Source organism: Gardnerella sp. KA00127, assembly GCF_049244125.1.
In the GTDB taxonomy this organism is placed as follows: Bacteria; Actinomycetota; Actinomycetes; order Actinomycetales; family Bifidobacteriaceae; genus Bifidobacterium; species Bifidobacterium swidsinskii.
Genome location: NZ_CP058377.1, coordinates 403,700 through 519,042, shown reverse-complemented (window position 1 = coordinate 519,042; position 115,343 = coordinate 403,700). Strand labels below are relative to the sequence as shown.

Genomic DNA, 115,343 nt, shown 5'->3' with positions numbered 1-115,343 from the left:
AAATCGCATTGCTGCTTCAGGCTTACGACTCGATTTAAGCACAGATAACGAAGAACCGCCCATTTCTGCATTACGCTTTTCTCCGTGCATAGTTGGCACATTCGTTACCTTCCATAATCCTGCAGTTCCAGGCACATTTTCCAGCAGCAAAGACGGCATCCAGGCTCCTGAGAAAACAGAAGCAATCTTGCCAGCTCCAACACCGTTCTTCCAACGTTGACTCCAAGTTCTAGTTCTAATGTCAATCAATCCTTCATCAATCATTGATTGCCAGAACTTTGTGAACTCTTCAGTACCCTTATCTTTACTCAATCTAACAGTAACTGTTTTCCCATCATGAGAAGTCATAAACGGGTGTCCACCTGCAAGCCAAATCATAGCGTTATAAAAACTTGCGTCACCTGAGTCTGCTGCAATATACACACCGATATCTTTAAGCTTACGAGCAGCATGACGGTAATCTTCCCAAGTGTGTATTTTTGTGGCATCTACACCAGCCTGCTTAAACACGTCATCATTATAAAACCAAGCCATTGGGCCAGAATCCATTGGTAAACCGTAAACACGTCCACCAAGTTGCACAGAAGACCATGTTCCAGGAGTATAGAAAGTGCGAGTATTTTTCACACAATCAGTAATATCTAAAAGCTGTCCACTTACAGCATATTGCGGAAGAGCAAAATATTCTAATTGAACAATATCTGGCATACCATAGCCATCTTGAATAGCGCTATTAAGATTGCTATATCCGCTAGTATCTTTTACAATTACATGAACATCCGGATTATGTAGTTCAAATTCTTCAGCAAGTCGCTTCATGCTTGGTTCCCAAGACCAAACACTAATTTGAGTTCTAGAATCTTTAGTTCCGCATCCGCAAGAAAATAGCAAAGAAAAAACACAAAGTATCGACAGAAGCAAGCGCGAAAAATGATTGCGTTGTTGCAAAATTCTTGCAAATGCAGACATAAGATTTGCCATCCGTTACTTTATGTTACTCAACGTTGTTATGCGATTACTCAACAGTTACAGACTTTGCAAGATTACGAGGCTTATCAACATCATAACCTTTTAACTTTGCCATATCCATTGCAAATAATTGCAATGCAACTACATCTACAAGAGGACTTAGCAAAGTCGCACATTTAGGACGCCAGAACACAATATCTGCATAGCGAAAAGCATCTGGATCACCCTCTTCTGCAACAGCTATAGTGAAAGCTCCGCGCGCTTTAACTTCTTCAATTCCAGAAATAACTTTCGCATGAAGCACATCACGACCGCGAGAAGATGGCACAATCACAACTACCGGCTCACCTTCATCTACAAGCGCAATAGGACCGTGCTTAAGCTCACCTGCAGCAAAACCTTCAGTAAAGGTATACGCAATTTCCTTAAGCTTCAACGCACCTTCTAGCGCAACAGGATATCCAACATGTCGACCTAAGAAAAGGAAAGATTTAGCTTCCAGAGTATGCTCAGCAGCTTTCATAATTGATTCAGATTGTGTATCAAGTACACGCTGAATTTTATCCGGCATCTCTTTTAATTGCGCAACTATTTGCTGAATTTCGTCGCGATACATAGTGCCTTTTACTTGCGCCAAAAACAGACCAAGCATATAGGCTGCAACTATTTGCGCAACAAAAGCTTTAGTAGATGCAACTGCTATTTCTGGACCTGCATGCGTGTAAAGAACTGCATCAGATTCGCGCGGAATGCTAGAACCTTGCGTATTGCAAATTGCAAGAACTCTACTACCTTGCTCGCGCGCATGGCGCAAAGCCATAAGCGTGTCCATTGTTTCGCCAGACTGCGATATTGCAACCACCAATGTTCGATGCGTCAAAATAGGGTCACGGTAGCGAAACTCGTGCGCAAGCTCCACCTCAACCGGCACGCGCACCCAGTGCTCAATAGCATATTTTGCAACCAAACCTGCGTAACTTGCCGTTCCGCAAGCAACAACAATAATTTTGTCAATTGCGCGCAACACGTCTTGGCTAATATGAACTTCGTCAAGAACAATATTTCCCTGAGCGTCAAAACGCCCGCGCAAAGTGTCTGCAACAGCGTGCGGATCTTCATGAATTTCCTTATCCATAAAGGAATCCCAGCCGCCTTTTTCTACAGCAGACGCATCCCAGTCAACTGTAAAACAAGTAGGATTTTCAACAATATTATTGTCAAAATCAGTTAGAAGCAAAGATGCTTTGCCACTGCCATCTACATCTCCAATGCACACCGCTTGATCTTGACCAACTTCCAAGACTCGATCCGTATAAGCAACAAAAGCTGCAACGTCAGAGCCAAGGAAATATTCACCGTCTCCAAGACCTACAACCAACGGCGAATCGTGACGAACGGCAGCCACAATACCTGGCTGACGAACGTCAACAGCAAGTAATGTGAAAGCTCCTTTTAACATTTTTGCAGTACGACGAAGAGCTGTGAATAAATCCGGCTTACCAGTTTCGTTTACAATATCATTCGCAATTTTGCCAAGTAATTTTGCAGCAACTTCAGTATCTGTTTGAGAAGAAAATTCGTATCCTTCTTCGTGAAGTTGCTCTTTTAATACAACAGCATTTTCAATAATGCCATTATGAATAAGCGCGATTTTGCCATCTGCACTAGTATGAGGATGCGCATTAATGTCACAAGGAGCACCATTAGTAGCCCAACGAGTATGACCAATAGCTGCACTCGCTTCAGGCATAGGATTTGCATCAATATCGTTGCGAAGAACAGATAAACGACCAGCTTTCTTTCGCACAGTCGCACATTTCATCCCAGGAGCAACTAAAGCTACGCCCGAAGAGTCATATCCGCGATATTCTAGACGCTCTAACCCACCTAAACAAACTTCTAAAGGTTTTGCACAAACTTTTCCAAAACCTGCGTATCCTACAATGCCACACATAATCTTCTATTGTACGTTATGCGAGCGAGCGCACGCCAGAGAAGCACACAAAAACTATGCAAAACTACATAAATAAGATACGTTTCTTACGTAAATTACAATACGTGATTTAGGAAATCTTTAAAACGATCAGTTTGCGGACTAGTAATAATATCTGCACTACCCTGCTCAACTATGACACCGCCATCCATAAACACAACCTGATCTGCAACCTCACGCGCAAAACCAATTTCGTGAGTTACTACAATCATAGTCATGCCATCTTTAGCAAGATTTCGCATAACGGTTAACACCTCACCTACAAGCTCTGGATCTAACGCGGATGTTGGCTCGTCAAATAGCATAATTTCCGGTTTCATAGCAAGAGCGCGAGCAATTGCAACGCGCTGCTGCTGACCGCCTGAAAGTTCTGCAGGATAATGGTTCATACGCTCATCCATGCCAACTCGCTTTAGTTCTTCAATAGCTAAATCGCGCGCTTCTTGAGCTTTCATATGCATAACATGAACAGGAGCTTCCATAACGTTCTCTAAAGCCGTCATATGAGGGAATAAATTAAAACGCTGGAATACCATGCCAAGCTTCGCACGCTGTTGAGCAATTTCTTTGTCGTTAAGAGCCTGCAGGCACTTCTCACCTTTATGCATTACTTGCTTTACACCGATGCGCTCGCCATAAATACTTATACTTCCTGCAGTCAAAGTTTCTAATTGATTAATTAAACGCAATAACGTCGATTTTCCAGAACCGGACGGACCCAAAATAACTGTTACGCTACCTGGGTTCACCGTCATATTAATACCGTTAAGTACATGCAATTGACCGAAAGATTTTTGCACATCGTTAATAGCAACCGCAGGAAGATTAGATTTTGCTTCTACCATTTATTCACATCCAATTTGTTTGTTTCATGCAAAATTTAAAGTTTACAAAGAAAAATATTTAAAATTTAAGCTATTATGCGCTTATTTAAGCATTAAATCCGAGCATAGCAGCATCATTTCGTCCTTTAACATTTTTCCGTTTAGCATCTAATGATTGATCGCCGCGCTGATCAGAATCAGTATTAAGTTGAGCATGTTTTACAATATCTCTTGCTTCAAAGCCTTTAGCAAAATGCTTCTCGAGCATGTATTGCAAAACCATCAAAATGGAAGTAATAATCAAATACCAAATACTCGCAACAAGAAGAAGCGGAATTGGTTTATAGATACGGTTAGCAATAGCATTTGTAGCAAATTGCAATTCAAGAGTAAACGGAACTGCAAGAACTAACGAAGTCGTTTTTAGCATACCGATTGTTTCGTTACCAAGCGGAGGAACAATAATACGCATTGCTTGAGGAAGAATTACACGCCTCATAGTTAAAGCTCTACCCATTCCAAGAGCCTTAGCAGCTTCAACTTGTCCACTATCAACGGCTTCCAATCCTGCTCGAACAATTTCCGACAAATAAGCGGATTCATTCAAAGACAAACCAACTACAGCAGCAGTAAGAGAAGTCATAATTACATTAGAATCAATAGACCAAAATTCTACAGAAGTAAAAGGAATGCCAATACTAATTCTCGGCACAAGCACTGCAAACATGCCCCAAAATACAAGCTGCGTATAAACAGGAGTACCACGGAAAAACCAAATAAAGAACCAACTTACGCCACGAAGCACAGGATTAACTGACTTGCGCATCATCGCTAAGCCTACAGCAAACACGATTGAAATTACCATAGCAATTAGCGTAAGAAGTAACGTCCAGCCAATACCAGAAAGCACGTTATCGCTTATTAAATATATTCCGACTACTTGCCATTCAAAACGAGGGTTAGTAATAATACTGTAAAGAAGCGAACATGCTATTACAGCTACAATGACTCCGGCAATAATAGGTCCTGGCTTTTTTACTGGCAAAATACGTTCAGAGTTAGTTACTCCGGACTTGCTCTTAGCAGAGTTACCAATTAAAGAATTCAAAATATGCTCCAATAAGTACGTTTATACAAAAACAGCAAAGTAAAGAAACAATCTGAGCCGAGAATTCAATCACGACTCAGATTAACAATATCATTTTAGATAATTATTCAATTATTTGATAGCTAAAGTTTCATAGCTAAAGTTTTATAGTTTTGGATTAACTACAGACTTTTCAATAGCAACATCTTCAACGCCCCACTTCTTCAAGATATCCTTGTAGACGCCGGACTTCATAAGCTTATCAATGCCAGCTTTTACAGCCTTCAGCATCGCTGCATCACCCTTTTTAACAGCCGCTCCCATTGGTTCAGAATCCTTGCTATTTTCCAAAATTTCAAGCTTTCCAGGATTCTTAATTGAAGCGTAACCTGCAACAGGAGTATCTGCATACATAACATCAGCGCGACCGGAAAGAAGTGCGGTAGTTGCGTCAGTTTGCTCCTTGAAGCTCATGATTTCAAGAGGCTTATTTCCTTTAGCTGCGCACTGTTTCTTTGCTTCTTCCATAATAGGTTCGCCAACAGTTCCAGTTTCCAAAGTTACTTTCTTGCCACAAAGGTTCTTTGGATCTACTTTAGTAGGATTTCCCTTACGCACTTCAAAAGACAAACCTGCGTTTGCATAAGTAATAAAGTCTACAGACTTCATACGTTCAGCATTTACTGTAAAACCAGAAATACCAACATTATATTTGCTTCCTATTGCTGGAATAATTGAGTCAAACTGAGCATGCATAATTTTTGCTTTTAAGCCCATGACCTTTGCAAGGGCCTTCGAAAAATCAATTTCGTAACCTACAGGAGTTTTACCGTCTGCAGCAAAGAATTCTGCAGGGGCATAACTTACGTTTACACCAACAGTTAACTCTCCTGTTTTTGCAACTGGTGCTGGTACCAAGGCTGCAACAGCATCATCTTTTTGCACATGACTTACATCATAGCTACGAGCAACATCAGGGTCTGCTTCTTTAGAATCAGCAGGTCCACATGCAGCAATACTGCCAATCATTACTAAAGATGCAACAATAGCAACAGGCTTCATAGATTTAAACATAGTTCTTCTCCTCATGTATGTAGTAAGAATCTATAATTTGCATTAATGTGTATAACTATACACGATAACCCTACAAATTCAACAGCCTTTTATACGATTATTGAATATACAAAGATACTCATGCGGTACATCTGCACAATAATTATGCTTTTCATAAACAAAAACTGCATATTATTCGCAATAATGTATAATATGTGCGTGTCGCATTGCCTCACTTTTTATCACGTGCGAAGCAAGCAAGTGTTTCACAAACGCATAAAAAAGAAGCGTCAACTCTTAATCAATACTACGAGAACGCAGATTACGGTAACGCATTTCACGCAAAGCCTCTCGCTTATCTTGCTCCTCACGCAAAGCCTGACGCTTATCAAATTCCTTTTTACCGCGCGCTAAAGCAATTTCTACTTTTACGTAGCTTCCCTTAAAATACAAACGCAAAGGCACAACAGTGTAGCCTTTCGCCTCAGTTTGCCTAGAAAGCTTAGCAATCTCAGCAGCGTGAAGCAGAAGCTTACGCTTGCGCTTAGGAGCATGATTATTCCATGTGCCGTTTAAATATTCAGGAATATTTGCTCCTTCAAGCCACATTTCACCACGACGATCAATATTCACAAATGATTCAGCTAAAGAAGCACGCCCTTCGCGAAGTGACTTAACTTCAGTACCAGTAAGAGCAAGACCTGCTTCATAACAATCTTCAATTACATAATCATGATGCGCTTTACGGTTTTGTGCCACAGTAACAGTGCCATCTTGCGCAGGCTTATTTGCCATAATTCCCCTCCAGTACACATCACACACAAAAGAAACTTGCCATAAGATACTACTATCTTATGGCAAGAACAATAAGTCGTAAACTTACAAAGTTTTCAATTTCAACAAATTGAAAACTTTGAAGTACTTATATTTAATAATGCACATACTCGTAATCGCCTGGATTATAAATAGTTTCATAAGCAGGGAATGTCGAAAAACCAGTTCCACCTTCAGAAATAAGAACTGATCCATCAGCATTCACACGTTCCACAACCGCAACATGTCCATATTGCCAATCAGCATTCCAATTACCAACACGTTGACCACGAGCAAACACCATAACAGCACCAACATGTGGAATTCTATTAACTAAATATCCAAACCTACGACCAGTATTCGCCCACTCAGCACCATTACCCATGTAGGAGCCAACAGGCAAACCAAGTTGCGAACGACGCAAATAAGCCCATAACGTGCATTGACGAGCAGGATAAGCAGAACCACCAACAGTGTTTCCAGTATTATGCCCGTAGCAGAACTTAGAACCTTCTGCGCAATTTCCAGGAACAGTATAATTCATACCATTAGCAGCACCATTAGAAAGTTGCATCGGAGGAAGGTAAACATTCTTTCCAGAGCTTCCATTCAATTGCTGGCGATTACCAGCATTCGGATCAGCCTTAGCGAATGACTTATTAGCAAGAGCACGCGCTTGAGCATCGATGGCAGATTTCATTGCTACAATTTCTGCAGCCTCACGCGCAGACTGAGAAGTCAAACTACTCTTTTGACCTTCCAGCTGCTTACGAATCTCTTCACCATGATCTCGCAAACTTTGCAAGGACTTTTTGCGATCATTGGCGGCTTTCGCAGCGATTTGAGCACTTTGCGCTTGAACATCCGCCTGCTGCTTTAACTTGGTTATTTCTGCTTCAATAGCAGCCAAACGCTGACGACGATTCATAGAAGTATTCAACTTAATAGCAGCATCATTAGCAGCATTTGCTTCACTTCTAGCAACAGCAGCCTCGGATTGTAACTTTCCAACAAACTGTTCTGTAGTAGTTGATTTAGTCACAATATCCATAACATTAGATGCCTGAGAACCATGGAAACTCTTACGAGCAAGCTGTGCTACAGCAGCCTTAGCATCATCAAAATCTTCACCAGTTTTTTTAATTTTCTCTTCCAAATCACGCTTATCTTTTTGTGCAGACTCTAGACGCTGCTGCGTTGATTCTACAAGACTGCGCGCCTGAGAAGCTTGCTCTTCTGCTTGTTGAGCAGCTCGTATTTGATTTGGAATTTTATGCTCATTTAAATCATTCAATTCAATGATCTTATTTGCAAGTTGTTTACTTACACCAGCAAGTTGGCGCTTCAAATTCTCGTTTCGTTGTATTTTGCGCCTATATTCCTTCATGTTGACAGCACTTGCTGTAGACGCATTAAATAATGCACCAGCAACACCAGCAAACATCATTGAAATAGCAACTATTAAACTCACTACAGTGTGAGTGCGTCGAATTGCATACATGCTATGTCGATCTTCGCTCATATCACTTCCCTTTCAACATCACTATTGCGAATTATACCGTAATGCAAGGAATCACGCGAGTTTCTACTTCAAATCTTCTAAAATATTACTTTCACAATGCTCATGCGAAAATAACGCAAATAATTACGCACCTATTATTTTGCATTTTAAGCTTTTAAGTATCGCCTCAAAGCAATAGCAGAAGCAACTATAGATAACACTACTGCACCAGCTACAAGTATTGGAACGCATAGCCACACAGTTGTTTGAGTAACAAATGGCATCCAACGCACATTCTGCGCAAGCCAATCAGTTACAAAAACTTTAACTACTAAACTTAGCGCAGCACCAGCAAGTAAAGAACCTACAAACGACGCGAACGCTCCTTCAAGAATAAACGGCATACGAATAGTCCAGTTAGAGGCACCAACTAAGCGCATAATTTCGGTTTCTTGACGACGGCTAGCAGCAGACATTCGAATCGTAGTGCCAGTAAGCATAATCGCTACAACAACCATAACTGCTGCAAGCACAATTGTCACAACAGTAGCGCGATTAAGCACACTGAAAACAGGATCAAAAATCTGACGCTGATCAACAACTTCTTCCACACCATCGCGTCCAGAAAGAACTTCTGAAACAACCTGATATTTCATAGGATTAGTAAGCTTCAAGCGCAACGAATCTTGCATGTCTGCCGCAGTTAAAGTACGTCCTTGATACATTCCGTTAGGATATTGCTTTAAGAATGTGTTTTTATAAAATTCATTGCGGCTAACATAAGTGATATTTGAAACATCATCGCCTAATTCTTGGTGAATAATATGCTCCAATTTTACAATTTCGGCATTAGTAGGCGCTTTCCCAGAAGCACAAGAAGGAGATTGGCTAGTTCCATCCGGGCACAGCCAGGCAACCACTTCTACTTTGTCATACCAGTCACCTTTTGCCTTGGTAATCTGCGCTTGCATAAGCACTGAAACACCAATAAAAAGGAAAGAGATGAACGTTACAAGCATAACCGAAAGAATCATCGAAACATTACGACGCAAACTAATGCAAGTTTCGGAAAAAATAAATCGTAAACGCATTACTCTGCTCCTTCAGTTTTATTAATGTCATTATTGCTATCGTCAACACTAATGTTCTCATTATTAGTATTTTCAGCTGCAACAGGTGGCTTAGGCGGAGCTGGAGGCATAGGAGGAAGCTGAGATTTACGCTCAGATTCAGCATCGGATTGTAACTTACTTTCTGCTTCTGACTGCAACTCATCGCCGGTTTCGGATTGTGATTCTTCGCTCACTTCAGAGTTTTCAGTAGATTCAGTAGATTCATTAGTTTCAGCAGTTTCGTGAGATTCGTGAGATTCATTAGTTTCTGCAGTTTCGTGATTATCAGCAGTCTCAGTAGTCTCAGTAGTATTAGCAGTTTCTGCAGTTTCAGAATTTCCGGCAACTTCAGAGGATTCTTTATTATCTTCCGAAATCTCAACTTCTGAATCATTCTCTTCAACATCTTCATTATCGTTTGAAGAAATCAATCCTCGTCCCCAAGTCATCGTTGTTTCCAAAGACTGGAACACTTCGCCGTAACGACCAGTTCTGCCAGAATGAACAGACTGAGCCAAACGTGCAATTCCTTCATTTTCTGAAGTGTCGCTCTTCAACGATTGCGTTACCATGTCAACAACTTCACGCGCCTGAGCAGCACGTTGAGCTTTTTTAGAAAGCCTCTTATGACGTTCAGTATGCTCAGATTGAGCAATTGACTTTTGAGCACCACGATCTGATTGATCTTGAGAATTTTCAACAGTTTGTTGTGCTTTAGAATTATGCTCAACTTCACTATCTGGGAAATACAATGCAGAATCATATGATCCTTCACGCTCATCACGCACAATTTTTCCAGCATGAAGCTCCACAACTCGCTTACGCATTGAGTTCACAATTTCCTCATTATGCGTAGCCATAACAATCGTTGTGCCAGTTCGGTTAATAGCATCCAAAACTTCCATAATTCCAAGAGAAGTAGTTGGATCCAAATTACCAGTAGGCTCATCTGCAAGAATAATTTGAGGGTGATTGACGTATGCGCGAGCAATTGCAACTCGCTGCGCCTCACCACCAGAAAGCTCGTGTGGGTAATTATTTTCTTTACCAGTCAAACCAACCGTTTCAAGAACACGAGGAACAAGCGAACGAATAGTCGCTCTACTTGTACCAATCACTTCCAAAGCAAAAGCAACATTTTGGTAAACTGTTTTATTATTAAGCAGCTTATAATCCTGGAAAATAAAGCCAAGAGATCTACGATACTGCGGCACTTGTCGGTTAGAAAGTCTGCGCAAATCGTTACCAGCTACGTGAATTTCCCCACCATTTGCTTCTTCTTCACGAAGCAGCAAACTAAGCAATGTAGTTTTACCAGAACCGGAAGCGCCAACAAGAAACACAAAATCTCCGCGATCTACATGCAAAGACACATCGTCTAATGCAGGACGTGTACCTCGAGGATATATTTTTGACACATGATCTAATGAAATCAGCGACATTGTTTCAATTCCTTCCGAAGATTATGTGTAATTGTTGGTTTTTAGTTCTAGCTTTAGTTTTATTTAAGATTCTGCTTCAGCTTCTTTTTGAGCTGCAACTCGCTGCTCGTGACGCCAACGAATGCCAGCTTCAATAAAACCGTCAATATCGCCGTCAAAAACAGCTTGAGTTTGTGAAGTTTCGTAACCAGTGCGCAAATCCTTCACCATCTGATAAGGGTGAAGCACGTAAGAGCGCATTTGATCTCCCCAACTTGCCTTAATATCTCCAGCAAGTTCCTTCTTTTTTGCAGCTTCCTCAGCATGCTTAAGCACAAGCAAACGCGATTGTAAAACAGCCATTGCAGCTGCGCGGTTTTGAATCTGGCTGCGCTCATCTTGCATAGAAACAACCAAGCCGGTTGGCAAATGCGTAATACGAACAGCAGAATACGTAGTGTTCACGCCCTGACCTCCTGGCCCTGAAGCTTGGAAAGTATCAACGCGAATATCCGAATCTGGAATATCAATATGATCTGTAGCTTCAACCAAAGGGATTACTTCCACTGCGCTAAAGCCTGTCTGTCGACGGCCTTGATTATCGAATGGCGAAATACGAACCATTCTGTGAGTGCCGCCTTCTACAGAAAGACGACCATACGCGTACGGGGCATCCACTTGGAAAGTAGCAGATTTAATACCAGCTTCTTCCGCATAAGACGTGTCCATCATCTTAGTTTTGTAACCGTTTCGCTCAGCCCAGCGCAAGTACATACGAAGAAGCATTTGAGCAAAATCAGCAGCATCCACGCCGCCCGCACCAGAGCGAATCGTAACAACTGCAGAACGAGCATCATATTCGCCGTCAAGAAGAGTCTGAACCTCCATATCGTCCAACTCGTGAGCAATAGAGCCAAGCTCATCTTGAGCCTCGCTCATAGAATCAGCATCGCCTTCTTCTTGGCCAAGCTCAATTAAAGTCTTAGTATCTTCAATGCGCTGATCTACAGCTTGCAAACGCTTCAACTGAGACTGAGCCGCGGAAAGCTTACTCGTAACCTGCTGAGCATGCTCCGAATCATCCCAAAGCCCAGGCTCAGCAGCCTGCTTTTCTAAATCAGCAATCGTAACTTTCAACGAATCAACGTCTAGTGCTTTAGAAATCGAAGAATACTTTGCTTCAACATCATTTAATGCTTGGGAAAAATCAAATTCCGCCATTTACTTAAAGTACCTCTTTACATACCTGTTTTACGCAATTACTATTCGCAAAATACTTACAAAATCAACTATTGATAAGTTTAGCGCACGGTCAAAATCTCAGGACCGTTTTCCGTAATTGCAATCGTATGTTCAGTGTGCGCACCGCGAGAACCATCAGCAGAACGAAGAGTCCAACCATCCTTAGAATCCTGATAAATTTCGTCAGTAGTTTTTAGGAACCATGGCTCAATTGCAATCACAAGACCTGGGCGAAGCTTATAACCATGGTGAGCAATGCCATCGTTAGGAACGTGCGGATCTCCGTGCATAATATGACCGACTCCGTGGCCACCAAACTCAAGGTTTACGCTGTAACCATACTCGTGAGCAACGCAACCAACAGCTGCAGAAATATCGCCAAGACGGTTGCCAGGCTGAGCCATATTAATACCAGCCTCAAGAGCTTCCTCAGTGCACTTAATTAAGCGTAAATCCTCAGGATCAGCATGATTTCCAACCACAAAACTAATAGCGGAATCACCAACCCATCCGTCGACGTTAATTGCCAAATCAAGAGTCAACAAATCGCCGTCTTTAAGGTTGTAATCGTATGGAACTCCGTGAAGAACAGCATCGTTTACAGAAGTGCAAATATAGTGCGCAAAAGGTCCTGTACCAAAATCAGGAGCGTAATCAACATAGCAAGAAGACGCACCTTTGCGGCTCATAATTCTCTGACGAACGAAATCATCAATCTCAAGAAGATTCGTGCCAACTTTGGTCATTGCTTTCAAGTCTTTAAGAATACTACCGACAAAGCGACCTGCAGGCTTCATCGCTTCAATTTCAGATGGAGTTTTAAGTTCAATCATGCTTTAAGACTAACGCGCAGGCACGAAAATAGCGCAAAATATGGCGAAAATATTGCGAAAATACTAGCTAATAGTGTCGCTTAATACTTGTAAGCTAAATTCATGCTTAATAACAATGAAAATAATAAAGAATCACAGAAGGAAATTTCTGCTGTAGATTTTGACCCAGTCTCCTTCTCGTCGGTTATTCGTCCACAAGACGACTTGTTCCGTTACATAAACGGTCCTTGGATTGACACTTACACTCTCCCAGAAGACAAACCAATGTATGGTGCTTTCCACAAGCTTGCGGAAGATGCAGAAAAGCAAATTCGAGATATTTTAGAAAACGAAAATTGCCCAGCCAAAAAGTCGCAAACCTTATACCGTAACTACTTGGATACCGCATCTATTGAAAAAGCTGGAATTACGCCAATTAAGGGCGATTTAGACGCTGTGGATTCAGCAGAAACTAAGGAAGATTTGGTTCGCACTATTGGCGCGCTTAATCCGTACGGCGGTCCAGATGCAATGTTTTATTTTGGCGTTTACGGAGACCCTAAAGATCCTAAGACGAATATTATGCATATTGAGCAATCGGGATTGGGCTTGCCAGACGAAGCATACTATCGCGAAGATAACTACGCTCCAATTCGCACTGAATATGTAAAAATGGTAGCTTCTTTGCTGCGCTTAGCAGGCTACGGAGACGCAACTACTACACAAGCGCAAGCCGAGCGTTTCTTGAATGTTGAAACTAAAATAGCGAGCTACCATTGGGATAACGTAGCAACTCGCGATTCTCAAAAAACCTATAATCCTTACAATTATGCCGATTTAGCAAAAACTCTTGAAGCGCTTAATCTCGACGCTTTCTTAGACGCTACTCAAAAAGCGTACGATAATTGCGAAGAAGCAACAAATCAGCCAATCAACCTTCGTGAAGCTTTTAACAAAGTTGTAGTTCACGAGCCAAGCTTTATGGAAGGTTTGAATAAGATTTGGCAAGAAGCCGACTTAGAAGATTTAAAGCTTTGGGCGCGCGTGCACGTGATTTTGCGCTGGGCAAGCTTACTTAGTGAAGATTTTGCACAAGCGCGATTCGACTTCTACGGCAAAGTGCTTTCTGGTGCCACAAAGCAGCGCGACCGCTGGAAGCGAGCAGTCGGAGTTGTTGACGATGCCTGCGGCGAGGAAGTTGGACGCGAATACGTGCGATTGCATTTCCCTGAGTCTTCTAAGGAATATATGCAAGGCTTAGTTGACAATCTTATTAACGCTTACCGCGAGTCGATTTCTCACAGCAGCTGGCTTGGTGAGGAAACTAAAGCGAAGGCTTTGGAAAAGATTAGTAAATTTGAGCCAAATATTGGTTACACAAACCATTGGGTTGACTACTCTGCGTTAAATATTAAGGAAGACGCTGGTTTAGTTGAAAATATGCGCGAAGTTTATCGATTTGGCTTCGGTAAGAATACTGCGAAAGCTGGAAAGCCCGTGGATCGCGAAGAATGGCAGATGACTCCGCAAACTGTGAACGCTTACTACGATCCATTGCTTAACGTAATCGTATTCCCTGCTGCAATTTTGCAACCACCATTCTTTAACCCGAGCGCTCCAGACGCAGCAAATTATGGCGCTATTGGTGCAGTGATTGGCCACGAAATCGGCCACGGTTTTGACGACCAAGGTTGCGAATACGACGGCGACGGCATGCTTAACAATTGGTGGACTGAAGAAGACAAAACCAACTTCACTGAGCGCACTAAGAAGCTTATTGAGCAATACAATGCTTTCACACCAACGCAGCTTATTGTTAAGTACTCTCACTTGAAGAGCAAAGAAGAGCGCAATGCGATGCCTCACGTAAACGGTGCTTTAACAATCGGCGAAAATATTGGCGATTTAAGCGGCGTGACTATTGCGCTTAAAGCATACGCTTTCGCTTTGCAAAAGAGTGAAGGGCATGAAATTGACGGAAGTGAAGATGCGATTCGCGAAACTTTGCTGAACGCTCCTGAAGTAGATGGTTTCACTGCTTTGCAGCGATTCTTCTTAAGCTACGCGTTAGTATGGCGTTCCAAGGCTCGTAATGAAATTGCGGAACAGCTGCTTCAAATCGACCCGCACTCCCCAGCCGAATGCCGCACTAACGGCATTGCTCGTAACGTAGACTTGTTCTACGATGCCTTCGACGTTAAAGAAGGCGACGAGATGTGGCTCGACCCTGCTGAGCGCGTGCACATTTGGTAAGTTGCGAATAAATCGCAAATAAATCGCAAATAAGTCGCGAATAAGTCAAAAATAGAAGCCTGCAGACGCTTAATAAACGTTTGCAGGCTTATTATTTTCTATTTTTAGAAATCATTCTTCGTCTTAAGAAAATCCAAGCCACCACTGCAATAGTGCACAAAACCAGCACGCTTAAAATCGCAAAAATAATCACAATAAATTTATACGTTGAAGCATTTTTCTTCATAGCTTTCGCCAACTTTTTATGATGCTTATGCTTCAAATGCTTCTTTTTAGCCAAAGCTTTTTTCTTCTTAGCTTCCTCGTCTTTACGCTTCTGCTCTTCCTTCTTCTTTCGCTCCTCTTCAGCACGCTTTTTTGCTCTTCGGGAGATTCTGGGCCAATCTTGCCATCCAGATAATCAATATCACCGTTATATTCCGACAGTGTCAACGCTCCAACAACACCATAAGGGCCGCCCGAAGCCTCTCCGTAACCGAAAGAAATATTGCTAGGATTCAAAATCTGATACAAATGACCATTATCTTCGTTAAAACTTTCGCCGGTTGCGCGCAAAGCCGACTCTTCATCTTGAATCCACAATTGCATAGAACCAGCAAGATCCACACCCCAACTTAAATTTTCACCCCACGCCTTTCGGCCAGTGTAATCAGGCTCACTAACACCATCTGGGCCAAAATGGCCAAACTGCCCATGCTGAGCGGTTTCTTGCGCGCGACGGAAAAGCATCCTCTTCATTGTCAGAATCGTACTGAATATTATTAACATACGCTTCTTTAGTAAGACCGTAGCGGCTCACGTAATCTTGCAAAGGAACGCCATTAAAATACGTGCTGCGATCATCGTAAAGCCTAGATCTTGCGTTTTGAATAGACGAAAGAACGTAACGCGCTACATTACTTGACTGAATAAAAGCTGCAGAAGAAGCAGAATTAGTTGTTTGAATTATTGGATTTTGATGATATTCGTGATGATATTCGCGATTATACGCCTGATGATACGCCTTAGAATGTTCTAAAGTAAAATCAGCAAAATTTTGCGATATTGCACACACAGTTAGGCATACAGCCGAAATAACAAGAATACTAACCTAACTTATGCGCATATTAGATTTATGCTTCGCATATTGCTGATTACTTTCCACCATAAATATCTTCTTCACTACATTCAATATTTTCAATACGTTTGCTCAATACTACCCTGCAATGAGGAATGATTACGCATGTACAGTTAATTGTTGAGCTTTTACTAAATATTTTTCTGTAGTCAAGAGATTAATTACATTGTGGATAAAACCTAGGTTTTAACCACAATAGAAAAGTTTGCTGGCAAAGTTGTTGCGCAAAGTTCATAGTTGTTATTACTGCGGCATTTCCTCGTGGCTGCGAAGCTCAGAGGCAATGATGGCTCTGTATTTCGGGGCTGAAATGGCTGCAGTCCAAATTGTGAAAGGACTATGAAATATGGCACAACAACAGTCGACCGTGACTATTAGTGGATACGTAGGCGCTGAGCCTGTAAACTTTGGGCGAAGTGAAAATTCTCCGGCTTGTTCGCTACGAATCGCGAGCACGCAATCATATTACCGCAACGACGAACAGCAATGGCATGAGCGTCCAACTACTTGGATGACTGTGAAAGCGTATAGGACTTTGGCTTCAAACGTGCTAAAAAGCGTTCATAAAGGCGATGCAATCGTTGTATATGGCAATTTGAGTACAGAAAACTGGACGAAAGATGGAAACGATTATAATCGCGTAATTTTGGAAGCTTCTGCTATTGGTCACGATTTAAATCGTGGAACTACGCAATTTACAAAGCGAAACGCTGATTCCGCTAAAAATGATCATACGAAAGAAAGTAATCAAGTACAGCAGAAGAACAATGCACAACAAAATAACTCTAACGCAAACATTTCGAATGACGAATTTGGAGGCGAAACTGATATTTAAGGAAAATAAAATCGCAATTCGAGAAATCCACTAAACTCACAGCACAATAAATTAATATGAATACAATAAAATAATGCCGCCAAGAATCAATATTCCTGGCGGCAAATTGTAAAACAGGCCGTTACTTAAGCAAATCGTTTACGCGAGATACGATTCGAGCGGCAGCTTCGTCAACTGGAACTGCCTCAACGTTTGAGCCATCACGATTGCGGATTTCAATAGTGCCATTGTTCACGGTATCGCGACCAGCAACAGCAATCAGCGGCACGCCAACAAGCTCAGCATCCTTGAACTTTACGCCTGGAGAAACCTTTGGACGGTCGTCAAAGATTACTTCGATGCCTTGCTTGCTAAGCTCCTCAACAACCTTTTCAGCAGCGTCGAAAGCAACCTGATCCTTGCCTGTTGCAACAACATGAACTTGAGCTGGAGCAATTGCCATAGGCCATGCTAGACCAGCGTCATCGTGATGCGTTTCTGCCAAGCATGCAATTACGCGGCTAACGCCAATGCCGTAGCAGCCCATCCAAACCGGCACAGCCTTACCGTTTTCGTTAAGAACGCTTAAGCCCAAAGCCTTAGAATACTTTAAGCCAAGCTGGAACACTTGACCAATTTCCACACCGCGTTCGAAGCTCAACGGACCGGAACCATCTGGGCTCATATCACCATCGCGAACCTGGGCTGCTTCAACAACACCATCAGCTTCAAAATCGCGACCGTAAACAGCGTTGTAAACATGCTTTCCGTCTTCGTCAGCTCCTGTAATCCAGGCACTTCCCTTTGCAACGTGAGCATCCATCAAGTAGCGGACAGGATTTGCAATACCCCTACCCTCTTTGCGAGCTTGAGGACCTAATACGCTAAAACCAATGTAGCCCTTAACAAACTCAGGATGAGACTTCAAATCATCCTCAGTTGCTTCTTCGATTTCTGCAGGAGCAAACTGAGCTTCAAGACGCTTCATATCTACTTGGCGATCCCCTGGAATACCAATCGCCACGATTTCGCGCCATGGTTCCTCATGCTCGCCGCCTTCAGCATCAGCTGGGTGCTTAACAGCAATAATAAGGTTCTTCAAAGTGTCGGAAGCTTGCCATTCGCGACCATCTTTACGCGGATGCAAGTCGTTAGAAACCTTAACCAAAGCTTCAATCGTCTTAGCGTCTGGAGTTTCGAGAGATTGCGCTGCAGGAGTTGCTGAGTAATCAACATCTTGCATTTCTGGAGTGGTAAGAGCCTCAACATTCCAAGCTTTTCCTGAAGGTGCGAGCGCAAAAGTATCTTCACCAATTGGCATTGGAGCCAAGAATTCCTCGGAATCAGAACCACCCATTGGGCCGGAAACAGCGTGAACAATCACGTATTTAATGCCCAAACGGTCGAAAATACGAGCGTAAGCAGCGCGCTCCTCAACGTAAGCAGATTTCAAACCATCTTCGTCAATCGAGAACGAGTAACCATCCTGCATAATAAACTCGCGGCCGCGAATAAGACCAGCGCGCGGGCGAAATTCGTCGCGATACTTCGTTTGAATCTGGTACAAAGTAACAGGCAAATCCTTGTAAGAAGAATACATATCCTTAACAAGGAGCGTGAAAACTTCTTCGTGCGTTGGAGCAAGAAGATAGTCAGCCTCATGACGATCTTTAAGACGGAAGATATTGTCGCCATATTCTTCCCAACGGTTGGTAGCCTCGTAAGGCTCGCGCGGAAGAAGTGCCGGGAAGTGAACTTCCTGCGCACCGATACCGTTGATTTCGTCGCGAATAATCGCCTGAACCTTGTTCAAAACCTTAAGTCCTAGCGGAAGCCAAGTCCACACACCTGGTGCAGATTTACGAATATAGCCTGCGCGCTGCATAAGTTTTGCGGAAGTCACGTCCGCGTCTGCAGGATCCTCGCGCAGCGTACGAAGGAATAGCTGAGACATACGAAGTACATTGGAATTCATGCGTTCCAATCTATTTGCGCATGAGGACATAAACACTTGTTTACACGCATCAACAAAAGTAATACTCGATTAAATCATAACGTGCAAAAATATAACAAAGCGACCAAAACGACTCAGCCGCGAGTAGTTTATGCCGTGCACAAGGCAAAAGCTTAGAATATTAAAACTCGTCGTCGAAAGAAAATTCGTCCGTAACGCCATCACCAGCATTTTCAAAAAGACTAAACTCCTGCTGATCCGCAAAATCACCATCTGCTTTTTTGGCAACAAACGAGGAAGCCCCATCGCTAGCAAGCAGCTCACTTGCGCACCTTGACGCCTCACGCAAAGATCCGTCTAGCAGTACAGCATCCGCCGAAACACTAAACGCGCGATCGTTAATACCTTCCAAATAAAGACCGCCCAGATTTTCCACGCGAGAAAGCGCAACATATCCCATTCCGGGAGCGAAAGTTCTACGCAAATCCATTACCGCACTATCGAGCGTCATACCTTGCGACTTATGAATCGTAATTCCCCACGCGCAACGAAGCGGCACTTGATTTACGCTAGCAAGTACAGTCTCACCGTCCGTCATTTCCCACGCTGCAGGCTTAAGAGTTACAATATTGCCGTTTTCAAACTCAACAATCGGCCAGCCGCCCTTAGATTCAGGCGCAAAACGCAAGACACGCCCAACAGAGCCATTTACGTACTGCTTTTCCTGATCGTTTCGCAACGCCATCACAGCAGCTCCGGCCTTCAAAACTAAACGCTCCGGAGCAAGCATATTCTTTTTTAAGCGCTCAACGAGATTTTTAGGTCCTGCTTCCGTTGCAACGAATTCGTGAGGCTCAGAATCAATTTCCGCAAGCTGCATATTATTTAAGCCATCTGCTTGCGAGTTCGTTGGGAAAAGATGTACTGCAACTTCGTCATCTTGCGGATACTCACCAAGGCGGCTAGCAAGCACTTGCTTATCGTCGTCACTCACGAGACCGCTACGAATATCCGTCAAAACTTCTAGCAACTTGCCGTCATCCTGACGATGTTGCTCAGTTAAATAGCACACAACAGGTTTCAAAGCGTCCCATGCAAACGATTCCGTAATATAGCCTTCCGGATTTTTTCCAGCTGCAGTATACTTTTCGCGCGACGAAATAAACTCCGAGCTCGGCTCGAACACGTCACGATTTCGCATAGAAGTGCTAACAGGCGGCAATTGGAAGAAGTCGCCCGAAATAACTACTTGAAGCCCGCCGAAAGGAGCGGGATTTTTGCGCACCTTCCGGCAAACTTCATCAACCATGTCAAAAAGCCACGCGTGAATCATGGAAACTTCGTCCAACACGAGCACGTCCGTGGCTTTTATGCGCTTTCCTCGCCTAGCTCTAATTGTTTTAAGAAGCGTATCCGTAAGCGCGTTTGAAACTCCAACTCCACTCCACGAGTGAATGGTTTGACCGTTTAAGTGCGTTGCCGCAATACCGGTAGAGGCAGTTACAGCAACGCTTAAACCGTTCTTTCGCATTGCGCGAATAGCTTCGTTTAATACGTAGGTTTTACCTGCACCCGGAGCGCCGGTAATGAACGCGCTCGCGCCAGCGTTGATTATGGTTAAGGCTTCGGATTGCTTCATTGGCAGTACCTTTTATTGCGTTTAGTAGTCGCGCTTTATTTAATAGTAGCGTTGTGTTTAGTAGTCGCGCTTTTCTGCGGAATTTACGTCTTCTAGCGCCTCTCCGCGACGCTCATAGTCACGAAGCAAGCTCGTGCTTTCAATGTGTTGCGCACCGGCTTTTGCTTGAGACTCGCTTGGGCCTGGAGCTGGAACGAACATCATATCGCGGTAGTAACGAAGCTCATCAATCGACTCAATAATATCCGCGAGCGCGCGGTGACCGCCGTGTTTTGCCGGCTTATTGCGGTAAACGTCCGGGTAAAGCCTGCGCGAAATTTCCTTCAACGTACTTACGTCGATTACACGATAGTGCAGATTTGCCATTAAATCTGGCATGTAACGGTCGAGGAACTTTTTGTCGGAACCAACGGAGTTTCCAGCAAGATGAGCTTTTCCGCGAGCCGGCAGGAAGCGTTTTACGTATTCAACTACCTGCTTTTGCGCTTCTTCCAAAGGCAAACCGTTTTTATTCCACTCGTCAACAAGTCCAGAAGAAGTGTGCATATTGCGCACAAAATCGTTCATATGAGCCACAGCAGCGTCGCTTGGCTTAATCACTAAATCAATTCCGTCGTCCAAAACTTTCAGATTAAAATCAGTTGGAACTACAGATACTTCGCATAATTCGTCATGGAAAATATCGAGTCCAGTCATCTCGCAATCAATCCAAATTAAGCGCGACTCTTCCGGCGTAAACGTAAGATCTTCCTTAGCTTCAGCCATTTTCGTTCCTTTCCTAATATTTTTTCGAACCCATCAGCCTACATCTTCGTACCGACGAGACGCGTATTAAAAACGACGAAAAGCAGGCAAGTTGTAGATAACTTGCTTAACTTTTCGTCGTTTAATGCAAAATTACTTGCGATTTATACGCGATTTATACGCGATTTAATCGCGCAACTTACGCACCACGCGACTTAGTTGTGGAAACCGCTGTAGTTTGGTGCTTCTGCAGTCATCACAATATCGTGAGGATGAGATTCACGAAGACCTGCATCAGTAATACGAATAAAGCGTCCGCGCTCTTGCATTTCCTTAATATTGTGAGCACCAACGTAGAACATGGACTGATGCAAGCCGCCAAGCAATTGGTAAAGCACAGCGTTAAGTGGACCGCGATATGGAACTTCGCCTTCAACGCCTTCTGGAACCACCTTGTCGGAGCTGGTAACGTCTGCCTGGAAGTAACGATCCTTCGAATAAGACTTCTTACCGCGAGGAGCCATTGCGCCAAGCGAACCCATGCCGCGGTAAAGCTTGTACTGCTTGCCGTGAAGAAGAACCTTCTCACCAGGAGCTTCCTCACATCCAGCCAAAGTGCCGCCGAGCATAACGGTGTCCGCACCTGCAACCAAAGCTTTAGCAATATCGCCGGAATAGTGAATGCCGCCGTCTGCAATGCATGGAATACCAGCAGCCTTGCAAGCCTGAGCAGCGTCGTAAACTGCAGTAAGTTGAGGTACACCAACGCCTGCAACAACACGCGTAGTGCAAATAGAACCTGGGCCAACGCCAACCTTTACAGCATCAACACCAGCGTCAATCATAGCCTGTGCGCCTTGGCGAGTTGCAATATTTCCGCCAATAATTTGCACACCGTCGAAAGCCTTATCTGCCTTAATGCGACGAATCATGTCGAGAGCCAAGCGAGCCTCGCCGTTTGCGGTATCGACCACAAGCACGTCAACTCCAGCTTCCATAAGAGCGCACGCACGCTGCCAAGCATCACCAAGGAAGCCAATGCCAGCAGCAACGCGCAAGCGGCCCTGATCATCCTTAGTAGCATCCGGATACTGTTCAGTCTTCACAAAGTCCTTAACAGTAATCAAGCCTGTAAGCTTACCTTCAGCATCAACCAAAGGCAACTTTTCAATCTTGTTATCCGCAAGCAAGCGGTGAGCATCTTCCTTAGAAATATCGGAAGGACCAGTGACGAGATTTTCGCGCGTCATCACGTCCTTAACTTTCAAGCGATCGTAATCTTCGGAAGCAATAAAACGCATGTCACGGTTGGTAATAATACCAACTAAATGATTTTCGCTATCCACTACCGGAAGACCAGAAATATGGAAACGCCCGCACAATTTATCTAAATCGGCGAGCGTAGCATCTGGGTGAACAGTAAGCGGGTCGGTAATCATACCGGATTCACTGCGCTTAACAATATCAACCTGCGCAGCTTGATCATCAATAGAAAGATTGCGGTGAAGTACTCCAATACCACCGTTACGCGCCATGGCAATAGCCATATCGGACTCGGTAACAGTATCCATAGCTGCCGAAATAGTCGGCACTTTCATGGTAATTTCGCGAGTCAGACGAGTGGAAGTATCCACTTCGGACGGAATAACATCAGTTTCGTTTGGAAGCAAAAGGACATCGTCATAAGCGAGACCGAGCTTCTCGAAAATTGGTGGAACAGGAGCATACACGGATTTCGTGTTAATATCAGTTGTAGCCATAGGGTTACTATACGTTTTTGCTATGACGTTTGCCGAAACTCCGAACGAAACGCTACGAATTGCGAAGCTCGGGCAGGCGACGACGCAAGTACGGCATCATTGTGAGCACAGTAAGTAGCGCAGCAGCAAGAATCATTCCAACAAGCACATACACAGCTTTAAAGAACAGAATCATAATAGAGCCAAACGCAATCAGCGCCGCCCATCCCCATAAAATCAGCACAGCACCCTGCACAGAATGTCCGATTCTAAGCATGCGGTGATGCAAGTGCATGCGATCCGGATGCATTGGCGACTGCCCTTTAGCAACACGCCTAAAAATAGCCAAGCACATGTCAAGAACTGGCAAAAACAGCACAAGAATCGGCAACAAAATCGGCATAAATACAGGCAAATAAATACTCGTATGCACAGCCGACGGATCCAAATGACCGGTCATAATAATCGACGCGCAAGTAATTAAGTAGCCGATTAGCATGGAGCCGGAATCGCCCATAAAAAGTTTCGCAGGATGCCAATTGTGCATGATAAATCCAACGCACATACCTACCATTGCAACATCAATAAGAGTTGCCATTGAAGCGTAGGATGGCGACGTGCGCGCGAGCATGTAGGAGTAGGTTGCGAAAGCGATTCCGCCAATTGCAACAATTCCGGAAGCCAAGCCGTCTAATCCGTCTACAAAATTTACTGCATTAATTGAAGCAACGATTAGTATTGCAGTTATTGCGATTGACACGCTTGGAGATGCCGTCACGAGCGAACCGAGCGGCAAAGTTACGATTTGCAACCCTCCCCACGCTACAAAAACAGCTATAAGCAGCTGACCGGCAAGCTTTAGCATCCAATCTAAATCCCAAATGTCGTCGCATACCCCAAGCAGGCATATCATAACGGCTCCTGCTAGTACAACCCACGGCTGGTGCGTTCCTGCAAAAAGCCCGGAAATAAATGGCATAGAACTAGCGAATGCCATCGCAACTGCAAAACCAAAAAGCATACCTACACCACCCATACGTGGCGTTGGAATAGTATGCACGTCGCGAGCGCGAACTTTGCCAACAGCACCCATACGGATCGCAAGGTGACGAACAAGCGGCATAATAAGCCACGTAGCACCGCCTGCAATTGCTGCAATAAACAGGTATACCCTCATGAATGCGTCCTTTGCTATGCGATTACTTCGTTGGTTTTAGCAGCGTTTGCTAAATTTTCGCTTGCTTATTTTGATTGTAGCGATTTGTTAGTACCAGAAATTTAGTACCAGAAATAAGTTAATAAACTTACTCACTTAACGCATTACGAATTTCGCACTCCGAAATCACACCTTCGCGCAAAATCACAATGCCGTCTTTATCGTTTGAATCCGCACCAACTACAGTGCTTGCCACGTGCGAGCGAGTCGGGCCTGCGTTCAAATACAGTGGAATTTCGTTGCCGAAAGCCGCAAATGCTTCTTCCACACTGTCTGCACTTTCGTTACCGCTGCGATTCGCGCTAGAAGCAGCCAGTGGACCGGTGACTCGCAAAATTTGCATTAATTCCGGACAATCCGGCACGCGCACGCCTTGAGTTGATTCGATTGCTTGAGTTGTTTCAGTTTCTTGAGTTTTCTCATCAGTCTCATTCGTTTTGCACAGCGTTGCAAGTTTGGACGCAACCGAGTCCTTCTTAGCGCGCGCAATCGGAGAATATCCACCCGGAAGGAACTTTTTGCCTAAAATATCCAGCGGAGACGGCAAATACAGCCCAAGTTTTTCTAAATCTTCCACTCCGCTCATTAAAATTTGCAACGCCTTCGTGCGCGGTCTGCGCTTAAGCTCGTAAATTTTTGCAACTGCAGCTTCGTTAAACGGGTCGCAAGCAACGCCGTATACGGTGTCAGTCGGCACTACGATTACGCCACCCTCATTAATAATTTGCGCTGCCATTTGCAGTGATTCTTCGTTAATCGTGCAAATTTTACTCATTTTTAGCCTCTTTTGTTGCTTTTATTTATCTTGTTGCTTTTGTTTATTTGCTTATTTTATTCTGTTTGAGTCAAATCTTTCGTTTGAGTAAAGTCTTTCGTTTTAGTCAAATCTTACTTTTGCGCAAAAGTGTATCGCGGTCTGCCAGTTAAGTCATTTCCAACGCGCGCACGCGAAAAACCTACGCTTTCCGCATACTTTTTAAGCGCATCTCCTTGCGAAATATCGTGCTCCATAACCATCGCTCCCCCAGACTTAAGCAGCGCAAAAGCCGCACGCATAATCTGCTCCGGAATAAGCAAGCCGTCCGCAGAACCACCATAAAGCGCAACCGGCGGATCGTACTCTCGCACTTCAACTTGTTCTGGCACTTGACTTTCCGGCACGTAAGGCGGATTCGTTATTACTAAATCTACTTTGCCGCAAATTGCGTGAAGTTCCGGCGTGCAATCCGAAATATGCGATTTGGTTGCGTCTGCAAGCACAGCATGATAGCGACTGAAAATCTGAATATTTTCCCACTTTTTTGCAGTTTCTTCGAAATTTTTTTGCAAATATTGGAAAGCTTCAGGAGATTTTTCTACAGCCCATACTTGCGCGTCTGCAACTTCCGCCGCAATCGACAATCCAATTGCGCCCGATCCGGCGCATAAATCGACTACCGTCAGCTTGCTAATACCAGACTCTCTAAGCCAATCCAATCCAGCTTCAACAACAATTTCCGTTTCCGGCCGCGGTACAAAAACGCCCTTACCAACTTGCAAATCCAAGTAACGAAAAGGCGCGCGACCAACAATATGCTGCAACGGCTCACGAGAAGCACGCCTAGATACAAAATCGCTATATTTACTAGCATAATCTTGCGAAAAATCGGTTAAATCGCCAAGTATTAGCGCCTTGTTCAGCTCAGCTAAGCTTACGCCGCAAGCATGAGCCAGCAGCAAGCGTGCATCATATTCTGCTGACTCCACGCCTGCAGAATCAAGCTTTTTAACAGCATCGCGCAAAACTCGCAAAAGTTCTTGCATTTTAAGAATTGCTTGGTTATTTCAGTAATTTTACTTGACTTACTTGGCTTGCGCTAAGCGGTCAGCTTCATCCGCCTGAATATCACTGTCGATAACAGGCTGCAAATCGCCGTCAAGAACCTGATCAAGATTGTAAGCCTTGTAATTCGTGCGATGATCCACAATACGATTTTCTGGGAAATTGTACGTGCGGATTCGCTCAGAGCGGTCGAGTGAACGCACCTGTGAGTGGCGCATATCCGCCGCTTCTGCTGCCTCCTGCTCGTGCTTCATGGCAAGCAAACGAGACTTTAACACGCGAAGGGCTGCCGCACGGTTTTGAATCTGCGATTTTTCGTCTTGCATGCTAACAACAATTCCGGTTGGAATATGCGTCATGCGGACCGCGGAATAAGTAGTGTTCACGGACTGTCCACCAGGGCCGGAGCTCATGAAAATGTCGATCTTCAAATCTTTTGGATCGATTTCGATTTCGTCGTCATCTTCGTCTGCTTCTGGGAACACGATTACGCCAGCTGCGGAAGTTTGAATACGTCCCTGCGATTCCGTAACTGGGATTCGCTGCACGCGATGCACTCCGCCCTCATACTTCATGCTTGCCCACACGCCATCTTCTGGAGCAGGCGTACCTTTTGCTCGAATCGCAAGCTGCACGTCTTTTACGCCGCCAAGTTCCGTTGAATTTTCGCTTTGGATTACGGTAGTCCATCCGCGCTTTTCCGCGTAACGCATGTACATACGCAATAAATCGCCAGCAAACAAAGCCGCTTCTTCGCCGCCTGTGCCAGCTTTAATTTCCATAATCATATCGCGCGCATCATCCGGATCCCTAGGAATTAATGCAGTGCGAAGCTTTTCTTTTGCTGCTGGAATCTGCTCTTCTAAGCGCTTAGCTTCTTCAGCAAAATCTGGGTCATCGCTTGCCATTTCGTTTGCGGCTTCAAAGTCGTCGCAAAGCTGTTTGTAATTTAGGTAAGCGTTTACGATTGATCCAAGTTCTGCGTGCCTACGACCGAGCTTACGAATAGCATCCGGATTTGACGCAACTTCCGGGCTTCCCATACGACTTTCAATATCGCGATACTCTTCTAACGCGGTAACTGCTGCCGGGAATTGTTCCTCTACTGACTCAGCCATCATATTCCTTTGTAGTCACGCTTAACGCGGATTGTAAATCAAAAATTTAAATGTTAAATATTAAACACACATGTTTAGCACATAAAACGCCAGCCCCGATTCCGCGAGTTACACGAAAGCAGGGCTGGCGTCACAAAAGCTACTTAGTCTTCTTACCGTAGCGCTTCTCGAAGCGAGCCACGCGACCGCCGGTGTCGAGAATCTTCTGCTTGCCGGTATAGAATGGGTGGCACTTTGAGCACACGTCAACCGTCATGTGATCGCCATCAGCGGTAGAACGAGTTACGAAAGTGCTTCCGCAAGAGCAGGTAACCTGCACTGCGTGATAGTCGGGATGAATACCCTGCTTCATAATGTCTCCTATGGAATTCGGGCGACCCGGGTCGCAAAGCCCCAATAGCTAAGCGTGAACCGGAACCTTCGCAATTCTAGTCACCACCCTCGACGCGCTTATAATCCGCATAAAAATGGAGCGCATGAAAAATTCAAACGCTCCAAATTTAAATAAATTATTTATTATTGCGACGCTTGCGATGGTGTTTGCCAGTCTTTACAACCGCGAGACCAATTGCTGCGATTGCTGCCGACAAAATACCAGCGGATGCAGAAGAAACCGTATTGCTACCAGTTTTAGCTAATTCCGGCTTTGCTTCAGCAGTTTCTTTTACATCCTTTTCTTGCTTCTTTTCATTCTCAATAGTTACGTCATATGAAGTATAAGAATCAAGAGAAGGAATAGCTTGTTCAGGCGTTGGAGCAGGTTTGCTCTCAGAAATCACATCAATTTCAACAGTAATTTCCGCTTCGCGACCATACTTGTCGGTAGTAGTAAACGTTAGCTCAACTTTCGGCTTGCCGTCAACAATCTTAGGCGTGCCAGAAATCTTGCATTCAGTACCAGCGCAATTTGCGTTAATGCCGTTTACAGAAGTTAAGCCTTGAGCAACTAACTCGTTAATAGTTACTTTCTTGCCGTCTACTGTAACCGTTGTGTTATTAACATCTCCTTCAGTCATGTTTTGCAATCTGAAGTTCGTTAAAACACCCTCGCGAGCAGAACCACTAAACTTAAACTTCATAGGAGCCATCTTCTCGAAGTTTGCAGTAATAATGGTTTCAGTTTCTGGGAATACCATTGCAATATCAGCGTCAGTAATACCAGCTTGCACAAGTAAATTCTTCAAAGCTTCAATAGTTGAGTGTTGTGAATTACGAATTATTTTTGCCGTATATGACTTTCCTAATGTTTCAGCAACAATAGCCAATCTATTACGACTTGCTTCATAACTCATATTCTCGTTATTTATAGCTTCAGCAAGAATATTCTTTATAGCCGCAAATGTAGAATTCTTAGATTTGCGGATTACATTAGCTGTAAACGACATGCCATAGCGTTCAGCAATCTTAGCTAATGTTTCACGCTCAATATCAGTTGATTTGTGGTTATCAGCACTGTTATAGATGGTATCAATATGTTTAGAGTAAGATACTTCATCCCAATTCTTGAATATGTAACCTTTGTTAGCAAGAACGTCTGGAATATAATTCTTTATTTCAGACATTCTATCTTTACGCACCCAGTATGTATGCATTGGTGACTGCATAGTTCCGCCATTGCCAGCTACATACGTTACCTTTGTATAGTTTTCTAAAATGAACTTTCCTGCTTGGCTGCCAGCTGAAGGCAAATCTCGCTCTGCAATCACATTCGGAAGCACTTGAATAGGTACATTTTCATAACGTACTATCTTTGCACCCTTCTTATTTGGATCAGATGTTTCAACCTTCACTCTAACGGTAGTAATTCCAGGCTTCGCAATTCGAACAGAATTTGCACCGGAAGAATAAACTACACCAGCACCGTGCATGCCCGCAATCTCTAGGTTATTAGGATCAACACCAGACACAAGCTCATCAGGAGCAGGAACTTCATCTCCAACACTCTTAACAAACTGAGATACATTCACAGGCATATCAGCAATCTGATTTGCAACATATACGCGAATTTGTCTATTCTTATTTGTGTCAGTTGACGGAACAGGCTTGTTGCCTGCATCATAAACTTCCCACTTGCTAAAGCCCTTAAGCTGTTGCTTTAACTCATTAGTTTTATTATTAACGTCATTTTCATATGTAGCACTATCGGACTTAAAGTAGATAACTTTCGGTTTGTATGAGCCATCATCCCACTTCCTTCCGAAAGCTGGTAAGAACACATACGGCACGTAGTTATCTGGAATTTTCTCATTACTCTTCGCGTCGATGATGTTCATCACCTTTTCATACACTGCTTGATATGTAGTATTTTCAGAGTACTTTAATTTACGAATCTCATCATTCGTTAACAACTTTTCACCATTCGCGTTTTGCACATCAACGCTAGTTGCAGATGCTGGTTCACTTACCATCAAAGTAGTGACAGGAATTGTAGATTGATTTACTAAGCTTCTTTTTGCACGCGAACGAGCATCAGAATTATCATTATCAACAAAATTCTCAAGCTTCCTCCAACCTTTGAACACGTAATGGTATCCATCAGCGTCATAATCACTTCCAACAGCTTGTGGAGCTTTTACGCCCGTAACATCGTCTTTAAGAACGTAGTACAGCTTAGTAGCATCTTTATCAAGGCTGCCCTGATCTTTATGATCAACTTGATTGGCATTTATAAAGTTGACCTTAACATACTTCTCTTGATTGAGAACAAGGTCACGCTCTGCTGCAACACCAGTAAGAGTAGTTTCAGTAGTAGTACCAGGCTGAGTACCTGCCTCATTCTTCGGTAGGCTCTTATCGTACATCAGCTGGTAAATCACCTTTAAGCGTCCTACAAGTCTATAAGTCTTGTAATCTGCTGCATCCTTATACTTAACTGTAACTTTCAAAGGAACAGTGTACAAAGCAGGTTTCTTAAGCATCTTCTGCTTTAATGTATTTTGTTCAGCTTCAGTTGGTAAATCATATTCGACTTTTATGTCTTCTACACCATTATTCATAGCAGCATCTGCTTTGAGTTGAGGCATATTAGTTATAAAATCGGTTAACTTCGGAAGCGAATCTTCCTTACCTTGCACAGCAACCAAGTAATCAGCCTGCACTGTTGGCTCTGTCCAAGGAGTTTGATCTGCAACGAACTCTTGGAATGGCTCGTTGACTTTCCACTTGTTGTCAGAGTCAGCGACATTTGGAATTGAATCAACCTTCTTACCATCGTTAAGCATGCTGCTTCGAGACCAAGTTCCCTTAGCGCCAGTTAGCTGATCATTAAGCCAAGCTAATGCGCCACTTCCTTCTTTTGTAATCTTCTCAAGATCAGTGCCCTTCTTTACGTAGAACACTTTAGGGCCGCTTGTGCCATCCTTCCACAATCGCCCTGGAGCAGGCTTGAAGATTGCGACTACAGCATCCTTAGGAACTTCACCACCGTCAGAAGTGCTAGAGAAGTATTCAATCTTCTTGTAAACAGCGGTGTAAGTTTTGCCAGCATCAACTTTCACCGTAATATCTTTATAACGGCTTTCAGAATCTATATCAAACTTCTGCTCTGGCTTAGGCGTCTCGGCAGTAGGCTTTACGACTTCCGTTGCCCAGCCCTTGAACACATAGTAGTAATTATCTTGACCGTGATCCTTACCGAAGGCTTGCGGCACGCGGATTCTAACTTCCTTACCCTTATAAACGTACGCAGTAAGAGTAGTTTCTCCGCCAGCAGGATGATTAGCATTATCTCCATCGTGACCAACAATAGTGCCTTCATCATTCTTGCCGGTAAAAGTAATCGGCGCATACTCGTCAATATGCGCTTTGCCGTAGTTGCTAGTCTTAAACTTATCCCAATCGCTTGCGTACACCAAATCTGGCAGCACGCGGTACAGCACTTCAGCTTCAGCACTGTTATCACCAAGCTTCACTTGCACTTTAATCTTGTGCAAGCCTGGAGTGTTGTCAAACTTTTCACCATCAGCAAAGCTGAACTTAGCACCATCTGGATAATCACCAGCATTCGTTATAAGCTTCTTAGCATCATCACTATTTGCAATACTAATATTCTCAGTTGGCTTAAGCACTTGCGGAGCTGCAGCAACAGGAGCTTTTAGCTTGAATTTAGCAGTGTAAATTACCTCAGGACTGTTCTGCTCTTCGGAGCGAATCGGCAAGCGACTTACGCCATCAGCATACTGAAGCGTATGCGAGCCAACTTCAGACGAACCGACTTTTGAAGTCCAACCAACAAACTCAAATCCAGGCTTTGCTTTCACTGTTGGAAGTGGCATCTGGTATGCCTTCGTGCCCTTAATTGCGTCGTACACAAGAGCAGAGCCGTCAGCTACACTATTATTTTGCCAGTCAACAACGCTACCCATAGAGCCTTGCTTATCATCCACTTTGAACACGTAGCGCGTGTAGTTGGTTGGGCGATACTGATTATCGTCCTGGCGCTTAAGCACGCGAACGTCTTTATACTTGAAGGTGATTGTAGGGATACCGTTAGTCTGCTTACCTTCGCTATCAGTAGTATAAATAATATTCTTCTGCGTAGTTTCCGGCATAAAGCCTTCAATCGGCTTATAGAATGCTACGTCATAGTTTCTATTTACAGAGCTGACTTCGCTTTCTGGAAGAAGCTCCTTGCCGTTTTGATCAATATACTTTACCTTATACTTGCGCGTATTGTACGTTTGGTAAATAAACTCGCCAGTATTCTGACTCTCATCACTCGAAGCTTCAAAGCTCGTGAAATGCTTATCTGGGAAGTGCGTTTCGTCACTGTAGACTGCTTCAGCATTGTAGCGCAAATGCTCGCGCAAACCTGAAACCGTTTGAGTAGAAACGTGGTCAACCATCGCGGCTTTTTCTGCGTCTGAAAGACCCTCTTTGTTATAGTCAGCAAACGTGTACCCTGGCTTTAAGAATATGTGCTTAAAAGTACCGTTGTAGCGAGTATCCCTAACCCACACTGCATCAAGCTTTATATCTTCTACTACTTTATTGCCAAAAGCGTACGGCAAAGTTTTGCCGTTCTTAGTAATTTCCCAACCGTAGAAGTCGTAGCCCTTACGCGTTGGAACCTTTATATCATTCTTTTCGTCAATAACATTGTAGCGAGCGAACTCTTTTTTCTTAACTACATCTTGGATAGTATTGCCGTTTTCGTCAGTTCCAGGCATATGGTAGTCAAGCGTCACAGTGTGCTTAATATTAGTTGGCTTACCCCAGGCAGCGTAAAGCTTAATGCCGTTGACTGGCATTGTAATATCTTTGTTTTCGCCATTTATAAACTGAGTACCAGCCTGATCAACAGCCCAGCCTTTAAACACGTAGTCTTTTGGCAAATTTTCAGGACGAACGATGGAGTAAGTCTTGCCGTTAAGTGTGAATGTGTACTTGCCATCGAACTGAGTTGCGGTGTTATCACCACCATCTTTAGTTACAGAAGCATCATAAGATGTATCGTTTCCGTATAAATCTTTGTCTTCGCCCGTCAAATCTTTTTTGCCGCGCTTAGTCAAGCTATACTCGAACGGCAGGCTCTCTTTAGCAGAGCCATTGCCGTCCTTTATAGCATTGCCATCCGCATTATAAAACTGCACATCGTACGACTTGCGGTTGTACCTAAATTCAAGTAGTTTGTTAGTTTCAAATTCAGTTGCATCACCAGAATAATCTTCTTGTTCATCTACTGGAACGCCCCTATACTTTCGAAATGCTAAATGATACTTTTTAGCAAAAGCATTCTTCTCATCATCACTTAAATCATCCCAATTCCCATGACCATGAGATTCGTTATACCACTCTTCCCGATTATCTTCAAAGTCGAATGGATCTAACGAATCACCAACTTTTGTCTTATCATAACCATCAGCAGGATTAAAACCTGCAATAGATGGAGCTGTATATAAATAACCCGAATTGTCAGTATCATCTTTGCTATATGAATCAGTTGAAAGCTCATAATCATTGTCGCCTATATCATCGCCACCGTTTTTAGCAGACGCAATACTTTGCTTCCTAATAATCACCTGTATAGGCGCACTTTTACTACTGATATCAGCAGTAAGCAGACGCTGATTATCTTTTAGCTCGTATTGCTGTGCACTAGGATTCGAAGGGTCATCGCTAATTCTAGGTGCTATGCCAGCACCATTCTTAAGATCAACACGCAAACTAGGGTCAGCGAATTCTTTTTTAGTAAAACGATACGGAGGAGTGTCACGATAGCAACGTCTATCATCTCCTGCATATCCAAGTGTCCAACCTAAAGAGCCTGTGTTTTCTTTATTAAAATCTAATTCATTTACATCAGGCCAAATATCAGTAAGCCTTTGACCGTAACGAACATTTACGCGGTAACCTTTATGGTTAATTGCATTACCGCTGTCATCTTCGTTTTTGTCATCATACTCATCTGAGCAATTGCCGCCGCCAGCATAGCAATAAATAGTTGTTTTGCCGTTTTCGTCTTTTCTTTTTATAGCAGCATTGTTTAAGCTATCATTTTTTATACCAGCAGGCTTAGCAAAAATAAGCTCGTAAGTATTGCGGTCGTAAACTAAGTTAAGAGTGTTGTTTAAGTCGTTCGCGCAAAGCTGCGATTTACTGCGTTTGCCTAAATCTGGGCGGTCAGGCACAAGATCATATTCAGCACTGTTAAGCTTTTTAGTAAGATCCTTATTCACATGGAAGTAGCGCGTAAATAAATCCTTGCCTTTGTTTTTAGCGTCACCAGGATTCTTAGTATCATACTCTCCTAAGCTTGTTACAGGCGTATCGTTCATCCAGTTGAACTTTGAAATTAAGCCAGTTTTATGGTCAGAATCTTTTCCCTGCAGCTCTTCTTTAGTTAAGCCAAGCTCTGGGGCACTTACATAATCATCCGCGCTTGTTCCATTAAGAGCATTAGCGTCCTTAATAACGCCGGCATCATCCATTTTATTAAGCGCAACTTCACTGTCTGTCTTCACATTCTTGCGCTCAACAAGACCAACAAAGTCGTAGTTTGCAAGCGAATCCGGATGCTCTTTATCAACCAAATCAGCTTTTTGCACCCACACGTTCACGCGGTAGCTAGTAGTATTGTTCGCTTCCCAATTAGCGCGGAATTGCACATTGTGATCCGGCATCTTGTAGTCATCAAGAGAAACAATAGTATTCTCAGCATAAAGCGGATCACTCTCTTTGCTAGGATCTACTAAAGACCATCCTTTAAAAGTGTAACCGCGCCTAGTTGGGTTCGTAACTTGTGGCACATCTTGCTGGTAATACACTTTTTGAGCAGTAACATCCGTGCCGCCATCAGAATCGTACGTAACTTCATACGCTTTACGGTAGTAGCGAAGGTTCAAAACTAGCTTGTCTTTTTCATCTTCAGAATCCGAAAGCGGCGAGCTAATAAGATTATGCTCCGGTTCATAGCCTGGGATGTACGTTGAAACAGCTGTTACATCCGAGCCAACTGTGCCCGTAATCTCCGTAACGTGTATTTTTTCAGTAGTGCCATCCTTATGCGTTACAGTAATTACTTTACCTATACCCAAATTAGGAGCATCGATAAAGTTATCCTTATCCTTAAGATCCTGCACCAAGTGACGCACATAGTACTTAGCTGTTTTAGGAGCGTAGTTGATATTCAACTCGCCGTAGTACTGAATGCCGTCTTTTGCTTGTGGCTGAGCAGACGATGAAGATTGCGTAGTTGTCGTTGTTTGAGATGACGAAGTTTGCGGAGCTTGAGCGCCGTTATTGCCTCCAACAGCCTGCCTTTTCTTTACAGCGTATTCTTTAATAAGATTTTTGTCTAGACGCAAGTAACGAACAGCGTCCGCATTCGTACCGTCGTCAATAACGAACTCGTTTTTATCGTTTTTAATGTAGTACTGGTATGTGCCTGAATGATATACAGATGGGCGGTATCCAGCAGCCTTTGGAAGCTCAATGTACTCGTACTTGCCATCTTTGCCTAGATTATCGAAGTCTTCTTGATCAATTGTAAGCTCATACGGCTGCACAAGCTGCTTATTCGCAGCTCCGCCAATCGTATAGCGAATTTGCAAATTATACGTAGCTTTTGGCTTTTTGTCGGTTTGTACCTGTTCGTTGGCTTGCTCTGTGTTTTCAGCAGTTGGATGCTGCTCATTCGGCTTAATTACCTGGCTGTTTGGATCAGTTGCTGCGTTATTAGTTGTTGTGCCAGCGTTCGATGTAGAAGCAGGTGAAGGATGCTCATTGTTCGAAGCAGGCGTAGTGCTTTTCTCTTCGCCTGAGACGTTTGCATTTGCACCTTGTGCAGTTGTATTTTCTGTACTTGGGTTCGCTGTAGTTCCAGCACCAGCGTTAGACGCTGTACCTGTTGAAGGTGCAGGAGCAGACGGTGCAGTCGTATTATCTACAGTGTTCGCAGTCGGAGCTGCAGACGCATTATTTGCAGACGGTGCAGTCGAGGTTGCAGGCGCACTTGTTGTAGTAGTTACACTATTCCCGTCGGAAGCACCATCGCCGCTCTCAACAGACCTACGAACACGCCCCTTTGGCGCATTTGCATTACTTAATGCAGGAGCATTTTCTGCGTGAGTGCTTGAAGATTGTGCGCTTGTATTCTGCACTGGCGCAGGCGCACTTACTGCAGCAGATACAACAGATCCAACGGCATTTACCGTATTTTCAGTAACATTTGCCTCTGAACCTGAAGTTGCATTTTTAATCTCAGAAATATTTGTATGCGTAGCAGACTGAACACTATTAGAAGCTTTATTAGAATTTGCAGACTCAATATTCTTCGCATTTTGCAAATTCTTCGCATTCTGCAAAACACGTGCATTCTGAGCGTTCTCAATAGTCTCATAAGAATGTCCGAAATTAACCTGTTCTGAAGAACTGCCTAACTGCGAGTCAATTTCGCGCTGTTGTGCTTCTTGTTGTTGCGATTCGTGCTGTTTTGCTTCACTCTTACTTATTTCACGCTGCTCAATCTCACGCTGTTGTGCTTCACGCAACTTTTGCATTTGTGCATCATGCCGCGCAAGCTCTACAAACTTTTGAATTTGTGCACCCTTATTGAGTACGCCAGCACCCCAACGCTGCATGTTCAATTCTTCTACATCAGGCTTACCTTTGCCCATTTTTTGCGTCATATTAGACGCATCGATAATATCTTTTTGAGTAGGCTGAAGCGCGGAAGCTACAACAGATGGCAGCATCATTGCCAAAGTTGAAGCAACAGCAACTCCAGCAACTCCCTTATGCAAAGCACGAGAACGCTTCACCGCATGAGCCTTACGAAGTGTTCTTCTTGGTGCCACATCACCGTGTAAATCTTTACGCTCTGCCATTATTTCTCCTCACTCCAACCAATTTCAAGTAGACCACGCATACTTATAAATCTTCATATGTACTATACATGAATACAGTATATGGGCATAAAATAAACATTTTGTTATAATCTTTTATTCATTACAAATCAACTACAACTCATATTTACGCTTGGCAAATAAAATCACCTAACTAATAATATACTAATCAATACCCCCCCCCCCCAAAAAAAAATCACCCGAACGACTATGCCGTGAGGAATAAGTGCTCAAGCAGTTCGTAACGTTAAAATATGATACAATGTAGAAATGTGTGCTCTAGAGCAACAATTGTTTGAAAAATCAAAAGGGGTCGATCGGTTTCGACGGCGATCTGTTCGCCGCGGGGAAGCGTGCCGAGAATGCGGAAGTCCACTCGTAAACGTCCTTTCGCAAAAGAATAAGTGCTAAATCTAATCGCACTGAGTTCGCTCTCGCTGCCTGAGCTTCGCGCCAGGATTAACCAGTGAGCAGCTGCTCCGTCCACCCACTCACGTCTTCGGAGTGGTGCTGAACGTCATGAGAAGACTTGCTTGAATTGCTGGGCTGCAGGGCAATTCAGGGACTTTTACTGTAGATATGCTCGCCATGAATTGTCTGCTATAACATGGGGGCAGAAAAACTGCCGTGCGGCCAGCAGACTACGCACGTAGAAGACCGAGGGTACGGTCACCGGACCGGGGTTCAATTCCCCGCGACTCCACAAACGCAATAACGCCACTGCTAAAACAGTGGCGTTTTTTGTAGTAAATCCCAATGTTTCCAAGATTTAAGTTAAGCTTCGAAAGCATCTCCGAGATGGTGCTGAGTAGCGTGCTCAGTAGCATCAGAACTATTGCAATCAAACTCCCCCGCATCCGCAGCATCAACAATCGCGAGCGCAGCTTCCGCAAGATCCGGTCGCAACGCGTCCAACCAGTGGATGCGAGCATCCCTACCAAACCAACCCATTTGTTTGCGTGCAAGTCGTCGAGTTTTTTGTGCAATATCCGCAAAAGCCTCATCCTCTCTCCACACGCCATCCAAATAATCCATAATCTGCTGGTAGCCAAGAGCACGAGATGCAGTCACACCCAATCGCCCTCGAATCGCGCGCACCTCATCCACAAAACCCTGCTCACGCATAATTTGCGTACGTAAATCCACGCGCTTATCTAAATCTTCACGACGCAAATCTAAGCCAATTTGCACGCAATCAATCACATACTTATACTTCGGAAGCGTTGCGGAATAAGGCTTTCCCGTAAGCTCAATCACTTCAAGCGCGCGAATTGTACGTCGCGGATTGCGCGCATCCATATGAGCCGCAGCAACCGGATCCTTTTGTTGCAACTCATCAAACAGCGCACTCGCTCCCTCTTTGTGCTCGCGCTCCTCCAAAGCTGCACGAATAGACTCATCCGTGCCTGGAAATGTAATATCATCCACAGCAGCACGAGCATACAATCCCGATCCTCCAACTAAAATCGGCCTCACACCACGCGATTGCAACTCACTAATACACTGTCTGGCCAAAACTTGAAATCGCGCAACCGTCATCGTTTCTTCAGGATCAATTATGTCAAGCAAATGGTGTGGTACTTCCGCCTGCTCCTGCGCACTCGCCTTAGCCGTGCCAATATCCATGTAACGATACATTTGATACGCGTCTGCGTTGATGATTTCCGCACGAATCCCACGCTCAGCTAATTTTTTCGCAAGCGCAATACCAAGACTAGTTTTGCCTGAAGCCGTAGGACCAACTATTGAAATTACTTTAGGAATATTATCCTGCTTATTTTCAGACAAAATACACTCCTCGTCAAAATACTTTGCTAGATTTTGCTTGCGCTCAATTACCTAAGATATTTATATCACGCTTTGCAAAGAATATTACATTTACATACGCACTCCCAGACGTTTAGCAGTTTTTATAGTATTATTAAAAGACGTGATACTTGATCGTCATAACCGCGTAAACGCAGCAGAACTCTATGCGCGTCTTCATAGCAACGAAGCAGCTAATGAAAGCAGCAACGTTAGCAGCAATGTTGACAATACAAAAAACCAACAAAATTGCTCCCAATGCGGCAAAACTAATTCGCTTATGCTTCCTGAAGACCAAATCGACGAATTTGTAAACATGATGCAAATTTACGAAGGAGCAATGTACGAAATAAGTACAAAGCTCGAGATTCTAGATAGCGAATTTCAGGTGCGGTTCTCTCACGACCCAATTCATCACATGGAGCGTCGTCTTAAATCAGTACACTCAATTTTTGAGAAACTGCAAAGGCGTCATCTAGATATTTCCACACGCTCTATACGCGATAATCTTTTCGACGTAGCTGGAATTCGCGTAATTTGCAACTACTGCGACGATGTGTATTCTGTAGCGCAATATCTTTCTAAACAAACAGACATTCAAGTATTGCAAGTTAAGGATTATATTAAGAATCCAAAACCTAATGGATACCGCAGTTTGCACGTAATTTATGCAGTTCCTGTGTTCTTGTCTTCTGGAGCACACTACACGCCAGTTGAAGTGCAATTCCGAACTATTGCTATGGATTATTGGGCTAGCTTGGAGCACGCTTTAAGATACAAAGCCGGTTTGCCGGATGCAAAGTTGGCTGAGCACTCTCAAACTTTGCTCGATTGCGCGCATAGCTTGCAAAATATTGAAACACAAATGCAAGGTATTCACCGCGATATTAATGGTGCTCCTCAAGTTGAAGAAGCACCTAATAGTAAGGCATAATATAAATACGAAGCGCAAGCTTATGCCATATTAGGCGTAATCTTATGCAAGATTAAAACCAGCTTATTGTACGAACGTATAAATTATGCTGTATTTTTTTAGCATTTTCCCAGATGCTTTAATTATAATTATGTGAGAACGTTGTCTTGACAGCGTTTTATTTCATAGCTGTTAAGGAGAAATAATGACAAACTTTACTCAAGATTATTACAGAAGCGGTGCTCCTGAAGTTATTGACACTCAGGCAACATATGCTTTTGAAGAAGCAAAAAGAGTTTCAGTAGGACGCACTTATGGCGAAATGACGCTTGGATTGATTGTTACAACTCTTGTGGCACTGTTCACTCAGAGCGGTAATTTCTGGCTTAGATTTATGTTTGCAACCCGCGGATGGGGTTGGATAATGTTGGCAATTGCTCAGGTTGTGATAGCAGTTGTTCTTGGAACACGCTTAATGAAAATGAGTGAGACAACAGTACGAGTTTTGTTCTATGCTTATGCTGCTTTAACAGGATTTACTTTAAGCTCAGTCTTTCAAGTATTTAGCCTTGGATCTGTGGCATTAGTATTTGCTTTAACTGCAGGATTCTTCCTGTGCTTGACAATGCTTGCACTTACTACAAAAAAGGATTTGCTTAAAGCTGGTCCAATTTTAATGGTTGCATTACTTGTATTCGTTGTTGCGCAAATTATTATTTCGTTTATTGGGCAAGATACTGGAACAATGCGTCTTATGGCTGGAATTGGCATCGTTATTTTTGCAGGTTTAACAGCTTACGATGCTCAGCAAACTCGCGCATTACTTGCACAATATGAAAATCAGCCTGAAATGGTTAAGAAAGTATCTATTTTCTGCGCATTCCAGCTGTTCTTGGACTTCATTAACATGTTCATCTACTTGCTAGAGTTGCTTGGAGATAATAGAGATTAGCAATACTAAAACTAACATACGTGTGTTAGTTGCTTAGCTATTTAACCCTGCCAGATTAGTATTTGGCAGGGTTTTATTATGCTCTCTGTACTCCAAACGCGAACGCGTTAACAGTGCCGAGCGTTACTAACACCCATCTCTCACACACTTCTCAAATCACCTACCAGAGACAGACACTAACGCAGAACACAAACTGCACCAGTAACGAAAAAACAGTGGCGCTCACGCGGGTAACGCGCTCGCTTACGAAACTCGCGTTGGAAGTCCCCCGGACTTCCAACCTAAGCGAGTTTCCGCTCCGAGTTGCTTTCGCGCGCTAAATCGCAGCGCTCAAGCAGGTCGTCGCGCCAACGTGAGCATCAAATCCCGCGATTGGAGCTCCAAACCCACCAAAACACTCCAAACAAGAGAACACTACCCCACTAATCTGCCCTGCCTTCGTCTTTATTGACGAAGGCAGACCTCGCTTGCGTTGAAAGCACACCGTGCTTTCAACTCTAAGCAAGCTCGGCGCTCCGAATTGCTTTCGCGCGCTAAATCGCGCGCTCAAGCAGGTCGTCGCGCTGATAAAACAAGCGCATACAACAAAAGACCCCACGAGTTTCCTCGCGGGGTCTTTATTAAGCCTTAGCTAATATTTTTCAGTTAGAAAAAATACTAGGCAAGAATCTTGGTCACACGACCGGAACCAACGGTACGGCCACCTTCACGAACTGCGAAGGTCAAGCCCTCTTCCATTGCGATTGCCTGAATCAACTCAACAGTGAAGGTTGCGTGATCGCCTGGCTGAACCATCTCAACGCCGTCTGGCAAGGTGATAACGCCGGTGACGTCGGTGGTGCGGAAGTAGAACTGTGGACGGTAGTTGGAGAAGAACGGCGAGTGACGGCCACCTTCGTCCTTGGTCAAGACGTAAACTTCGCCTTCGAACTTGGTGTGTGGGGTCACAGAACCTGGAGCAGCCACAACCTGACCACGCTCAACATCGGTACGGTTGATACCACGGAGAAGAAGACCAGTGTTATCGCCAGCCTCGGCCTCATCCATCTGCTTGTGGAAGGTCTCGATGGAGGTAACGGTGGTGGTCTGAGTTGGACGCAAACCAACGATCTCAACTGGGGTGTTGATTGGGAGCTTACCACGCTCAACACGACCGGTGACAACGGTACCACGACCGGAGATGGTGAACACATCTTCGATTGGCATCAAGAATGGCTTGTCAAGATCGTGAGTTGGGGTTGGGATGTACTCGTCAACAGCCTTCATGAGCTCCTTGACGGTCTCTACCCACTTCTCGTGATCTGGAGCGTCATCATGCAAAGCACCGTAAGCAGAGGTGCGGATGACTGGGCAGTCGCGATCGAAGCCGTTTTCTTCGAGGAGGTCACGAACCTCTTCTTCGACGAGGTCGATAAGTTCTGGATCATCAACCATATCGCACTTGTTCAAAGCAACGAGGATCTTCGGGACACCGACCTGCTTAGCGAGCAAAACGTGCTCACGGGTCTGAGCCATAGGACCATCGGTAGCAGCAACCACGAGGATTGCGCCATCCATCTGAGCAGCACCGGTGATCATGTTCTTCACGTAATCAGCGTGGCCTGGAGCGTCCACGTGAGCGTAGTGACGCTCAGCGGTCTGATACTCGATGTGTGCGATGTTAATGGTAATGCCGCGTTCCTTCTCTTCTGGAGCGGCATCAATCTGATCGAAGTCATACTGAGGGTTCAGATCTGGATACTCGCCATGCAGCACCTTAGAAATAGCCGCGGTCAAGGTAGTCTTACCGTGATCAACGTGACCAATGGTACCAATGTTAACATGCGGCTTAGTACGCTCGTACTTTTCCTTTGCCATGTGTTTGTCCTCCTGGACGTCTCGTAGTTTGCCTCACACATTTGTGAGAGGTCTTTCGCTACATATTACTGGGTTTCTGGGTTAGGTGCCACTTCGGTGCCAGAACCCAGTCAACGTAGGAAATTCTAGCGTTGACCGGGGACAGAAAACACCGAAGTAGCGTGCGCTTTATTCGCCGCGCTGAGCCTTAATAATCTCGTCCGAAACGGCCTTCGGGACCTCCGCGTAAGAGTCCATCTGCATGGTGAACATTGCGCGGCCCTGAGTCTTGGAACGAAGATCGCCAATGTAGCCGAACATTTCGCTCAGCGGCACCTTGGCGTCGATAACTTTCACGCCAGTGGCATCAGTCATAGACTGGATGTTACCGCGACGAGAGTTCAAATCGCCCATGACGTCGCCCATGTACTCTTCTGGAGTACGGACTTCGACAGCCATAATTGGTTCGAGAATTACCGGATTAGCCTTAGGAGCAGCTTCCTTGAAGCACATGGAACCTGCAATCTTGAAGGCCATTTCCGAAGAATCGACATCGTGAGTCTGACCGTCGGTGACGGTTGCCTTTACACCCACAACTGGGAAGCCAGCCAAAACGCCGGATTCCATAGCTTCCTGCACGCCTGCATCGATTGAAGGAATGAATTCCTTGGTGATGTGGCCGCCGGTAACTTCGTTGACAAACTGGTAGGTTTCGCCAGATTCTGTGTCGAGAGGTTCGAAGTTCATCAAAACCTTTGCAAACTGACCAGAACCACCGGTCTGCTTCTTGTGAGTGTATTCCTGGTTCATAACAGCCTTACGAATCGTCTCACGGTAAGCAACCTGTGGCTTACCAACATTCGCTTCGACCTTGAACTCACGACGCATACGATCAACGATAATGTCAAGCTGAAGCTCGCCCATACCGGAAATCAAAGTCTGACCAGATTCCTCATCGGTCTTAACCTGGAATGTAGGATCCTCGTCAGAAAGCTTAGCCAAAGCCAAGCTCATCTTTTCCTGATCAGCCTTCGTCTTTGGCTCCACAGCAACCTCAATAACAGGATCTGGGAATGTCATGGATTCCAAAGAAATTGGGTTCTTTTCGTCGCACAAAGTATCACCAGTGCTGACGTTCTTCAAACCAACGAAGGTGTAGATGTTACCAGCTTCAGCTGAATCTACAGGATTTTCCTTATCAGCATGCATCTGGAAAATCTTACCAACGCGTTCCTTCTTGGACTTCGTGGAATCGTACACGGAATCGCCTGGCTTTACTTCGCCAGAATAAACGCGCACGAACACGAGCTTGCCATAGAATGGATGGGTTGAAATCTTGAATACCAATGCTGCGAATGGATCTGTATTAACTGGCTTACGGTCAATTTCAACAGATTCGTCGCCTGGCTTGAAGCCCTTAATAGATGGAACATCTTCTGGGCTTGGGAGGAAGTCGACAACAGCATCCAGCATTGGCTGAACACCCTTATCCTTGAATGCAGAACCGCAAGTTACTGGGAATGCCTTACGCTCAATGGTAAGCTTACGGATACCAGCGCGCATTTCTTCTTCAGTAAGTTCGCCAGTTTCGAGGTACTTCTCAACCAGCTCATCGTCAGCTTCAGCAACCTGATCCATAAGTTCAGCACGATACTGCTCTGCACGTTCCTGCAAATCTTCAGGAATGTCAACGGTGTCATAGTGAGCACCCATATCGTCCTTAACGTCATTCCAGACGTAAGCCTTCATACGAATTAAGTCAACAACGCCAACGAAGTCGTTTTCAGCACCGATTGGAAGCTGAATAACGAGTGGAGTTGCACCGAGCTTCTCCTTGATGGTCTTGACGGAATAGTAGAAATCAGCGCCAAGCTTATCCATCTTGTTGATGAAGCAAATACGTGGAACGCTGTACTTATCTGCCTGACGCCACACGGTTTCAGACTGAGGTTCCACACCTTCCTTACCATCGAAAACTGCTACAGCACCATCGAGCACGCGAAGGGAACGTTCCACCTCAGCGGTGAAGTCCACGTGACCTGGGGTATCGATGATGTTGATCTGATAGCGGTCATCAACGTCATGAGTTTGACGCTTCCAGAAGCAGGTAGTTGCAGCAGACTGAATAGTAATACCGCGCTCCTGCTCCTGAGCCATGAAGTCCATGGTAGAAGCACCATCATGAGTTTCACCGATTTTGTAGTTCTTACCAGTGTAATAAAGAATACGTTCGGTGGTAGTAGTCTTACCAGCATCAATGTGCGCCATGATGCCGATATTACGAACCATATTCAGGTCGTTAAGCACATCTTGTGCCATATTCTTATCCTTAGCTCTTTAAGATACCGATTATCTTGTGGATTACCAGCGATAGTGAGCAAAAGCCTTGTTTGCTTCTGCCATCTTGTGGGTATCCTCGCGGCGCTTCACGGAAGCACCCAAGCCATTGGAGGCATCGAGAATTTCGTTGGCCAAGCGCTCAGCCATAGTCTTTTCACGACGAGCGCGTGAGAAGTCAGTAAGCCAGCGGAGGGAAAGAGTGTTTGCGCGAGCAGGCTTAACTTCGACTGGAACCTGATAAGTTGCACCACCAACGCGGCGAGAACGAACCTCAAGATTTGGACGAATGTTATCAAGAGCGCGCTTCAATACAGAAACTGGCTCCTGCTCGGTCTTTGCCTTCACCTGCTCAAGAGCGGTGTAGACGATGTTTTCTGCGATGGACTTCTTACCATCGAGAAGGATTTTGTTAATCAACTGAGCCACGACGGTCGAGCCGTAGATTGGATCAGGAAGCAGTTGATGCTTTTTTGCAGGTCCTTTACGTGACATGTTTTACTTCGCCTTCTTTGCTCCATACAGGGAACGACCCTGCTTGCGGTCCTTGACACCCTGGGTATCTAATGCGCCACGCACGATGTGGTAACGCACACCTGGGAGATCCTTCACACGGCCACCACGCACGAGCACGATGGAGTGCTCCTGCAAGTTGTGACCTTCGCCTGGAATATAGGCGGTTACTTCAATACCAGAGCTGAGGCGCACACGAGCAACCTTACGAAGCGCGGAATTTGGCTTCTTAGGAGTGGTGGTGTATACACGGGTGCATACGCCACGACGCAGCGGGCTACCCTTCAAGGCCAAAGTCTTTGACTTTTTCGGCTTGGCCTGACGTCCTTTACGGACAAGTTGTTCAATCGTAGGCAACTTAAGTTCTCCGATTCATTGTTATCTTCTATTTGGTGAAAACCGCCACACTGCAGCACACCATAACCAAAGAATCGGTTAAAGAGTAAAAGCCACAGTCCACCGGCCCGATGGCCCTCGCACCTCCAGCCACACATTACTGCGCGCTATCTTTGGCACTTGGGATATCCCAACCAACACGCCTATAACATAAGGCACGTTGTTGGCACACACAAATTGCTATTATACACCTAATCTTGACAATGCAATTAATAAAGTTTTAAAACCCTATTTAAGAATTGGACGCACAGGAGCAGACACATCTAAGCTGCGTTTATTGCCAATTTTACTAGGATCATCAATAATCTTGGCAACAATAGCTTTCTTTAACTCAATCTGAGACGAATTGCCCCATATGATAGTTTTTTTAACATCCCCTAATTCTGTTTCGACAGAATCTTGAGTTTTTGCACTAACTTTCGTAACTCTAGCTCGCAAAGATTCCGAAAGTGAACTAACAATTTTTACAGCTTCAAGTACCGCTCTATTATTCAAACTTCTTTGCACATTTGAAACTTCGATAACAGGTATTCCTTGCGTTGGAACTTGAGCTACGGCATTTAACACGCGACCTTTAGCGTCAACAGCAGTTAATTTATTGCTATCTCGAGTTTTGAGCATTGCTGCAGGACGTTGCGCATGTACAGAAACATGCAAACCATTAGGGAAATTCTTAGAAACTTTTGCTTCAGTTACACCAGGAATATCGTTAAGTTGGTTAATTACTTCTTGAGAAGAAACTAAAAATAGCGATTTACCAACCTGAGTTGACGCAATTGAAGCAATTTTTTGCTCACTCACCCACTCGTTAGAACCAGAAATACTTATATCGTTAGACTTAAGAAGAAAAACTGGCGAGAAGAATAAAAACCAAACAATCGCTGAAACAGAAGCAATCACTGCAAGAATTGCAAGAATTCGTTTAACAGTAAATTGCAAATAAGCAGATTTACGTTCTTTCAAACGCTCTCGAAAATTAATTATTCTAGGACGAGTAATCATTCCAAGAGAACCAGAAGTTTGACTTAAAGTTTTTCTTACAAAATCAAGCTTCGGCAAAAGTCTAGCGTCAACAAACTTACCTTGATGATTTTTTTCATTGATATCAGCTACTCGTATTTGCGATGTGTTTTGGCTGATTATATGCCTTTGAAAACGCTGGTCTTTGCGCAACGACGAAGCAGATCTAGGTTTAGAAATATGAATTTTTTCATCACGCGTTTTTTTGATACTAGATTTTTTTATATTAGATTTTCCGATATTAGATTTCGCACCACGAGCTACACCACTACGCAATTCATTATTAAGCAATTCAGCACTACGAGACGCACTGCTACGAGACGTAATGCTGCTGGATTTATTACTACGAGACTCTTCAGTACGCGCAATATTAAGACTTGAAACGGTACGACGATGCGAATTATTTGCATCAGCATCGTACGATTTGCTTGACCTCACGCGACCCATAATTACCTCTCGTAATAATCTATTTATATTTTAATCGCTTAATTTCAAAGCACTACAATGCTTCTAGCATAACAGACGTCATAGCAGTAATACTTCCTGCACCAACTGTAAGCAGCACATCACCAGATTTTGCACGCGAAGCCAGTTTCAACGCAGCTTCGCGCATATCGTCAACCGCTTCAATTTTTACATCAAGATTCTGCAATTTTGCAGCTTTAACAATAGTTTCAGCATTAATATTTGGAAAATCTTCCTGCTTTTCGCGAGCTGGGAAAATTCCTGTAACAATTACGTCGTCTGCAAGAGCCAAAGATTTTGCAAACTCACTAGCAAAAGCCTGCGTTCTGGAGAACAAATGAGGCTGAAACAGCACGCGAAGAGTAGAAGAAGTGTACTTTCTTCGCGCAGCGCGCAATAGTGCAGCTATTTCAGTTGGATGGTGAGCATAATCGTCCACAACTGTCACACCATCAACACATCCACGAATATCAAAACGACGAGACGCACCTCGGAAGCTTTCTGCACCACGAGCCGCATCTTCTGGATTCATACCGAGCAATACTGCAGCAACAATCGCTGCAGAAGCATTAAGCGCATTATGCAAACCTGGTATTAACAAGCTAACTTGCACCTTATTCGAACATTTAGCATGTTCATCCAAAATTTTTTCTGGCAATACAAGCGTAAACATTTCTCGACCACTTACAGCTTGCTCATTTTCATGCTCAATACTTGCGAACATAGCTAATTTTTGTACGCGCGAGCTGACTTTCATGCTCCAAGTATCCAAATTACCGTAAGCAATTGTTTTGTTTAAAATATTATCCGGCATAGCTTCAAGTACTTTTCTAGCACCTTCGTCTTCTGCACAAATTATTACGTTATTAATAGCATGACTTACGTGCTCAACAAATGCTTCTCTGTATCGTTCACTAGAGCCATAATGATCCAAGTGATCTGCTTCAGCATTTGTTACGATTGCAATACTTGGGCTGTATTTTTCAAAACTTCCGTCAGATTCGTCAGCTTCAGCAACCATAACAATTCCATTGCCAGCATGACCACCGTCTAAAACTGTTCCGTCTGCGGCTTGAATAGATCCGCCGATTGCGTAGCTTGGATCAGCCAAATCGCCTGCTGCAGCCACAGTTAATATATGAGAAAGAAGTGAGCTAGTAGTTGTTTTACCATGCGCTCCAGCAACAGTCACGCCAGTTTTTGCAGATAATAATAACGCAAGAATATCGCTGCGATGAACAAGCTTTATGCCGCGCTCATGTGCTGCCATAATCTCCGGATTGCTCGGTTTAATAGCGCTTGAATACACGAGTACATCTGCATGCTCAACGTGTGAAGCACTTTGTCCAATTTCTACTTCAATACCTAATTCTTCCAAGCGTTGAGTGTGATCATTTGCTTCGCGATCACATCCACTTACGCTTACCCCCTCTTCATGCAACATTTCTGCCAGAACACTCATTCCAGCTCCACCAATACCAATAAAATGCACTCGACCTAATTTTGAAATTGTTTGCGAATCATCAAATGCTGATTTTACTGGGTTTAAATCAATATTATTATGAAATGAAGTTGTATTGCTATTAAGATTAGTCATTACTTTCTGCCTTCTTTTGCGATTTCAAGAATATGCTTCGCCATAACGTCTGCAGCATCACGAATACCATAATTCCAAGATTTAGTACGCATAGCTTGTAATTGCTTTTTGTTTTGCAATAAAGCTAATCCTTCATCTATAAACCACTTTGCATTGAAATCAGCATCATTTACCATTACTGCTCCCCCTGCATTTACTACAGGCTCAGCATTGAAACGCTGCTCGCCGTTGCCAATAGGCAATGGCACGTATACAGCAGGTAAGCCAAGTGCAGAAATTTCTGCAACCGTTCCAGCTCCTGCACGACATATAACTAAATCTGCACAAGCAAAAGCCCAATCAATACGCTCTAGATATTCTGCAATATGATAATCGCCACAGCCAGCATGCTCTGGTTTAATATCGTTTATTTGCGATTCGCCTACTTGCTTTGCAACTATATTTCGCACTTCTTCCGCTTTTGCGCGACCAGTTAAGTGAATTACTTGCGCATGTTTTAAAATATCTCCTGCTGCTGCAGCAACAGCTTGATTTATGCTTTTTGCACCCAAAGATCCGCCAGTAACAAGAATAATTGGACGTTTAGGGTCAACGCCAAGTTTTTGCGCACCTTCAACGCGAGCGGAATCATAATCTTTTTCTAATCTTTCACACAATTGAGAAATAGCAGGTCTAAGAGGTAAACCAACTCTTTCAACTTTGACACCTTTTCGTGTGCGCAAATCAGTATTCCCATAAACTGTTCCAACAGCATCAGCCCAACTTGCGCCCAAGCGATTTGCCATTCCAGATTTAGCATTCTGCTCGTGAATCACAATAGGAATATGCTGCGCATGAGCTTGAGAATATACTGGAGCAGAAGCATAGCCACCGAAGCCCACTACTATATCTGCTTTTCTAGCGGCTAGTATATTTCGCACTTTGCGTTTTTCGCGCATCCATCGAATTGGAAACTTAATTGCATCTAGATTTGGCTTACGCGGGAACGGCACTTTTTCTATAGTGTCAAGTTCGTACCCTGCATTCGGAACAAGACTTTTTTCCAAACCAACTTCTGTGCCAATTACACTAATTAACGCTTCAGGATTGAGCTTTTTAATAGCGTTTGCGACAGAAAGCAAAGGATTGACATGACCTGCAGTGCCCCCGCCTGCAAGAACAATATGCACTTCATGCTCAATAGCATTATCAAATTTCATTTCACTACCCTTGTTATAACTTTCATATTATAAAAAGTTGTAAATACTTACTACTTCGATATAGTAAGTTGCGGATTGGAACGCATAAGACCATCAGCTACGCCAATTGCGACCAAACACATAACAAGCGAAGAACCACCTGCGGACACAAACGGCATAGGCACTCCCATAACCGGAAGTATTTGCACAACAACAAGAATATTAACTAATCCTTGGCCTACAATCCACGTTGCAATACACATTAATGTGATTGAAATAAATTGCGATTTCGCTTTTAATGCTGAAGATAGTATGCACCAACCAATAATTACGTATAGCAAAATCACTGCTGCTGCAACCAAAAAGCCCATCTCTTCGCCAATAATAGCGAAAATAAAGTCATTGTGAGCGTAAGGCAAATAATTCCATTTTTCACGAGAGTTTCCGATGCCAACGCCTAATAGTCCACCAGAAGCCATTGCATATTGAGCGTGAATTGCTTGGAAACAAACGCCTTTAGCTGATTTTGCATCACATCCGTGCAAAGTAGCAAGAATACGTCGCATACGATTTTGGCTTGTTAAAACCAAAAGAGCAACCATTATGCAAGCAATAAATATGCTTCCAACAAGCCATTTTGTTGGGAATCCACCTAAGTAGAAAGCTATAAGTGCAATAAGAATAATAATTAAAGCAGTACCAAGATCCTTACCTGCAATAACAAGCAACAACGATACGCCAAGTCCTGCTGCTACAGGAATATACGCGCGCATTTGCACACGCTCATATGCTTGTTTTGCAGCAATCAAAGCTACTGGAAGCCAAATACATAATGCAAGTTTTGTAATTTCTGCAGGCTGCAAAGTCATAGGGCCGAAAGCAATCCAACCAGCATTACCATTAACTTCACGTCGTAAACCTGGAACAAATGTTAAGAACTGTGCAATAACAGAAATAATGTAAATAACAGCAACGTATCGTCTATAAACTGTAACTGGAAGTCGAGAAGCGAAAATATAGCCAATTAAGCCTAAAACGCAATACATTGTTTGGTTTACGCCTTGACCCCAAGGTGCAATTCCGTAGGTGATCATAGTTACTGAAGAACTAGAAAACACCATAAATAAGCCGAAAATCGACAGTATAACCACTGATACTCTCATGCCGTATAAGCACCACAGTGGGTTAGTTAAACTGCGCAAGCCAACGTATTTCTTTAATTCTGAATCTTGAGTTTTGCGCTCTAACGAGTTTTTTGAGTAGTCTTTTTTCGAGGAAAATATTCCAGATACAGTATGCGCTAATTTTGCGTATTTGATTGACTTTGCCGGCTTTGCTGTATTTGCTGGTTTCGCTAGCTTTGCTGGTTTCGCTGGTTTCGCAGCTTTCGACTTCTTTACATCTTTTACAAATTTTACAGATTCATTTAAAGAAGAACCTACAGATTTGCCAACTTTAGTAACAGAACTACTTACGGACTTACTTACAGACTTTCCTACAGATTTGCCTAATTCCTTACCCGCTTTGCTTGCATACGCTCCTGCTTTGCTTACGGACTCGCCTACTTTACTTGCTGAAGTTCTAATAGATTTTTTAAAAGATTCAAATTTTTGCTTTTGGGAAGAATGAGAAGAATCTGAATCTGTTTCAATATGATCTTCCATAATAACTTCTGAGACTTTGCACGCTAATGAACGCAAAAACTTTTTAGGCTTATTACTGTTGAATACCATGATTATGCACCCATCGTTGAGATTCTTTAGCAAAACGATTGCCGCGATCGGCGTACGAAACAAATTGATCCATAGAGGCACAAGCAGGAGCAAGCAGAACAACATCACCAGGCTTAGCATAACGCCCAGCAGCTTCTACAGTTTGACGCATAACAGCCTCACCGAATGAAGAATCAGGATTTACAAGCGAAGTATTCTCAATATACTCACAAACTAAGTCATCAACGCAATCATATGATTTAGCGCAAGAACCATCTTGTGAAACAATAGTTACTGGAATGTGAGGAGCTGAACTGTGAAGAGCTTCAACAATTGGACGTTGATCTATTCCAATAACAACAACTGCTTTAATCACATGAAGTTGGTTTGCAATTAAATCTTCAAAATGACCACCTTTAGCTAAACCGCCAGCAATCCAAACAACCGAATTATTAGCAAAACTAGCTAAAGATGCACAAGCAGCATGAGCATTAGTTGCTTTAGAATCATCTACAAATCTAATACAATGCGAAGGATTTTCATCTTCAGACATCAAAGTCGCAACTGTTTGAATGCGATGACCTCCAGGAGCAAACTCGCGTAAAGCACGAACTGAAGAATCTACGTCACCAGTTAAACCTAAAGCTAACGCTAACGCAGTAAGAGCATCAGCTAATAAATGCGGATACACACTGCCATCAGGCTCGCACAGATGTTTTAGCTCACGCAATTCGACAATAGGTTTTAGAGTGCCTTTAGTTCCTCCAGCAACACCGCTGTTATCTACAATCCAACCATCTTTTACGCCAATTTCACCATCTTTAGGCTCTTCTAACGTAAAACCAATCTTTTTACAGCCATCAGCAACTTGTGCACAATCTGCCAATTTGCTTACACGCTCATCTTGAGCATTGTAAACCAAAGCTTTTTGCACATTATTAAATACTTTTGACTTGTCACGAGCGTACGCTTCCATGCCACCATGCCAATCTAAATGATCAGCAGCAATATTAGTAATAGCAGCACAATCAAGAGCTAAAGAATCAGTGAAATGCAATTGGAAAGAGCTTAATTCAACACATAAGGCATCATGCTCACATTCCAAAGCAGCATGTGACACAGACTTTCCAATATTTCCCACAGCTGGAGCATTTAATCCGCAAGCGGTTAGCATTGCAGAAGTCATTTCTGTAGTAGAAGTCTTACCATTTGTGCCAGTAACGCCAATCCAATAAGCAGGTTTATTCGTGCGCTTAGAAGGTACGCGCAAGCGCCATGCTAATTCAACTTCGCTCATTATTGGAATATTGCGCGATGCAGCTTCTTGCAAAAATGGCGTGCGAGGGTTAAATACTGGAGATGTAACAACAGCATCGATTTTAGACCAGTCTATTGCTGAAAAATCATGTATATCGGCATCAGGCTTATTTTCGTCTGCAGTCACAGGCTCAGATCCAACAGCGCACAAAACCTCAGCTGCGCCACGACCAGAAACTCCAAGACCTGCAACTAATACACGCTTAAAAGCAAATGCTTTATCGCTTGTGCACGACTTACAAGTAGATTCAGACGAAACAGATACTTCATTGCCATCGACAATATTCATATTGAAGCCTTCCAATTTTTGAAATTAAATAAGCAAGCCAGAATGCCCTGCCCAATCGGCGTAGAACATCATAAGTGCAGAAAGCACAAACATAAGCTCAATCATCCAGAATCGCACAACAACCTTAGTTTCCGTCCAGCCGAGCAATTCAAAATGATGATGAATAGGAGCCATTTTGAACACACGCTTATGCGTAGCTTTAAAGAATCCAACTTGAATAACGTCACTTGCAGCTTCCATTACAAATAATCCACCCAAAATCACAGCCAAAAACTCTGTGTGAGTTGCAATAGAAAGAGCTGCAAATAATCCGCCTAAAGCCAACGAACCAGTATCTCCCATAAATACTTGAGCAGGATTCGAATTAAACCACAAGAATCCAAAGCAAGCAACAGCAGCACAAACAGCAATAATAGTTAAATCGAGAGGATCAGAAACAGCGTAAGAGAATCCGAAATGACCGCCTCCGCGCACATGGTAGCTTTCCCAGAAAGCAATCAAAGCGTAACCAGCAAAAGCAATCATAGAAGATCCAGAAGCTAAACCATCAAGTCCATCAGTCAAGTTTACAGCGTTAGACCAAGCAGCAATAAGGAAATTAACCCAAACAATAAATACTACAATTCCTACACCGTTGCCGAGTATAGAAAAATCAAAAAATGGTTTTTCAATAAAACTCATTCCAGGTTGAGCGCTAGCAATACCAGATTGAGTTGGCAATAGCAATGACAAAAGCGCGTAAATACTTGCAAAAATAATTTGACCAGTAAACTTCGCATGTACAGAAAGACCAAGATTCTGCTTTTTACGAACCTTAGCAAAATCATCAATAAAGCCAAGCAAACCCATTGAAAGCATTGCAAACAGCACCAAAACAGCAGACCATGAAGGCGAGCGACCAACAGAAACATATCTATAAAGAGCAGAAGCAGCCCAACCTGCTACTACAGCAAAGTTAATAACAACACCGCCCATAGTTGGCGTGCCGCGCTTTACTAAATGAGATTGTGGTCCATCTTGGCGAATGTACTGACCGTAGTGCAAACGATGCACTAAACGAATAAGCAAAGGCGTGCCAACAATCGTAACTACGAGCGACACCACAATTCCTACAATAAGCGCAATCACCGCTTAACCTCCGTTTACTGTTCCGTTTGCTATAATACTTAATTTATTAATTTCACACTTATATTGAGCATCGAGCAGTTAAATATTTGCCCAATGTTCAGCAAGCACACTCAAGCCTGAAGCATGAGAGCCTTTCAATAACACAACACTACTCGGATGCTCGGCCACAATTTTCCAAACAATATCATCAGCCTCATCCGCACTGTGCACAAAGTAGACTGCATCGTGAGAAGAAAGTAGTTTATTATTCCAAGAAGAACGTGCACCTTGAGCAATACAGTGAGCTAATTTATCTAAGTCAGAGTCCGTTTTTGAACCAACAGCAACAACTGCATCGACACTCGAATTTGCCACATATTCTCCAATATTTGTGTGCAATTCATCTTCGTTGCTGCCAAGCTCCAACATAGAACCAAGAACCGCTATACGGAAAGGTTTCGAAGATGCACTACAAGAATCATTTTCATAGGCGCACAAACCATCGATTCCTGCTTTCATAGAATCAGGATTTGCATTAAAGGAATCATCAATAAGTGTAAATTTCTCGTCATTCTTAGAAACTGTACTCAATTGCATGCGATGCGGGCTAATATGCGAAACTTTAGACAGCACAGAAGCAATATCATCTAAAGTCATTCCCAAATATCTAGCAACATTTGCTGCTGCAAGCGCATTCATAACATTATGCTCGCCTTGTATAGCAAGATGCACTTCAATATGATTCATTAGATCAGAAGAATTACTACGTTCAGTGGTAGTAAAAACTGCTTTACCAAAAGAATCTAACTTTATATTACTAGCTGAAAGTTGGTAGTCATCTTTACTAGCTGATTCCAGCAATCCGTTTTTAACATTTCTACCGAACCAGCGCACATGCTTATTTTCTACAAGACAAGACATTGCAGAAACTCGCTTATCGTCGGAATTTAATACTGCTATGCCATGTGGCAAAAGCCCACGCACAATCTCACTTTTTGCTTGCGCAATGCGCTCAACTGAGCCAAATTCACCTAAATGAGCCACACCAACTTTAAGCACTATTGCGAGATCCGGAGGAGCAATATGAGTTAAATTGGCAATTTCGCCAACATGATTAGCTCCCATTTCTGCTATTAAAAATCGAGTATTACTGCCAACTTGCAAAGCAGTAAGAGGCAAACCAATATTATTATTAAAAGATCCAACAGGAGCAACTGTTTCGCCTAGCGTGCTCAACAAAGCCTTCAACATATCTTTCGTTGTTGTTTTGCCAACGGAACCAGTAATACCAATAATAGTGAAAGGTTTGTTAAGATTGCGGCGAAGTTCCAAATTATGTTTAGCTAGCAAGCCCAGCGCTTCTATAGAATTATTCACAACTATTTGATTGAGATTAGTGCCTTCGACAACATGTTCAACAATAGCTACAACAGCTCCAGATTTTTCAGCATTCTTTACATAATCATGACCGTCAACATGTTCACCAACTATAGCTACGAACACAGAACCGTTACGGATTTGACGAGAATCACTAAAAACGGAATTTGCAACTAAATCTGTGTCACAACTATTAAACTCGTGTATTTCCCCATGAACAGCTTTAGCAATTTCGCTTATGCTCATAGGCATCATATCGGCATGATCTAAACTCTCAGCATTGCTGGCACACGAAGTTTCAACACAACTCATAACATCCTCCAAATTAGCCACATAATTAAAAGCTCTTAAACAAAACTCACGCAATTAATTTATTTGAAAACTCGAATGAAATCAGCATAATTCAGTGCAGTTCATGCGAAACTCGCAGCGCACTTTTAATAGTCCCACGACGAACACCAGCAGCTAACACCATTGCAATAGATAATGAAAGATGCCGCTGCACATCATTGCCACCAATTTGATCCGCTAATTCAGCTAATTCGTCAGACTCAGCCGATCTAGTAACACAATAAGCGTGCTCTCTTCCAGAAAAACCATAACGTTGACGCAACGCATAAAAACTCATGCCGGTTGCATATGCCGGGTAAAGCGGTGAAGAAGATGCCTTTGCACTAACTTTCACATTTGAGGCTGCATCTTTAGATTCAGAATTAGTATCAGAACTATCTTTAGACTTAGCATCAGATTGAGAATCAGACCCTGCGCCAGAATTGCTTTCATTCTGAGTTTGCTCAACGCCAAGAACATCAATACTGACGGATTGTAACGCGTTCTTAGCTAAAGTTGCAGAATTAAGTGCAATAACAACAGCTGCAGCACCATCTTCTGCACACACAGATAAAGCATGCTGTACATCTGCAATATTTAAAGGATATTGCAAAGACAATTCGCGCTGCAATGAAGTAGATCCAGCATCACTAATAACACCAACAGGATTACCTAACATATGCAAAAAATCAGCTAATCGCAAAACATTAGCATGGATCTCATCATCATCGTCACCAGCAATCGCAAATATTGCAACGCATGAAGAAGGATCTGCATTAATATCACAAGCAAGCTTGCCCAAAGCAACTGGATTAGCAGAAGAAACAAGCAAAGGCAGACCTAAATCTGCAGCCTCACCACGAAATTCTGGTGAAACTAATGCAGCATATGCCCCAGCATCACGTGCAGCTTCAAGCTGACGACGATCGATATGACCAATTGGCACAAATAATCCACCAGGACGCACATGACGCACATCATGAGCAATAGAAGTAATAGTTACCTCTGAAGCAAACGCAGGAACAACTTCAAAACCATAATTTTTTGCAGCAAAACCTAGCGTCACTCTAATTCTAGAGTATTCATCAACCGCACTCATTGCACACCCTACTTTATAGATAACAACATTGTAATGCGTACACTACCAATTCACAGGAACAGGATTTGTGCGTGGAGAAGAAGCTGGAATATCATACTTTTGCATTAAGAATTCTCCAATAGTTTTGAACAGTGGACCTGCAGTCATACCACCATAAATACCTTGTGGATCACGCAAAACAACTGTTATGACGAAGCGAGGATTATCCGCTGGTATAGCACCCGACCAGTCGCTGATTGTAGAGCTAAGTTTACCATCAGCGCCAGCAACTTCAGCTGTACCACTCTTTGCAGCAACACGATAACCATCGACACCAGCAAATCTGTGATAATGCTCACCAGAATTTTCCAAAGCATTCATCATTTGTGCAGCAACATTTTCATCCAAAACGCGCGTTCCTGCAGGACGAGGAGACTTCGTAACTCTACCATTAGAATCTATAACGGATTTAACTATTGACTGACGCAACCTAACGCCTTTATTTGCAATAGTTGCAATCGCATTAGTAAGCTGCAAAGCATTCACAGCATAACCCTGACCAAACAGAACGGTATCTTTCTTACGACCATCCCAAGCTTGAACGCTAGGAAGCAAGCCACAAGATTCTCCTTGCAAATTCAATCCCGAGTACTGACCAAGACCAAATTTATAAAGATACTCATAGCGTTTATCTATCGGATATTTTTCACCAGCCATAACCATACCGACGTTAGAAGATTCCGAAAGAATACCAGCTAATGTCCAACGCTCAACACCATGGCTAACAGCATCATGGAATGCTTGACCGTTCTTATTAAGAGTATTAGGAACAGCAAATTTATCAGTAAGCTTATGCGCACCAGTTTGTAACATTCCAGACATTGAGAAAGCTTTACCAATAGAACCAGGCTCAAAGGTTTGGCTTACAGCTCTAGAAACATTCACCTTAGCTTGCGTTGTTCCAGCTTTAATCTCATCAGTATCTTCCAAAGCAAGTATTTCGCCAGTACGAACATCTTGCACTATTGCAATACCCCAAGTTGCATGATATTTTTTCTTGCCATCAAGCAAAACTTTTTTAACATACCAATCGACATCGCTATCGATTGTGAGCTTAACATCACTTCCGTTGATTGCAGGCTTAGATTCAGTTACAGTACCAGGAATTTTCTCATTTCCTGCATTATTACCTTGATAACGCTGATATCCGTCCACGCCATTCAAAGTTGCATCTTTAGTAAATTCAAGACCAGTAACACCAACCTCACCTTTACGATCTTTAATATCTTTACGATTAACTTCATCGGCATTAGCAACAGCACCAATAACAGATCCAAGAATAGGTCCGCTTGAATATACTCGTTCACTACTGTTCTCTGCATAAATACACCCAGAAAGATTCAAATCGTCAATGGCACGTTTCATTGCAGGAGTCACGTTACGTTTCAATAAAACGTAACGACCAACGCCAGCCAGTTTTCCACCAAGTTCTACAGAACTCATGTGCAAAATCGGAGCAAGCAAACGGGCGACCGCCACAGCGCCCGTGCCTTCTACAGGCTTGCCATTAAGCATATGACAGTTATGCTCGGTTTGTTTTGTGCAAGGAGTCGGAACAAAAGCCTGAGCATTAAGTGGATCTCCAATAATATTAAATCGCTCAACACTTTGAGCCAACACAGCACCATTAGCATCAAGTATGCGCCCACGACGTGCAAGAATTGGTCGCACACGACTACGCTCAGCCTGAGCTGCTTGTGCAGTTGAGCGAGCATTAATAATCTGTATAAAACTTAGCTTTACTATTGCACCAACACCAATTAACGCAAAAACAATTGCAATTACGGTGCACTTACGCGCAAATATCTGCTGAGGAGCGAAACGTTGTTTGATTAAGTGGCGCATCAATGTTTCTCCTGTTTTGCTTTCTGTTGATATTGACGATTTTGTTGGTCTTGTTTTTGAGTTTTATTTGAGTTATTTGTTTGTTTTGAGTTATTTGTTTGTTTTGAGTTATTTGTTTGTTTTGAGTTATTTGTTTGTTTTGAGTTATTTGTTTGTTTTGAGTTATCGGCTTGTTTTTCGTGCTTAGTTTTCTCAGAATGACTATGTTTTCGTTTTGCTGCATAATCACTCAAGTCAATAGAAATAGAACCTTGTTGCGGAACCATTCCCATTCGTTGCGCTCTTGCAGGAAGTTCAGATTCCAAAGTATCTAATTTCGCTTGACGAGCTTCCACATCCTGATGCAAACGAGAAATACGCATCTGTACTGCAGTTTGGTCGAAGGAAATCTCTGCCATTTGCGTACGCAAAAGAAGCGAAGTCAACAACGTAACAACCATAAAAATCACAATAATCATGCAATTCACAAGAGGTACTTTGCGCGTATTGCTCCATGTCATAACCTTGCTGAATCGTTCAAGCACAGCAGAAGATTTACGTTGAGATGGGTTAAACACCGAAGGAGCAGAATTATGTACGTATTCTTTACGAGTCGAATTATCTTTAGTACGACCAGCTGGAGCTGAAGCAGAAGACGCAGAAGAGCGCAAAACACGATTTTGCATGTTCAATACCATGTCAGCGACCTCCTTTTATAGCTTTACGACCAGCCGCCTCATCTTCAAGCCTTGGAATCCAACGCTCCGGGATAGGGCGGCATAATTCGACAGCGCGCAAACGAACTGAAGAAGATCTAGTGTTATGAACAATTTCTTCTTTAGAAGCTTTCATAGCTCCGCGAGTAAGAGCTTTAAAGAACGGCTGAGCATCATCAGGAATAACAGGCATGTTTGCAGGAACATCAACTGTTAATCCTTGATTCATAAAACGTTTTACAGCTGTATCTTCCAACGAATGATAAGATTCAACAACTAAGCGACCATGCTCACGAAGATGTAAAGCAATTTTAGGAAGAGTACGGCTCAATTTATCTAATTCACCGTTCACTTCAATACGCAAAGCTTGGAACACTCGTTTTGCTGGATTTCCAGTAGCGCGATGAGCTTTCGGAATTACAGAGTCAACTAAGCTAACCAACTGACCCGAAGTAGCAATAGGCTCCGTAGCACGAACTTCAACAATACGACGAGCAATAGGAGAAGCAAAACGTTCTTCACCATACTCTCGGAAAATTCTAGTTAATTCTCGAGAATCATAAGTAGCTAAAATCGTTGCGGCAGTAGTTGCTTGCGTCGTATCCATACGCATGTCAAGTGCTGTATCGTGAGAATAAGAAAAACCGCGATCAGTTTCGTCAATTTGCAAACTTGAAAGACCCAAATCCATAAAAGCAGCATCAATACGGTCAATGCTGTTTTCTTGTAGCACTTCATCAATCTCATCGAATGCTGCATGTGCAGGAATAAAACGATTCTCGAGACCTTCGCTGCGCATTCTTTGCGTTGCTAACGAAAGTGCTTCAGAATCACGATCAATACCAATAAGTGTTGCAAAAGGCGCAGCTTTAAGAAAAGCAGTCGCATGACCAGCAAGGCCTAAAGTGCAATCTACTACTATTGCGCCTTTGTGTTGCAAAGAAGGAGTAACTAAATCAACACAATCCTGCAATAATACCGGTGCGTGAATAGCTGTAATATCTTTCATAGCATCAGTCATCACATCACCGCCGGAAGTACATCGTCAGCAATATCTGCATAACCTTGCTCACGATCGGCAAGATATTCTTCCCAAGCAGACTTATTCCAAATCTCTGCACGCGTACCAACACCAATAACAACAATTTGATCGCCCAAATTGGCGTAATCTCTTAACATTGGCGGCACAACAATGCGTCCCTGCTTATCTGGCTCTTCATCAACAGCACCAGAAAGGAACACACGAAGATAATCGCGAGCTGACTTATTGCTCATAGATGTGCGCTGAATTTGCGTTGCCATGCGCTGGAACTCAACCATAGGTAGCACGTAAACACAATGCTCCTGACCGCGAGCCATAACAAAACCAGTTCCGAGCTGAGAACGGAATTTTGCAGGAAGTGCAACACGACCTTTATCGTCAATTTTTGGAGTATAAGTGCCTAACAAAATAGGTGTTGCTGGATGAGTTGACACAGCTTCTTGATATTGAGAAGCATAAAAAGGTGCAACTGGCATAGCTGCAGCTTGTGCAGACGAATCAGCAGCGCCGGACGGAGTGGAGGTGAAAACCGGTGCTGGCATATATTGCTGCATTGCTGGCATAACAGTTGAAGGCATACCATAATAACCCTGAATTGACTGCTTAGACTGTACAGGTTGAACAGGCTGAACGTATTGCTGCTGAGACACTTGTGAATCTTGCATTTGCAGTGGCATCTGCGATTGCTGAGAAACATTTGAATCAGCAGCTTGTTGAGCCTGATTTATGGAATGCGAAGAGGAAGAATTGGCGTTATTGCGCGGTTGCTTATCAGCAGCACGACGTGCCATACTCCACCTCCTTAACTCAACATGTACTATGCCATTTACACGTTGTTCACCATTTTACCCCATTCCTCCCCAAAAATCCCCACTTTTTTACAAAATTTTTGATTTTTTTGAAGCAAACCACCAATAGAAAACAAAAGACCCTCACGCAGCGCGACGACCTGCCTGAGCGCTGCGATTTAGCGCGCGAAGGCAACTCGGAGCGCCGAGCTTGCTCAGAGTTGAAAGCACAGTGTGCTTTCACCGCAAGCGAGGTCTGCCTTCGTCTCGATTGACGAAGGCAGGGCAGAGTTGCGTGGTTGCGCTTTAAAAACTAGGTTGTGGTTAGTGTGCGCGACGACCTGCCTGAGCGCTGACATTTAGCGCGAAGGCAACTCGGAGCGGAAACTCGCTAAAGTTGGAAGTCCAGTGGACTTCCAACGCGAGTTTCGTAAGCGAGCGCGCAATCCGCGCGAGCGCAATCTGCAGCAGTGTCCCAAAACATCAAACAAAAGGCCCTAACGCAGTACAGTTTCTGCGTTAAGGCCTCTAAAGTACAAAGTCACTCGCGTTACAAACGCGGCAAATACTTCTCAAGCTCAAAAGGCGTAACCTGACGACGGTACTCTTCCCACTCTTGATGCTTATTGCGCAAGAAGTACTCAAAAGCGTGTTCACCTAATACGCTTGCAACGAAGTCCGAGCGCTCCATAATCTTTAGTGCTTCATCCAAGGATTCCGGCAATGGCTGAATACCCATTGCTTGACGCTCAGCATCAGTAAGCTCCCAAACATCGTCGCTAGTTGGATCGCACAAAGTCATTTGCTTTTCAATACCATCCAAACCGGCAGCAAGAAGCACAGAGTAAGCAAGATACGGATTCGCCACAGGATCTAGCGCACGGAATTCCATTCGGCAAGAATTGCCTTTACCAGGCTTGTATTGCGGCACACGCAGAAGTGCAGAACGGTTGCTATGACCCCAGCAAACGTAGCTAGGAGCTTCCGCACCACCCCACAAACGCTTGTAAGAGTTCACATATTGATCAGTTACAGCGCAAATTTCTGAAGCATGATGCAAAATACCAGCCGCAAATTGACGCGCAATAAGAGACATATTAAATTCTTGACCTGCCTCATAAAAAGCGTTCGTGTCACCTTCGAACAAACTCAAATGCGTATGCATACCCGATCCAGGTTGATCAGTTAGCGGCTTTGGCATAAAGCTTGCATACATTCCGCGCTCAAGAGAAATTTCCTTAACTACAGTGCGGAAAGTCATAATATTGTCCGCGGTAGTAAGAGCATCTGCATAACGCAAGTCAATTTCGTTTTGACCAGGACCGCCCTCGTGATGCGAGTATTCTACAGAAATACCCATTTGCTCAAGCATACTAACTGCACTACGACGGAAATCCATAGCCGAACTTCTAGGAACGTGGTCAAAATAGCCACCCTCATCAATCGGCACAGGAGCTTTGGACCAATCATCTTGAGCTTCAAACAAATAAAACTCAATTTCCGGATGAACGTAGAAAGTAAATCCTTTTTCTTTCGCTTTTGCGAGCGCAGTCTTCAAAACGTGACGAGGGTCTCCCAGTGAAGGCTCTCCGTCTGGAGTTAGCACATCGCAGAACATGCGCGCTGTGCCTTCCGGACCTCCATGCCATGGAAGAATTTGGAACGTCGACGGATCCGGCTTCACAATCATATCGTCTTCTAGGACGCGAGTCATGCCTTCTATTGCTGAGCCGTCGAACCCTATTCCCTCTTCAAAAGCTGCTTCTAATTCAGCAGGGGCAATAGCAACGGATTTAAGCGTGCCTAAGACGTCCGTAAACCAGAGTCGAATAAAACGCACGTCTCGCTCTTCAACAGTACGTAGAGCAAACTCTTGTTGTCGATCCATAATAAACCCCTTGGGTATCATCCGGTTGTATGCATAGCCACGCACATATGCATATTCACGTGCAATTGTAGTGTATTATTTCGTATTGCGCTTCATATGTTGAGCTTATCTGCAATGAATTTACGTAATTGTAATGAAATTTCTACTTTCTAACGCAACTTCTTCAATTTAATATGCCAATTAATTGCTTAATTATTTTTACTTTCTTTTGCCATATTTTTGGAATAGCTCGTACGCGTTCGCATCGCTCAAATCGTCACTATTGAACATTTCTATATTTTGTTTCGAAATAGTTTCAACTGTTTCCATGCCAATAGCTAAATCTTCTACTGTACGCGACCACACAGCTAATGCCATAGGCGCAACTATTTCTTGCGGTTCGCAATTATATTCGTAAACTTTTGCAGTTAATTTATCAGCTCTATTTGTAATGAGCATAACATCCATTCCACGGAAGAAATCAACAAATTTTTGCACTGCTTCTTCCGGCTCATTGCCGTCCAAATTTTTTAATACTGCAACAGCACCTTGCTCTTCATCGAAGCATCGTGCTGAAACACTAGCCATTTTGCAAAAAGCAGCTAGTAACTGAGCAGGCTGCACATACGTAATCATTAACGCAACTTTTGCTTTATTTCCAAGCAAACCTTGCAAATCTTCTTCAAAATTAGCTTCTTCAATATTGCGCATAGCTTGATCAAGAAAATCATTTTCTTGATTATCGTCGCTTTTTTGGTTATTTTCTAAATTTTCGCTATTTAAATTTTCTTGCGACTCTTCTTTAAATTCACGTTCAAATCCAGCGAGCGCATTATCTAATTCCGCATCAGTAAAAGAAGTGCGCACAGAATCGTCATTGTTACGCTCACCATCATTTTTACGCTTATCGTCACTGTTACGCTCGTCACCGTTGTTTAACATATTCGTTATTTCCTCCTCTTTCAATGTAATTCTTAAAGCATACCTAGTTTTATATTTTATCAAACCAGTAGTGCATATTTTCTACGCGCTAGGCAAACAACTAGATCCAAAAACAATTTTCATTTCAGCAAACAAAGAAGTATCTCGTTTTACGCGGAAACGATCTCCAAAAGTAAGAACTTGCGCCTTGCCTGTATCGTCGACAAGAGCCAAGCGCACTTCACAGCAGCCTGGATGTCGGCTCAAAATATTACTTAATTGCGCAACACGACCTTTATCTAGAACTTTACGAGGAATAACAACTGTTAAAGGTCTCTCATCCACTGATTCAAGAGTTGGTATTTCAAACTCTGTAGCACGCATGGAAACAGTTTCATCACGCACTTCAACTTGTCCACGAATACGCACAACTTGATCAATTGCAAGTTCTTGCGCTGAAGCTTCGTACACTTTGCCAAAGAACATGCATTGTATTGAACTTTCCATGTCTTCAACTGTGACAATCGCCCAAGCATTACCTTTTCGAGACACTCGCCTATCTACGCTCGTAACTAGGCCTGCAATAGTTACTTGCTGACCATCGCTCATAGTTCTTGCTCTGTCGATCAGTTGAGCGATTGACATCTCACGTAAATCTGCCAAAACTGCAGACAATCCGCTTAGTGGATGATCAGAAACGTACAATCCAAGCATTTCTCGCTCAAAATTAAGCTTTGTCTTTTTATCCCACTCTTCAACATCAGGTACAGTAATTTGCATATCTCCCATACCGTTGTCGTCATCCGAGTCAGAAGACGAATCAAGATCAGCAAATAAATCAAACTGACCCTCTGCCTGCTTGCGCTTAAGCGCAATCACAGAATCAATTGCAGGATCACAAATTTGAAACAGCGCACGACGATTTGAATCAATAGAATCAAAAGCTCCAGCTTTAATAAGCGACTCTACTAAACGTCGATTAAGTGCACTAATAGGAACACGTTGTACGAAATCCATAAAGTTTACGAAACGTCCGCGCTCACCTTCACGCTCAGTAATAATATCGTTTACTGCTTTGTCTCCAACGTTACGAATAGCACCCAAACCAAAGCGCACAACATCTCCAACTGCAGAATACTCAAGAACAGACTCGTTTACATCAGGTTGCAAAACTTGAATACCCATGCGCCTTGCCTCGCCCAAGTACAGTGCAGTTTTGTCTTTATTCGTACGTTCGTTTTGAAGCAAAGCTGCCATAAATTCCACAGGATAATGCGTTTTTAGGTATGCAGTCCAGTAAGAAATCAAGCCATAAGCTGCAGAGTGAGCTTTATTAAACGCGTAACCAGAGAACGGAACCAAAACATCCCACACAGCTTGTGCAGCTTCTTCAGAATATCCGTGAGCTTTCATACCTTCAAAGAATGGCACCTGTTCTTTTGCCAGCACTTCCGGCTTTTTCTTGCCCATTGCTCGACGTAACACATCTGCTTTACCAAGACTGTATCCTGCTAAAATACGCGCTGCAGACTGCACCTGCTCCTGGTAAACAATTAAACCGTAAGTTTCGTCCAAAACTTCCTTTAACGGCTCAGCAACTTCTGGATGAATAGGGATAATATCTTGCAAACCATTCTTGCGCTTAGCATAATTCGTATGCGAATCCATATCCATAGGACCAGGCCTGTAAAGTGCAATCAAAGCCGAAATATCGTTGAAATTATCCGGTTTCAAAGTACGTAGAAGCGCACGCATACCGTCGGAATCAAGCTGGAAAACGCCTAAAGTATCACCCCTAGAAAGCAGTTGATAAGTAGCTTTATCGTCTAACGGAATCTTAGTATAATCAATCGGATCCTTCCCATTATTTTCGATATTTCGCAAAGTATCGCGAATAACTGTCAAGTTGGAAAGACCCAAAAAGTCCATTTTTACAAGACCGAGCGTTTCACAAGTGTGATACTCAAAAGTTGTAGTAATAGTACCGTCAGTGCGCTCTAAAAGTGGCGAAGTGTTTGTGATTGGCTCCGAGCCCATGATTGTTGCACAAGCATGCACACCTGTTTGACGAATCAAACCTTCAATGCCCTTAGCTTCTTCCGTAATGCGATGAGTATCTGGATCCGTGTCGTACATTTCGCGAAACTCGCGCGCTTCAGCGTAACGCTTTGATTTTTCGTCGAAAATATCGTGCAAGCTCATATCTTTGCCGTTTTTAGCAGGAGGAAGAACTTTCGTAATTTTTTCGCCTACTGAAAACTCGTAGCCCATAATACGCGCAGAATCTTTAAGAGCTTGCTTCGTTTTAATAGTTCCGTAAATAACGCACTGAGCAACTTTATCTCTACCGTATTTTTCGCTCACGTATTCAAGAACTTTGGCCCTGCCATCCGGGTCAAAATCAACATCAATATCAGGCAAGGATACGCGCTCCGGGTTTAAGAAGCGTTCAAAAATCAGACCATGCTTCATAGGATCAAGCTCTGTGATGCCCATTGCGTACGCAACCATAGCGCCTGCAGCAGAACCACGACCAGGACCTACCATTACACCATGCGCTTTAGCCCAATTAATATAATCTGCAACAACTAAAAAGTATCCGCAGAATTGCATTTGGCAAATCACACCGCACTCGTAATCAGCCTGCTTTAAAACTTCCATTGGAATGTTGTTATTGTAACGACGCTCCAAACCTTCCTCGACTTTTTTAAGGAATAGCGAAGTCTCATCCCAACCTTCCGGGCAGTCAAATTGCGGCATAAAAGCGCCATCTTCGCCGTCGTCGAACATAACATTGCATCGACGAGCAATCTCAAGCGTGTTATCGCAAGCTTCTGGAAATTCTTTAAAAAGCTCACGCATTTGCTCAGCGGACTTCAAATAGTATCCTGAACCGTCAAACTTAAAACGGTCAGGATCGTCCAAGCGCGAGCCGGAATTAATGCAAAGCATAGCATCTTGCGCTTCACGATCTTCTTCATGAACGTAATGCAAATCGTTTGTTGCAAGAAGAGGTGCGTTAAGTTTTTTTGCAATTTCAAGCAAGTCTTTAGTTACGCGCGTTTCAATAGAAAGCCCGTGATTCATAAGCTCGATAAAGAAATTGTCACGCCCGAAAATATCTTGAAACTCACCAGCTGCTCGTAAAGCCTCTTTGAACTGACCTAAGCGAAGACGCGTCTGGATAATTCCAGAAGGGCATCCTGAAGACGCAATTACACCTTTTGAGTAGGTTGAAAGCACGTCTTTATCCATACGTGGGTAGCGCATAACTCTACCCTCAAGATTCGCCACAGACGAAGCTTTAAGAAGATTTGTTAAGCCAGTATCGTTTTCCGCCCACAAAGTCATATGCGTAATTAAACCGCCGCCAGAAACGTCATCTGCACGCTGATCTTCCGTGCCCCAATGCACGCGACTTTTGTCTTGTCTTGCTGTTTCAGGAGTAACATACGCTTCTATGCCAATAATTGGCTTAATCCCAGCTTTTACAGCCGTACTCCACATTTCGTACGCGCCGTGCATGTTGCCATGATCCGTAATAGCTACAGCCGGCATACCTAATTCTTTAGCGCGCGCTACTAAATCAGGTATTTTTGACGCACCATCTAGAAGTGAATAATGCGTGTGATTGTGCAAATGTACGAAGTTGGTTTCCGGCTGAGTCATAAAAGATATTCTATAAGCGAAAGTTGACTGAAAAAATGCAAAAACGTTACTTTAATAATGCTCGCATAGCTTCTAACGCGTGTTGCAAATCAAGAGGATAATGCGACTTAACCGTCACTGATTTACCCGTGCGAGGATGTGTAAAAGTAAGTTCCATAGAATGCAACCATTGACGTTGCAACCCAAGTTTTTGAGCCAAAACTGGGTTCGCTCCATACATTGAATCCCCAACCAAAGGGTGACCTATAGACGAAAAATGGACGCGTATTTGATGTGTACGACCAGTTTCCAAATTAACGCTTACTAACGTTGCTTGACTAAAACGCTCAAGCACATCCCAGTGCGTAACAGCAGGCTTGCCGTCAGAAGTAATAGTAAAACGAAAATCAGATACTTTTGCGCGACCTATAGGAGCATCAATAGTAGCTTTATCTTGCGCTAAATCTCCTTGAACAAGCGCATGATACGTTTTTTTAACGATATGCTTTGCAAACTGATTTTTCATTACTTCATAAGCAAAATCTGTTTTACAAACTAGCATTAATCCGCTTGTTCCAACGTCTAATCTGCTTACGATTCCTTTGCGCGATTCGTCGCACAGCGTTGTTTTTATATCTATTCCAACAGCTTCTAGGCATTCTGGAACTGTCGGCCCACTCCATCCCTTTGCTGCGTGAGAGGCAACTCCAACAGGCTTATCTATTACAACAACATCGTCGTCGTTGTAAATAATTGGAATATTACATACAGAAGATTCATTATTTTGCTCTTCTTTTTGTTCTGCACTTTCTTTTTGATCGACAACAATCGTATCGCCATCTTGCAAAATGGAGGATTTTTGCGATTTTCTACCTAAGATTTTCGCTTGGTTACGCTCAATAAGAGATATCGCACTTGCACGCGAAACTCCCATTAGTTTTGATAAGCAAACATCAAATCTGCAGCCGGAAAATTGGCTTGTAACTTTAAAGCAAATATCACTCATCGGCATGCCCGAAAAGAGGAATCCCAATCAAAATAAGGCATACAACTGCGATTCCTGCAAACATAAGCTCAATATCTGCAACGTTCCCAACAGACCAACCGTAGTTTATAAAATCTACGACTTTGCCATTCAAAAAACCTTGAGCATATTGCGCTCTATCAATGAGGTTTCCGAAAGCTCCAGCAAACGCTAGAGCAAACGCAATAGTCCAATACAAAGATTTTGTGTGCTTAATAGCCGCTATCATGGCACCACAAGCAGCACAAGCTAATACGCTAATAACCCACGTAAAAGAAGAACCTAAGCCAAATGATGCTCCAGGATTTCGTACAAGAGTTAAAGAAAGCAAGTGCGGCACAAGCTCAATGTTTTTCCCGTCACTAAGCGTCGCCAAAGCCCAAAGTTTTGTTATGCGATCTAGCACAACACCAATAAAAACAATTAGTGCAAAAACGGCTACGCGAGTACGTAGCCGTTTCACACGCACATCTCTATGCGTCAATATTTATCCGATCTTTAGTAATTCAAATAGTATCGGTGCAGTGCGCAACATTTTAAAATATCAGTCACGCACTGCTAAAAACTACTCTTGCTTACCAGATTCTTCACCCTGCTTGTTGCCTAATGCAGCATAGGTATTTTCATCAGAAACTTGAGCAACCAACTGACCAAGGAAATCAGTCAAGCGAGTACGATATTCAGTCTCAAATTGCTTGAGGCTCTGAATATTTCCTTCAATAACTTGAGTTTGCTTCTCAAGATTCTCACGTACCTGACGAGCATATGCATCAGCAGCTGTACGAGTTGTAGAATCATAGTCTGCAGCACGATGCTGTACTTCAGCTTCATACTGGTCAGCTTGATCATGCGTCTGCTTAGAGTAATCATCAGCAGCTTGACGAACCTTACCAGAGTAAGCATCAGCCTCATTGTGAGCACGAGCAGCATAAGAATCAGCATCGCCGCGAGTACGAGTAGAGTAATCGTCAGCATCAGCATGAGTCTGCTTGCTGTATTCTTCAGCTTCAGAACGAGTGCGTGCAGAATATTCATCTGCCTTAGCAACAGTTTCGTTATAACGAGCTTGGCTTTCTTCAACAATTTGTTGAGCCTTAGCCTTGCCTTTATCTACATATTGATCATGCAATTGCATAGCAAGAGTCAACATTGCAGTTGCACGCTCTGGCTCAGAACCTTGTGCTTCTGCACCAGCACCAGCAATCTTTTGCAAGCTACCAGTTTCAGTATTTGGTTCCATCTTAGCAACCTGCTTTCGAAGCTGCTCTTCACGCTGACGAGACTCTTCCAACTGCTTGGAAAGTTCCTCAATCTTAGTGTTTTCTTGCTGAGTGACAACAAGCTGCTGGCGAACAGTTTCAAGCTCGCGACCCAAGTTTTCGCTGCTTGCACGGAAGTCGTCACGCTCGCGAGTAACAGTTTCAAGCTCTTTTTGAACCTGCTTAGCATTGTCTGCTTGAGCAGTTTGAGCAGTTAACTGATCTACCTGCGCACCCAAACCATCTAACTGTTCCTTCAACTGCTGGTTTTGAGCAGTCAAAGCACGATTACTTTCTTCAGCTTCACGCAACTTAGTTGCAGTAGCTTCAAGTTGAGAAGCAGCTTCATTTGATTCACCCTGCTTCTTAGAAGCATCACGCAATGCCTCATTTTCTTTAGTTAAGGATTCTACCTTAGAAGTTAACTCAGCAATCTTCGTATTCAAACCCGCAACATCACGGCCAAGAGATTGCGTGGAAGCCCCTAGGCCCTGCACTGCCTGCTGACCGAGTGCTTCTATTGTTTCTGTAACCTGATCGAGAAACTCGTCGACCTCGTCAACGTCATAACCTCCCTTAAAACGTACAATTTGGAAGGTATGCTCTCGAATGTCCTTAGGCGTCAACAGAGTCATATGCTTTACACCTCGCTTTTTGGGCATAGCCCTTTGATATATATCTATTCGATGCTATCACGTCCGCAGAAAATTAGTGCGGTTAATACAAAAATTTATGCAACAAAACGCCGCTTTTATAAAAATTACGCGTTAAAAAACCATAAACTCATCTATAACCAAATTTGAAGAACGTATAGAGCAAAATATAAAAGCATATAACTTACGTCAATACTAATATTTCCACAACGAGTTGGCGGAATAAACTTGCGCAATACGCGTAATGGCGGTTCTGTTATGAAATAAATAATCCGTATTAGAAAATTAAAAGCACCTCTAGGACGCATACGAGGAACAAGCACAAATAACCAATCTGCAACCATTCGAATAATCATTATTATCAAATAAGCGCGTATAATCACACGTAATATAGATAACGCAACAAATATCATTCGAACATCACCTTACAAAATAATACAACTAACACATTCAAGTTAAGCATACGCTGCAGAATCAAAATGCGAGAATAACAGATGTTATGCAACAGATGCATATCATTAAACTTCAGTTTTACGAGATATAATCTCACTGATTGTATTGATATTATTCAAAAGGAAGGTCGACAATGACTGTTCTTGTTACAGGTGGATGCGGATACATTGGAGCACATGTAGTTCACGCTTTACATGAAACAAAGCAAAATGTCGTCGTCGTTGACGATTTAAGCTACGGAAAGCCTACAAGAATTGAAGGCGCACGTCTTTATGGTATGGATATCTCTTCTCCTGATGCAGGAAAGCGACTTGCGCAAATTATGAAAGATGAGCACGTCGATGCTGTAATTCACTTTGCTGCTAGAAAGCAAGTTGGAGAGTCCGTAGAAAAGCCACTTTGGTATTATCAACAGAATATTAACGGCATGCTTAATGTGCTTGAAGGCATGAAAGATAGCGGAGTTAAGAAGCTCGTATTTTCTTCTTCTGCAGCAACTTATGGAGTACCTCCTGTTGAAGTTGTACCAGAAGATGTTGTGCCAATGTTGCCAATTAACCCTTATGGTCAAACCAAGCTTTTTGGCGAGTGGATGGCACGTGCTTGCGAGCACACATACGGAATTCGCTTCTGCGCACTGCGTTACTTCAACGTAGCTGGATGCGGTCCGGTGGAATTGGAAGATCCTGCGATTTTGAACTTAATTCCTATGCTTCTTGACAGACTACAGCGAGGAAAAGCACCTGCTATTTTTGGCGACGACTATCCTACTGCTGATGGCACTTGCATTCGCGACTATATTCACGTTTCTGATTTAGCAGACGCGCATATTGCGGCACTCACGTATTTGGATCGCGACGAGCGCAAGTACGATGCTTTTAACGTAGGAACTGGTAAGGGCACGTCTGTGCGCGAAATTGTTGACGAAGTGCGCAGAGTTACCGGTTTACCATTTAAAGAAACTGTTCTTGATCGCAGAGCTGGAGATCCTCCACAGCTTATTGGCAGCACGAAGCGAATTAACGAAGAAATGGGATGGCATGCTCGCTACGACGTTAAGGATATCGTAGAATCTGCTTGGGCAGCTTGGCAGGCAAATCCTGAGCATCATATTGATGTTGATTCGTGGAAGCAGCTTGACTAGCGAATAAAACAAAACGCGCGGCACAAATCGTGTCGCGCGTTTTTGTTGTGGCTCCGAGCGGGATCGATCCGCTGACCTAACGATTTTCAGTCGTTCGCTCTACCAACTGAGCTACAGAGCCATGACGAATAAAAAACCCGGCGAACCGGGTATTCTATTAATCGCGACCCCGGCCGGACTTGAACCGGTGACCTCCGCCGTGACAGGGCGGCGCTCTAACCAACTGAGCTACGGGGCCGTGGCTTTGTTCTCTCGAACAGCCGAGTCACTATCTTACAGAATCCTTAGCAAAATGCAAGTGCCACGCGTGTTCGGCGTGTTGCCGCACAAAATCAAGCTATTATTCAAGCTCAACAGCTCCAGTGCAAAGCTGATAATACTCCCCACGTTTTGCCAATAATTCCTCATGTGAACCGCGCTCAATAATGCGACCGTGATCCAGCACCATAATCACATCAGCATTGCGCACTGTAGACAGTCTGTGAGCGATTACAAACACAGTACGCCTTTCCATCAAAGAATCCATTCCATGCTGAACTAACTCTTCAGTATGCGTGTCAATCGATGAAGTTGCTTCATCGAGAATCAACACAGGCGGATTTTCTACTGCAGCACGAGCAATAGAAATAAGCTGCTTCTGACCTTGAGAAAGCCCTTCACCACCATTGTTAAGCTGCGTATTGTATCCGTCAGGAAGATGAGAAATAAACGCGTCAGCATGAGCTAATTTTGCAGCTTGAATACAATCTTCGTCGCTAGCATCAAGATTTCCATAACGAATATTGTCCATTATTGTGCCTGTAAATAAATTCACATCTTGCAAAACAGTGCCAATAGCGTGGCGCAAATCCGTTTTGCAAATATCGCGCACGTCAATGCCATCATACAAAATTTGCCCATCATCGATGTCGTAAAAACGCGTAAGAAGGTTAGCAATAGTAGTTTTTCCAGCACCTGTAGCTCCAACAAGAGCAACTTTTTGACCAGGTTTTGCAAACCACGTAATATCGTGTAAAACAGGATGATTTTCTTTGTAACCAAACACAACATCCGTAAAACGCACGTCGCCTCGAAGCAAAGTATAGCGGCCATCCTTAGAAGTGCGAGCATCTCGCTTTGCATGGCACACAATCTCTTGAGCCATTTCACTTAAGTTTTGAGCGCGCTTTTTAGCTTTAGTACCATTATCTTGCTTTGATCTTTTCCAAGCCCAATAAATATTGCTTCCTTCAGATTGTTCATCTACTTCTTCAAGCACATCAAATGCTGATTTTTCTCCAAGATCTTCATCAGACTGAAGTACACGCACTTTAACTAATTGCACACTGCCAGAATCAAGTTCTGGCTTTTCATCAAGTAACTCAAAAATACGAGAAGCTCCTGCAAGAGCCATCATAAGTGCGTTAGCTTGCATTGTAATTTCGCCAATAGGGTTAATAAATGCGCGCGAAAGTGCCAGCAAAGATATAAGTGTACCCAATGTAAGAGTACTAGATCCAGCTAATCCCAGCGTTGGCAGACCTGCTGAAGCAGCCCACGCACCGAGTAAAGCAATTAATACATAAAGCAAATAGCTTGCATTACTAATAACAGGCATTACATTATTTGCATAAGAATTTGCACTTGCAGAAATTTTTTGCACTTTTTCTATGCAATTATCTAATTTTTCAATAGAATCTGCCTCATGATTAAAAATTTTAATCACTTTGCTGCCTGTTGCAGATTCTTCAACAAACTCATTTAGCTCACCTAATGCATGCTGGAATTGCTCAAATAGACTGCCAGATTTCTTTAGCATAAAACGCACTAAATAAAGCAATATTGCAGTAAATATAACTACAAAAACTGCAACCGGAAGCGATAGACACATAATAGATATAAACGCTGCCAAAATCGACATTAGCGCAGAAAAAGAGTCCGGAAATGCCCACGAAATTGCCTCACGAAGAACCTCAGTATCGTTTGTGTAACGACTCATAATATCGCCGTAACCTTGAGAATCTAAGTAACGCAATGAAAGCTTCTGCTGATGCTTAAACATAGAATCTCGCAAATCACGCATAACACTTTCAGATATATTCGCAACAAGTCTGCTCCAAAGCCAAGAACAAAACACACCAACAGCGTAAACACTTGCCATCAGAATAATCATGCGAACAAGAGGCGTCCAATCCTGATTATGCTTACCGACAAGCGGAAGAATATACGAGTCCACAAGAGATTGCAAAAACACTGCACTTGCAGCTTGCACAATTGCGCTAACTATTATTGATGCAATAATTACGTAAATTTTAACTCGATACACCAGCACATAAGAGGCAAGTCTGCTAAGAGTTTCCCAACTAATAGCTGAATCATTTTTAGAAGAGTGAGCCGTTTTATTCTTAGCCATTGTTATTTAGCTCCTTCTTCTTTAGTTGCGCCAGTTATGCTACTTTTTTCTTGAGAAATCGCCATATTTCTGTAAAATTCACAAGACTTAAATAATTCATCATGCGAACCGTTAGCAACAACACGACCATCTTTAAGAACAACAATAATATCTGCATGTTCGATTGAAGATATGCGCTGAGCAACGATAATTTGCGTAGAATCAGGCATAAACTTTTTCAAGCCATCGCGAATTTTACTATCAGTTTTCATATCAACTGCACTCATCGAGTCGTCAAGGATTAAAATTTTCGGCTTCCTCAAAAGTGCGCGCGCAATGCACAAACGCTGTCGCTGACCACCGGAAACATTCTTACCGCCCTGATCAATATGCGTATTGTAGCCATCTGGTAAATCTTTAATAAACTCATCAGCACAAGCAATTTCGCAAGCTTGACGCAAATCATCATCGCTTGCTTCCGCTCTACCCCAGCGAAGATTTTCTGCAATTGTGCCACTAAACAAAATATTTTTTTGTAGAACAACGCCAACTTCTCCACGCAAACTAGAAGAATCATAATCGCGAATATCTTTTCCACCTACAAAAAGAGTGCCAGAAGTTACGTCATAAAGTCTTGCAATTAATTGCACTAAACTTGATTTTCCAGATCCCGTTGCACCAACAACACCAACAGTTGCTCCAGAAGGAATAGATATATTTATATCATGTAAAATTTCCTGTTCTGCTGGGGCAGATTCATCTGTATTATCTGATTGAGGATAGCGTAACGAAACATTTTCAAAACGCACAGAAGCGTCAGAAAGCTTTGTCAGCGGATGCTTGGAAACAACTTCAGTATTTCGAGATTGCAAAACATGTGAAATACGATGCATCGAAGCTCGAGCTGTTAACGACATTACAAAAACTGCAACTAAATTCGCTAAAGCAAACAAAATTTGCAAAGCATACACTACTAATGCAGCAAGATTTCCTGTTGTTAAACCAAAAGCAGGATTATTTCCCGAAGCCACAATTTCGTGCGAAGCCAACCACGCAATAAGTAGCATGCCAGAATAAAAACATAAGTTAAACAAAGGAATACTACAATTTAACACATACTCAGCTTTAATAAAATAATCATAGATTTTATGTGAAATACGCGTAAAACGACTTATTTCATAATCAGAACGCACATAAGACTTTACGACGCGAATATTATGCAAATTCTCGCCAACTCTATTATTCATCTCGTCAATCATTCGATAAATTCGAGAAAATGCTGGAGCAACTATACTAGCTCCAACAGCGCCAATTGCACCAATAATAGGCACGAATGAAAGAAAAACCCACGAGATAGCAGGGCTAATTGAAAAAGTAAACCACCAAGCAGTGATGATAATCATAACGCTGCGAACACCAGAGCGAATAATCATTTGGTAAGCAAATTGCACATTTGACACATCGCTAGTCATACGCGTAACAACAGTGCCGCTAGAAAACTTATCTAAATCAGAAAAACTTAAACTTTGTAAGCGTGAAAACATGTTGTGACGTAAATTTTTACCGAAACCAGCACTAGAATGCGCACAACAAATACCAGAAATAACGCCTGCAATCATTGCAATTGCAGCAAAAATAAGCAATTGCAAACCATAATATTGCACAGCTTCTTGAGAACGTGACATAATGCCAAAATCAATAAGATTTGACATTACTGTAGGAATCTCAATTTGCATAGCAGCTTCAACGAGAATAGTAACAACTGTTAAAACGCCAAGAAAACGGTACTTTTTTAAAGATAACAGAATCGTACGCAATGCGCGAGGAGAATTATTGCTAATTTTTCGTGAATTGTTCTTCGGCTTTTCTGCCATTGCATCCCTTCCCCTACATAACGTCATGTGTAGGTTTAATAATATCACTTCTTCAAATACATATTTGAATTATTGCGCATGGCGCATTTCCGTATTGAGTTACTTCATTACCAAATGCATAAATAGATGAATCTTTGACATAGTAGTATACAGACAAATCACATACGAAAAAGTGCTTCTACACATTCAAATTATAAACAACGATTGATTTCATCTTATAAAAAATTATATAATGAAAAGTGTATATTCGCATGTATAAAGAGGTACTGTCATGAATATAAAAAAGCTATTAATAGAATACTTACTTGCTCAGTAGCATTATCCATGTCTTTTTTACTATCATTGCAAGTTCAAGCCAACACCCAAGAAGAAACTTATGAGTAACACAAAGATAGTTGGCGCTGTAGCACAGCAGAAAGGCATTCGTGTCGACTTGCAGTGAGAATTTCCACATTAATATCAACAATTATGTGAGGAACAATATGAACAGCAAACACATAGTTCTACTGCCAATAACGCTGCTTTGTTATATTTCGTCAGCTATTTATTTCTTTAAACAATTGAAGGACTTAAAAGACGATAACACTTGTATTAATACTGTTAGTCTCACCATTCAAGCATTCGTCCTATTAATATTACTAATCTATCTTTTATATTTATGCAAAGAAAAAACATACCCAACTGTATATCGTTTAGTTACAGTATTTATGAGCATAGTTAGCATAATTCTTTTGACAGTTTGCAATACAGATGTTACTAGGTTAATTATATTTAGCTTAACATGTGTATATGTATGCATTCTTATAATCGTCCACAAACATTGTTAAATATATCGTATGAGTGGCGCATTCAATAGGATTACGAAGCGTCGCCTTCGCCTTGCGCGCGGTCTTTTCCGTAAATCGACGGAATAAAACGCTCCTGATCGTGAAGCTTTTCCCAGATTACAGGAGGATTTTGCGGATTTTCCAGAGACTTTGGCACATCGATAATTCGTTGATTACTAGAGCCACGAAATTGCAAAAGCGAATCGTGCAAATCTTTCATATAACGGCCGTCAACAAGAATATCAATGTAACGCAAAAGCTCAAGCTTATCAGGCGTCTCCCCTGGGCGCATAAGCTCTTCCCAAGTGTATCCAGTCCAACTCCAAATGTCTTTTGTATTGCCAAACTCTTTCCTAATACGCTTGCAAAGAGGCAGCAAAATGCCCGTATTAAGCAACGGCTCGCCGCCAAGAAGCGTTAAACCTTGCACATAAGGCTGCGCTAAATCTTCCATGATTTGATCTTCAAGCTTTTGAGTATAAGGATGACCTGCGCGAAAATCCCAAATCGACTCGTTATAGCACTCAACGCAATGGAACGGGCAGCCGGAAACGTAAAGCGAGCAACGAATTCCTTCGCCGTCTGTCATCAAAAAACGCTTATAATCGGCGATCATCCCCTGGCTCATGCGCTCACTAGACCACTGTCCTGCGCGAGGATTATTGGAAAGAGAGGTAGGAATCCACGGTCCACGATTCACATCTGCAGGCGCAAAATCGTGCAAACTCATGCGAGCCATATCCAACCCCCTTCCAAACCGAATAAACAACTAAAAAATAAACAACCAAATTTGCGAAAATAAAATAAATCCAGCCGTTAGAAAGTGCAATCACAAAATGCAATACATTTCTAACGGCCAGATTATCACCAAACAACAAACACAAGAAAAGCTATTGATTTAGCTAAATTATCTAGTCATACTTATTTTACTAAGTTTCAACATAGTAAATTAGCTAAGTTTATTTTGTTTCCTCATACCATTCACGAGACTCACCGTTGTTAAGAGTCACATGGCCAGTTTCGCCAGACATGTGCTTTACGCGGTGAGCGATTTCTTCGTGACGACCGTGAACCATTGGACGCTGAACAGGATTGCCCAAGTAACCGCAAGTACGCTTAGTCACATTGCACTTATCTGGGTCGCTGTTGCCGCACTCCGGGCAACGGAAGCCTTCTTTAGTCGGCTCAAAATCACCCTGGAATCCACAAACGAAGCAGTGATCGATTGGCGTATTCGTACCCAAGTAGCCGATGCCAATCTTGTAAGCGTAATCCCAAACAGCTTCCAAAGCCTTAGGATTTGCCTGCAAGCATGGGAACTCGCAGTAGTTAATAAAACCGCCGGAAGCAAGATACGGGAAGTCAACCTCGTAGCGAAGCTTCTCCATAGGAGTTGGCTGCAACCAAACCGGGTAATGGAAGGAATTAGTGTAGAAGTCGTGATCAGTTACGCCTTCAATGCGACCGAACTTCTGGCGATCCATGCGGTTAAAGCGGTCAGTCAAAGACTCAGCAGGAGTTGAGTAAACGGAATAATGGTAGCCTTCCGCCTTTGACCACTGCTGGCAAAGCTTATTCATGCGGCGAACCAAAGAAAGCGCAAATTCCTTGCCTTCCTCATTCCAGCTGTGATCTTGCATCCAATCCTTGCCGAAGAACACGGCCGTAGTTTCGTACAAACCAATGTAGCCAAGAGAAACAGTTGCGCGCTCATTACGGAACAACTGATCCACGCTTTCGTTAGCTTCCAAACGACCAAAAGCACCGTAACGGAACAGCGTTGGAGCATTTACAGGAGTTGCCTGCTTGCAACGCATAATACGGAATCGCAAAGCTTGGTGAGCTACTTCCATACGCTCGTCGAAAAGCTTCCAGAAGCGAGTCACATCGCCGTGAGATTCAAGAGCAATACGTGGCATGTTAACAGTTACAACGCCAAGATTCATACGGCCATCTTCAACGTCCTTGCCGGTCTTTGGATCAATCCAACCCTGAAGGAACGAACGGCAACCCATAGGAGCCTTGAAGGAGCCAGTAATCTTAACAATATTCTCGTAGAACACAACGTCTGGGTACATGCGCTTTGTAGAGCACTCAAGCGCAAGCTGCTTCAAATCGTAGTTCGGGTCGCCAGCGTCCGCGTTAACACCGTGCTTAATAGTAAACACAAGCTTAGGGAAGATTGCAGTATGACGATCTTTGCCGAGACCACGAATACGGTTAAGCAAAATAGCGCGCTGAATTTCACGAGCAAACCAAGAAGTACCCAAGCCAAAGCCAACAGTTACGAACGGAGTCTGACCGTTAGAAACGCGGTTAGAATTGATTTGATATTCCATTGTTTGCATAGCGTCGTAGATCGCCTTACGCGTCATAATCTTTGCGTAAACTTCACGGAGCTGATCCAACTCGCCCAAATTCTTATCAAAAGGAGTATCAGCAGGCAGTGGATCCCTGTCCAAGCAGTGGAGATTCTTAGGCTCCTGAGCCTTCAAGCCGTCAATCATATCTTTTGCGACTTGAATTGGCGTGGAATCAGGAATCATTGCGTGTGCCATAGCAAGATTCTTGTCGTAATCGCACTTAGCGTAAGGCTCAAGCATTTCGTCAGCGCGATTAACAGTCTGACCACCGTATTGCGCGCCAGCAATATCCTTAATAATTTGCGTAACCTGAGTTGCAGCAGTACCAATAGACTTTGGACTATCCATCATTGCATTACCAAGAGCAAATCCCTTAGCAAGCATATCGCCAAAATCAGGAAGCGAGCAGTTGCTCATGCAAGTAAATGGCGAATAATCAGCGTCATGGAAGTGAATATCACCCTTCATATGAGCGTTAGAAACTGCGTGAGGAAGCATAGAGAACGCAGAAGCTTTAGAAACAGCACCTGCAAGAAGATCACGCTGAGTTGCATAAACATTAGAATCCTTATTTGCGTTTTCACGAACAAGAGACTCATCACGATTTACAAGACGGTTAACAGCCTCGTTAATATCAGTAGCTTTAGCGCGGTCTATATCTCGGTTCAGTCGGTAGCTCGTGTAGCAACGAGCAACCTCATAAAGGTGATTTTCAATAAGACTATGCTCAACCAAGGTCTGAATATCTTCAATCTTCGCCGGGCCATTGTAACGATCTTGAATTTCAGCCTCAATATGATCAGAAATATTACGAATCAACTGCTCTTCTTGCGGACCGACTTCCTTGCCCAAATCCTTAAAAGCAGCCTTGATTGCCATAATGATATTCAGCGGATCAAAATCAACTACGCGACCATCGCGCTTTTCGACCTGCACGCGAGAAACTGGAATTTCAACTACATCATCCGTACAATTTTCTGCGCTTGTGACAGCAGTTTCTTCCAAAACCTGCATCGGTACAGACCTTTCTCAAACACTGTTCCTTCTAGCAAAATCTCTCGTTGCAAACATGGGAACTATTTCTAACAACTCGCTCTACTATAACCCAACTCATGCACAATATCTAGGGCAAGACGCAAAGATAACCACCTATATATAGTGATTTATGTCACAATCGCGATTTTTGCGGCGTGTCCTGGTGTGTCGTAATTGATAAACGATAAATTACTGAATACACGCCGTTAAATGTGCGCACTTCGTGACGCTTTGATATATTAAATCACGTGGAACAGATAGCTTTTCAGCATGCACAGGAATTCGGATTCCAACCAGGAGACATTGTCCAACAATGGCTCTGGGATGACGATGTTGACGAAACAATTTGCGAAAGCATCGAGAAACTTACCGGCGAAGAGTTGGTAGATGAGGATTATGACGCTGCTGTTGATGGTGTGATTATTTGGTGGCGCGACGGCGACGACGAAGATGAGCTCGCAGACACTATTATGGATGCCACAAATATGCTTGACAATGACGCTCCTATGTGGGTTCTTACTCCAAAACCAGGTCGCGAAGGTTCCCCAAGTTCTAGTACCGTTCAATCTGCAGCAAAAACAGCTGGCATGAACGCAGCCACTCCGTTAACCGTAAGCACTGACTGGAACGGCGTTCAACTGCGCGCATTTGGTAAAGGTCAATCTAAATAAGTATTTGCTAATTGGCTTAACTAGTTCAACCGACTGTTGACTTGCTTAACAGGCTGATTAACTGATTACTAAGTTGCTTATTGCTTGCCAACTTGCTACTTACTTTTGTAGTATTGCTGCTGTTTTGTCGAAAACACCAAACCAGTTGATGTTATGTATAAAACATAGGGCAATTCTGTCGAAAACACATAATCATTCGGCGAAATAGACAAAAATACAAGAATAACGTAAATAAAAAGCGCGAGGAGAAAAATATCACAGCCTCGCACCACAACAGACAAGAAAACTAAAGCGAAAACAAAAGCCGGAAAATCACTGGCGAATGTTATCAAAAGTAGTGAAAACGAAAACAAATGCTGTAAAACACACAGCATTTGTTTCTAAAACTCACGACCGAAGCGATGAACACGACTACCACGTTCGCCACGTTTACCGTGCCAACGACGTTCGCTGCGTTCACCACGTTCACCACGTTCACTGCGCTCACCACGTTGCCCACGTACGCGCCCGCGCCCACCGCGTCCACGACCGCGACCTTTACGCTTCTGCTGCTCCGGCTCCGGCATACTCCAGCCTTCTTGAAGCTCGGCAGCTTCACCAACAATCTCATCTAGAACTGATGAAGAAGGACTCACATCCTCAGCTTTCGCATGAATTCCAGCCTTACGAAGCATCATATGAGCAGCGCGCTTCTGATTAGGAAGCACAAGCGTTACGACATCGCCTTCTTCACCAGCTCGAGCAGTGCGACCCGAACGATGCAAGAAAGACTTAGGATCCTCAGGAGGCTCAGTTTGCACAACTAATGCAACGTCGCTAATATCAATACCTCGCGCAGCAACGTCCGTAGCAACCAGCACGCGCACCAAGCCTTCAGCAAACACAGCCAAATGACGATCTCGCTGATTCTGCGACAAATTACCTTGCAAATCAACTGCAGGAATACCTTGCTGCACAAATTTTTTCGCCATATTCTTCGCTTGATATTTTGTGCGCGTAAAGAATATAGAACGTTTCCTTCCGGAAGCAAGCTTTCGCAAAACTTCGTATTTATCCCCTGCAGACACAGCAAAAATATGATGCGTCATAGTGTCAACTTGGCAATCAGCATCATCCACAGCATGGACGACAGCATTTGGAAGGAAACGCTCAACTAATGTAGAAACTTGCTTATCAAGCGTTGCAGAAAACAGCATGCGTTGACCATCTGGCGCAACTTGCTCAAGAAGTCTAGTAACAGCAGGAAGGAATCCCATATCCGCCATTTCATCTGCTTCATCAAGCACGCTAACCATTACTTTTTCAAGCGTAAGTGCTCCTTGACGCAGCAAATCTTCCAAACGTCCAGGGCAAGCAAGCACAATCTGCGCACCCTGCTTAAGTTGCGATACCTGACGCTGGTATCTCACACCTCCATACACTGTCACAGTACGCATGCCATAAGCTGCAGCAAGCGGCGCTATTACGTCATCAATTTGATGCACAAGCTCGCGAGTTGGAGCAAGAATTATTGCTCTAGGAGCAGGAATTTCACTAGACTCGCGTGACTTACGATTTTTATCAGAATGAATTAAATCAACAAAATTCTCAGCTAAACGCGCAACAAGTGGAATAGAAAATGCTAATGTTTTACCACTTCCTGTGCGACCTCGCCCTAGAATATTCGCACCTTGTAATGAATCAGGAAGCGTTGCTTGCTGAATTGGGAATGCAGTAGTTTTCCCATCAGCACGCAACACTTCTACCAAGGGCTCTGGGACTCCAAGTTGCGCAAAAGTGACATCGTCACGGTAATTTTCACAAGATTCAATAGCAGAGTCTGGAATAATTGTTGCGTTATGAGAATCTTGATTTTGCTTTTTTGAAGTAGGACGCAAAGATATTGCAGAATTTTGTTTTGTATTATGAGATTTTGCAATATCATTTTTAACAACATTATTTTTATCAATATTATGCTTAGCAAAATTATTTTTAGCAAAATCTTGTTCAGCATCCGCAATAGCTACTTCTTCATAGCGCAAGGCTTTTTCGCGCGCTTTTTGACGAGCTTTTTCTGCTTTGCGATTTCGCTCCCTGCGCGAATTGAACTCGTGATTAGAACCGTAATTTTTATGACTACCCTGATATTCAAAAGGATTGCGTTTTTCAGCTGATTTCCTAGTATTTTTGACGTTCTTGGTATTCTTCGCGCCTCGCTTTTGGGCGAACGCAGCATGATGAGTATGCGGCACAATAGCCTTTCGTAAAATATGTGTATTCAAAACTTAAATTTCAAAACGTGAACTAATCGAGCCTAGCACACGCCTGGCACAATCACGGCAAATGTTGTCAAAAAGCGCCGAGACGCTCGCACTATAAGCGCTCGCTTCTGAGCTTGCATGGAAAAAGTCCACTGAACTTTCCATGCAAGCTCACGCTCCGAGTTACTTTCGTACACTACGCTCCAAGCGCGAAAGCAGGTCGTCGCGCAAACGCCGGAAAATCACCAGCAAATGTTTCCACCAAGAAATGAAAACAAAACTCAACTAGCGAGTGAGCTTACGGTGCAAGCGATGCGGACGAGCAGCTTCCTCACCCAAGCGCGCAATCTTATTTTCTTCGTAAGCTTGGAAGTTACCTTCGAACCAGTACCACTTTGCAGGATTCTCGTCGTCGCCTTCCCAAGCAAGAATATGCGTTGCAACTCGGTCGAGGAACCAGCGATCGTGCGAAACCACAACAGCGCAGCCTGGGAAATCAAGTAAAGCGTTTTCCAAGCTTTCCAAAGTCTCAACATCCAAATCGTTAGTAGGCTCATCGAGAAGAAGCAAGTTTCCACCCTGCTTAAGAGTCAAAGCCAAGTTCAAACGGTTACGCTCACCGCCGGAAAGCACACCAGTAAGCTTCTGCTGATCCGAACCTTTAAATCCAAAGCTTGCAACATATGCGCGAGTAGGAATCTCAACGCCTGCAACCTCAATAAAATCAAGTCCGCCGGAAACAGCTTCCCACAAGTTCTTATTAGGATCCAATCCTGCACGATTCTGATCCACGTAAGAAATCTTCACAGTATCGCCAACAATAAGCTCTCCGCCAGAAAGAGACTCCAAGCCCACAATCGTCTTGAACAGCGTAGACTTACCAACACCGTTTGGACCAATCACACCAACAATACCATTACGAGGCAGCGTAAACGACAAGTCGTCGATAAGTACACGGTCGCCAAAAGCCTTGTGAATATGCTTTGCTTCCAAAACTTGCGAGCCCAAACGTGGACCTGCTGGAATTTGAATTTCAGAGAAGTCAAGCTTCTTGGAATTACGTGCCTCTTGCTCCATTTGGTCGTAGCGTTCCAAACGAGCCTTGTTCTTAGCTTGGCGAGCTTTCGGCGAGCTACGCACCCAATCAAGCTCATTCTTCAAACGCTTAGCAAGCTTGGCATCCTTGGCACCCTGGATTTCCATACGCTTTGCTTTAGTTTCCAAATACGTTGAGTAATTTCCCTTATATGGATAAAGCTGACCACGGTCAACTTCGCAAATCCACTCTGCTACGTTATCCATAAAGTAGCGGTCGTGCGTAACAGCAATAACAGCACCCTCGTACTTGTGCAAGAACTGTTCAAGCCACAAAATAGATTCCGCATCCAAATGGTTAGTAGGCTCATCCAAAAGCAGCAAATCTGGAGCTTCAAGAAGAAGCTTACACAATGCAACTCGACGCCTTTCACCACCAGAGCACACAGAAACAGGCGAATCCGGATCTGGGCATTGCAAAGCATCCATAGCCTGCTCAAGCTGCGAATCCAAATCCCAACCGTTTGCAGCGTCAATTTCAGTCTGAAGCTTACCCATTTCTTCCATTAACGCATCAAAATCAGCGTCTGGATTAGCCATTTCTTCGCCGATTTGGTTAAAACGCGCCACTTTTTGCGCAATCTCACCAAAAGCCATCTTAATGTTTTCGCCAACCGTCTTAGTGTCATCAAGAGGTGGTTCCTGCTGCAAAATACCTACCGTATAGCCAGGAGTCAAAGAAGCTTCACCGTTGGTCACATTTTCCAAACCGGCCATAATTTTCAGCAGCGTCGACTTACCCATGCCGTTCGGACCCACAACACCAATTTTTGCGCCCGGAAGGAAGCTTAAAGTAACATCGTCGAGAATTACACGATCTCCGTACGATTTACGCGCCTTAATCATCTGATAGATAAATTCAGCCAAAGTAATATACCATCCTTACAAACGTTGAAATTCCAGCGTTTGTTGCAACTTGCGTAAAAAGCGTTTAATACTTTTACCTACTTAATTCAAGCAAGATGCAACTTACATAAAACTACGCAAACTAATAGCTAGCAAATACTAGCACGTTGCTGGCGTACGATTTGACTTATTGACAGACTCAGAATCATCTTCAGGCGGAATCTGGCAGAGCCACTCGCCCAAAATCCCAACGACCATATCAATAAAGCACACCAAGCCAGCAATAGAGCATTCACGCACAACAGAGTTATACAGAATTATTTCACTGTGTGGCAGACTCATTAACAACTGCCCAACGTACCAGCCAGACAAAATAGCACCTGCCATTCCCAATGCCTTAGACAGCATAAGAGCTGCAACAGCAAATTGAGAACTTACACGCTTCTTATTTTTATCTTTGTTAGCAACACTTTGATGAGTTTGCAACGCCATAACAAAAGTTATTAAGCCAGCAATCACCATAATTGCAACAACAACCCACGGAGCTCCTGCTAACGACATAGCACTAGACTCTGTTGACGACACTAGAAATGCGCCCAGCACAAAGCCAAACAGTAACCCTAGTACCAGATACCACCAAGGTGTGCGATACGCTTTCATTAACAACCATCCCCTATAAGCCATTGCTCTGAGTATACCCCAACAGTTTGAGCATCAAAAGCAAACGCTAATGAGTACGAAACTGAGTTGTCATCCAAAGCAGCATCCGACTCTATCTGCAGCCACGGCATAAGTTCAGGCGACTTAGGGTCAACCATCACCATTTCCGCTAGTTGTTGCGGCAATTTTTCTGCATCAACAGTTCTTGTATCAGCAGCAGAAGCACCATATGAACGCGTACCCAACACTCGCACAGTCACCTTATCTTTATACAAAGTAGCAACAGCGCGAAGCAAGCGAAGCAGTTCATACTCGTCACCGCCCGAAGACAGAATAAATACAGCCGCGTAATAATCACCTTCAAGCATATTGGCAACATATAGTGCCGATACGCCATCTACGCGAGATTCTCTATCCTGCTCAAGCATTGCAACTATTCTCAGCATAGCAGAACGCGTGTCTTGTTTCGCGACACCCTTCATAGAAATTACTGCAGTTGTCTGTAACGGAGTCGGACATATACGGAACAAAGGAGACTTAGTTTCTCTTTTAACAAGCTCACTGCCATAATTGACACTTTTAGATTCATCGACACAAGAGCACTCTGAATCTCCATTATTTTCATAATCATCCGCGAAAGAATTTGCGATATCAACGGCAGCTTTAGCAGCTGCAGCAGCGTCCTCGTCTTCTTTGCGCTGCTTTTCTTTTCTATCTTCCTCAATAAGAGAACGATAGTAATCTGCTATTTCGCCTTCCTCAAGATCGTCAACTGATACGCTTCCACTACGAACAGCAACATGCGCAAGAGAATCAGGAACTACATGCCGTTCCGAATAATTTAACTCTTCTCTAGAAACACTATTCAAAGTAACGCAAACATCGTCAACAGTGCTTTTCATGCCGTAATATTCGCTTCTTAAAGCAGCATGAACAGTAATATCAGCCTCACTAATTTGCCAAGTGTGCATAGCAGAATTTAAAACAGATTTAGCAATAAGTTCTAAAGCTATAGCAGGATGCTCCTCAATCTCGCTATCTTTTTCGCAACGTTTAAGCATAAAAGCAAGACGCTCAGCAATTTGAGGAATATCTATTGCGTTAGTCTCATCTCCGTCTAATGCATTACTCAAATTAACTTTTAAAACAGCATCTATGTAAATAGAAGAATATAATCCAATGACTATTGAGTCACCGCTTGGGCGAATACCCTTCAAACTTATGGTCGTATTCATAATTTCATCTTCTACTCTCTAATAAAAACAATTTAAAATTCCAATTATTCGTTTATTTATCTTTTACTCTTACCTATAATACGCAAAATTAATATCTCGATACATTGTACTCGATATAAATCAACATGCGTAATTTTTTGCATATAACACTAATTTTTATTATTAAATTCTTAGAAAAATAAAAATAAACGCTGACAGCAATAAATTATATTGTTATCAGCGTTTATTAATGATTGTATTTTATCTGCTTTTTAGCACTGTATTTACACTATTAAGCACCAAATTGAGTGCCGTCATTTTGATTAGTAGACGGATTAACTGGTGGCTTAACAGTTCCAATAACAGTTCGAGGAGCAGGTGCAGTAGTCTGAATAGACGTATCAACAGACATCTGATCAGACTGCTGGTTTTGTGAAGTTGCGTTATTGGAAGATTCAGAAAGTTCAGAAGCTTCACTCTGCTCATTCTTACCTTCAACGTTGCGCTTTAAACTTTCTGGAATTTCAACAGGAGGAAGATCAGAATCTGGTCTTCTATCGTCCGAAAGCCAAAGAGTACGCTCAGGAGCCTTACGAATCTTACTGAAGATTTCCTTAAGTTCCTTCTCGTTAAGAGTTTCCTTAGCGAGCAACTGACGAACCAGCTCATCTAATACGTCACGATTATTGTTAATAATCTCCCACGCTTCAGTATGAGCAGTTTCGATAAGCTTATGAACTTCTTCATCGATTACTTCAGCAGTACGATTCGAGAACTTACGAGGTTGCAAAGAATCGAGTGAACCGGAAGAATCTTCGTCAGTATCCATCCACTTAACAGCTCCAAGCTTCGCTGAGAAACCATATTCAACAACCATCTTACGAGCAATAGCAGTAGCTTTCTCAATGTCGTTAGAAGCACCAGTTGTTGGATCATGGAACACAACTTCCTCTGCTGTGCGTCCGCCCATAGCATATGCCATTTGATCCAGCAATTCGTTGCGAGACTGCGAGTAACGGTCGCTTGTTGGCATCACAGCAGTGTAGCCAAGTGCGTGACCTCGCGGCAAAATCGTTACTTTAGTAACAGGATCCGTGTGGTGCAACGCAGCAGCAACAAGCGCATGACCACCCTCATGGTAAGCAGTGTTACGCAATTCATCCAAAGCCATACCCTTAGACTTACGTCGAGGTCCTGCTTGAACACGATCAATTGCCTCATCAATAGCGCGATTATCGATATATTGAGCACCAGAGCGAGCGCAAAGCAACGCAGCTTCGTTAAGCACGTTAGCTAAGTCTGCACCAGTAAAACCAGGAGTGCGCACAGCAACCATATGAAGATCAACATCCGGCACAAAAGGCTTACCCTTAGCGTGAACCTTCAAAATTGCCTCGCGACCTTCCAAATCAGGAGCCTCAACAGCCACCTGACGGTCAAAACGACCAGGACGAAGAAGTGCGGAATCAAGCACATCTGGACGGTTTGTTGCGGCAATAATAATCAAATTAGTGTCGTTGTCGAAGCCGTCCATCTCAACAAGCAGCTGATTAAGTGTCTGCTCGCGCTCATCATGACCGCCAGTCATGCCACTTCCGCGGCGACGACCAACAGCATCAATCTCATCGATAAAGATGATGGCAGGAGCATTCTTCTTAGCTTCGTCAAAAAGTTCACGAACACGAGACGCGCCCAAGCCTACGAACATTTCCACGAAGTCAGAGCCAGCCATTGCATAGAACGGCACACCAGCTTCGCCTGCAATAGCACGAGCCAACAAAGTCTTACCAGTTCCTGGAGGACCATAAAGCAGCACACCGCGCGGAATGCGAGCACCCAAAGCCTTGTAGCGCGAAGGATCCTTCAAGAAGTCTTTAATCTCTTCAACTTCTTCAACAGCAGCTTGTTCGCCAGCAACGTCAGCAAACTTAGTTTTAGGAGTCTGACCTTCAAGCAGCTTGCCACGGCCACGTCCGCCACCCATGCCAAGCATACTTCCACCGGCACCGCCTATTCTGCTAAACATGAACCAAATCATGCCAAGGAAGAACAATATCGGAGCAAGCGAAGTAATCAAATACGAAATAATGCTAGATGACTGTAAGCTAGCAGTCCAGCCGTTAGAAGGCTTCGCCTTTTCGACTTCTTGTACAATTGACCTACCTTGTGCATACGCGTAGTAGAATTGCACATCCTTGCCAAAGTCACGCTTTTGCTTACTTCGTTTATCGAACTTCTTAAACGGACTATCAAGCGTAAGCTTAACTAACTGTTTATTGTCAATAATTTCCACATAACTTGCTTTATGAGATCGCACTAACTCAATACCATCCTGAGTATCGATAGTTTGCGATCCGTTATGAACAAACATTTGGAATCCGACAACTGAAAGCAACACAAGAAGCACAATCCACGTCCATGGCGACTGCCAGAAGGAACGACGATTGTTATGGTTGTTCTCGTTATTTTTATTATTCTTGCCCTGTTGACCGTTGTTTCGCTGATTCCTAGGGTTGCGTGGATTTAAAAACGGATTATTCCCGTTATTTCCACGCCCAGGACCGCCCATTGGGCCTTGCGGTGTCATAGGAGAAGCGCCCATGTAATAAGGCTCCTTTCAAACTCCTCAATTTATATAAAAATTCTGAATAGAATCTATAAAATCAAGCACCATACACTGATGGCTTTAATACCGCAATACTATTGAGATTGCGGTAGCGTTCGTCGTAGTCCATTCCGAAACCAACGACAAATGCATCAGGAATTTCAAAGCCCGAGTAGTCGATTTGTACGTCTACTTCGCGACGTGCAGGCTTACTGAGCAATGCAAAAACTTTTACACTTGCAGCACCACGACCTTTTAGCTCATCTACAAGCCAAGCTAGCGTGCGACCGGAATCAACAATGTCTTCTACAATAAGCACATCTCGACCACGCACATCAGTACTTAAATCTTCGCGAACAGTGATTTGTCCGCTAGTTTGAGTGCCACTGCCGTAACTAGACAAGCTCATAAAGTCCATTGATGCGTTAATGCTTAATTCTTGCGAAAATACAGCAAGAGTATTTACAGCACCTTTGAGAACTGCAACAAGCAAAACATTACTGTTTTTGTAATCTTCACTTACTTGTTTAGCGACTTCACGAATACGCTTCATAAGGTCTTCGTGGCTAATTAATTCATAGTCGATGTCATCTCGTATATCTGCAATTTGCATGTTCACTATCTTTGCATAAGCGAATGACGATATTGCGCGAGAGCCGAGTCGCTTCGTAATAATTTGGCAGCGAAAAAGGCTTCTGACCATGCCATTTTGTACATAGTTCGTCCACTGCCGATATGTGACTTGACGAGAAACGCAGACCAAGCTCGCTTAACGCACGCACTATAATTCGTTTACGAATTGATGGATGATATTGCGCTAACTTCTCAGCTTTTAACCTAACAGTTTTCGCATTTTTATCAAATTCCATCACTTGTGAACTAGCTTCGTCAACTTGAGAATTAATATAGTCAAGATCGTCTCTAGCTATTTCAGCTCCACGAGAAAGCAAAGTAACCATATTTGCATTAAAAAATCGCGAAATATAAGGCATTAACGTGTGTCTAACTCGAGATCTCAATGGATAATTTTCTGAAAGTTCCTCATTTTTCGAAATATCGTCACCATTTGTAGGATCATCCCACCATGAAATGCCTAAATCCTCGCAAATACCAGTAGTATCTTCTCTACTAAGCTTAATAAGAGGCCTTGCAAAAAGCACGTTTTGACGCAATGTCACTGCTTTCATGCCAGCAACTGCTTCTAAACCTGCAGAATCTTTTAGCCCCATCATTACAGTTTCTGCTTGATCATTTGCAGTATGAGCTAGAAGCACGGCTGCAGCTTGCTGCTTTTTAGCAACCTCAATAATTGCTTGATACCTAGCATTCCTAGCAGCAGATTCTTCGCCTTCTCCCGAATCTTCAACGTTCACAGATTGAATATACACGTACTTTTCATCTATTCCAGATTGCAAACAATGTTTAGCAGCAGTATTGGCAATTTCAGTTGAGTGTGGCTGCAAATGGTGATCTACTATTACGACGCCGCAACGAATACCCCTACTTGCGCACACAATCACGCTCAATGCTGTAAGTGCAAGAGAATCTCTACCTCCAGAGCACGCAATAAGAACCAAAGGAGCATCAACATCTGTCGCGTGATTGCCATGTTCGGAAAAACGCGCGTCTTGTGCACATAATGAAAGTTCGTCAAAACAATGCTTGATTGCGCCAATTCCTGCGCGTATGCGAGAAGAATACACCATAGCTTCTAGTGTAGCGCGCCAATAACGCTAAATTGCAACTCATAAATCATAGTTTTGGCAATTCTGCCATAAACTTATTAATCGCTACGAACGCTCCCCAAATATCAGCTGGCTGGTTCGCAACAACAGCGAAAGTTAGCACTCCACCACTTTTCCTAGATACATTACCAACCATAGAAGTAACTTCACTTAAAGAACCAGTCTTTACGCGAAGCATACCAGCAGAAGATTCATCCGCCAAACGCTTTCTTGCTGTTCCAACTAAACCAGGAAGAGACAATCCTTCAGCAGCTGCAGCACCTCCAGAATCGGCTTTAATATTAAGCACTTGTACTTGAGCTAGCGTTGTTGCGCGCAACCTTGATTTTGGAGACAAGCCTGAGCAATCAGACATGTGCAAACCACGTATATCGATATTGAGCTTGCGCAATCCCTCTTTTACTGCCTGAACTGCACCCTCCGGAGAGTTGGATTTGTGAGTTGCAAGCGCAGTCAAACGACCAAACTCTTCCGCCAATGTGTTGTCTGAAATACGAAGCGTATATGCCATTATTTCGTTTAAAGGTGCAGAAGAAACTTGTGCAATTAAACGCGAATTAGATGATATTAACGATTGAGTTTCGCTTACTGGTATGACAAGATTTTCAGATTGTGCAGACTTATTTTCATTTTCAGAATCTTTATTGTTTTCAGAAGAATCATCTGCAGACGAGCCTGAACCGGAATTTTTTTCATCAGAAGCGGTTTTATTAGAATAATTACTTATAACTATTCCTTGTTTGCTTAATAATTTAGCAAAAACATGACCGACACTTAAAGCAGGATGAGGATCAGAAAGCGGAAAATCTGTCATAGCGTCAGCGTCAACACCTTGCACTGAAAGGTCACGCTGACGAGCATCATCTATAGCCAAAGATGACGTTTGAGCATAAAAGCGGCGTTCAACATCTGTTTCATAAATCAAATCAGGAGCACGTTTTGCGCCAAACAATGAGTCATCAACAGCTAAAGAAACTGTGTGAATATTTTCAAGCTTCAACGCGTTGGCTGTTCTTCTCGCTAATGTCGTTAAACCTGCTCTGCCATTGACATGGTGCCAATCGTTTTCTCCAACGCCAAGAAGCATGTCACCATTGCCGCGAAGCACAAGCTTTCTAGCATTCGTACTAGAAGCTCGTTCTGGTTCACCGCCTGTTTTAGGCAACAAAAATACTTGAGTATCAAGAGTTGAACCCATGTCAAGAGTGCGAGAAGCTACGCTAGCAGTTAAAGTTTTAAGCGTTGACGCTGGCTCTCTTAAAGCATTTGGCTCATGTGAAGCAACTACTCGCCCATTAGCATCCATAATTACTGCTGAAGTGCTGCTACTCATAGAAGCATCGGAAACCAACTCGTTAATAAGTTTTTGAGCTTGCGAATGATTTATTTCTTTACCATAAGTCACGCCTTTAGCTAGTGATTTAACTCGCAAAAGTGATTTAGGAGAAGAAACAGTTACAGCATAATGTTGTTTTCGCAACGTCAAAGGACCAGGAAGAATATCGTATACGTCAAGCAAAAAATAAGTAAAAATAATTGCTGCACTAACTATAACTGCTATAAATGCAATAAGCAATCGCCAACGAGAAGGATATTGGCTTCTTAAAACCATAGCAGCGTATTTACTTTTCTTCTGTGCGCTACTTGGTTTAATCTCACTGCTTGATTTAGATTCACTACTTAGTTTTTGTTCATTACTTGGTTTAGGCTCGATACTTTTGTTGGGTTCGCCGCTTTGCGTTGGCGTGCTCGCATTAGGAATATTTAAGGCATCGTTTAAGCCTTTACTACTTTCCATGCGAGCACACCTTTAAATCCGATTGCAAATACCGCGCTTAACTATACATTGCGCTTGCAACAAAGCGTGCGTAAGTTACGCAGTAATCGACGCAAATCTGCGCAAGTTTTCAACAATGCGAATCATGCGCTTATCCATTACTTTGCCACCAAGAATCACGCCAACAACCAGCACAATCAAGCCGTTTACTACAAACAAAATGCTTGCAATCCACAGCAGTTGCGGCGCAAGAATCATAAACGCAATCGCAGCCGCAACCGAAGGAATCATGCAAACTACAGAAAGAAGCATAAAGCCTATAGCTGCAAAACTTCGCCCGCCAGCACTTCCTTGCGGCCTAGAAAATGGCTTTTCGATTGATGCCACAGGGTACATTGCAATGCACGAAGAAATTAAGCCAATGCCTATGGAAGCAAAAGCTATTCCAATTGGACAAAGAGTTTGGAACATAACTGCATTCACATTTTGCTTAACATTTGCTACAAAGAAAAGGAAAACGTAAACCCCTACTCCAATAATCGCAAAATAAACAGCGCAAATCACTGACCAAACTATTGCGTTCGCTAAGCGATCGTGCAAACCTTTTACTCCAATAATCGCATGCATAGTAAAAGCTGTGCCATCGTAAGCAATATTGTTTCCAACAACCATGCCCATAAGCAAAGCAGCATACATCATCCATCCAGAAACACCTAAGTTATCTGTTAGAGAATCAAATCCTTTAGCCTTAAAACTACTTCCTCCTGCAACTACCAGCATAAAAAGCGGCGCAATAAGCAAAAATAGCTGACGCATATCTCTTCTCATAACGCTAATAATTCGCGCAATAATCGCACCAACTGTGTTGTCTGGAACTGCTGCAAACAAGCCGATTCCCTTAGTTTTAACAACTGTTTTTTGCTCACCACGAAGCAACTTCGGCTCTAATTTTGCGCAAAATACAGAGATTGCAAAGCAAGCAGCAATCGTTACAACGCAAATAAGGAAGCGAATAGCAAGAGCAAGCCAATTGCCATTAATAGCATCGAGCGGCAAAGCCATAGCTGCACTTAATGGTGTAAAAGCGGACGCAGCACAGAAACTTGTGCCTAGCGCAATTCCATTTGGCGAAGGGCTATGCGTATTCATTGATGAAACAAAAATCATGTACGCTATAAAAATGGCAAAGTAAAAAATGTTTCTTGAACGCTTGTTTATTAAAATAGTATCCAAAAGCTCAATAAGCATTTTGCTTAAAGACACGATTGTTGCAACGTAAAGCGGAGCTGCAATTACGCTGACTAAAACCGGCACAATTCCAAAGCTTCTGTACGCTAAAGACCACAAAGCAAGCGCGATTGTGCAGCTTACTGAAAGCGCTCCAAAAAGAGAGCCAAGAAGCATGCCAGCTTGCTGCTTTACGTAAGGAATGCCGTAAAGCGCAAAACTACGCGATTTTAGTGTTGTGTCGCTGCCAAACATAAACACGTTTATAAACAGCGTAAAAATTGACACAATCGACGCAACCATTATTGGAGCCAATTGGAATTCCTGCCAATTTTTAGTATCTGCAAGCATTCCTGGATTAATGTACTTGCCAGTTTCCCAGCCAGCAAAACCAAGAGCGCATATAAGCGCAAGTCCAAAAACAATTGCTATAGCAAAGCCAATTTTTTGCCAAATTGACTTTCGCATAACAGAAAAAGTAAGCGCCCAGCGAAGGCGAACCATGGTAAAAATCATAGACATAATTACTTACCGCCTTTCGCTCACGCGTTGTAATTACTTGCGATTGGTGTTGCGCTATTGCCGCCGTTAAGCCAGTCGATGCGCGCAGCTGCGTGACGTCCGCCAACAAGCTCCATAAAGCGATCTTCAAGATCTTTGCCCTGAGCCACCTCTTCAAGAGTGCCAGCAGCCGCAACATGACCTTCGTTAATAATCGCCACGTGCGAGCACATTTTTTCAACCAATTCCATAACGTGCGAAGAAATAATCACCGTTCCGCCAGTAGAAACATACTCGGCAAGAATATCCTTCAAATTTGCGCTAGAAACAGGATCCACTGCCTCAAAAGGCTCGTCCAACACAAGTACGCGAGGGCTGTGAATCATAGCTGTTGCAAGGCAAATCTTCTTAGTCATACCAGTTGAATAGTCCGAAACCATAGTGTTTGCAGCTTCTGTTAAGTCGAATGCAGAAAGCAAATCGTTCGCGCGACGAACAGCCTCAGCGCGGCTCATCTCGCGAAGCATGCCAGCGTAAGTTAAAAGCTGAAGGCCAGTAATCGTCTTAAAAATCTCGTCGGCCTGAGGCATTAAACCGATTGCGCGCTTAGCGCGATTTACGTCACTCCAAACATCGTTGCCAAAAATCGAAGCCGAGCCAGCATCTGGCATAAGCAAGCCCGTAAGCATTTTAATCGTAGTAGTTTTGCCAGCACCATTCGGGCCGACTAATCCATAGAAAGAGCCTGCTGGAATGCTCAACGAAAGATTATCTACAGCAACTTTCTTGCCAAAAGTCTTAACAAATCCGCTAATAGAAACCGCTGGAACATCTTCGTTAGTAGCGTCGTAAGTGTTTGCGCCAAAAACTGGAACGCTGCTAGCAAAAGTATTTCCGGACGGATACTCGGACGGATATTCAGACGGAATAGAATCTACCATAGAAACCTCGCAGTATACAGATAAACGCACGCATTGCACTACATTAATTGCGCAATCACACGCTTATATCAAGGCTTCTATTATCTCATACCCGCAATTTTTGCGCAATCGCAACGCCAGCACTATCCGCACGCTACCTTCATATTCGTGTGGTAGAGATTTGAGATTTTTCGCACTGATTGAATGTTTGCATGCTTATGAAGTTTTGCAGTTGTGCTCTGCAGACGTTGATTACCTGTTGATTAGCGAACACTAGCATCCGTGCTACTGCATTCGCCACTCCAGGCACTCTTACCACACCAAAAAACACTAGCGACTTTACTAGTAGTGAGGGGTGAGTGTTGCTTGGTCGAGCAATATAAAAGCGGAACGATAGTAATAATCTTGCTGACGAATACTATCTTTGAAAGAAAGTAACTAAAAAACTAAACTTAACTACGCAACCGCTAAGTCCAAATAAGGTATAAGAGCGGAGCGCTGTCCTCACGGCTAATCGCCGTTCGGCTGAGCTTGCACGGAAAGTCCACTGGACTTTCCGCCTGAGCAAGCTCACGCTCCGAATTGCTTTCGCGCGCACAATGCTGCGCTCAAGCATGTCGTCGCGCTAGTAACACCCACCACTCACAGCCACTTCAGAAACACGCCAGCCAAACACCAGCCCAAAACTCGCGCCACAATAAGCAAGAGCACTCAGCGACCAGTGTGCTGAATCGGCTTCCACTCGCTCTTTGAGAAAATAGCTTGGAACGCAATAGGCACGTACGAAAGCATAAAAATCGGGAAGCTAAGAGCGTACGCAAATAGTTCCTTATTCGTTGCACCAAGCTTATCGTGTTCAACTAAAATAGTGAGCGACACAAATATCATCATGCCTAAAACACTTGTAACAGTAGTTGTAATGAAGTTAATCATTGAATAGATTTGACTCATCCATGTTACAAATCCAAATGCAGCAAAAATAAACCCGAGTATTATTCTTGCAACAGCCAAAACCATAAATGGGAAAAGCATAAGCGTAAAATCAACCGACGAAAAATCTCTTTCGCGAATACCATGTCGAATAAGAGCTGCTCCATAGTAACGAAATACCTGCAAGAATCCCTTGCTCCAACGAAGACGCTGCCTCCAGCTCTGCCTAAACGACACAGGTTGTTCATCATACAATACTGCAGAACCGCAATATCCAACTTTGTCTCCGTGAAGAATAGCATCCATAGTAAATTCAAGATCCTCAGTAAGAAGATGGAATTTCCATCCGCTATTTCTGTGCATAATCTCACGCGAGAACATGAATCCAGTTCCACCAGCATGGCAACTCGAACCGAATAGCATTCGAGAGTTGTTAGTAAATCGCGATTCTCGAATAAACCAAAGTGCAGAGCCAGACGAAACCCAATTATCTGAAAGATTCACGGAATTACGATAGCTGGTTAAAATTTGATATCCTGCGTGGAAACCTTTATTCATTTCCTCAAAATAATGCGGATCAAGTTTATTGTCTGCATCGAAAACAAAGTATGCGTCATAAACTTTATCCGCACCAATTTTCATAATATGATCGAGAAGATAGCTGAGCGCATAACCTTTACCAATATGCTCTTTATCAAAACGTTCAATTACGTTGCAACCGCAATTGCGGCCAACCTGCGCAGTAGAATCAGTGCAATTATCTGCAACAAGCCAAATATCAATAAAATCTTGTCTATATGTTTGAGTTTGAATGCAATGAATAAGATTACCTATAACAGCTTCCTCATTGCGCGCAGAAATAAGCACAGCATAATGCTTATCCATTGGTGCTTCAGGAAAAACAATAGGCTTAGCGAATAAAGATGCAACAGCACAAACACCTTGATACACAACACCGCTTATGCCAATAAGTATTACTAGTACATCAAATATTGATAGAAGAATCATCGCTTCCATCCGCTCCGTGGATTATTTTTTACGTTACTTTTATTATTTTTTGTATTTTTTACTATTTTAGACTCGCCTACTTGCAATTTTGCTTTAGAAGAATCCTTATTTTCAGAATCTACTTTACGCTTTGCAATATCTTTATTTACGGCATCTAATATTTCGCGCGAAATTGGCATTGTTGCCAATACGTCAGTTTGATCAGAATCGATAGAAGAAACTTTGCTACCATTCGCATCGTCAGAGTCTGACACATAAGCTTGCTTATACCAATATAGGATATCCTCGTTCAGAGAAATGCGAGAGCTTGTGCCTTTCATTACACGATGAACACTTTCACTCATTGGATTCATGAACTTACGGCCAATCGCTTCAACGCAACGAACAATAATAGAAGTATGATCAGGGTGAGGATCGTTCATAAGCGGAGAAGAAACTAAACTATATTGCTTCGTGCATACTCTAAAAATTGCTTGCAAACTTGCAGTCACAGGCAAAGCCAAAAATGCTCCAAGAGCACCAAATACAGCGCCCATTACAAGAACTGAAATAAAAGCTACTGCAGGATTCAGATCCATAGTCTTCTCGGAAATCTTCGGCGAAATAACCATGTTCTCAATTTGCTGATAAATCGTAATAAAAATTAATGTTGCAACAGCCGCACCAAAACCATTGGAACCCCATGCAACCAAGATAGGCAAAGCTCCACCCAAATAGCCACCAATTGTAGGCACAAACTGCGAAACAATTCCGCAGAATAAGGATAGCGGAAGCCAATACGGTATATTCATTACAATAAGAAAAATTGCGGTACCCACTGCGTTAATCGCTGCCAAAATAATTCGCGAAAATAAGAAGCTCGAAATCTGCTCTTGAACAACTGACCAAATAAATAGGAAACGACGCTGAGATTGCGGATTCATCCAACGGCACATGCTACGACGCATAGCCGGACCTGCTGCAGAAATGTAATACGTAACCATAATAATGGTAAGTAAATCAAGCAGAACAGTCATCAATCCCCATGTTGTGTTAAGTGCTTGGCCAGCAAAATCAACAACCCAAGATGTTTGCACATGCTTCAAAATTTCCATGCCAAGCTGCTCAATATTAGGCATTTTAAAACCGGTATAGTGAAGCACAAAATTTGCAAATTGATTGTATAAATCAGGCAAGCCCATAACCATTGAAACAACCTGCTGAGCAAATAAATTACCAAACAAAGCAAGTAGCAAGCTAATTACAACAAGCAAGCCCGTTAGCGTAAAGCCAGAAGCAACTCCTCGCCTCCAACCATGCTTAATTAACCGAACAACAAGCGGTTCCATTGCGAGCGCAATAAAAATAGAAATCACAACATCGAAAACAATGAATGAAATGCTATTCCAAGCGAACCATAGGAAGATAGACACAAAAGTAATAATTGCAACGTAAATAAGTGCACGACCTAGCCAATCTGGCGGCCTTCTGTCATCGCCTTTAGCTGGGAAAAGTGAAGCTAAATCTAGCTTATTTTCACTTTCCTTAATATGCTCATGCATCTTATATTCATGCATTTCTTGCTCTTGGTAATTCATAGGTACTATTGTAACTGCGCGAACTGATGAATGCGAATTAGCGGCATGTAATGGTAACTATTTTTGTAATACTTAATAGTTACGCTATTTATTACTATTTATTACAATTTTCTACTATTTCCTACTAAACGATTGCAATTATGCGCATCTACGCAACTACACGTAACATTATGTAACACAAACGTAACGAGATATTCGAGTCGCTGAAATCCAAAATGGCATTCATAGTCATAAACTCATTACTGGGTTTTTTAAGAAAGGAATGGTGACCATGACCACTTTGCAAACTAAAGAAGATGCCGCAGCCCTTATTGAAAAGGAAGGCATTGAGTACGTATCCGTACGATTTACTGATTTAATTGGCGTTCAGCAGCACTTTACTGTTCCTGCTGACGAGTTCTTACACAGCGCTTTCACTGATGGAATGGCGTTCGATGGTTCTTCAATGCAAGGCTTCCAGGCTATTAACGAATCAGATATGAAGCTTATTCCAGATGTTGACACTGCTTATATTGACCCATTCCGTAAGCATAAGACTCTGAATGTTGCTTTCTCTATTGTTGACCCTGTAACAGATGAGCCATATTCTAGGGATCCTCGTCAGGTCGCTATTAAAGCAGAATCCTATTTGAAATCAACTGGCATTGCTGACACTGCAAGCTTTGCCCCTGAAGCTGAGTTCTTCATCTTTGACAAGGTGCGTTTTGCTAACGACATGCAGCGCTCCTTCTATGAGGTTGATTCTAACGAAGCTCCTTGGAATTCTGGCATCGACACTGAAGATGACGGTAGCAACAATATTGGTTTTAAGAATCGCGTAAAGCACGGCTACTTCCCTGTGCCACCAGTAGATCACAATCAGGATTTGCGCGATGACATGGTTTACAACTTGCAAAAAGTTGGTTTGATTCTTGAGCGTTCTCACCACGAAGTCGGCGGCGCAGGTCAGCAGGAAATCAACTACCGTTACAATACGCTTGTTCATGCTGGCGATGATTTGATGAAATACAAGTATGTGGTTCATGAAACTGCTGCTTTAGCTGGTAAGGCTGCAACATTTATGCCAAAGCCAATTGCTGGAGATAACGGCACTGGCATGCACTGCCATCAGTCGCTTTGGAAAGATGGCAAGCCATTGTTCTATGCGGAAACTGGCTACGCTCAACTTTCTGATATTGCACGTTGGTACATTGGCGGCTTGATTAAGCACGCTTCTTCTGTGCTTGCATTTACGAATCCTTCGCTTAACTCTTACCATCGCTTGGTTCCAGGATACGAAGCTCCAGTCAACTTGGTTTACTCTGCTCGTAACCGTTCTGCAGCTATTCGTATCCCTCTTGCTGGTACAGAACCTGCTGCTAAGCGTATTGAGTTCCGTGCACCGGATCCTTCATGCAACCCATTCTTAGCATTCTCCGCTCAGCTTATGGCAGGTTTGGATGGTGTTATTAACCATATTGAGCCTCCTGCCCCTGTTGATAAAGATTTGTACGAGCTTCCTCCAGAGGAGCATGACGGCATTAAGCAAGTTCCTTCTTCGCTTGGTGAAGCTTTGCAATCTTTGGAAGAGGATCACGACTTCCTTATGCAAGGCGACGTATTTACTAGCGACTTGATTGAAACTTGGCTGAATTTGAAGCATGAGGAAATGGATATGGCTCGCTTGGCTCCAACTCCACTCGAGTATGAGCTTTACTTCCACATCTAATTTGCAGCTAAGTTAAGATAAGCTAAGCTACTCTAACGAAAAAGCCGGCCCTACGATTTCGTGGGGTCGGCTTTTTGGCGCTCAAGCAGATTGTCGCGTTAGCTGTTTATTTTTCAGCACGTATTTTACATCAGCTTGAGAGGCGACCTTCGAATCATGAGTAACAACAATCACACATTTGCCATGCTCTCTAGCAGCATTTTTTAATATTGCAATAACTTCTTTAGTCGTTGCAGGGTCAAGACTTCCAGTAGGCTCATCAGCCAAAATTACCGGCGCAGAAGATACTAAAGCTCGTCCAATTGCAACACGCTGCTGTTGACCACCAGAAAGTTTAGTGACGTTACGATTTGCTTCTTCTTCAGTTAATCCAAGATCTATTAGCACTTGAACATCAGCATGTGAATTTACTAATCGCAAATTTTCTAATGGCGTCAAATAGTCAATAAGATTAAAATTCTGGAAAACAAGTGAAATATGTTTTTTGCGATGCTCAACATATCCCGTTTTTGCAATATTTTCACCGTTAAAAAGCACTTCGCCACTATACGGAGTATCTAATCCAGCTAAAAGCGAGAGCATAGTAGACTTTCCTGCTCCAGAAGCTCCCATAATACTGTACATTTTGCCAATTTCGAAATCTGCATTCACGTCATTTAGTACCGCAATATTTGCAGGTCCGTAAGTGTACTTCACATTTTTTAATTGCAATAAATCCGACATAATAAGCTCCTTATTTTTACATAATTTAAATATGATTTATAAGATTTGTTTCATTTATACGATTGCGCTGTTTGTGATTGTGTTTTTAGTAGAAAATTCACATACGCAACTATATTTCTGCTAACTCATAGCACTTAGTATTTGCCGAGGCTTCTTTATTAATATTGGCAGCACTGCAACAAGTAATGCGACTATTGAAATAAGCAAACCAATAACAAAAGCAGCAAGAGTTTGCAACAATGGCAATACTGGCATACCATCCGCAATAAATGACGAATCAGCACTATGCAAAATCGCAGACCCAATAACGCCAGAAAAAGCAGCACCGAAGCCTAGCGAAATGACGAATGACACAATGTTGAGTATCGTTATTTCAACAAGCAATTGACTAACTATTATTGCTCTAGATAATCCAATAGACATAAGTACGCCAATCTCGTGCATACGTCCTCTAACCCAGAACACTAATACAAGTCCAAGCACTAAAATACCAACAAAACTTAGTGCCACAAAAATCATTCGCACAAGTTGTTGCACAGAGTTAACCGAGCTTATTACATCAGACAATTGCGAAGCATTCTGCTCTACATCCGCCCACTTGCCAGCAATACTTTTAGTCTCCCGTATTGCACTAGCTAATAAATCAGAACGCTCGACAACACAGCGCAAAACACCTCGCTTAGAAGAGCCAGCCAAAGACAACGCCGAACTTAAGTCAGTAAATATGCGATTTTCTGAAGTATCCGAAGGAAGTGCTCCTTTAGTTTGCAATTTGCCGGCAAAAATGCCAACAACACGAACTTTTACATTAAACCCCTGCTTAAGAATTATAGTAGAACCAATATTAAGATTATTCTTCTTAGCAAAATCACGATGCACTATTGCTCTACCAGAAGAACGATTAGTAATATGCTCACCCTGCTCTAAACGGTATAATCCCTCTTGAAAACCCTGAGACAATCGAGAATCTGTTGTGCCAGTAATTCCAGCAGCATGAGCCAAAACATCATCGTCTAGTCTTGGACCCTGCGCAGGAAGCACAAGTTGCTTTCCAACAGGCACAGCTAAAACATCGCGCTCTTCCACTACAGTTTTTACGCCCGAAATCGCAGCAAATTTACGAATTTGACTAGAGTCAATTCCTTCATTCGCGCCCAAATCTTGTGGAATTGGAGAATTAGACGTAGCAACAGAATTAGAATTTGTATTACTTTGCTCTGGAAGAGTTTCACCTCGAGTTTTTGCTCGTACAGTAAAACCTAAACCAATACTGGATTGAATACGATCCCTAGCACCCTCAACAGAAGCACTGATACCAGCTTGTGAAACTAGCGCACTTAAAACAAGAGTCATAATCAGCACAATTATTGCGTTACGTCGAGGTTTGCGCAATATTGCAAGTTTCGCTCGAGCACATAAAGAAATTACTTCACCATTCATAATGTTACTCACTAACTTTTCAAATAACTTTCATACGACGAATTATGAAAACTATGCCGCCAAACAGCATAGTTCTACTTTTGCAATCCGAGGAGCTCACGAGGAGATTTGCATATAACTGGCAAATAAGACAACACAACTGCAATAACGATTACTGCACCAACAATTGTAGAAACTCCGATAAAACACTGAGCGTCTACTTGTACGCTAAGTGTTTCCAAAGTTTTTGTTGCCAAAGTTGATTCAAGATTTCCACCAGCTTGACCCATATTACTCAATTCACGAGCGGCTGATGATTGCACAGAGCCAAGAGCAACATTAGCCATCAACGGAGCTATAACTTTTGCAAAAAGGTAACCCACAATTAACGAAGGTATTGCAATAAGCACAATCTCAGCAAGATATTGACCAACTATAGATAATTTGCCAGTGCCAATTGCAACAAACACACCAATTTCATTACGTCGCTCATTCATCCACAGCAAAAGCACTAATGCCAAAGCAATAATAGCAAATGATACAACAGCAATTGTTGTAACAGTCATTATTGAGCGCACTCCCTTTGCTGCTTTCAACAAACCAGAAACGAACTGATCGTCACGAGTTAGTTGATAGTTTTGCAAATCAATAGGCAATTTGGCAGCTTGCGCCATAATATTATCCGCATCCTCACCGCGCTTTATTCTAAAACTTGCATCCTGATATATTTCTTTTCCAGGCTCATATTTGTATAATTCGCGAGTAGTTTGCAAATCCGTATACACGGTATTAGCTGTCAATTCCGCCCTAGTTGCGACTTGACGCTTATTTGCTCCGGCATAAATTCCAACAATACGAGTTTTTACTGTTGCTGTTGATTGTTGAATATTGTCAGCATCGTAAGGATTAGCGCGAAGCGTAAGAGTATCTCCTACATGTAATCCGTTAGCTTTAGCGAGATCTTCATGAATCAGTGATGCATGAACGTTATTAGCATTAAGATGCTTGCCTTTAGACATAGTTATTGCTTTTGTTTTAAAAGTATTTAAACCAGTAGAGTCATTCGTCCCTTCAATATTAACGGCATTTCCAAACTGCTGCTCGCGCTTTTGATCATAATCCTGAACGCCTGGAATTCTTGCCGCTTTAGCATTAACTAAATCCGCTGTTACATTTTGTCGAACAACGTAGGAAGCAATTCCATTTAATTTTGCAATTGCCTGTACATCTTTAGGTTTTACAGTTCCAGCTCCTCTAGGAGTTCCAGGGTTTATTTGAGGGTTATTTGCGAGCACAAAACTAGACTCTGCTTGCGCTTCAACTTTTTCTCCTTCTCTACCTGCAGCACTTGAAACTGCAGAAGTAGAAAATAACAATGTCGAAATAAGAAATACAATAATGAAAACTATCGCTGTTTTTATTCGTTTCCTCAGAATGTAGCGTATTGCACGAGAGATAAACGTCATCGACTACCTTTCTTCATTGAAAAATAACTTTATATAGTATGCGAACATACGATATGCCAGTATAGCATATACGCACTTATAATCGACATACGAAAAGCCGACCCTACGATTTTGCGGGGTCGGCTTTTTGTTACTAACACAGCATTCAGGCAGGTCGGAGTGCTGCACGAGTGTCCAAAGCGGCAACGAGTTTTATTTAATACTTATCCTTAGTAATATTGTTCTTGATATGTATTGTTCTCAAACTTAATATTTACGTCGTTGCCTTTGATTTTAAATGATCTGTTGATGTAGAATCTGCTTACAGAATTACCATCATGCCATTCGTCTTCGTTACTAGCCTGACGACGGAACTCTACAGTTTCTTCAAATCCTTCTGTAGAGAAACTTCCACTTTCTGGATCAATGGATGTAAGTTTAGGATATCCGTTAACACTTCTCTTAACATCTGAATATGAATAGTCGTAGGATGTAAAGAATCCTAAGTTCTTCTTACGCAAGGAGGTGCCAAAAACACAAATCTTTGCAGGGACTGCTGATCCATTTGATGCACTAATGCACTGCTTAATTTGCTTTTAACAGCACTGGTAATTTTCTTCTCTAGCTTCTTGCTAGCACGTTAACTTTGATTTTTTAATCCTGTTTGGAATATCTAAATACATAATGTTTACACGAGGATACAGCTTATATGACTTAAATATAAGCCACTCAGTTTTAGGATAAGAGACTTGAAGCGACATTTTATTCTCTTTCCCATTAATTCTGTAGGAGACTACACTGGAATCAAAGCTAATGTTGGTAATTACTGGATTTTCAATACGATTTTTAGTTTTGCTGCTAACTTCATTAGTCAAAAGGATGCGAGAACCTTCTTGAATATCGCTAGGAGACCAGTCAACAAGTTTGCTTGCTTCTGTAAAGTTTCCGCTTTCCAAAGCGTTCACGTATTGTTTAATTGTAGCTTCTGGAGAATAAACATAGTTTTGAATTGCATAATATGCAGCACCAAGAGCTACCATTAAAAACTCCAATTATGATAAGGATGATTTTATTCTTTTTTGCTCATCTTTACTGAAGCTATATTAGAGTTATTTGAAAAATTCGCGTTATTTACGTTATTTACGTTATTTGGCAAAACGGTGTTATTAGTTTGCGTCTGATACGTATTTACAGCAAACTGCTGCGCTTGAGATTCATACTGATTAAACTGCGCCATTGGCTGCTGTGCATTATCCTCTACTTTTGCGCCACAATTTGAGCACCACGTTGAGCCACTATCTATAGGGCTTCCACATTGAGTGCAATTCATATTAACTCCTAATATTTCACAAAAGTGCTTAGCATATTATTCATACGCTAAGCACTTTTGAAATAAAATTTTTCCAAGTTATTTTTATTTTTAAGTTATTTTGCTAAACTGACGCAAATTTTACGAAAAACACTCTATTAAAAAGCTTTTATAGAATTATTTAATTAGATTAGCAAAATTCTTTTAGTGCAATAAAGCTCCGTATATTGCGGAAGAAATAGCACTTGTTACGATTCCCATAGTGACGCAGAATACGATAATAAGAATTATCGCAGCCACCAACACGTAAATAACCCACAACCATTCGCGATCTATCTTACGCGTGCATTCAGCGTGAGATACAAAGGAGAATGGAAGAAGCATTGTCAAGAATCCTGCAAAGATTTGCAAGAACACAGACGGAGTCGAAAGAGTAAGAATGCCAAGCAATGCTGCGCAAATCTGAATTGTTACAATCGGAACCATCTTCTGAGCGAACTGAACATGCAACTGGCTGGCAGACATTGGGTCACCAAACATCTTTGCACCAATCAAAGCCACAACGAATGTCATGTAAACGCTAATCATTGCTGCGAAGAAAGCGGCAATGAATACAGAAATAGGCACGGAAACTCGTGGAGCAGAAATAGAACGCTCCGACATTGACGAAAGTAAGTTAGTGCCAACTTTAGTAAAAGAGTTGAAAATGTTGGCACCAGATTGAACCGTGAAATAAGTTTGGATTGCAGATACAAGAGCGCTAATTACAAACACAAGCACAGCGTACAAGCTAGATACATGGTACTGCTGAGAAGGCTTCTTAATTGCGCTAATAAGCCAATGGAAGAAGTCCACCATCTGTTCAGAATTAATCTGATTCATTGGCTGAGTATAGTGAGGAGCACCTTGCATTGCTGGAGCCTGCTGCATCATCGGTTGAGCCGGTTGAGTTGGGTGAGTCATTTGCGGATTCTGCTGAACAAACATTGGCTGAGCTGGCTGCTGGGACACAGGTTGCATTGGCTGCATTGGTTGAGCCATTGGCTGAGCCTGAGACACAGGTTGTACAGGCTGAGCTACTGGTTGAGCTACTGGTTGAGCGGCTTCAACATTATTACCGCAACCCTTACAGAACTTTGCGGAATCGTTGTTTGCTGTACCACATTGAGAACAAACCTTCATTTTTCTCTCCTTTATTCAATGTAGTAAATACACGCGTTTAAGCAGTAAATTACAAAAACACACATGAGTATTCTATAACTACTATTGAAATGCACAAAACGACACTGCAATAATTTTTAAAACTTTAAAATCATATTGCAAAACCGAGCGTGCGAGCAGCAGCTACAGGAACTGCTTCATCTGCCCAGTAATCCTCAAGGTTCTCATCAGTGGAAAGCGAACGCATTTCTGCACGATCAATATAAAGTTCACCACGAAGATGATCCGTTTCGTGCTGGAAAATACGCGCAGGCCAACCATGCAAACGCTCGGAATGTTGTTTGCCGTCCTCATCCTGCCAAGTAGCCTGAATATCAAGCCAACGCTGACGTACAGCCTGATAGCCGGAAACACTTAAGCAACCTTCATAAAAACTACGAGTTTGCGTACCAATAGGCTCATAATGAGGATTAATAATAGCTCTAAACGGAAGCTCTGCAATGTCACGAGGATCATCCTCATCGTCACGAACATGATCTTCAATAACAGCAATCGCAAGACCTAAACCAATCTGTGGAGCAGCCAAACCTACGCCTGGAGCCTCCAGCATTGTGCTGTGCATAAGAGAAATAAGTTTTGTGAGAGTAGCACGTGTAAGCTGGCCGTCATATGCCACAGTGCGCTGGCGAAGAACAGGCTCACCTGCTTGCACAATCGGCAAAATGCCGTCTTCTGTAGCGGAATCAAGCAAGCGCTCAACAGCGCGACTGAGCTTAGTATCAACACTTGCGTGATGCGTAAACATAGGACTCCTTTTCACCGTTTTAAGTAACGCGCACAGTAACGCGAAAACATACAAAATCTACATGCTGCGAGCAGAATTTGAAAGCCGCACTAAAGATATAAGTGTATCAAAATTATTTGCGCACTGCTAGAGCCGACTGAAATGTAAGCAAATAGCAGGCGCAAAAAATAAGTAAGCTTATAGCTTCAGATTATCGACCACAACTTGAGCAAGACGAGCACAAACCTCATCTGCCTGAGTTTGAGTTGCAGCCTCGCACATAACGCGCACAAGCGGCTCTGTGCCACTAGGACGCAAAAGCACGCGACCTGTATCTCTAAGAAGCTTCGATTCTTTCTCAACAGCTGCAAGCACAGCTGCGTTAGTTTTCGAAGCCATTTTATCTACATTTGGCACATTTACAAGAGCTTGCGGAAGCTGCGGGAAGTCTGCAGCCATTTGCGAAAGTTTCTTGCCTGAACGAACAACTTCACGGCACAAAGTCAAAGCAGTAAGCGTACCGTCACCGGTTGTTGCAAATTCGCGATTAATAACGTGACCAGACTGCTCGCCGCCGAGTGAATAATCATGCTTAAGCATTTCTTCAAGAACGTAGCGATCGCCGACGTTTGTTTGCACTGTTGAAATGCCCATATCTTTGAGCGCAAGCTTTAAGCCAAGATTGCTCATTACAGTTACAACGAGCGTATCGTGATTCAGCTTACCTTCAGCCTGCTTTGCGCGAGCAAGAATACCCATAATTTGATCGCCATTAACCATATTGCCGTTCTCGTCAACAGCTAAGCAGCGGTCGGCGTCACCGTCAAAAGCCACGCCTAAATCAGCCTTAGAAGCTTTAACCATGGCTTGCAGCTGCTCAGGATGAGTCGAGCCTGCGTGATCGTTAATATTGTAGCCGTCAGGAGAAGCGTTAATTACGATTACTTCCGCACCAGCGCGACGAAGAGCTTCAGGAGCAACAACAGAAGTAGCACCATTCGCGCAATCTGCTACAACACGCAAGCCTGCAAGAGGCTTTGGACGCGTAGTAGAACCATTGCTTAAAGGCGCAACAGCAGAAACTAAATGATCAATATACAAGTTAGTAGCTGTAGTAGTATCATGGCTGACTCGACCTACACCAGCACCAGTTGGACGCTCCCAATCTTGACCAAGCACAGTCTCAATCTCATCTTCCTTGCTATCTGGAAGCTTAAAACCTCCGCGCGCAAAGAATTTAATACCGTTATCTGGCATAGGATTATGCGACGCAGAAATAACAGCACCCATTTCAACGTTAAGCACGGAAGTGAGGAAAGCAACGCCAGGAGTTGGGATAATTCCAGCATCAATAACATCAAAACCGCCAGCACTCATGCCAGCAGCGAGAGCAGAAGCTAGAAAATCACCAGAAACACGCGTATCTCTGCCAATAAGCGCGCGACGGCGAGCGTGAGAGGAAGTCTCGCTTTCATTAGAGCTAGATGCAACCGGCGCGTGCTTATCCCCTAAAACGCGCACTGCAGCATCACCCAAATCTAACGCAAGTTGCGCTGTTAAATCTCGGTTCGCCAATCCACGCACACCGTCAGTACCAAACATTCTTGGCATAATAAAGCCTCTTTCGCAAAAATCACTTCATCCTGCGCGCAAGCAAACAACATCGCATACTAGCGCGTCACACACTGTTTGCCATCTTACTCGTAACATTACATAACGCGCTATAAAAAATTTCTCCGCACATGGTTGTGGTACAAAAGCCGGAAAAACTCCGGAAAATGTTCCACAAATTGGCCAACGCTCGCGCGGTTAACGCTCTCGCTGCTGAGCTTGCGTGGAAAGTCCACTGGACTTTCCACGCAAGCTCACGCTCCGAGTTGCTTTCGCGCGCACAATGCTGCGCGAAAGCAGGTCGTCGCGCAAAACTCGCGCCACATTAATTAAGGCACTAGCACAAGGAAGCGTTGTAATGCTGTACCTTAAGCGTGCGGCGAGAAGAATCAAGGCTGCCGAGCACCATGCGACGCAAAGCCTGATCTGCATCAGCATGAGCCTCAAGCCACTTTTCACCGTGCTTAACCAGCTCCTCAACCGGCGCATACACAGGATACAAGCCTTCGATCAAAGCTTCAGCCATGTGGAAGGTGCGGTTCTTCCAAATCCACTCAACTTCAGCAAAGTAGCGATCAACGTAAGGCTTAACCAAATCGCCTTTAGCAGTGCTTGCAAAGCCAGCAACCACAGCGCCCATTTGCATATTCGTCAAATCGAGATTACGCAAAGCCTGTTCAAAAGCCCAATCCTTAGCTTCTGCAGTTGAGCGAGCTGCACGAGCCTGGTAAGCGTATTCGCGATTCTCAGTCGTGTCGCGCTTTTGAAGTTCCGCGTCAATTCCAGCTTCGTCCAAAGCGTTCACACCTGCGAGCGCAATAAGAATGCTCCAGCGTAAGTCGTTGTCGATTCCCAAGCCTTCCAGATTCACAGAACCGTCGAGCAAACCGTTAGCTACACGCACAAACTCAGCATCTCCAACTTCACCGTAGCCAAGATAAGCCTTAACAAGTTGGAATTGCTCGTCGGAACCTGCAGAAGCTGCCAAAGCCAACTGCCACAATTCGTGAGCAACATGCTTTGCGACTTCTGCTTGACGCTCTGGAACCACGTAGTGGCTTGCAGTTACTTTCACTTGACCAAGAGCATAGCGGAAAGTAGTTGATTCACGCTCGGTTGCCAAGGCCTTAAGGCTCAGTTCCACAAAGCGTTCTGCTGGGAATTCTGCGTCGCGAGTCATATCCCACAACGTGAGCCAAATAAACGAGCGAGTCAAAGAATCCTTGAAACGATACAAGTTTTCTGCAGCAAACTCAAGCGACTTTTCGTCAAAACGTAGCTTTGTGTAAGTCAAGTCGTCGTCGTTTACAAGGATAAGTGCTGGCATTTTTTCGCCGCACGCTTCAACAACTTCCGTCACTTCGCCGTCAACGTCAAGTTCGATTCGCTTTGTGCGCTTAATTTCGCCAGTTGCTTCGTCTACATTGTAGAATCCGACAGCCAAGCGATGCGCGCGCAGAACAGGATGCTCAACTGGTGCGCTCTGACGCAAACGCAAGGAAGCAATAGTGCCGTCACCTGCTTCTTCTACTTCGGTAGAAATCGTGTTAATTCCAGCTTTTTCAAGCCACTGAGCACTCCACGCCTTCAAATCGCGGCCGCTTGTAAGCTCAAGTTCTTGAAGCAAATCAGCCAAAGTAGCGTTGCTGTAAGCATGCTTGCTCAAGTAGTTGTGGATTCCTTCAAAGAACTTTTCGCGACCAACGTAAGCTACGAGCTGCTTCAAAACGGAGGCGCCCTTCGCATAAGTGATGCCGTCGAAGTTGACGGAAGTGTCGTTCAAATCGTTGATTGGAGCCACGATTGGGTGCGTTGTTGGAAGCTGATCTTGATTAAGCGCCCAGCTTTTTTCGCCGGAATTGAAAGTGCTCCAAGCGTCGTGCCATTCAGTTGCTTCAGCGGTGGCAAGAGTAGAAGTGAATTCTGCGAAGGATTCGTTAAGCCACAAGTCGTTCCACCACTTCATAGTTACGTAGTCGCCGAACCACATGTGCGCAAGCTCGTGCAAAACTGTTACAACGCGGCGCTCAGCATAAGCGTCCGTAACTTTGGATTCAAACACGTACTGGTCTCGAATGGTAACCATACCAATGTTTTCCATAGCTCCAGCGTTGTATTCTGGAACGTAAATCTGATCGTACTTTGCGTACGGATATGGCACTCCCCAAGTCTTAGCGTAGAAGGCAAAGCCCTTCTTCGTAATATCGAACAAGTAGTCAACGTCTTTTGCAAAAGCGTCTTTAAGTGCCTGACGGCAGTACATTGTCATTGGCACTACGCGACCGTCTTCATTGTTGTAAGTTGTGTGCCATTCGGCGTAAGAACCTGCGCAAATAGCAGTTAAGTAGGAGCTCATTTTTGGCGTTGGCTCAAATACCCAGCGCTTCATGCCTTCTACAGTGCCATTTTCCAAAGTGCCGTCTTCCGTCTTGCGGCCTTCAAGCACGGTTTCGCTGGCGGCTGGCATGTTGGAAGTAACAATCCAGCTTTCTGGAGCGTCCACGCTAAAGTCAAAAACAGCCTTTAAATCTGGCTGATCAAACACAGCATAAACGCGGCGAGCATCCGGAACTTCGAACTGCGTGTAAAGATAAACGTTTCCGTCGGAAGGATCGACGCTTCTGTGCAAGCCTTCGCCCGTGTTGGAATATTGGCAATTTGCTACAACTTCTACGGTATTATGCTCCAGCAAATTTGCAAGCTCAATTCGGCTGTCTGCAAAAACTTTAGAAACGTCAAGATCGGCACCGTTTAACACCACGGATTCTACGCTGTTTGCAATTAAATCGAGGAAGCTTGCGCTACCAGCTTTAGCATCGAACTCAATCTTTGTGCGCGACTTAAAATCGCGGCCGCCCTTTCCTAAATCAAGCGCAACATCGTAATGAATTGGCATTTGGATAGCGTCGAAACGCTCTTGAGCTTCTACGCGAGTCAGATTTGCTCCTGGCATATTTTGTACCTTCCTTATATTTTTCTTATTTTTGATTATATTTACGATTATTTTTAGCTATTTACAAATAATTGCGAATATTTTCTTTATTTTTGATTATTCTTGATTATTTTCCGAAATATCCGCAACTACCGGTACAAGCATTGGCTTCCTGCGCAAAGCGCGAGCAACCCAACTACCCAAAGTTCGTCGCATAATCTGCTGCAACTTATGAGTATCGTGCTCTCCGCGCATCATGGCATCTTGCAACTGTTCAACAATTTGATGACGAACCTTCTCAAAATCAGCCTCGTCTTCAGCAACAGCATTCAAGAAAATCTTTGGGCCAGAAACAACGTCAGCGTGCTCTGTATCAACTACAACAAAACTTGAAACGAAACCTTCTGTGCCCAAAATCCTGCGCTTTTCAAGCTCTTCATCTGTAAGCTCACCAACAGAATCACCATCAACATACACGTAACCGCATGGCACAGAACCAACAACTGCAGCATTGCCATGATACAAATCCACAACATCGCCGTCTTCAGCAAGCACAACGTTATTTGGATCAACGCCAGTTTTTACTGCAATCAATCCGTTTGCAACCAAGTGACGATGCTCACCATGAATTGGCATAGCGCACTTTGGCTTCACAATGTTGTACAAGTACAGCAACTCGCCTTCATTGCAATGACCAGACACGTGAATAGCAGCATTATCTTTGTTAATTACGCGCGCACCCAACTGCACAAGCTTATTAATAACTTTGTAAACCTCATGCTCGTTGCCTGGAATAAGCGAACTTGCAAGAATAACAGTGTCGAACTCATTAACAGTAATATCTCGGTGATTGCCATCTGCAATACGCCCGAGTGCAGCCATAGGCTCGCCTTGTGAACCAGTGCACATGTATACGAGCTTGTCATCCTGAATATCCTTCGCCTGTTTTAAGTCAACAACAGTATTTTCAGGAATATGCAAGTAGCCTAAATCCGCAGCAATTGACATATTGCGAACCATCGAGCGTCCGACGAACACAACTTTGCGCCCAAACTTATGCGCAGCGTCAACCACTTGTTGCACGCGATGAACGTGACTTGAGAAGCTAGCAACAATAATTTTGCGCGTAGCTTCAGCAAAAGCGCGATCCAAAGCCGGACCAATCGAAGTTTCAGGCTTTACAAATCCTGGAACTTCAGCATTAGTGGAATCAGCCATAAGCAAATCTATGCCTTGCTCACCTAAACGCCCGAACTCAACTAAATCAGTAATGCGATGGTCAAGAGGAAGCTGGTCAAGTTTAATATCACCAGTATCAATAAGCGTTCCGGCTGGAGTTTTTACGCACACAGCGAGCGCATCCGGAATAGAATGCGTAACAGTAATAAATTCAAGGTTAAACGGACCGACTTTCATCTTATCGCGACCTTCTACACGAATAAGCTCCGGATCAATATGATGCTCTTTGCACTTAGCTTCCACAAAAGCAAGAGTTAGTTTTGAACCAATTAACGGAATGTCGGGACGCATCTTAAGAAGGTAAGGCACGCCACCAATATGATCTTCGTGACCGTGCGTTAAAACCAATGCCTCAACTTTGTCTAAACGATCCTGAATGTAGTGAAAATCTGGGAGAATCAAATCAACGCCTGGCTGCTCTTCTTCTGGGAATAGCACACCGCAATCGATAAGCAAAATATGACCGTTATATTCAATTACGTTCATATTGCGGCCGATTTCACCCAAACCGCCAAGCGGTACGATTCGCATTGATCCTTTACGATACTTTGGCGGCGCAATAAGAGCACCTTCTCTTTGATCGTTAACTACAGGAGGAAGAACATTTCCTGTTCTACGAGTTGATGACTTTGCATTTTCTGTTTTAGTTTCTTTGTTGAATTTAGCTTTTTTAGTTGATTTAGTTTTAGCAGTTTTTACATCTTTAGTAGATACTGATTTAGTTGAAGTATCAGCAGACATTTTTTTATTCACTTTTTCCACCGACTGTCGAATTTGCTTAGACGACGCAGAAGATTCTTGGTTATTAAGAGAACGCATATTATCAGCGTCAGATTGCAACGCATCGCGTACTACTTCAGCAAGAATTTCCTCAGTACATTCATCATATTCTATTTTCATATTCATCTCACTACATCTTGCGATATTGCGCACTTCTTTCTAGTGTACCGTTAGGACTCAACTCAGCTTTTGTCACTGAAGCGGCAGAAACTTTACGCAGCTGTAAAATTTCGGTCGGATTAAAGCGAGAAAACGGCATAAACTTTACACACGTGCGCAGTTAATGTCGCTTTTTAAGCACCATTACAATAAACCAGCCAAGCGTGGCGATAGGTATAGCTGCCATTGTTGAGATCCATGGAACCATCATTCCGGCATGCGAATTCCACGAGTCGATTGCAGCTCCAGCAGCCATCGAACCTAAAGAACAGCCGACAGCAGACGCAGTTGGTAGCCATGAAAGACCTTCCGTAAGCGATTCTTCAGGAACAGTTGCTTTCACAATAAGATTTCCAGTAGCAAAAATTGGCGAAACGC

The 115,343-nt window shown here is 43.2% G+C and carries 82 protein-coding genes, 2 tRNA genes, 1 other RNA gene and 1 pseudogene (2 of these 86 running past the window's edge); 8 read left to right on the top strand and 78 right to left on the bottom strand.

Features of this window, described 5'->3' with window-relative positions; genetic code table 11:
* From HXT48_RS01885 to map, 11 genes and pseudogenes are all read right to left on the bottom strand, one after another.
* Nucleotides 1–981: the 5' portion of an ABC transporter substrate-binding protein gene (locus HXT48_RS01885; protein WP_421793125.1), read on the bottom strand. The gene continues 462 nt to the left of window position 1, outside the view; the window shows 981 of its 1,443 coding nt (coding positions 1–981); it begins with the start codon at nt 979–981; the stop codon falls past the left edge of the window.
* A 34-nt stretch (nt 982–1,015) separates the two neighbouring features.
* Nucleotides 1,016–2,923: a glutamine--fructose-6-phosphate transaminase (isomerizing) gene (gene glmS, locus HXT48_RS01880; RefSeq protein ID WP_421782754.1), complete on the bottom strand. Its 1,908-nt coding sequence runs from the start codon at nt 2,921–2,923 to the stop codon at nt 1,016–1,018.
* A 95-nt stretch (nt 2,924–3,018) separates the two neighbouring features.
* Complete coding sequence (locus HXT48_RS01875; protein WP_116431593.1) at nt 3,019–3,807, bottom strand: amino acid ABC transporter ATP-binding protein; 789 nt, start codon at nt 3,805–3,807, stop codon at nt 3,019–3,021.
* Between the two features lie 85 nt (nt 3,808–3,892).
* Nucleotides 3,893–4,894: an amino acid ABC transporter permease gene (locus HXT48_RS01870; protein WP_102155694.1), complete on the bottom strand. Its 1,002-nt coding sequence runs from the start codon at nt 4,892–4,894 to the stop codon at nt 3,893–3,895.
* A gap of 144 nt (nt 4,895–5,038) precedes the next feature.
* A complete protein-coding gene (locus HXT48_RS01865; RefSeq protein ID WP_004108432.1) occupies nt 5,039–5,947 on the bottom strand; it encodes an ABC transporter substrate-binding protein in 909 nt (302 codons plus the stop codon).
* A gap of 276 nt (nt 5,948–6,223) precedes the next feature.
* Complete coding sequence (gene smpB / locus HXT48_RS01860; RefSeq protein WP_004107461.1) at nt 6,224–6,721, bottom strand: SsrA-binding protein SmpB; 498 nt, start codon at nt 6,719–6,721, stop codon at nt 6,224–6,226.
* A 133-nt stretch (nt 6,722–6,854) separates the two neighbouring features.
* Nucleotides 6,855–8,261, bottom strand: coding sequence for a CHAP domain-containing protein (locus HXT48_RS01855; RefSeq protein WP_116440497.1), 1,407 nt, complete (start codon nt 8,259–8,261; stop codon nt 6,855–6,857).
* Between the two features lie 146 nt (nt 8,262–8,407).
* Complete coding sequence (gene ftsX, locus HXT48_RS01850) at nt 8,408–9,331, bottom strand: permease-like cell division protein FtsX (protein ID WP_004108436.1); 924 nt, start codon at nt 9,329–9,331, stop codon at nt 8,408–8,410.
* Nucleotides 9,332–9,782: 451 nt separating this feature from the next.
* Nucleotides 9,783–10,794: pseudogene (ftsE, locus tag HXT48_RS01845) on the bottom strand (cell division ATP-binding protein FtsE); the annotation flags it as partial.
* A gap of 63 nt (nt 10,795–10,857) precedes the next feature.
* On the bottom strand, nt 10,858–11,994 hold the full coding sequence (prfB, locus tag HXT48_RS01840; protein ID WP_076002974.1) for a peptide chain release factor 2: 1,137 nt from the start codon (nt 11,992–11,994) through the stop codon (nt 10,858–10,860).
* 80 nt (nt 11,995–12,074) lie between these two features.
* The gene (map, locus tag HXT48_RS01835; RefSeq protein ID WP_076002975.1) at nt 12,075–12,848 is read right to left on the bottom strand and encodes a type I methionyl aminopeptidase; all 774 of its coding nucleotides are present in this window, start codon (nt 12,846–12,848) and stop codon (nt 12,075–12,077) included.
* 102 nt (nt 12,849–12,950) lie between these two features.
* On the opposite strand from map, the gene HXT48_RS01830 reads away from it, so the two are divergent.
* A complete protein-coding gene (locus HXT48_RS01830) occupies nt 12,951–15,080 on the top strand; it encodes a M13 family metallopeptidase (RefSeq protein WP_421793124.1) in 2,130 nt (709 codons plus the stop codon).
* 91 nt (nt 15,081–15,171) lie between these two features.
* Here the strand turns inward: HXT48_RS01830 and HXT48_RS01825 are convergent, their stop codons facing one another.
* From HXT48_RS01825 to HXT48_RS01815, 3 genes are read right to left on the bottom strand one after another with little or no spacing between them, the layout of a single operon-like run.
* On the bottom strand, nt 15,172–15,360 hold the full coding sequence (locus tag HXT48_RS01825; protein ID WP_219705501.1) for a hypothetical protein: 189 nt from the start codon (nt 15,358–15,360) through the stop codon (nt 15,172–15,174).
* Complete coding sequence (locus HXT48_RS01820; protein ID WP_231875255.1) at nt 15,339–15,818, bottom strand: CAP domain-containing protein; 480 nt, start codon at nt 15,816–15,818, stop codon at nt 15,339–15,341. The genes HXT48_RS01825 and HXT48_RS01820 overlap by 22 nt, the downstream gene beginning before the upstream one ends.
* Entirely contained in the window at nt 15,739–16,134 is a 396-nt protein-coding gene (locus tag HXT48_RS01815) for a hypothetical protein (protein WP_219705495.1), read from the bottom strand. The genes HXT48_RS01820 and HXT48_RS01815 overlap by 80 nt, the downstream gene beginning before the upstream one ends.
* A 409-nt stretch (nt 16,135–16,543) precedes the next feature.
* Between HXT48_RS01815 and HXT48_RS01810 the strand changes: the two genes are divergently transcribed.
* On the top strand, nt 16,544–17,032 hold the full coding sequence (locus HXT48_RS01810) for a single-stranded DNA-binding protein (protein WP_421793123.1): 489 nt from the start codon (nt 16,544–16,546) through the stop codon (nt 17,030–17,032).
* Between the two features lie 121 nt (nt 17,033–17,153).
* Here HXT48_RS01810 and HXT48_RS01805 read toward each other — a convergent pair whose 3' ends face one another.
* The 10 genes from HXT48_RS01805 to HXT48_RS01760 form a co-directional block, all read right to left on the bottom strand.
* Nucleotides 17,154–18,986, bottom strand: coding sequence for a proline--tRNA ligase (locus HXT48_RS01805; RefSeq protein ID WP_116431587.1), 1,833 nt, complete (start codon nt 18,984–18,986; stop codon nt 17,154–17,156).
* 160 nt (nt 18,987–19,146) lie between these two features.
* Nucleotides 19,147–20,604, bottom strand: a complete 1,458-nt coding sequence (locus HXT48_RS01800) for a PIF1 family DEAD/DEAH box helicase (protein ID WP_415693195.1) — start codon at nt 20,602–20,604, stop codon at nt 19,147–19,149.
* Between the two features lie 57 nt (nt 20,605–20,661).
* Nucleotides 20,662–21,369, bottom strand: coding sequence for an oligoribonuclease (gene orn / locus HXT48_RS01795; RefSeq protein WP_004107431.1), 708 nt, complete (start codon nt 21,367–21,369; stop codon nt 20,662–20,664).
* A gap of 194 nt (nt 21,370–21,563) precedes the next feature.
* Nucleotides 21,564–23,108 (bottom strand): IMP dehydrogenase, encoded by a 1,545-nt coding sequence (gene guaB / locus HXT48_RS01790; RefSeq protein WP_112928771.1) that lies wholly within the window; start codon nt 23,106–23,108, stop codon nt 21,564–21,566.
* A gap of 52 nt (nt 23,109–23,160) precedes the next feature.
* On the bottom strand, nt 23,161–24,264 hold the full coding sequence (locus HXT48_RS01785; RefSeq protein ID WP_004107423.1) for an MraY family glycosyltransferase: 1,104 nt from the start codon (nt 24,262–24,264) through the stop codon (nt 23,161–23,163).
* Between the two features lie 127 nt (nt 24,265–24,391).
* A complete protein-coding gene (locus HXT48_RS01780) occupies nt 24,392–25,078 on the bottom strand; it encodes an L-threonylcarbamoyladenylate synthase (protein ID WP_012914390.1) in 687 nt (228 codons plus the stop codon).
* A gap of 113 nt (nt 25,079–25,191) precedes the next feature.
* Nucleotides 25,192–26,106, bottom strand: a complete 915-nt coding sequence (gene prmC / locus HXT48_RS01775; RefSeq protein WP_288231185.1) for a peptide chain release factor N(5)-glutamine methyltransferase — start codon at nt 26,104–26,106, stop codon at nt 25,192–25,194.
* A 39-nt stretch (nt 26,107–26,145) separates the two neighbouring features.
* On the bottom strand, nt 26,146–27,243 hold the full coding sequence (gene prfA / locus HXT48_RS01770) for a peptide chain release factor 1 (protein WP_012914392.1): 1,098 nt from the start codon (nt 27,241–27,243) through the stop codon (nt 26,146–26,148).
* A 139-nt stretch (nt 27,244–27,382) separates the two neighbouring features.
* Complete coding sequence (rpmE, locus tag HXT48_RS01765) at nt 27,383–27,595, bottom strand: 50S ribosomal protein L31 (RefSeq protein WP_004118797.1); 213 nt, start codon at nt 27,593–27,595, stop codon at nt 27,383–27,385.
* Between the two features lie 157 nt (nt 27,596–27,752).
* Nucleotides 27,753–36,569 carry an InlB B-repeat-containing protein gene (locus HXT48_RS01760; protein ID WP_421793122.1) on the bottom strand — a complete coding sequence of 2,939 codons (8,817 nt, stop codon included), beginning with the start codon at nt 36,567–36,569 and terminating at the stop codon, nt 27,753–27,755.
* A gap of 327 nt (nt 36,570–36,896) precedes the next feature.
* On the opposite strand from HXT48_RS01760, the gene ssrA reads away from it, so the two are divergent.
* Nucleotides 36,897–37,293: a transfer-messenger RNA gene (gene ssrA, locus HXT48_RS01755) on the top strand.
* 68 nt (nt 37,294–37,361) lie between these two features.
* Here the strand turns inward: ssrA and miaA are convergent.
* Nucleotides 37,362–38,375 carry a tRNA (adenosine(37)-N6)-dimethylallyltransferase MiaA gene (gene miaA / locus HXT48_RS01750; RefSeq protein WP_012914393.1) on the bottom strand — a complete coding sequence of 338 codons (1,014 nt, stop codon included), beginning with the start codon at nt 38,373–38,375 and terminating at the stop codon, nt 37,362–37,364.
* A 142-nt stretch (nt 38,376–38,517) separates the two neighbouring features.
* Between miaA and HXT48_RS01745 the strand changes: the two genes are divergently transcribed.
* Nucleotides 38,518–39,327, top strand: coding sequence for a GTP pyrophosphokinase (locus HXT48_RS01745; protein WP_004108491.1), 810 nt, complete (start codon nt 38,518–38,520; stop codon nt 39,325–39,327).
* A gap of 184 nt (nt 39,328–39,511) precedes the next feature.
* Entirely contained in the window at nt 39,512–40,258 is a 747-nt protein-coding gene (locus tag HXT48_RS01740; RefSeq protein WP_004108493.1) for a Bax inhibitor-1/YccA family protein, read from the top strand.
* Nucleotides 40,259–40,915: 657 nt separating this feature from the next.
* Here HXT48_RS01740 and tuf read toward each other — a convergent pair.
* The 23 genes from tuf to HXT48_RS01625 all read right to left on the bottom strand — a co-directional run bounded on the left by tuf (nt 40,916) and on the right by HXT48_RS01625 (nt 70,956).
* Nucleotides 40,916–42,115: an elongation factor Tu gene (tuf, locus tag HXT48_RS01735; RefSeq protein WP_004118785.1), complete on the bottom strand. Its 1,200-nt coding sequence runs from the start codon at nt 42,113–42,115 to the stop codon at nt 40,916–40,918.
* A 168-nt stretch (nt 42,116–42,283) separates the two neighbouring features.
* Nucleotides 42,284–44,413, bottom strand: a complete 2,130-nt coding sequence (fusA, locus tag HXT48_RS01730) for an elongation factor G (RefSeq protein WP_004107409.1) — start codon at nt 44,411–44,413, stop codon at nt 42,284–42,286.
* A gap of 42 nt (nt 44,414–44,455) precedes the next feature.
* The gene (gene rpsG / locus HXT48_RS01725) at nt 44,456–44,926 is read right to left on the bottom strand and encodes a 30S ribosomal protein S7 (RefSeq protein ID WP_012914396.1); all 471 of its coding nucleotides are present in this window, start codon (nt 44,924–44,926) and stop codon (nt 44,456–44,458) included.
* A 3-nt stretch (nt 44,927–44,929) separates the two neighbouring features.
* Nucleotides 44,930–45,301 carry a 30S ribosomal protein S12 gene (gene rpsL / locus HXT48_RS01720; RefSeq protein ID WP_003813881.1) on the bottom strand — a complete coding sequence of 124 codons (372 nt, stop codon included), beginning with the start codon at nt 45,299–45,301 and terminating at the stop codon, nt 44,930–44,932.
* Between the two features lie 267 nt (nt 45,302–45,568).
* Nucleotides 45,569–46,807: a cell division protein FtsQ/DivIB gene (locus HXT48_RS01715; RefSeq protein WP_064621565.1), complete on the bottom strand. Its 1,239-nt coding sequence runs from the start codon at nt 46,805–46,807 to the stop codon at nt 45,569–45,571.
* Between the two features lie 52 nt (nt 46,808–46,859).
* Nucleotides 46,860–48,422 (bottom strand): UDP-N-acetylmuramate--L-alanine ligase, encoded by a 1,563-nt coding sequence (gene murC / locus HXT48_RS01710; protein WP_102155663.1) that lies wholly within the window; start codon nt 48,420–48,422, stop codon nt 46,860–46,862.
* Entirely contained in the window at nt 48,422–49,621 is a 1,200-nt protein-coding gene (locus HXT48_RS01705) for a UDP-N-acetylglucosamine--N-acetylmuramyl-(pentapeptide) pyrophosphoryl-undecaprenol N-acetylglucosamine transferase (RefSeq protein WP_076003024.1), read from the bottom strand. Before HXT48_RS01705 ends, murC begins: the two co-directional genes overlap by 1 nt.
* Before the next feature lie 50 nt (nt 49,622–49,671).
* On the bottom strand, nt 49,672–50,883 hold the full coding sequence (locus HXT48_RS01700; protein WP_233186349.1) for a peptidoglycan glycosyltransferase FtsW: 1,212 nt from the start codon (nt 50,881–50,883) through the stop codon (nt 49,672–49,674).
* A gap of 433 nt (nt 50,884–51,316) precedes the next feature.
* Complete coding sequence (murD, locus tag HXT48_RS01695; RefSeq protein WP_076003025.1) at nt 51,317–52,918, bottom strand: UDP-N-acetylmuramoyl-L-alanine--D-glutamate ligase; 1,602 nt, start codon at nt 52,916–52,918, stop codon at nt 51,317–51,319.
* 24 nt (nt 52,919–52,942) lie between these two features.
* On the bottom strand, nt 52,943–54,046 hold the full coding sequence (gene mraY, locus HXT48_RS01690; protein WP_004108513.1) for a phospho-N-acetylmuramoyl-pentapeptide-transferase: 1,104 nt from the start codon (nt 54,044–54,046) through the stop codon (nt 52,943–52,945).
* Nucleotides 54,047–54,124: 78 nt separating this feature from the next.
* A complete protein-coding gene (locus HXT48_RS01685; protein ID WP_033888465.1) occupies nt 54,125–55,714 on the bottom strand; it encodes a UDP-N-acetylmuramoyl-tripeptide--D-alanyl-D-alanine ligase in 1,590 nt (529 codons plus the stop codon).
* A 91-nt stretch (nt 55,715–55,805) separates the two neighbouring features.
* Nucleotides 55,806–56,831 carry a hypothetical protein gene (locus HXT48_RS01680; protein WP_004108517.1) on the bottom strand — a complete coding sequence of 342 codons (1,026 nt, stop codon included), beginning with the start codon at nt 56,829–56,831 and terminating at the stop codon, nt 55,806–55,808.
* 42 nt (nt 56,832–56,873) lie between these two features.
* Complete coding sequence (locus tag HXT48_RS01675; RefSeq protein ID WP_012914402.1) at nt 56,874–58,715, bottom strand: peptidoglycan D,D-transpeptidase FtsI family protein; 1,842 nt, start codon at nt 58,713–58,715, stop codon at nt 56,874–56,876.
* The gene (locus HXT48_RS01670) at nt 58,715–59,392 is read right to left on the bottom strand and encodes a hypothetical protein (protein WP_421793121.1); all 678 of its coding nucleotides are present in this window, start codon (nt 59,390–59,392) and stop codon (nt 58,715–58,717) included. The genes HXT48_RS01675 and HXT48_RS01670 overlap by 1 nt, the downstream gene beginning before the upstream one ends.
* Nucleotide 59,393: 1 nt before the next feature.
* Nucleotides 59,394–60,419, bottom strand: coding sequence for a 16S rRNA (cytosine(1402)-N(4))-methyltransferase RsmH (rsmH, locus tag HXT48_RS01665; protein ID WP_033888517.1), 1,026 nt, complete (start codon nt 60,417–60,419; stop codon nt 59,394–59,396).
* Between the two features lie 11 nt (nt 60,420–60,430).
* Nucleotides 60,431–61,243 (bottom strand): division/cell wall cluster transcriptional repressor MraZ, encoded by an 813-nt coding sequence (gene mraZ, locus HXT48_RS01660; RefSeq protein WP_004108525.1) that lies wholly within the window; start codon nt 61,241–61,243, stop codon nt 60,431–60,433.
* Nucleotides 61,244–61,790: 547 nt separating this feature from the next.
* Nucleotides 61,791–63,128: a type I glutamate--ammonia ligase gene (glnA, locus tag HXT48_RS01655; protein ID WP_004107357.1), complete on the bottom strand. Its 1,338-nt coding sequence runs from the start codon at nt 63,126–63,128 to the stop codon at nt 61,791–61,793.
* Between the two features lie 198 nt (nt 63,129–63,326).
* The gene (locus HXT48_RS01650) at nt 63,327–64,049 is read right to left on the bottom strand and encodes a hypothetical protein (RefSeq protein WP_004108527.1); all 723 of its coding nucleotides are present in this window, start codon (nt 64,047–64,049) and stop codon (nt 63,327–63,329) included.
* An 81-nt stretch (nt 64,050–64,130) separates the two neighbouring features.
* Nucleotides 64,131–67,697 carry a DNA polymerase III subunit alpha gene (dnaE, locus tag HXT48_RS01645; RefSeq protein ID WP_064621728.1) on the bottom strand — a complete coding sequence of 1,189 codons (3,567 nt, stop codon included), beginning with the start codon at nt 67,695–67,697 and terminating at the stop codon, nt 64,131–64,133.
* 46 nt (nt 67,698–67,743) lie between these two features.
* A complete protein-coding gene (locus tag HXT48_RS01640; RefSeq protein WP_033888466.1) occupies nt 67,744–68,682 on the bottom strand; it encodes an RluA family pseudouridine synthase in 939 nt (312 codons plus the stop codon).
* On the bottom strand, nt 68,675–69,169 hold the full coding sequence (locus HXT48_RS01635) for a signal peptidase II (protein WP_033888518.1): 495 nt from the start codon (nt 69,167–69,169) through the stop codon (nt 68,675–68,677). The genes HXT48_RS01640 and HXT48_RS01635 overlap by 8 nt, the downstream gene beginning before the upstream one ends.
* A gap of 96 nt (nt 69,170–69,265) precedes the next feature.
* The gene (locus HXT48_RS01630; RefSeq protein WP_012914407.1) at nt 69,266–70,594 is read right to left on the bottom strand and encodes a DivIVA domain-containing protein; all 1,329 of its coding nucleotides are present in this window, start codon (nt 70,592–70,594) and stop codon (nt 69,266–69,268) included.
* Nucleotides 70,595–70,746: 152 nt separating this feature from the next.
* Nucleotides 70,747–70,956: a YggT family protein gene (locus HXT48_RS01625; protein ID WP_231130981.1), complete on the bottom strand. Its 210-nt coding sequence runs from the start codon at nt 70,954–70,956 to the stop codon at nt 70,747–70,749.
* Between the two features lie 242 nt (nt 70,957–71,198).
* On the opposite strand from HXT48_RS01625, the gene galE reads away from it, so the two are divergent.
* The gene (galE, locus tag HXT48_RS01620) at nt 71,199–72,209 is read left to right on the top strand and encodes a UDP-glucose 4-epimerase GalE (protein WP_004108540.1); all 1,011 of its coding nucleotides are present in this window, start codon (nt 71,199–71,201) and stop codon (nt 72,207–72,209) included.
* A 48-nt stretch (nt 72,210–72,257) separates the two neighbouring features.
* On the opposite strand, the gene HXT48_RS01615 is transcribed toward galE, so the two are convergent.
* From HXT48_RS01615 to nrdD, 6 genes are all read right to left on the bottom strand, one after another.
* A tRNA-Phe gene (locus HXT48_RS01615) sits at nt 72,258–72,330 on the bottom strand.
* Between the two features lie 43 nt (nt 72,331–72,373).
* A tRNA-Asp gene (locus tag HXT48_RS01610) sits at nt 72,374–72,447 on the bottom strand.
* 102 nt (nt 72,448–72,549) lie between these two features.
* Nucleotides 72,550–74,601, bottom strand: coding sequence for an ABC transporter ATP-binding protein (locus HXT48_RS01605; RefSeq protein ID WP_004108541.1), 2,052 nt, complete (start codon nt 74,599–74,601; stop codon nt 72,550–72,552).
* Between the two features lie 2 nt (nt 74,602–74,603).
* On the bottom strand, nt 74,604–76,454 hold the full coding sequence (locus HXT48_RS01600) for an ABC transporter ATP-binding protein (RefSeq protein WP_004108543.1): 1,851 nt from the start codon (nt 76,452–76,454) through the stop codon (nt 74,604–74,606).
* An 858-nt stretch (nt 76,455–77,312) separates the two neighbouring features.
* Nucleotides 77,313–78,020 carry an anaerobic ribonucleoside-triphosphate reductase activating protein gene (gene nrdG / locus HXT48_RS01595; RefSeq protein WP_004108545.1) on the bottom strand — a complete coding sequence of 236 codons (708 nt, stop codon included), beginning with the start codon at nt 78,018–78,020 and terminating at the stop codon, nt 77,313–77,315.
* 220 nt (nt 78,021–78,240) lie between these two features.
* Nucleotides 78,241–80,658: an anaerobic ribonucleoside-triphosphate reductase gene (gene nrdD, locus HXT48_RS01590; protein WP_004108547.1), complete on the bottom strand. Its 2,418-nt coding sequence runs from the start codon at nt 80,656–80,658 to the stop codon at nt 78,241–78,243.
* Nucleotides 80,659–80,927: 269 nt separating this feature from the next.
* Between nrdD and HXT48_RS01585 the strand changes: the two genes are divergently transcribed.
* Complete coding sequence (locus HXT48_RS01585; protein WP_012914411.1) at nt 80,928–81,350, top strand: DUF3052 domain-containing protein; 423 nt, start codon at nt 80,928–80,930, stop codon at nt 81,348–81,350.
* A gap of 380 nt (nt 81,351–81,730) precedes the next feature.
* Here HXT48_RS01585 and HXT48_RS01580 read toward each other — a convergent pair whose 3' ends face one another.
* The 12 genes from HXT48_RS01580 to HXT48_RS01525 form a co-directional block, all read right to left on the bottom strand.
* Entirely contained in the window at nt 81,731–83,581 is a 1,851-nt protein-coding gene (locus HXT48_RS01580; protein ID WP_076003031.1) for a DEAD/DEAH box helicase, read from the bottom strand.
* Nucleotides 83,582–83,875: 294 nt separating this feature from the next.
* The gene (ettA, locus tag HXT48_RS01575; RefSeq protein ID WP_012914413.1) at nt 83,876–85,552 is read right to left on the bottom strand and encodes an energy-dependent translational throttle protein EttA; all 1,677 of its coding nucleotides are present in this window, start codon (nt 85,550–85,552) and stop codon (nt 83,876–83,878) included.
* Between the two features lie 138 nt (nt 85,553–85,690).
* Nucleotides 85,691–86,191 (bottom strand): DUF3180 domain-containing protein, encoded by a 501-nt coding sequence (locus HXT48_RS01570; RefSeq protein WP_033888467.1) that lies wholly within the window; start codon nt 86,189–86,191, stop codon nt 85,691–85,693.
* Nucleotides 86,191–87,426, bottom strand: coding sequence for a hypothetical protein (locus HXT48_RS01565; protein ID WP_012914414.1), 1,236 nt, complete (start codon nt 87,424–87,426; stop codon nt 86,191–86,193). Before HXT48_RS01565 ends, HXT48_RS01570 begins: the two co-directional genes overlap by 1 nt.
* A gap of 271 nt (nt 87,427–87,697) precedes the next feature.
* Nucleotides 87,698–90,007: an ATP-dependent zinc metalloprotease FtsH gene (gene ftsH, locus HXT48_RS01560; protein ID WP_004108568.1), complete on the bottom strand. Its 2,310-nt coding sequence runs from the start codon at nt 90,005–90,007 to the stop codon at nt 87,698–87,700.
* A gap of 61 nt (nt 90,008–90,068) precedes the next feature.
* Nucleotides 90,069–90,623 (bottom strand): hypoxanthine phosphoribosyltransferase, encoded by a 555-nt coding sequence (gene hpt / locus HXT48_RS01555; protein ID WP_033888468.1) that lies wholly within the window; start codon nt 90,621–90,623, stop codon nt 90,069–90,071.
* Nucleotides 90,598–91,716: a tRNA lysidine(34) synthetase TilS gene (tilS, locus tag HXT48_RS01550; RefSeq protein ID WP_421793120.1), complete on the bottom strand. Its 1,119-nt coding sequence runs from the start codon at nt 91,714–91,716 to the stop codon at nt 90,598–90,600. Before tilS ends, hpt begins: the two co-directional genes overlap by 26 nt.
* A 46-nt stretch (nt 91,717–91,762) precedes the next feature.
* Nucleotides 91,763–93,553 (bottom strand): D-alanyl-D-alanine carboxypeptidase, encoded by a 1,791-nt coding sequence (locus HXT48_RS01545; protein WP_421793119.1) that lies wholly within the window; start codon nt 93,551–93,553, stop codon nt 91,763–91,765.
* A 75-nt stretch (nt 93,554–93,628) separates the two neighbouring features.
* Nucleotides 93,629–95,281 (bottom strand): hypothetical protein, encoded by a 1,653-nt coding sequence (locus tag HXT48_RS01540; RefSeq protein ID WP_421793118.1) that lies wholly within the window; start codon nt 95,279–95,281, stop codon nt 93,629–93,631.
* A 20-nt stretch (nt 95,282–95,301) separates the two neighbouring features.
* Nucleotides 95,302–96,201: an ABC transporter ATP-binding protein gene (locus tag HXT48_RS01535; protein ID WP_102703224.1), complete on the bottom strand. Its 900-nt coding sequence runs from the start codon at nt 96,199–96,201 to the stop codon at nt 95,302–95,304.
* Between the two features lie 690 nt (nt 96,202–96,891).
* On the bottom strand, nt 96,892–98,118 hold the full coding sequence (locus HXT48_RS01530; RefSeq protein WP_033888470.1) for a glycosyltransferase family 2 protein: 1,227 nt from the start codon (nt 98,116–98,118) through the stop codon (nt 96,892–96,894).
* Nucleotides 98,115–99,695 (bottom strand): AI-2E family transporter, encoded by a 1,581-nt coding sequence (locus HXT48_RS01525; RefSeq protein WP_004109386.1) that lies wholly within the window; start codon nt 99,693–99,695, stop codon nt 98,115–98,117. Before HXT48_RS01525 ends, HXT48_RS01530 begins: the two co-directional genes overlap by 4 nt.
* 271 nt (nt 99,696–99,966) lie before the next feature.
* On the opposite strand from HXT48_RS01525, the gene glnA (HXT48_RS01520) reads away from it, so the two are divergent.
* On the top strand, nt 99,967–101,403 hold the full coding sequence (gene glnA / locus HXT48_RS01520) for a type I glutamate--ammonia ligase (RefSeq protein WP_004109385.1): 1,437 nt from the start codon (nt 99,967–99,969) through the stop codon (nt 101,401–101,403).
* A gap of 81 nt (nt 101,404–101,484) precedes the next feature.
* Here the strand turns inward: glnA (HXT48_RS01520) and HXT48_RS01515 are convergent, their stop codons facing one another.
* The 12 genes from HXT48_RS01515 to HXT48_RS01460 form a co-directional block, all read right to left on the bottom strand.
* Complete coding sequence (locus tag HXT48_RS01515) at nt 101,485–102,126, bottom strand: ABC transporter ATP-binding protein (protein WP_004109384.1); 642 nt, start codon at nt 102,124–102,126, stop codon at nt 101,485–101,487.
* A gap of 120 nt (nt 102,127–102,246) precedes the next feature.
* Nucleotides 102,247–103,566 carry an ABC transporter permease gene (locus tag HXT48_RS01510; protein WP_004109382.1) on the bottom strand — a complete coding sequence of 440 codons (1,320 nt, stop codon included), beginning with the start codon at nt 103,564–103,566 and terminating at the stop codon, nt 102,247–102,249.
* Between the two features lie 74 nt (nt 103,567–103,640).
* Nucleotides 103,641–105,011 (bottom strand): ABC transporter permease, encoded by a 1,371-nt coding sequence (locus HXT48_RS01505; protein ID WP_421793117.1) that lies wholly within the window; start codon nt 105,009–105,011, stop codon nt 103,641–103,643.
* A 209-nt stretch (nt 105,012–105,220) separates the two neighbouring features.
* Nucleotides 105,221–105,511 (bottom strand): hypothetical protein, encoded by a 291-nt coding sequence (locus HXT48_RS01500; protein WP_004109367.1) that lies wholly within the window; start codon nt 105,509–105,511, stop codon nt 105,221–105,223.
* 111 nt (nt 105,512–105,622) lie between these two features.
* A complete protein-coding gene (locus HXT48_RS01495; RefSeq protein ID WP_004109345.1) occupies nt 105,623–106,030 on the bottom strand; it encodes a hypothetical protein in 408 nt (135 codons plus the stop codon).
* Between the two features lie 29 nt (nt 106,031–106,059).
* The gene (locus HXT48_RS01490; protein WP_004109342.1) at nt 106,060–106,320 is read right to left on the bottom strand and encodes a zinc-ribbon domain-containing protein; all 261 of its coding nucleotides are present in this window, start codon (nt 106,318–106,320) and stop codon (nt 106,060–106,062) included.
* Nucleotides 106,321–106,503: 183 nt separating this feature from the next.
* The gene (locus HXT48_RS01485; RefSeq protein ID WP_004109339.1) at nt 106,504–107,481 is read right to left on the bottom strand and encodes a zinc ribbon domain-containing protein; all 978 of its coding nucleotides are present in this window, start codon (nt 107,479–107,481) and stop codon (nt 106,504–106,506) included.
* Between the two features lie 130 nt (nt 107,482–107,611).
* Nucleotides 107,612–108,265 (bottom strand): peptide deformylase, encoded by a 654-nt coding sequence (locus HXT48_RS01480; protein ID WP_004107289.1) that lies wholly within the window; start codon nt 108,263–108,265, stop codon nt 107,612–107,614.
* A gap of 177 nt (nt 108,266–108,442) precedes the next feature.
* A complete protein-coding gene (glmM, locus tag HXT48_RS01475; RefSeq protein WP_012914425.1) occupies nt 108,443–109,855 on the bottom strand; it encodes a phosphoglucosamine mutase in 1,413 nt (470 codons plus the stop codon).
* Nucleotides 109,856–110,192: 337 nt separating this feature from the next.
* Nucleotides 110,193–112,808, bottom strand: coding sequence for an aminopeptidase N (gene pepN / locus HXT48_RS01470; RefSeq protein WP_421793116.1), 2,616 nt, complete (start codon nt 112,806–112,808; stop codon nt 110,193–110,195).
* Between the two features lie 96 nt (nt 112,809–112,904).
* Complete coding sequence (locus HXT48_RS01465) at nt 112,905–114,932, bottom strand: ribonuclease J (RefSeq protein ID WP_012914426.1); 2,028 nt, start codon at nt 114,930–114,932, stop codon at nt 112,905–112,907.
* A 154-nt stretch (nt 114,933–115,086) separates the two neighbouring features.
* Nucleotides 115,087–115,343, bottom strand: partial view of an MFS transporter gene (locus HXT48_RS01460; protein ID WP_012914427.1) — the 3' portion only. The gene runs 1,138 nt beyond the window's last position; the window shows 257 of its 1,395 coding nt (coding positions 1,139–1,395); its start codon lies beyond the right edge, outside the window; it ends in the stop codon at nt 115,087–115,089.

Excerpts from the sequence above, each read along its gene's own strand:
- glmS (WP_421782754.1), bottom strand. The coding sequence starts at position 2,923 with ATGTGTGGCATTGTAGGATACGCAGGTTTTGGAAAAGTTTGTGCAAAA.
- HXT48_RS01875 (WP_116431593.1), bottom strand. The coding sequence starts at position 3,807 with ATGGTAGAAGCAAAATCTAATCTTCCTGCGGTTGCTATTAACGATGTG.
- HXT48_RS01865 (WP_004108432.1), bottom strand. The coding sequence starts at position 5,947 with ATGTTTAAATCTATGAAGCCTGTTGCTATTGTTGCATCTTTAGTAATG.
- smpB (WP_004107461.1), bottom strand. The coding sequence starts at position 6,721 with ATGGCAAATAAGCCTGCGCAAGATGGCACTGTTACTGTGGCACAAAAC.
- HXT48_RS01855 (WP_116440497.1), bottom strand. The coding sequence starts at position 8,261 with ATGAGCGAAGATCGACATAGCATGTATGCAATTCGACGCACTCACACT.
- ftsX (WP_004108436.1), bottom strand. The coding sequence starts at position 9,331 with ATGCGTTTACGATTTATTTTTTCCGAAACTTGCATTAGTTTGCGTCGT.
- prfB (WP_076002974.1), bottom strand. The coding sequence starts at position 11,994 with ATGGCGGAATTTGATTTTTCCCAAGCATTAAATGATGTTGAAGCAAAG.
- map (WP_076002975.1), bottom strand. The coding sequence starts at position 12,848 with ATGATTGAACTTAAAACTCCATCTGAAATTGAAGCGATGAAGCCTGCA.
- HXT48_RS01830 (WP_421793124.1), top strand. The coding sequence starts at position 12,951 with ATGCTTAATAACAATGAAAATAATAAAGAATCACAGAAGGAAATTTCT.
- HXT48_RS01820 (WP_231875255.1), bottom strand. The coding sequence starts at position 15,818 with ATGAAGAGGATGCTTTTCCGTCGCGCGCAAGAAACCGCTCAGCATGGG.
- HXT48_RS01810 (WP_421793123.1), top strand. The coding sequence starts at position 16,544 with ATGGCACAACAACAGTCGACCGTGACTATTAGTGGATACGTAGGCGCT.
- HXT48_RS01805 (WP_116431587.1), bottom strand. The coding sequence starts at position 18,986 with ATGAATTCCAATGTACTTCGTATGTCTCAGCTATTCCTTCGTACGCTG.
- HXT48_RS01800 (WP_415693195.1), bottom strand. The coding sequence starts at position 20,604 with ATGAAGCAATCCGAAGCCTTAACCATAATCAACGCTGGCGCGAGCGCG.
- orn (WP_004107431.1), bottom strand. The coding sequence starts at position 21,369 with ATGGCTGAAGCTAAGGAAGATCTTACGTTTACGCCGGAAGAGTCGCGC.
- guaB (WP_112928771.1), bottom strand. The coding sequence starts at position 23,108 with ATGGCTACAACTGATATTAACACGAAATCCGTGTATGCTCCTGTTCCA.
- HXT48_RS01785 (WP_004107423.1), bottom strand. The coding sequence starts at position 24,264 with ATGAGGGTATACCTGTTTATTGCAGCAATTGCAGGCGGTGCTACGTGG.
- HXT48_RS01780 (WP_012914390.1), bottom strand. The coding sequence starts at position 25,078 with ATGAGTAAAATTTGCACGATTAACGAAGAATCACTGCAAATGGCAGCG.
- prmC (WP_288231185.1), bottom strand. The coding sequence starts at position 26,106 with ATGCAAGAACTTTTGCGAGTTTTGCGCGATGCTGTTAAAAAGCTTGAT.
- prfA (WP_012914392.1), bottom strand. The coding sequence starts at position 27,243 with ATGGCTGAGTCAGTAGAGGAACAATTCCCGGCAGCAGTTACCGCGTTA.
- rpmE (WP_004118797.1), bottom strand. The coding sequence starts at position 27,595 with ATGAAGCAGGGTATTCATCCCGACTATCACGCAGTGCAGGTTACCTGC.
- HXT48_RS01760 (WP_421793122.1), bottom strand. The coding sequence starts at position 36,569 with ATGGCAGAGCGTAAAGATTTACACGGTGATGTGGCACCAAGAAGAACA.
- HXT48_RS01740 (WP_004108493.1), top strand. The coding sequence starts at position 39,512 with ATGACAAACTTTACTCAAGATTATTACAGAAGCGGTGCTCCTGAAGTT.
- tuf (WP_004118785.1), bottom strand. The coding sequence starts at position 42,115 with ATGGCAAAGGAAAAGTACGAGCGTACTAAGCCGCATGTTAACATTGGT.
- fusA (WP_004107409.1), bottom strand. The coding sequence starts at position 44,413 with ATGGCACAAGATGTGCTTAACGACCTGAATATGGTTCGTAATATCGGC.
- rpsG (WP_012914396.1), bottom strand. The coding sequence starts at position 44,926 with ATGTCACGTAAAGGACCTGCAAAAAAGCATCAACTGCTTCCTGATCCA.
- HXT48_RS01715 (WP_064621565.1), bottom strand. The coding sequence starts at position 46,807 with ATGGGTCGCGTGAGGTCAAGCAAATCGTACGATGCTGATGCAAATAAT.
- murC (WP_102155663.1), bottom strand. The coding sequence starts at position 48,422 with ATGACTAATCTTAATAGCAATACAACTTCATTTCATAATAATATTGAT.
- HXT48_RS01705 (WP_076003024.1), bottom strand. The coding sequence starts at position 49,621 with ATGAAATTTGATAATGCTATTGAGCATGAAGTGCATATTGTTCTTGCA.
- murD (WP_076003025.1), bottom strand. The coding sequence starts at position 52,918 with ATGAATATTGTCGATGGCAATGAAGTATCTGTTTCGTCTGAATCTACT.
- HXT48_RS01685 (WP_033888465.1), bottom strand. The coding sequence starts at position 55,714 with ATGAGTTGTGTTGAAACTTCGTGTGCCAGCAATGCTGAGAGTTTAGAT.
- HXT48_RS01680 (WP_004108517.1), bottom strand. The coding sequence starts at position 56,831 with ATGAGTGCGGTTGATGAATACTCTAGAATTAGAGTGACGCTAGGTTTT.
- HXT48_RS01675 (WP_012914402.1), bottom strand. The coding sequence starts at position 58,715 with ATGCGCCACTTAATCAAACAACGTTTCGCTCCTCAGCAGATATTTGCG.
- HXT48_RS01670 (WP_421793121.1), bottom strand. The coding sequence starts at position 59,392 with ATGGTATTGAACATGCAAAATCGTGTTTTGCGCTCTTCTGCGTCTTCT.
- rsmH (WP_033888517.1), bottom strand. The coding sequence starts at position 60,419 with ATGAAAGATATTACAGCTATTCACGCACCGGTATTATTGCAGGATTGT.
- mraZ (WP_004108525.1), bottom strand. The coding sequence starts at position 61,243 with ATGGCACGTCGTGCTGCTGATAAGCAACCGCGCAATAACGCCAATTCT.
- glnA (WP_004107357.1), bottom strand. The coding sequence starts at position 63,128 with ATGGATCGACAACAAGAGTTTGCTCTACGTACTGTTGAAGAGCGAGAC.
- HXT48_RS01650 (WP_004108527.1), bottom strand. The coding sequence starts at position 64,049 with ATGTTAAACAACGGTGACGAGCGTAACAGTGACGATAAGCGTAAAAAT.
- dnaE (WP_064621728.1), bottom strand. The coding sequence starts at position 67,697 with ATGACTCAGCCGGAAACCAACTTCGTACATTTGCACAATCACACGCAT.
- HXT48_RS01640 (WP_033888466.1), bottom strand. The coding sequence starts at position 68,682 with ATGAGTGATATTTGCTTTAAAGTTACAAGCCAATTTTCCGGCTGCAGA.
- HXT48_RS01630 (WP_012914407.1), bottom strand. The coding sequence starts at position 70,594 with ATGACTCTGTTGACGCCTAAGGACATTCGAGAGCATACCTTCCAAATT.
- HXT48_RS01625 (WP_231130981.1), bottom strand. The coding sequence starts at position 70,956 with ATGGTTGCAGATTGGTTATTTGTGCTTGTTCCTCGTATGCGTCCTAGA.
- galE (WP_004108540.1), top strand. The coding sequence starts at position 71,199 with ATGACTGTTCTTGTTACAGGTGGATGCGGATACATTGGAGCACATGTA.
- HXT48_RS01605 (WP_004108541.1), bottom strand. The coding sequence starts at position 74,601 with ATGGCTAAGAATAAAACGGCTCACTCTTCTAAAAATGATTCAGCTATT.
- HXT48_RS01600 (WP_004108543.1), bottom strand. The coding sequence starts at position 76,454 with ATGGCAGAAAAGCCGAAGAACAATTCACGAAAAATTAGCAATAATTCT.
- nrdG (WP_004108545.1), bottom strand. The coding sequence starts at position 78,020 with ATGGCTCGCATGAGTTTGCACGATTTTGCGCCTGCAGATGTGAATCGT.
- nrdD (WP_004108547.1), bottom strand. The coding sequence starts at position 80,658 with ATGCAGGTTTTGGAAGAAACTGCTGTCACAAGCGCAGAAAATTGTACG.
- HXT48_RS01570 (WP_033888467.1), bottom strand. The coding sequence starts at position 86,191 with ATGAAAGCGTATCGCACACCTTGGTGGTATCTGGTACTAGGGTTACTG.
- HXT48_RS01565 (WP_012914414.1), bottom strand. The coding sequence starts at position 87,426 with ATGAATACGACCATAAGTTTGAAGGGTATTCGCCCAAGCGGTGACTCA.
- ftsH (WP_004108568.1), bottom strand. The coding sequence starts at position 90,007 with ATGGGCGCTTCTCCTATGACACCGCAAGGCCCAATGGGCGGTCCTGGG.
- hpt (WP_033888468.1), bottom strand. The coding sequence starts at position 90,623 with ATGCAAATTGCAGATATACGAGATGACATCGACTATGAATTAATTAGC.
- tilS (WP_421793120.1), bottom strand. The coding sequence starts at position 91,716 with ATGGTGTATTCTTCTCGCATACGCGCAGGAATTGGCGCAATCAAGCAT.
- HXT48_RS01545 (WP_421793119.1), bottom strand. The coding sequence starts at position 93,553 with ATGGAAAGTAGTAAAGGCTTAAACGATGCCTTAAATATTCCTAATGCG.
- HXT48_RS01540 (WP_421793118.1), bottom strand. The coding sequence starts at position 95,281 with ATGTCTATGATTTTTACCATGGTTCGCCTTCGCTGGGCGCTTACTTTT.
- HXT48_RS01535 (WP_102703224.1), bottom strand. The coding sequence starts at position 96,201 with ATGGTAGATTCTATTCCGTCTGAATATCCGTCCGAGTATCCGTCCGGA.
- HXT48_RS01530 (WP_033888470.1), bottom strand. The coding sequence starts at position 98,118 with ATGATTCTTCTATCAATATTTGATGTACTAGTAATACTTATTGGCATA.
- HXT48_RS01525 (WP_004109386.1), bottom strand. The coding sequence starts at position 99,695 with ATGAATTACCAAGAGCAAGAAATGCATGAATATAAGATGCATGAGCAT.
- glnA (WP_004109385.1), top strand. The coding sequence starts at position 99,967 with ATGACCACTTTGCAAACTAAAGAAGATGCCGCAGCCCTTATTGAAAAG.
- HXT48_RS01515 (WP_004109384.1), bottom strand. The coding sequence starts at position 102,126 with ATGTCGGATTTATTGCAATTAAAAAATGTGAAGTACACTTACGGACCT.
- HXT48_RS01510 (WP_004109382.1), bottom strand. The coding sequence starts at position 103,566 with ATGAATGGTGAAGTAATTTCTTTATGTGCTCGAGCGAAACTTGCAATA.
- HXT48_RS01505 (WP_421793117.1), bottom strand. The coding sequence starts at position 105,011 with ATGACGTTTATCTCTCGTGCAATACGCTACATTCTGAGGAAACGAATA.
- HXT48_RS01495 (WP_004109345.1), bottom strand. The coding sequence starts at position 106,030 with ATGGTAGCTCTTGGTGCTGCATATTATGCAATTCAAAACTATGTTTAT.
- HXT48_RS01490 (WP_004109342.1), bottom strand. The coding sequence starts at position 106,320 with ATGAATTGCACTCAATGTGGAAGCCCTATAGATAGTGGCTCAACGTGG.
- HXT48_RS01485 (WP_004109339.1), bottom strand. The coding sequence starts at position 107,481 with ATGAAGGTTTGTTCTCAATGTGGTACAGCAAACAACGATTCCGCAAAG.
- HXT48_RS01480 (WP_004107289.1), bottom strand. The coding sequence starts at position 108,265 with ATGTTTACGCATCACGCAAGTGTTGATACTAAGCTCAGTCGCGCTGTT.
- glmM (WP_012914425.1), bottom strand. The coding sequence starts at position 109,855 with ATGCCAAGAATGTTTGGTACTGACGGTGTGCGTGGATTGGCGAACCGA.
- pepN (WP_421793116.1), bottom strand. The coding sequence starts at position 112,808 with ATGCCAGGAGCAAATCTGACTCGCGTAGAAGCTCAAGAGCGTTTCGAC.
- HXT48_RS01465 (WP_012914426.1), bottom strand. The coding sequence starts at position 114,932 with ATGAATATGAAAATAGAATATGATGAATGTACTGAGGAAATTCTTGCT.